Genomic DNA, 112,107 nt, shown 5'->3' on the forward strand with positions numbered 1-112,107 from the left:
CTTGGCCGTGTAGAGACGGCTCGAAGGTTCGATGTCTTTCATGTCTTCGCGGGTCGGAACCTCGATGCCGAGAAAACTTTCGACCAGAAAATCCTCCGCCTTGTCCGGACGCAGCATATCGATCCAGACGATATCGGACGGCAGGGAAGCGGGGGGCTTCACCGCGCTCACCACGACGGCTTCGCCATTGTCACGATAGGCAGTGATCATTCCGCCACCCTTGCATGCGCGCCATTGAGGCTGGCGCGATCGATCGCCGCTCCATTATGCGAACGGGTGGAAATCAGGGCCGGACTGTGGCGAACCGGACAAATCCGGCCGTATGGCATCAAAGCTGCGCGCGGCAGGTCCATATGGAAACTCTCGTCGTTTACGACAAACCCTCAAACGGTCATCACGGTCATGCGGAGCCCGACGGAGGGCAGCGCCGCTGGTACAGCCTTGCGGATGCGGGGAGGCATATGGAACAAGGCACATTCAAAATCAATGGAAAAATGGCAAAGCGCCACAATGTCGCCCAAAGACTTAACGACGCTACCCGATCGAATGTCAATTGTCACCGCGGATGCGACGCATTTCCGAAATGCAATGCGTGCATAGCGAGGTGGCGGTCGAAGGCGACAACCGCCTATTCGAAGACGATGCTGGGCATGGCCCGCGACGTATCGGCCTTCTGCGCCGAGATCTGATCCCAGACTTTTCGAGCGATCTCGCGGTAGACCCGGGCAATCTCGCTGTCCGGCTCGCAGGCAACCACCGGCGTGCCGGCGTCGGAGGTTTCGCGGATGCCTATCGTCAGCGGCACTTCGCCGAGGAACGGCACGCCGATGCGCTCGGCCTCCTTGCGGGCGCCGCCATGTCCGAAGATGTCGTAGCGCTTGCCGGTATCGGGCGCGATGAAATAGCTCATGTTCTCGACGATGCCGAACACCGGCACCTCGACCTTGCGGAACATCGCTAGCCCCTTGCGGGCGTCGACCAGCGCCAGGTCCTGCGGCGTCGAGACGATGACGGCGCCGGCAAGCGGCACCTGCTGGGCCATGGTCAGCTGTGCATCGCCGGTGCCCGGCGGCATATCGACAACGAGCACGTCGAGCTCGCCCCAGGCAACTTCGCGCAGCATTTGCAGCAGCGCCGACTGGATCATCGGCCCGCGCCAGATCATTGCGACCTCCTCGTCGACGAGGAAGCCCATCGACATGACCTTCAGGCCGTAGTTTTCCATCGGCCGGATCATCCGGCCCTCGATCTGCTGCGGACGGCCGGAAATCTTCAGGAGGCGCGGCATCGACGGGCCGTAGATATCGGCATCGAGAATGCCGACGCGCAGTCCGTTGGCTTTCAGCGCCAGAGCCAGGTTGACCGAGGTCGTCGATTTGCCGACGCCGCCTTTGCCGGACGCAACAGCGATGATCGCGCCGACACCGGGGATGCCGGACTTTGCCGGGGCTGCGGGACGTTGGCCGGGAGCGGCGTGCGTAGGTCCCGCATGGGCATGTCCGGAGTGCGACGGTGCTGCGGCGGGCCTCTGTACCGGCGCCGAGGATGACGGGGCCTTCCTGTCGGCCGTCAGCGCCACCATGGCGCCTTTGACGCCGGGGATGTCCTTGACCACACGCTCGGCAGCGGCGCGCAGGGGATCGAGTTCACGCGCGCGCTCAGCCGGTACGGTGATTGAGAAATAGACCTTTGAATCGGAGATGAAGACGTCGGAGACGAGACCCATATCGACGATATTGCCGTCCATATCCGGCCCGAGCACGCCTTTCAGCTTCTCGAGGACCTGTTCCTTGGTGACGTCTGCCATGTCATTCACTCCCGCCGGTCAGCGCGGCTGGTTTGCCTGCTGCGTATTTCAACGCGTGATGCGTGACATTTAGATAGTCGAGCGGGAGTGTTTCGCCAATGCGGTCACAGAGAAAAACAAGCTGCAAAAGCAAAGGCCGCTTCCGGCCGTGCGGTGTCCGTACATCCGGGATCACCTTGGGCTGAAAGCGGCCTTGTTTGTCGCGACCTTCATGGGCGCAGTTTTATTATTGCAGTCCCCTCTGGACATGCTTTCTACCAAGCAGGAACTGTGCCAGTTTGGAGAAACCATTGAATTACAAGGACTCGAGACGAAGGCTGCCGCAGTGCAGCATCAGGGGCGCATAGTTATTGTGCAAATGCGTTGCGCCGGCGCCGGATTGCCGAATTTTAGGACAAGGGCATCTGCGAAGAGATGCCCCTGTCAGAATTCGTCCCAACTGTCATTCGCAGGGGTAAACGCGGTCGCGCCGGCATGGTTGCTGACGCAGTCCAGATATTCGCAGCTTTTGTTCAACCCGCATCTGTCGGCATCCACCGCAAAAGCTCAACTGATAAAGCCCTTCTTCATCGCCTTGACGACGGCCTGGGTACGGTTGACGGCGTCGAGCTTCTTGCTGACATGGTTGAGATAGTGATTAACGGTGTGCTCGGACAATCCGAGGATTCCGGCAATCTCCGAGCTGGTTTTACCTGCTGCCGTCCAATTGAGGCATTGGATCTCGCGCTCCGACAGGGCGACGCTGGGATCCTTCCAGAACGAACCGATCTCCGTCAGACGGTTATAGACATGGATGGCGATCATCTGCAGTTCCATCATCGCAGTCATCGGCAGATCGATGCGTTTTCCCATCCAGATGACAGTGGCGCGGCTGCCGTCGGCGTCGTGAACCGGGAAATAATTGGCCTGGAAGATCCCGTGCTCCCGCAGCATCGCGATATATTCGTTTGTCTGCGCTGGCCTGCCGCATTCCTTCTCCCACTCCTCGACCGTCAACTGGAACGGCGTGGTGGTTTCGCGCAGCCGGCGGATGCCGGTGGAGTGCTTGAGGACGGAGATGCTGTCGTACTTGCTCATCAGGTCTGCCGGCATATTCGACAGGATGGAGGCGCTGGCCAGTTTCTCCGCATCGAAGGAGGGCACCATGCAGATGAGGAACGTCTTGAAGCCGAAAGCCAGCGTCGTTCTCTTCATATAGCGGATGGCGTCGAACTGCGTTTCCAGCGCAGCAATCTCGGAGGCGAAATCGCCGCCGCGCGGCTGCTCTTTTTCCGTCGATTCTGCCATCAGAGTATCGCGCATTCACAGTCTCCGCCGCACCGTCGCGTGCATTGCGTGGCGACCGGTCGTCCGCTTCCCCTGTAATGCACCCCACTCACCATGCCGGTTTTCCTGCTCGTATCCATAAATATCTTCTCAGTTGATCAGTCCGGCGCGTATCGCCTTCGCCACGGTCTGCACACGATTGACGGAATCAAGCTTGCGGGTTGCCCGGCTCAGATAGTGATTGACGGTATATTCGGAGAGATCCAGGATTTTCGCCATTTCGGTGGTGGTCTTGCCTGCTGCAGCCCAGTGCAGGCATTCGATCTCGCGGCGCGACAAGCCTCCGGGTGCCCGGTTGCGGATTTCCCCTATTTCGCTGAGGCGGCTGAACAGATAGGCGGCGACGAAGGTCAGTTCTTTCAGTTCGCCGGCGTTGACCACTTCGCGATCGCCGCCGAAGCCGACGGCACCGCAGGTTCCATGCACATCGTGAACCGGGATATAGACGCCGCGCCGCAGGTGGCCGCGTTCGAACAGGCTTAGCACGGCATTGCCCTTGCCATCCGGGCGCCGGCGTGAATCCAACTCCGTATCATAGGTGAATGGAATGGTGCTGCGGCGCAGCCGCTTGATGACCGGGCTGCCGGCCATCAAGCTGGCAGCATCGTAGCTGACCAGGAAATCCTTCGGCCAATTGGTCATGACCACCGATTCCGACAGGCTGCTGGAACTCCTGGCCGGAACGACCATGACCACAAAACCGTGAAATCCGTAGGCGTCCGTAACCTGCTCCAGCGCCTGACGGATATCCGCTTCCCGCGTCATTGTTCCAGCAATCCGCGGATCGGCGGAGAGCGCGATGGATGACAGATGCCCCCTGAAATCGACCATTTTCACTCTTCCAGACTCGCAGCCAGTGGCTCGACGTTCGCAAGAACCCATTCCGCTGCCGCTGACACCTTTCGTTTACCGGGCGATCCCGGCGAAGCCATTTCGAAGCGGCAAATCGAACGTCAGCAGGCACCGAATCCGATATGTTGAAGCTACAACTCCGCTTTCGCTACGTCCAGCCGATTTACCTAATTTAACCGTATAGACGTCGAAACTAACGCCCCGGTCCCAGCCGAACCTCCACATCCTCACTAATGGCCATCGCCGCCTGGCGGACAGGATGGGCCCAGATCTCAAGTTGTTCCATCGTCACCCGGTAAGCCGGGCCCGTCACGGAAATGCCAGCGACGAGATCGAAACCGGCATCGTGGATAGGAGCGGCAACACAGCGAATTTCCGTTTCGTGTTCTTCGCGATCGAAGGCATAGCCGCGCAGTCGCGCCTCGTCCAGATCACGTTTCAAGGAAGCAACGGAAAGATGTGTATTGGCGGTAAAGCAATGAAATGTCAGCTTATCCAGCGTCTCTGCGAGCCTGTCCACCGGCAGCACGGAAAGCGCCGCCTTGCCAAGCCCGGTGCAGTAAACGGGTGATGCATTGCCGATCTGAGATTCCATCCGGACCGTCTGACGGCTCTCGACCTTGTCGACATAGATGATTTCCGTGCCGCGCAGGACGCCCAAATGAACCGTCTCGCCGGTCTCTTCGTGCAGCTTGCGCAGATGCGGCGCCGCAACCGCCCGGAACTGATTTTTCGACCAGGACCGATAGGCGAATTTAAGGAGCCGCAGGCCCGGCTCATAGCAGAGATCGCGTCCCTGAACGAGAAGCCCCTCCTCGACCAGATGCGAGAGCTGGCGATGCAGGGTCCCGCGCGGCTGGTCCGACAAGGCGAGGATTTCGCTGAACCGAAGCGGCCTGTCCGACGTCACCACGGTTTCAAGCACGGAAAGAGCCTTGCCCAGCGTGCCGGTGCCGCTATTCTCAGTCCTTGGAGGAGAGGAGAGGCCTTCGCGATCCATGATTTCCGTTTCGTTTCACCGGTTCGCCGCTGACGCGATCTTGACAAGCGATCAGCGGCGGCGCGATAATTCCAAATAATAAGAGCTAGTTCCACATAATGGAACTATATGGATGCAATTGCAAGCCGGTTTTCGGGATGCGCGCATCAGGGAGAGCGAAACACGATGGCCTTGCCAGCCGCACAGTTTCACGACCTCAGGGGTCGTGGCGTCCTGATCACCGGCGGCGGCTCGGGCATCGGCGCAGCCCTGGTCGAGGGCTTTGCCCGGCAGGGCGCGCGGGTCGCCTTCATCGACATCGCCGAAGGGGAAAGCCGGGCTCTGGTGGAGCAGCTCGCACCCGATGTCGCGCACGCTCCGGTTTTCATTCGGGCCGATCTTCGAGACGCGCAGGCTCTCGCCTCCGTCGTCGATCAAGCAGTTGAAACGATCGGCTCACTCAGCGTTCTCGTCAACAATGCCGCGCGCGACGACCGGCAGCCGCTGGAGGACGTGACGGAAGCAAGCTGGGATGAAAGCCAGGCCGTCAATCTGCGGCACGTCTTCTTCATCAGCCAGGCCGCGGTGCCGCATATGCGCCGGGTCGGCGGCGGTTCGATCATCAATTTCTCGTCAATCGCCTTCATGCTCAACATGGGCGAGATCCCGGCCTATGCGACGGCCAAGGCCGGCATCGTCGGCCTGACCAAATCGCTTGCCGGCAGGCTCGGGCCGGAGAACATCCGCGTCAATGCGGTGCTGCCGGGCATGGTGGTGACCGAGCGGCAGAAGAAATTCTGGATAGACGACGCCGCAATTGCCGGCATGCTGGAGAAACAGTGCCTCAAGCACATGCTCGTCGCGGAGGATATGGTTGGGCCCTGCCTCTATCTTGCCTCCGACTGTTCGGCGCGGATGACGGCACAGACGATGATCATTGACGGAGGCGTATTTTAATGACGGCAGCATCCTATGCCGCGGTGGACTGGGGGACCTCGAGCTTCCGCCTGTGGATCATCAGCGAGAGCGGCGAAGTGCTTGCCGAACGCCGCAGCGGCGAAGGCATGACGACGGCGGCAAAGGCCGGCTTCTCACCGATCCTCGAAACGCATCTCGCCGCGGTTTCGGCACCGCCGCACCTGCCCGTGGTCATCTGTGGCATGGCCGGCGCGCGTCAGGGCTGGGTCGAAGCGGGTTATCTCGACACCCCTGCGCCCTTGACCGGCATCGTCAAGGCGGCGGTCACGGTGACCGACGCCAATCGCGATATCCGCATTCTCCCCGGCCTTGCCCAGCGCAGCGAGGCAGTGCCCGATGTCATGCGCGGCGAGGAAACGCAACTGCTCGGCGCCCTGTCGCGGCTCGCAAGCGGCAGCCATCTCGTCTGCATGCCCGGCACGCACAGCAAATGGGTGCGCGTCACCGGCGGGATCGTCGATGGGTTCTCGACCTTCATGACCGGCGAACTGTTCGATGTCATTGCCAAGCATTCGATCCTTAGTCACGCAGTTGCTGATGGCGGCTCCTTCGAAGCCGACGACCCCGAGTTTCTGGGCGCAGTCACAAAAGCCGCGAAAAGCCCGGCGCTAGCCACCAATCTGGTGTTTACCGTGCGCAGCGGCCAGTTGCTGCACGGCCTGACCGCTAAGGCCGCCAAGGCGCGGCTGTCTGGCACGTTGATCGGCCTTGAAATTGCCGGCGCACTCTCGACCGCCAAACCCGGCAGCGGCGTCTGTCTTGTCGCTTCAGGCGCGCTCGCGGGCCTTTATCAATCCGCCCTGTCGGCTCTCGACCTCAACCCTGTCATCATCGATGCCGATGAAGCCGTTCGCCATGGCCTTGCCGCCGCGGCCAACGCCATCTGGCCTGCCTGAAGAAAGAAACATCATGCACCGCATCCCCTTCCCGCCGATGAAGTATCCGCTGATCGCCATCCTGCGCGGGCTGAAGCCGGAGGAGACTCAGGGTGTCGTCGGCGCCCTGATCGGCGCCGGTTTCACCGCCATCGAAATTCCTCTCAACTCGCCGGACCCGTTCCGGTCGATCGAGATCGCCGTGAAAATGGCGCCAGCGGGCTGCCTGATCGGCGCGGGCACCGTGCTGACCACCGAACAGGTCGAACGGCTCGATGGCGTCGGCGGCAAGCTGATGGTGAGCCCCAATGTCGAAACGGACGTGATCGCGCTCGCAGCCGCCCGGGGCATGGTCACCATGCCCGGCGTCTTCACCCCGACCGAAGCGCTGGCCGCCGCCCATGCCGGGGCGACCGGGCTCAAGTTTTTCCCCGCCAGCGTGCTTGGGCCCTCGGGCATTTCGGCGATCCGCGCCGTGCTGCCGCCGGAACTTGAAATCGCCGCCGTCGGCGGCGTTTCGGAAGCCAATTTCGCCGACTACGCCAAGATCGGCGTGAAGAGCTTCGGCCTCGGCTCCAGCCTCTACAAGGCCGGCATGGACGCCGCCGAAGTGAGCAAGCGGGCGCAGACGACGATCAAGGCCTATGATGCGGTTTACGGAGCCTGACGATGAGCGAGACCATTGCCTTTTCCGGCAAGATTCTATGCGAGGCCGCACTTGAACTCGGTGAAGGTCCGACCTTCGACCCGGCCACCGGCACGGCCTGGTGGTTCAACATCAAGGGCAAGGAGTTGCATGAACTGCATCTGGAGAGCGGCCGGAAATCGGTTCATCCGTTGCCGTTTCTCGGCAGCGTGCTTGCGGTCATAGATCCGGACCGGCAATTGATCGTATCCGATCAGGGGCTGTTCGTTCGAGAAACGGCGACGGGCAATCTGACGCTGATGACAACCCTTGAACACAATGCAAAGAACCGCTCCAATGACGGGCGTGTTCACCCCTCGGGCAGCCTTTGGGTGAGCACGATGGCACGCGATGAGGCGAAGGATGCCGGAGCCATATACCACGTGGCACGAGGCAAGGTGACTCAGCTTTACGCGAACGTGACGATACCGAACAGCATCTGCTTCTCCCCGGACGGCACCGTCGCCTATTTCACGGACACCGCCATCAACCACCTGATGCGGGTCGACATCGATCCAGAGACAGGGCTGCCCACCGGCGACGCAAAGACGCTGAGTGACGAAACCGGCAGCCCGGGCGGCATTGACGGGTCCGTCTGCGACGCAGATGGGCTGATCTGGAACGCCCGTTACGGCGCCGGCGCCGTTGATGTCTATAAGCCCGATGGCGAAAAGATCGCCCGCTATGCCGTGCCGGCCACTCAGACCACATGCACTGCGTTCATCGGAGCAAAGGCCGATAGGCTTCTGGTGACATCGGCCAAACAGAACCTGTCGGAAGAGGCGCTGAAAGCCGACCCGAACGCCGGCAAAACCTTCGAACTGGGTGTCGCCGTGAAGGGCCGTTTCGAACCCGTCTACCGGCTCTGAAACTGCCGCGCGGAACCGGTTTCAGGCATCGCGGTAAAAAGTAATACAATTGACGCCATGCAAGGATCGCCTGACCCAAGGGAGTGCTCCGATGAGCGACGAGAAGAAAAAAGAACTGAGAAGCCGGCACTGGTACGGCGGCACCGACAAGGACGGGTTCATCCATCGTTCGTGGATGAAGAACCAGGGCTTTCCCGATCACGTCTTCGACGGGCGGCCGATCATCGGCATCTGCAACACCTGGTCGGAACTGACGCCCTGCAACAGCCATCTGCGCATTCTCGCCGAAGGCGTAAAGCGCGGCGTCTGGGAAGCCGGCGGCTTTCCGGTCGAATTCCCGGTTTCCTCGCTCGGCGAAACGCAGATGCGGCCGACGGCGATGCTGTTCCGCAACCTGCTCGCCATGGATGTCGAGGAAGCGATCCGCGCCTACGGTATCGACGGTGTCGTGCTGCTCGGCGGCTGCGACAAGACCACGCCCGGCCAGTTGATGGGCGCTGCCTCCGTCGACCTGCCGACCATCGTCGTTTCCTCCGGCCCGATGCTGAACGGCAAATGGAAGGGCAAGGATATCGGCTCTGGCACCGACGTCTGGAAATTCTCCGAGGACGTGCGCGGCGGCAAGATGAGCGTGCAGGAATTCATGGCGGCCGAAAGCGGCATGTCTCGATCCCCCGGCGTCTGCATGACCATGGGCACCGCGACCACGATGGCGTCTGTCGTCGAGGCGATGGGCCTGTCGCTGCCGACCAACGCGGCGCTTCCCGCGGTCGACGCCCGCCGCATGGCGCTTTCGCACATGACCGGCAAGCGCATCGTGCAGATGGTGCATGAGGACCTGCGCCTGTCGAAGGTGCTGACCAAGAAGAATTTCGAAAACGGCATCATCGCCAATGCCGCCGTCGGCGGTTCGACCAATGCGGTCGTACATCTGCTCGCCATCGCCGGCCGCGCCGGTGTCGATCTGACGCTCGAGGATTTCGACCGCGTCGGCGGCCAGATCCCCTGCATCGTCAACTGTATGCCGTCGGGCAAGTATCTCATCGAGGATCTTGCCTATGCCGGCGGCCTGCCCGCCGTCATGAACCGCATCCAGGACATGATGCATGCCGATGCCCCGACCGTCATGGGCGCGCCGATCTCCGAATACTGGAAGGATGCCGAAGTCTACAACGACGACGTCATTCGTCCGCTCGACAACCCGTTGCGCAAGGCCGCAGGCATCCGCGTGCTCAAGGGCAACCTTGCCCCGAACGGCTCCGTCATCAAGCCGTCGGCCGCCAGCGAGCACCTGCTCACCCATGAAGGGCCGGCCTATGTGTTCGAGACCGTCGAGGACCTGAAGGCGAAGATCGACGATCCGGACCTGCCGGTGACGGAGGACACGATCCTGGTGCTCAAGGGCTGCGGCCCGAAGGGTTATCCGGGCATGGCGGAAGTCGGCAACATGCCGATCCCGCGCCGGCTCGTCGAAAAGGGCGTGCGCGACATGGTCCGCATTTCCGACGCCCGCATGTCCGGCACGGCCTTCGGCACCGTGGTGCTGCATGTCAGCCCCGAGGCCAATGCCGGCGGGCCGCTCGCCATCGTCAAGACCGGCGACCGCATCCACCTTGATGCGACGAAGGGTGAGCTCAATCTCCTGATCAGCGACGAAGAGTTCGCCGCGCGCATGGCCGCCTGGAAGGCGCCCGAACAGAAATGGACGCGCGGCTACTACAAGCTCTACCACGACACCGTGCTGCAGGCCGACAAGGGCGCAGACTTGGACTTCCTGGTCGGGGCGAGCGGCAGCGAAGTCTTCCGCGAAAGCCACTGATCGGATCAGGTGCGTGAACACGAAGAGAGCCGGGGGCATCGCCCGGCGCCTGACTTAAATGTGGAAGCTTTCTGTCGCAAAAGTCGACCGCAAAAGGCCTACTTTCGCGATGGACTTTTGCGACTGAAATTTTCGAGACTTTTCAGAAATGCCGATCTTGTCGTGAATGTCAGGATTTTTGCGACTGAACAGCAGCTTTGCGGGACAAAGCGGACCTTGCTTCTGGGTCAGGTCAGCTCAGCTCTTTCAATCCGGTCGGTGTCTCGATGAGCGCCCGGTAACAGACTTTGGGGGCCTGGACGATCACAGGCGGATGCTCGATGGCGAGTTCGCGATAAAGCGCCTCGATGGCGGTCGAGTCTGGATGTTCAAGGGTGAGCGAACGAAGGCGCGCACCCAGATCAGGAATTGAGGCCATCGAGGTGGGGTCGCCTCGGTGGTCGATGATCGAGGGGGCCACGCCGTCCAGGGGAAGCGAGCCATCCTTGGGGATGGTGAAAGCGAAAGTCGGGTTCACGGTCGGAAGAGGAACCTTGTCGCCGAAGATCGCGCCGTGGGTTGAAAGAACGGAATCAATTGCATCCGTGTTGGCAACCCACCCTCGCAGGCGACGACCTTCATTCCAGTCCGATCTGACTTTTTCCTGATTGTCGAGACCGAACCAACGAGGCCGGCCAGGCTCTATTCCCTCCGGGTCGAGGGCTACGATCTCCAGATAAACAGAGTTTCCAAGCTGAAGCCGGTGATTGTGGGTGCCCATGTAGTCGTGACGAGTCCCGAAAGGCACGTCGAGGTCGAGGCAATTTTGGACGTGCGAAACCCCTTCGATCAGCGTTGGGGCTATCACGGTGAGGTGGTCAAGCTTCAGCAAGTGCGGCGAACTCCAATGCTGTCCAGAGATTCCATACGATCCAACTTACCGCGAAAAGCAAGGGCAGCTATGGGCTCAAAGCTGCTGTCGCAAAAATCCCGATTAAAGCGAGAGTTTTGCGATTGAATTTCGCGACGCCGCAAAATCAAACTTTTGCGACAATCGCGCTGGCAAATTCTCCCATTAAAATATCTTCAGCAAAATAAGCCGCGCGCATCGCCTTGTTATAAAGCGCCTCCAGCGCTCTACCGCAATCCGATTTAAGTTAGGACGCCGGGGGCATCGCTCGGTTTTCTTTTACGCGCAACCAGTCCGAGCCAAAATCTGCGACCGCCAACCTCTCATCGGTTTGCGCCGGCATCGACACGTTCGACAAAGAGCGGCGCAAAAGTTCCATCACGCGTTGCATATTTTTTAAGGAACCACTCAACGCCTTGAACGTTTCCTTGATATCACCGGTGCGGCGGAGACGTTTGAACCCCGCGCCCTGATCGACAAAGAACGAAAAGGTAGGTTTGACATGACCAGGAAACTCGTAGCTTCCGTCGCCGCAGGCGCACTTTTTGCAGGCGTAACCGCTTTTGCGCCACTCGGCTTCGCACAGGACACCACCCAGCCGCAGACCATGGAAACCCAGCCGATGACCAGCGAACAGCCGGCCGACGCGATGAAAAAGCCTATAGATCAGGCAGCGCAGGCACCTGCCTCAGGCTCCGGTTACCTGACCGAGCAGGCTGAGGGCCAGATCGCCGCCAGCACCTATATCGGCCAGCCGGTCTACAACGCTGCCGATGAGAGCGTCGGCGAGATCAACGACGTGATCTTTACCAAGGACGGCTCGGTTGAGGCCGCCGTGATCGGCGTTGGCGGCTTCCTTGGCATCGGCGAAAAGAACGTCGCCGTGCCGCTCGACACCATCACGGTTACCGAGGTTCCGAATTCCGCCGATCTGAAGCTGACCACGCAGGAAACTGCCGACACGCTGCAGGCCGCGCCTGAATTCAAGACCAAGGCGCAGCTGGTAGCGGAGCAGAATGTCAATGCCCCGGTCGATACGACCACCACGTCGTCCACGGCGCCGGCAACGGACTTGCCAGTTGAACAGCCCGCGACCAACAACTAATCGGGCTTACGGTTTGATCACATGAAACGGCGACGCGCGAGTGCCGCCGTTTCAGCATTCAAAACAAGACGCCATAGCGCAGCGCATCATAGATGCCGGCGTGAATGTTGCGGCTGGCCACAGCATCACCGATGCGAAACAGATCGAACGCCCCGTCCGGATTTCGCACCCGGATCGGGTTTTCCTGACGGATCAGCGCCTTGTAATCCACCGCGCCCAGATTGCGCGACAGCGGTTTCAGCTCAAGATAGAGATCGGCCATCGGCAGAGTCCCGTGCTCGACCACGACCTGCGCGACGCGCCGCTCGACCGAGGCAGTTTCCGAAAAATCCGATCCAAGCACGGCCACCAACTGGTTGCCCTCGCGGCGGACCGACTTCAGCCGCGTGTTGATTGTCACCCGGACATTCTTCTCGGCAAAGGCCTTGGCATAGGGCACATGGTTCATGCCGCCGATTTCCGGCGCAAACATGCGTTCGGGCGAGACGATTTCCAATTCGGCTCCGGTTGCCGCGATCATTTCCGCCGCCGTCATCCCGGTGTGCGCTCCATTATCGTCGTAGAGCAGGACCGGCCCCTCGGGCTTGATCGCACCGGCGATGATATCCCAACTCGAGACCACCAACTCATCACCCGCCTCAAGAACCGGATTCTGCGCAATGCCGCCGGTGGCGATCACGACCAGATCGGGCTTGCGTTCGAGGACATCGCTTGCCTCGGCAAAGACATTGTAGCGGACGGGAACGCCGAGCCGTTCGAGTTCGGACAGGCGCCAATCGACGATGCCGATCATTTCCCTGCGGCGTGGATTGCGGGCTGCGAGAAGAATTTGCCCGCCGGCGTCTCCGGTCGCCTCCAGAACTTCGACGGAATGCCCGCGCTCGGCAAGCACCCGCGCCGCTTCCAGTCCGGCCGGTCCCGCGCCGACGACGACGGCTTTGCGAATGGGCCCGGTCGTTTTCGAGATCACATGCGGAATGGTCGCCTCGCGGCCCGTCGCCGCATTGTGAATACAGAGCGCGCCGCCGCCCTCATAGATACGGTCGAGACAGTAGGTCGCGCCGACGCAAGGACGGATCTGGCTTTCGCGGCCCTCGATGATCTTCTTGACGATGTGCGGATCGGCGATATGGGCGCGGGTCATGCCGACCATGTCGAGCTTGCCCTCGGCGATCGCATGGCGGGCGGTGGCAACATCGGCGATGCGGGCTGCGTGGAAGACCGGGAATTTCGTCGCCGCGCGGACCTCGCCTGCGAAGTCCAGATGCGGCGCTGACGCCATGCCCTGGATCGGGATGACATTGGTCAGATGCGCGTCGTGATCGATATGGCCGCGGATGATATTGAGGAAATCGACCCTGCCGGAACCGGCGAGCCGTCTGGCGATCTCGACGCCCTCCTCCTTCGAAAGGCCGATGTCCCATTGCTCGTCGGCCACCATGCGGATGCCGACGATGAAATCCGGACCGACGGCCTTGCGCACGGCGTCCAGCACCATGTTCGAGAAGCGCATGCGGTTTTCAAGCGAGCCGCCATAGTCATCGTCACGGTGATTGGTCGCCGGTGACCAGAAGCCGTCCATCAGGTGGCCATAAGCCTCGATCTCGATGCCATCGAGACCCGCCGCCTGCATGCGTTGCGCAGCACTTGCATAGTCGCCGATGATACGCTCGATATCCCAGTCCTCGATCTCCTTGGGAAAGGTGCGGTGCGCCGCCTCTCGAACCGGCGAGGCACTGAGAACCGGCAGCCAGTCACCCTTGTTCCAGCCGGTGCGGCGGCCGAGATGGGTCAGTTGGATCATCACCGCGGCGCCGTGCTCGTGACAGTCCTCGGTGATCTTCTTCAGCCAGGGCACGATCTCGTCGGAATAGGCATAGAGATTGCCGAAGGCAGGCGGCGAATCCTCCGAGACGATCGCCGAGCCCGCCGTCATCGTCAGCGCAATGCCGCCCTTGGCCTTTTCGACATGGTAAAGCCGGTAGCGGTCCTTCGGCATGCCGTCTTCGGAATAGGCAGGCTCATGCGCGGTCGACATGATCCGGTTTTTCAGCGTCAGGTGCTTCAACTGGTACGGCTGGAGCAGCGGGTCTTTCGTAGGGGTCATTCTGTTTCCCTGGGAGGATTTATGCCAGGCTTAATACCACGCATCGGCCATGCTGTTCTTGCGTCTCGCCATATAATCCGTCAGCGCCTCGTCGATTGCCACGTCCAGAGGCGGCGCTTCGTATTCGGCGAGCGTCTTTTTCCAGCGCCTGTTGGCGCGCGTCGCCATGTCGGTCGAGCCGCCCTCTTCGCTCCACTTCTCGAAGGGCTCGTTGTCCGAGAGCGCCGAATCCCAGAAGGCCGTCTGGTAGTTGCGCATCGTATGATCGCAGCCGAGGAAGTGGCTGCCCGGACCGACTTGCAGGAAGGCATCCATAGCAAGCGAGTTGTCATCGACAACGACGCCCGCGAGATAGGAATGCAGAGCGCCGCAGAAATCCGTGTCCATGACGAATTTCTCGTAGGACATGGCAAGCAAGCCATCGAGGAAGCCGGCCGAATGCAGAATGAAATTGGCGCCGCAATGCACCGCCGACATCATCGACATGACACCTTCCTGCATCGCTTGCGCATCCGGCCGCTTGGAGTTGGAGAAGTTGCCGGCGCAGCGCAGCGGCAGCTTCAGCCGGCGCGCGAGTTGCCCGATCACCATCGAGCCGATGGCGGGTTCCGGGGTACCGAAGGTGGGCGAGCCCGAGCGCAATGACATCGAGGAGAGGAAGTTGCCGAAAATGACCGGCGCGCCCTTCCGTTCGAGCTGCGTCAGCGCACAGCCGGCCAACGTTTCGGCATAGGATTGCGCGATCGCGCCCGCATTGGTGACCGGCCCCATGGCGCCGCCGAGGATGAACGGCACGATGACCGCGGCCTGGTTGGCGCGGGCGTAGGCGCGCAACGACTTCGTCATCGTCCCGTCCCAGACGAGCGGCGAGTTGACGTTGACGTTGCCGAGGATCACGCAGTGACGATCGACGAAATCGCGGCCGAAAACGAGGCGCGCCATGTCGATGGAATCCTCCGCGCGGTCCTCGGCCGTAATCGAGCCCATGAAGGCGCGGTCGGAATATTTGATATGGCTGTAGACCATATCGAGATGGCGCTTGTTGACCGGCACATCGACCGGCTCGCAGATCGTGCCGCCGGAATGGTGCAGCCAGGGGCTCGATTGGGCGAGCTTGATGAAATTGCGAAAATCCTCCAGCGTGCCGTAGCGGCGGCCCTTGTCGAGATCCATCACGAAGGGCGAGCCGTAGGCCGGGGAAAAGACGACGTTGCTGCCGCCGATCTCGACGTTGCGGGTCGGGTTGCGCGCATGCTGGGTGAACTGCGAAGGCGCGGTCGAAACGATCTCGTTCAGCATGCCCGGCTCGAAGCGCACGAGCACGCCTTCGACCTTGGCGCCTGCCCGCTTCCAATGGTCGAGCGATGCCGGATCGTCGCGAAACTCGATACCGACCTCAGACAGGATCCGGTCGGCAACGCGCTCGATCTTGACGAGATTTTCCTCACCCAGGATATCGTAGGTCGGAATGTTGCGGACGATGTAGGGAACGCCCGCAATCTTTGCCGCATTGTCGCGCCGGGCCGGGCGCGCCGGGCGTGTGCGTCTTGCCGGTTCTGCTTCTGCCACGAGCGTTTCCATCCGTTGCCTCCCCCGGCTGCCTTCCATTGTCTCAGTCGAGGCTACTGGTGAAAAAGGCCATTGTAACGCTGGAAAAATTCAACACATGATATAAGCTGAATTTATGGAAACCCTGCGCCGCCTGCTCCCCTCCGCTTCCAGCCTGATCGTCTTCGAGGCGGCCGGCCGCCACCAGAATTTCACCCGCGCCGCCAATGAGTTGGCAATGACGCAGGCCGCCGTCTCCTATGCCATTCGCGGCCTTGAAGACCAGCTTGGCGTGCCGCTGTTTCACCGGGTTCACCGTGCCGTGCAATTGACGGAAGCCGGAGAGAAGTTCCATGCCGACGTATCGCTTGGTCTGTCGCGGATTCAGAAGTCGGCCGAGGATATCCGCGCGAAGCGGCGCGAGAGCAATGTGACGCTTGCCGCCTCGACCGCATTCGCCTCGATGTGGATGCTGCCGCGGCTGACGAAGCTGCGCGAGGACCTGCCCGAAATCGACCTCAGGATCCAGACCAGCGTGCGCGATCTCGATCTGGAGGAAGAGCCGATCCCGCTCGGCGTGCGCGGCGGCGGCGATCCGGCAAACTGGCCGCGCTATCATACGGCCCTGCTTGCGCCGGAGGTGATCAGCGCCGTGGCGTCGCCCGCCTTCGTCGAGGCTCACGGCATGCCGCAGCGTCCCGCCGACCTTTTGAAACACCCGCTGATCCATCTGGAAGAGCCGGTCAGGCGCGCCTATAGCTGGCAGGAGTGGTTTGCCAGCGCCGGGGTATCCTATCCGGCCCAGTCGAGGCGGTTGACGCTCAACGACTATGTGCTCGTCATCCAGGCGGTGCTTGCCGGCGAAGGCATCGCGCTCGGCTGGAACCATCTGATCGAGCGGCAGGTTCGCTCAGGCGCGCTTATCCCGGTCGGCAATCATGTGCTGAAGACGGATCTGGCGTTCTACGTGGTCTGGCCGCGCTCGCGCGAACTCAACCACCAGGCCCGGCGGGTGCGCGACTGGCTCCTTGCGGAAGGGGGCCGGGAAATGCTGGACAGCGAAGGCGGCAGGCCTCAGATGGCGACGGACATCGTCGGCGTGGGTTCCTGATATTTTTCCGCGAGATAGCGGAGAGTCGTCACCGAGTCGGCGGGTTTTCCATAGAAATATCCCTGCCCCATGCCGCAGCCGAGACCCTTCAGCTTCGATGCTTCGGCCAAATCCTCGATGCCCTCGGCAACCACTTCGAGATTGAGACCGTCGCACATGGCGATGATCGCCTTGACGATATGTTCCGACGCGCGGTCGGCGGCGATGCGCGAGACGAAGGCGCGGTCGACCTTGACCTTGTCGAAGGAGAAATCGCGCAGGCGGCCGAGGCTGGATTGCCCGGTGCCGAAATCATCGAGCGAAATGCGCACGCCGGCGGCCCTGAGTTCAGTGACGATCTTCTGAGCCACGTCGGCATCGGTCATCACGGCGGTTTCGGTGATTTCCAGCTCCAGGCGACGAGGGTCGAGGCCGACGCGATTGATGATCGCCAACACGTTGGCACTTGTCGACGGGTCCATCAGTTGCGCCGAAGACAGGTTGAACGACAGGAAGAGTTCCTTCGGCCACTGCAGTGCGGTCTCGGCTGCCTTGCGCAGCAGCGTTTCCGAGAGGGCATCGATGAAGCCGCGCTCTTCGGCGAGCGGCACGAAGACGGCCGGAGAAACGTAGCCGAGATCCGGATCGCACCAGCGCGCCAAAGCCTCGAAACCGACCACCGTGTCCGTCTTCAGATTGACAATCGGCTGGAAATGCACATCGACCTCATCGGCGATGATGGCGTTGCGCAGCGCCTGCTCGAGTTGCGTCGCGCGCTTCATCTCCTGGGCGATTTCCTGGGAATAGACGGTGATCTGTCCGCGGCCGCGGCGCTTCGAGCGATAAAGCGCCGTGTCGGCGCTCTTCAAGAGATCCTCGAATTCCTCGCCGGCGAAGGGATAGACGGCAAAACCGAAGGAGGCAGACAGACGGACGTTGCGCTCGCCGAGATCGAAAGGGGCCGACAGCACCTCCTTCAGCATGTTGCCGACCTTCTCGGCGGCCTTGCGCTCGAACACCAGCGGCAGCACGAAGGCGAACTCGTCGCCACCGGCGCGAATGACGGTCGCACCATCGGGAACGCAGGCGAGCAGCCGGTTGGCGACCTGGCAGAGGATTTCATCGCCGGCATGCGGCCCGAAGAGATCGTTGATCGGCTTGAACCCGTCGAGATTGGCAAGGCCGATGGTAAAGGGCGCGGGGTCGCTGGCGCGGTCGGCGGCGATCTGGCGCACCTTGTCGCGCAGCCTGTATGAATTGCCAAGACCGGTCAGCGGATCGGTGTAGGCCATGGCATGCAGATCATTCTGGTTTATGTGCTGAGACGATGTTTCAGCAGAATTCATATCGCATTCCCGGGATTGGCTCTAAGGCATTGTCAGGAATAGACGATGGACAGCGAGGGTTAAGATTTCGAAAGCATCGACTGACCAGTTTCCACAGTGCCCTCCCCAATTCTTGGGAGTTGACACCGAATATCGGTAAAATCTGTCCTGCGCCCTCCCTTCCCCGGTCATTCATGCCTGCTCGAACCGGGTACGGACTTCAGCCTGCCATACGTTCGGGTCTGGTGACCACGAACTTGCGGTAGACGGCCTCTATCATGTCCGGACTGATCGGCTTGGTGATGTGATCGTCCATGCCCGCCGCTTTGCTCTGTTCGATATCGATATCGAGCGCCTGGGACGTCACGGCGATGATCGGCGTTTGGAAGGCGGCCGATTTTTCAGCCGCGCGGATCGCTCGCGCCGCATCGAAGCCGTTCATGACCGGCATGGAAACATCCATCAGGACGAGATTCGGCCGGTATTGCTGCCAGAGCCGCACAGCCTCCTCGCCATTGGCCGCGATGCGGTAGGATATGCCGAGGCCTTCAAGGATCTGGGCAAAGACGAACTGGTTGATTTCGTTGTCTTCGGCGACCACGACTTCGACTTCCGGCACAAGCCTGGCGGCAAGCCCGATATCCGGCACGATGATGTCCCAATCGGCCGGGGCACCGGCCCCATCCGCAGCACCACCGCCCGATCCTTCGCCGCAAAGCGCAAGGATGCTTGCGCGCAGCTCGGATGCCTTCCAATTCCTTGCCAGCTGCAAGGATGGCGATGCCTTCCAGTTGGCGATGACGTCCTGCGCCCCAGCCATCGCGCCGTCGACGATCAGTGCTGCAATCTCAATACCGCGCGCCGCGCAAACGTCCCTGAACGCTGTGAGTTCCGCTTTGTTTCTGACCGCACATGCATCGAGGCCCCATCGGCGCAATTGCGGGACAAGGTTCTGCTCGAGAGCAGCCGTCGGGGTCATCAGCAGCACCCGGTGCCTGATCGCGGAAATCGGCTCGATGATCGCACCGGCTTCGACGAGGTGCTGCATATCGATCGATCGGAACGGGTCGTAGCAATTCTGGGCCGGGGTAAAGGCGCTGTAATCCCTGACTTCCAGCGGTGACCGACCTGACGCGACGCTGTCAAGGTCGTTGTAACCGACGACGAGATCGGTCACATCGTTCATGCAGGTGACGAGCAGATATTTTCCCGGGCCGCCGACGCGGAACTTGCAGGTGACGACCCAGAGATCCTCTCCGTCGGCCTGGACAATCTGCTCGGGCAAGGAATGGATGTCTCCGCTTTCCAGCGTCGCGCGGTCGGAGCGCTCGAATTTTTCGGCAAGTTCCGGTTCCAGCAGGTCCCAGACGGAGCGCCCGAGGATGGCATCGGCCGTCATGCCGTGGATGGCGCAGAATGCCTTGTTGACGGCCACATAGTTCAAGTTGCGGTCTTTCACGCAGATCGGATTGGGCAGGCAATCGAGGATGCCCTCGGTCAGCTCGACCCGTTCGAGATCGAGCTGCATCTGCTCTTCGCGCTTTTTCTGCTCGGAGACATCGCTGATCCAGACGATGCCGAGGCCGTTGGAGAGTCGCCGCTTACGCAGGCTGATCCAGCGGTGGCGGCCGATGCGCTCCACCGCTTCGAAGCGCTCGCGCCAATGGTGGGAAAGATGCTCCGAAATCCATTCGTCGCGATTGGCATGCCTGCGGCTCGTTTCCGGCGCGGTGCCGTTGCGGACGCCGGAATCGAAGATGGCGCCGAGGAAATCCTTGAGCCGCGTTCCGGTTTCCAGGAACTGCGCCGGGATGGGATAGAACTGAAGGATGGGTCGGCTTGCAAAAATGATCTCGTCGTTCTTGTCGCAGACAAGAATAGCCAGGCCGAGCGCGTCAGACGTCGCTTCGAGCACCGATTTCTGGATGTTCGCGCCGAAAGACGCTACATCAATCATTACATAGCCCTCATATAACCTTGGCGGCTTCTTTTTCCGGACATGCTGACGAACGTGCCTCTTTGTGGGCCGTATTTGGGATGAAAGCCTTGGGCGGCCAGCTGCGCCACAAGAACCAAATGACAAAACCCGTGCTCATTCAGGTTCTTGGCGAAAGTCGCAGCTTTGTATTAAGGCCTGATTAAACCCGCCTGACATTATCGGGCACACCGCCTTGGATTACATCCGGGGATAGAACGCGCGACGTACTTTTCATGCGACGCCGAATCCCGGACAATAGGCGATGGCCATCAAACAACTCTCCGAGACCCTCATCAACCAGATCGCTGCCGGCGAGGTCATCGAACGGCCGGCGAGTGCTGCCAAGGAACTGATCGAGAATGCGCTGGATGCCGGCGCGACGCGCATCGATATTGCCACGGCAGGCGGCGGCAAGACGCTGCTCAGGGTCATCGACAACGGCTGCGGCATCGGGCCGGACGATCTCGAACTGGCGGTGCGCCGCCACTGCACCTCAAAACTCGACGACAATCTTCTCGACATCCGGACGCTCGGTTTTCGCGGCGAGGCCCTGCCCTCGATCGGCTCCGTCGCGCGGCTGACGATCACCAGCCGACCGGCTGGGGCAAGCCATGGCGCCGAGATCGGGGTGATCGGCGGCAAGCTGCAGCCGGTGAAGCCGGCCGCCGTCAACCAGGGCACCGTGGTCGAGGTGCGCGACCTGTTCTTCGCCACGCCGGCACGGCTGAACTTCATGAAGACGGAACGGGCCGAAGCCTCGGCAATCTCCGACGTCGTCAGGCGCATGGCGATCGCCTTTCCGGGCGTTCGCTTCGTGCTGTCCGGCTCGGACCGGACGACGCTCGAATTTCCGTCCACCGGCGACGACCGGCTTGCCCGCATCGCCCAGGTGCTCGGCCGCGAGTTCCGCGACAATGCGATCGAAATCGATGCAGAACGCGAAGGCGCGCGGCTGACAGGCTTTGCCGGCGTGCCGACCTTCAATCGCGGCAACTCGCTGCAGCAGTATGCCTTCGTCAACGGCCGCCCGGTGCAGGACAAGCTGATCTGGTCGGCGCTGCGCGCCGCCTATGCCGAGACCATTCCTCAAGGCCGCTATCCGGTGGCGGTGCTGTCGCTGGCGGTCGATCCGGAGGTGGTTGATGTCAATGTGCATCCGGCAAAATCGGATGTCCGCTTCCGCGACCCGGGGCTCATTCGCGGCCTGATCATCGGCGCGATCCGGCAGGCCCTGGCACAGGATGGCGATCGGGCCTCGACGACCGGCGCCAGCGGCTTGATGCGGGCGTTCCGGCCGGAACCGCAGCGACCGAATGGCGGATGGACGGCTTCCTCGTCTCCCTACCGGCCGATGGGATTCGATGCGCCGCCGCGCGGCTTCAGCGACGCGCCACAGGCCGCCTTTGCCGAAATGGCAACGCCGTCGGCCCGCGCGCCAACGTTTGAGCCCGAAGCGATAGCCGTTTCGCAGCCCGAGAAGTCCCATCCATTGGGCGCAGCGCGGGCGCAACTGCATGAGAACTATATCGTCGCCCAGACCGAGGATGGCCTTGTCATCGTCGATCAGCACGCGGCGCACGAGCGGCTTGTGTTCGAGGAGTTGCGCAAGGGACTGAATTCCAGGCCGATCCCGGCGCAGGCGCTGCTCATTCCGGAAATCGTCGATCTGCCTGAAGACGACTGCGATCGGCTGATCAACCATGCGGCCGAGTTTTCGCGGCTGGGGCTCGGCATCGAGCGCTTCGGCCCCGGCGCCATCGCCATCCGCGAAACACCGTCGATGCTCGGCGAAATGGATGCCGTCGGACTGGTGCGGCAACTGGCCGACGAGCTTGCCGAATGGGATACGGCCAACGGGCTTGCCAGCCGGCTCGACTATCTTGCGGCGACCATGGCCTGCCATGGCTCCGTGCGCTCCGGCAGGCGGCTCAGGCCAGAGGAGATGAATGCGCTGCTCAGGCAGATGGAGGCAACGCCCGGCTCCGGCCAGTGCAATCACGGCCGGCCGACCTATATCGAGTTGAAACTGTCCGATATCGAGCGTCTGTTTGGCCGCAGCTAACGCATGTCGCCCGAAAGGGGCAGCAGTTTGGGACAACGACATGGATAGAAATGACCCTAAGCGCGGCGCACTTAGGACGCCATCTGTCAATTGCGCTGGAAATTTGGCGTTTTGCGCGCTAGAGCATGATTACAACAGGTGATGCTTGGATACGCAGTTGCTCAAGGCCTTAGGCGCATCCAGAAGGATGCCGGCCAGCATGCGCTGCGACAGCGGACGACAAAAATGCGAGGTCGAAGGACAATGAACCGGTTTGAAGGCAACGGTAACAGGGAAGCCAAGATCCGCTATCTCGATGGCGACTTCCAGATCGTGCTGCCCGGATCGTACGTCACCTGCGCGGTGACCGGCGCTGCTATCCCCGTCGACGAACTGCGTTACTGGAGCGTCGCGCGGCAGGAAGCCTATGCCGATGCAGAGGCGTCGTATCAGGCCGACAAACGCGCCGGGATCCTGCCGAACCAGAAATCGTAAGGCGTCCGTCCTTATTTCTTGTCCTTGCGCAGGCTGCGTGCCCGCGCGGCCTTCAGCGCCGCGTCGATGATCTTGCCTGGTGAGGCCGGATCGTCGAAGCGGACTTCGACGTCGATCACCCGGCTCTTTTCCATCAGTTCCCCAGCCCGGCCATGACTTGGCTCCAGCCGCACCATGTCCTTGGCCGTCGTCACGAGCTGGTGGCCCTGCGCAGCAGCGTGGTCGAGCAAATCGGCGATCTCGTCCTCGGAAAAATGGTGGTGATCGGGGAAGCTGCGGCTTTCAGCGAGGACCGCCCCGGTCTCGCGCACCGTGCGGAAGAATTTTTCCGGATCGGCGATGCCCGCCCAGGCGAGAACCGGCACGTCCTTCAGGCTGCCATCATCGAGATGCGTGACATTGGCTTCGTAGATCTGCTTGCCGGCGCGGGCCGCCCGGCGGATCAGCGCGTCGGCGCGGTCGCCGTTGCCGATCTTCAAAAGCGCCGAGGCGTGGCGTATCTGCTGGCGCAGAGGCGCGCGGACCGGGCCGGAGGGGATCAGGAAACCGTTACCGATCCCCCTTCGGCTATCGATCACCAGCAGCGAAAAATCGAAGGTCAGCCGGGCGCTCTGGAAACCATCGTCCATGATGATGAGATCGGCGCCTTCGGCGACCAGCCGGCGGGCGCCTTCGACACGCCTGCGGCAGACCACGGCGAGGCCTTCGCGGGCCAGAAGCAGCGGCTCGTCGCCGACGTCGCGGGCGCGGTGGTGTGTGACGTCAACGACCGTCGTCACGTCGAGCGAGCCGCCGTAACCGCGGCTCAGAAACCCCGGCTTCAGGCCACGCTTGCGGGCGGCCCGGGCAAGCGCGATCGCGGTCGGCGTCTTGCCCGCCCCGCCGACGGTGAAATTGCCGACACAGATGATGGGAACAGACACCGAAGCGCGCCGCGCATGGTCCATGCGCGAACCGGAAATGCGGCCATAGATCCAGGACAATGGCCAGAGGCCGTAGGCGCGCCAATCCGCTTTGGTCCACCAGAACGGCGGTGCTTCAGAAACCATCAGTCCTTCCAGGCCTCCCCACGCCCACCGGTGCTCGCGATTTGCAGCGCGGCTAAATTTTTTCCCGTTGCCGAAACAGATTTCTTCTCCCGGAAAAACGCTTTGGCTGGCGACACAAAACGGCAGATTGCCGGGAATTGCAAGCCATCGGCCTTCGCCGTGCAGACGCTCAACATCGCCAACAACGCGCCGTTGCTGCTGATGCAGTTGTTCCAGTAAGCGAGCAGATCAGCCGAGGGCTAGATGAGAACGGTCTCGAGCTCGGTGATATCGTTGAGGCAATGATCGGATGCCGCCGCGAGCGATTGCGGCGAGCCGGTACCGGTGAGGACGGCGACGGTGAGGCCGACGCCGGCGCTTCGGCCCATGTGCAGATCATGGTTGTTGTCGCCGACGACCGCCACCTGATGCGGCTCGAGCCCGGTTGCGGCGCAGAAGCCGTGGACCATGCCCGGCTGCGGCTTGGTGCCGAAGCCACTGTCATAGCCCGCAACGTAATGCAGATAGCCATCGAAGCCGAAGCGCTTCGCGGTTTCGCGGATCGAGTGCTCGTTGTCGCTGGAGGCGACGCCGAGCCAATAACCCTTGGCGTGCAGGCCGGCAAAAAAGGCGGCGAGATCGGTAACCGGCACCGCATAGGCGGCTGAGTTGGAAAAGAGCCCGTCGAGCTTCGCTGTCAGTTCTTCCACCGTATAGGGCGCTCCGGCGGCGACCATGCCGGCGGCGATTTCGACCGTATTGCCTGCGGCCAGAAGGCTGTCCGGTGTCACATAGCCGGTATCAGGGTCCATGCCGCCCGCCACCAGCAGGCGTCGGGCAAGGTCCTGATCGCCGTCGGCAGCGATGCTGGCGACCTCGTAATTCACCGGAACCCAGCTTTTGACATAGTCGAGCAGCGTCCCGTCCTTGTCGAAGAGGATGCCGGATATCACTTTTTCACTCGTCATCGGGCATCCCGCCGGAAAGAGGTCAGTTCTCGCCACGCGGCTGCAGCCGCGCCTTCACCGTCAGAGGATTGATATAGGGCTCCAGCCCCCTGATCGTCGCCGACAGCGCACCGCGCATTTCATGCACGGTTTCGAGCCCGGCATCGATCATCTTGCGACGCACCTCGTCGTTGACAAGCAGATAGTTGACGCCCTTGGCCAGCATCTCGACATCGCGGATGATCTTGGCGCTGCCGTTCTTGGCCAGCATCTGATAGGTTTCGCGGAAATTCTGGACGTTGCCGCCCGACAGGATCGCGCAGCCGAGCATGGCCGGCTCCAGCGGGTTCTGCCCGCCCTCGGCAAACAGCGAGCGGCCGACGAAGGCGACCTCCGTCAATCGCAGGTAAAGCCCCATTTCGCCGATCGTGTCGCCAAGGAAGATATCCGTTTCCGCAGTGATCGGGTCGTTGCGCGTGCGCCGCGCGACCGTCAGTCCCTTGGAATTCAGCATCGCCTCGATCGCGTCGCAGCGCTCGGGATGGCGCGGCACGATGATCGTCAGCAGCCCCGTGCGTTCCTTCAAGGCGCGATGGACGATGCCGGCGGCATTCTCCTCGCCTTCGAACGTCGAAATCGCAGCCCAGGTCTTGCGATCGCGGATCTGCTGGCGGTAATGCTTCAGGATATGCCCGTCATGCGGCGGCGCATCGGTATCGACCTTCAGATTGCCCGACACCATCACCGGCAGCGCGCCCAGCGTGCGGAACCGGTCGGCATCGAGGTCCGACTGGGCGATGACCAGCGCCAGGTTTTCGAACAAGGCATCGGCAAGCCACGGACGCTTCTTCCAGCGGCCGAAGGTGCGATCCGACAGGCGGCCATTGACCAGCACCTGGGGAATATGGCGCTGACCAAGCTCGACGATGGTCATCGGCCAGATTTCCGATTCCGCGATGATCGCCAGATCCGGCTCCCAATAGTCGAGGAAACGGGCAACGGCCGGCTTGAAATCGAGTGGCACATATTGGTGGATAATGCTGGATCCGAGCCGCTCGGCAGCAACGCGCGCCGACGTCGTCGTTCCCGTCGTCAACACGACAGCGATGCCGCGGCGCGACACTTCCCTGATCAGCGGAATGACGGCGGTGGTCTCGCCGACGCTTGCGGCATGAAACCAGACCAGCGGCCCTTGCGGGCGCGGCGCGCTGGCGTGGCCGTAGCGCTCCTGGCGGCGGGTGGAATCCTCCTTGCCCTTGGCTGCACGGGCGGCAAGATAGGACCAGACGAGCGGATAGATCGCCGTGCCGATCCAGCGGTAGCTGGACAGCGCCACCCTGGCAAGCATGCGGCTCATGAGAAGACGTCTCCGCTTTCGCGTTCAGGCATTGAAACCCCAACGTTTCCAGCGGCAGCCCTTGCGGACGCCATAGCCTGTGCGAACCGGATTGGCATCAAGCCTGTTCCGGATCGAGCAGCCGGTGCATGTGCACGATGAAATAGCGCATATGAGCGTTGTCGACCGTCAGCTGCGCCTTGGATTTCCAGGCGGTGAGCGCTGTGTCGTAGTCGGGGAAGATGCCGACGACGTCGAGCTTCTCCAGATCGCGGAACTGCACGCCGGTCAGCGTCGTGAGTTCCCCGCCGAACACGAGATGGAGGCGCTGTTTCTTTTCCGAATTCTGAGCCATCTGACCTTCCGATTTTCTTGACGTATTTTGCTCGTGGTTTGCGGCATTCAGCCGGAAAGGTCAATGGCTCTCCAGCCCCTGTGACGCGGCAATCAACGCCGGCAAAGCGGGCATTGCCGCGGCGCACAGGACCGTATGGCGAACATTGGGGCGATTGTAGGAAAGTGGCTGCCCGTCGAGGCCGAAAAGCGCGCCACCGGCTCGCTCCAGGATCAGATCGGCGGCGGCAAGATCCCAATCGTGGGAGTTCTTCTTGACGATGGTGCCGTCGATGCGCCCATCGGCGATCATGGCGATCCTATAGGCAAGCGAAGGCACATGGGCAATGCGCGAAACAACCGAGCGGTAGCCATGCTCGAGCAGTCCGACCGTTTCTTCCGCAAGCGCAATCCGCAGGACCGCATCCTTCTGCGTCTTCACGGCAACCGGCATGCCGTTCTTCAAGGCATCGCCCGTCAGCGACGCCTGGAACAGTTCATCAAGCGCCGGCGCAAACAGCACGCCGGCCACCGGGCGGCCAACATGCACGACGGCGACGCTGACGCACCAGACATCCTTGCCGGCGATGAAGGCGCGGGTTCCGTCGATCGGATCGACGACGAAGACGGTATCGCAGCCGAGCCGGGCTTCGTCGTCATCGGTCTCCTCCGACAGCCAGCCGTAATTGGGCCGGGCCGTCAGCAGTTTCTCCTTCAGGATGTCATTGGCGGCATAGTCCGCTTCGCTGACGGGCGAGCGTCCCTCATTCTTCCACTGGACGTCCGGATTCTTGCGGAAATAGGCCAGTGCTTTTTCACCCGCGGCCTTCGCGGCCATCGTGATCAATTCCAGATCGCTGGCCCATTGTTCCGGCGACGGGTGGACGGCGTTCATTCAGTCTTTCCATTTCCCGCGGCCGCCGGCCGCGTTGAAGGTCGATATACGGATGGCGGCTCACTTGCCCGCGAGTGTCATGCCCTCGATGGCAAGCGTCGGTGCGGCGACACCGAACTTGCGATCGATGTCGTCTGCCAGCGTGATGCCGAAGAACATCTGCTTGAGGTTCGAGGCAATGGTGACCTCCGACACGGGGAAGGTCAACTCGCCGTTCTCGATCCAGAAACCCGAGGCGCCGCGGCTATATTCCCCCGTCAGCATGTTGACGCCCTGGCCGATCAGCTCTGTCACGTAAAAACCGGTTCCGACATCGCGGATCAATTCCTCGCGGGAGATAGCTCCGGGCTCCAGCGCGAAGTTGGTCTGCGATGGCGACACCGCGGGGCCGCTGCGCACGCCGCGTCCGTTGGTTTCCAGCCCGAGTTCCCTGCCGGTGGAGGTCGAAAGGAACCAGTGCTTGAGCACCCCATCCTCGATCATCGACAGTTTCTGGCCGGTCACGCCTTCACCGTCGAAGGGACGCGACGAGGAGCCGCGCACCACCAGCGGATCGTCGGTGACATGGATGCCCGCCTTCATGACCGGCTTTCCCATCATGTCGCGCAGGAAGCTCGTCTTGCGGGCAACCGACGCGCCGTTGATCGCGCCGGCGATGTGCCCGGCAAAACCGCGCGCCATGCGTGGATCGAAAACGACGGCGACATTCTTCTGCGTCGGCACCTGGCGCGGACCCATGCGGGCGACCGCCTTCTCACCGGCCGTTCGGCCGATTTCGGCGGCCGATTTCAGGTCGGCGAAAAAGAGGCGGCTGTCGAAATCATAGTCGCGCTCCATCTTCGTGCCGTCGCCGGCAATGGCGCTGACGGAACGGCCGAAGCGGGTGCCCATATAGGCGCCGGAAAAACCGTGCGAGGTGACCAGAACCATCCCGCCCATGCCGGCCGACGCGCCGGCACCGCTGGAATTGGTGACGCCGTTCACGGCAAGGGCTGCCTCTTCCGCTTCGAGTGCTGCCGCCGAGAGCGCATCGGTCGATACCTCCGTCGGATCGAAGAGATCGAGATCAGGATAGGATCTCGCCAGGCGCTCGGCATCGGCGAGGCTTGCGAAGGGATCCTCCGGCGAGGCCTTGGCCATGGCCACCGCTCGTTCGGCCAGGACCTTCAGGTCGAAGCCCGGATTGGCCGAAACGCTGGCGACGCGGCGGCCGACAAACACGCGCAGCGAAAAATCATCGCTTTCCGACGCCTCCGTTCCCTCGACCTTTCCAAGCCGCACCGAGACGGAGCGTGACCGGGAGCGAACCGCCACCGCATCCGCCTGGTCGGCGCCAGCCTTCAGCGCCAGGTCGACAAGCTCGGCCGCCCGTTTCTGGAGAACGCCGGAATCGATAATATCGGACATGATTTAGCCTTTCATTCCTGCCCCATTTATTGTGCACTGGGACGGGCATCAAGGGCATATCCTGATTCTTGGCCGCAGCCCCGACGAAATACCCCGATCCGGGCAATCTCTTGCCCAAAGCGAAGATGCGATAACCCGTGGGCGCCGCCACGGGCAGAAAGAGCAGACATGTCGACGACACCAGCCCTCACCTCACAGGCCCTGTTGCTGCTCGGCGGCGCCGTCGTGGCAGCCCCGATCTTCAAGAAGCTCGGGCTCGGCACGGTTCTCGGCTATCTGGCCGCCGGCGTCATCATCGGCCCGCTGCTGCACCAGATCAGCGACGGCGAGCAGATCCTCGGCTTTGCCGAACTGGGCGTCGTCTTCCTGCTGTTCATCATCGGCCTTGAGCTGAAGCCCTCGCGTCTCTGGCAGATGCGCCGCGACATCTTCGGGCTCGGCACCGCTCAGGTACTTCTCACGGGTGCCGCGGTATCGGCGATCCTCTACGAGGTCGGACTGCTCGACTGGAGCGGCAGCGTCATCACCGGGTTCGGGCTGGCGCTGTCATCGACGGCCTTCGCATTGCAGATCCTTGATGAGAACGGCGACACCAATACGCGCTACGGCCAGCGGGCATTTTCGGTGCTCTTGCTGCAGGACCTGGCGATCGTGCCGCTGCTGGCGCTGATCCCGCTGCTCGCCCTGCAGGCGCCTGAAGATACCAGCCCGCCGCTCCAGGATTTCGGCATCGCGGTCGGCGCGATTCTGATCATGGTGGTTGCCGGCCGCTATCTGCTCAACCCGTTGTTTCAGATCATCGCCCGCACGGGTGCGCGGGAAGTCATGATCGCTGCGGCGCTGCTGATCGTGCTCGGAGCAGCGACGATGATGCAGCTTGCCGGTCTCTCGATGGCGATGGGCGCCTTTCTCGCCGGTGTTCTGCTCGCCGAATCGTCCTACCGGCATGAACTGGAAGCCGATATCGAACCGTTCCGCGGGTTGTTGCTTGCCCTGTTCTTCATGGCCGTCGGACTATCGCTGGAGATCCACGTCATCCTTCAGAACTATCTGCTGATCCTGATCGCGGTGCCGCTGTTGATGCTGGTCAAGGCGGTGATCACCTACACGCTTTGCCGCGTGACGGGCTCGCCGCACAATGATGCCGTGCGCATCGGCCTGCTCTTGCCGCAGGGCGGCGAATTCGGCTTCGTGCTCTTCACCGCCGCTGCCGCCGCCGGCGTGTTTTCCGCCGGCTGGGCGTCGCTGCTGATCGTCGTCGTCACGTTGTCGATGGCGCTGACGCCTGCCGCCGCGGCGCTCGCCGGATTGCTCATGCACGAGCATGAGGAGATGACGGAAGAACTCGAGGAGGACTTCGACGGCGCCGGCGCCGACGTGCTGATGATCGGCTTTTCCCGCTTCGGCCAGATCGCGTCGCAGATCCTGCTCGCCGGTGGCCGCGACGTGACGATCATCGATCATTCCGCTGCCCGCGTTCGCCAGGCGGCGACCTTCGGGTTCCGCATCTATTTCGGCGACGGCACGCGGCTCGACGTGCTGCGCGCGGCCGGCATCGAGCGCGCCAAGATCGTCGCGGTCTGCACCCAGAAGATGGAGATCACCGACCGGATCGTCAACATGGTGCAGGCGGAATATCCGAACGCCCGCATCTATGCCCGCTCCTACGACCGTCTGCACACGCTTTCCCTTCGGGCACGCGACGTCGATTATGAATTGCGCGAAACCTTCGAGTCCGGTCTTTTGTTCGGACGGAAAACGCTGGAGGGGCTTGGCGTCGGCGACAACGAGGCGCAGGAAATCATGGACGACATCCGCCGGCGCGACGAGGCTCGGCTGGCGGTGCAGGAAGCCGAAGGCATCAGCGCCGGGCGCGACATGCTGCACTTCGAACCGGTCAAACCGGAGCCGCTGATAAAGCCAAGACGCGAGGCGGCACCTTCGCTGGAACCGGGCGACGATATCCTTTCGGTCAAGACAAACAGCAAGGCCAAGCCGGAAAACGACGTTCTGGCTGGCGCGGACTGATCCTTCAAGCGCCGATTTTCGCCTTGAAGGCCGCGTCAAGAGCGGCCTTGAGCTGGTCCTTGACCGGCGCCGTCGCGGCCAGCACGTCCTGCGCCTTGAGGAAGTCCATGACCCGGAAGCGGTTAACCTCGGGTCGCACGAGGATGTCCGGAGGATGCGCCTTTATCTTCATGGCGATGATCGACTGCATCATCAGCTGGCTGGCGCCGAACAGGCTGTCGATCCAGCTCGGCATGGTTTCGCCGTCGCCGTCCGGCCCGCCAACGACATCGACGCCGATGACGATATCGGCCAGACCGGTCAGATGATCAAAGGGCACCGGATTATAGAGGCCGCCGTCGATCATCACGCGACCATCAATCCGGACCGGCATGAACACCGCCGGAAGCGCTGCCGAGGCTGCCAGCGCCTGATGCAGGTCGCCGGACTGGCAGACGCGCTCGGCCTGGCCGTAATAATCGGTGGTCATCACCTTCAGCGGCAGTTTGAGGTCGCCGAAATCCTTCGGCACGCTCTCGGGGAGGAAAGCGGGGAGAATGCGCTCGATGTTGAACTGGCCGACGCGAAAGCCCTTTGTTACCTGCGTGAAACTCGATGGACGCAGGCTCCACAGGCGGTTGATGATTTCCTTGCGGCGGCCAACCGTCGCCATCGTATGCTCACGGATTTCGGCGCCGCTGAGACCGGCCGCCATGCCCGCCCCCATGATCGCGCCGATCGAGGAGCCGGCGATCGCGACCGGTCGGATACCGAGCTCGTCCAGCGCCTCAATGACATGGATGTGGGCGAGACCCCGCGCACCGCCGCCGCCGAAGGCTACGGCGACCGTCGGGTCCGCTGATTTTTTCACTGTTTCGAGGCCTTGCGTCATGCTCAGCGTCTTTCCGGTATCACGCGGCGCGGTAACGGTAGAAGTGCATCTTCGTTTCGCCGAACAGGCGGTCGTCGACGAGTTCGAAACCATCCTGCGGCACGGGCTGAACATCGGCCCGCTCTTCGAGAATGACAAGAGCGCCCGGCACCAGCCATCCGCCTTTGGCGGCAGAGGCGAGCGCTTTTTCGCCAAGCCCCTTGCCATAGGGCGGATCGGCAAAGACCAGATGGAACGGCTCGACGGTACCGGCCGGTCCAAGGTCGGTCGCATCGCGCCGGAAGATGCGCGCCCGGCCGGTCAGGCCGAACGCCTCGATATTGGTGCGCAACAGTCCCCTGCCCTCGGCGCTCTGCTCGACGAACAGCGCCTGACGGCAGCCGCGCGACAGGGCTTCGAGGCCAACCGCGCCGGTGCCGGCAAAGAGATCGAGAATGCGGGTGCCATCAAGAGCCTCCGCATAGGCATGGCTCAGGATGTTGAACAGGCTTTCGCGCGTCCGGTCCGTCGTCGGCCGGATGTCATTGGACCTGGGCGTTGCGAGCCCGCGCCCGCGAAACTCACCGCCGACGATCCGCACCTGCGCTTAGTTCCCGCGTCCGCGCGGCTTGCCGCCGCCAGCCGGGCGTCCGCCGGAAGGCTTGCCGCCGCCGGGTTTTCCGCTGCGCGGCCCGCCGCTTTTCGCACCGAAGGACTTGGCGCCGCCCGGCTTGCCGCCGAAGGATTTTCCACGCGGCTTGTCGCCTGCGGGACGATCTCCACGCGGCGGGCGGTCGCCGAAATCCCGCGGCTTGCGATCGCCATCCTCGCGCGAGAAGGATTTTTCGCCGAACGGCTTGCGCGGACGATCTGACTGCGGACGATCACCTTGCGGCCTATCACCCTGGGGCTTGGCGCTTCTTGGTCGATCGGAGAACGAGCGAGCGCCTTCGGCACGGGGCTTGCGATCGCCAAACGGCTTGTCACCATCGCGGCGAGCCGGGCGATCACCGAAGCCGCGTGCATCGTGGTCACCGCCACGCTTGCGGTCACCACCACGGCCCTCGTCCCTGCCTGTGGTTTCGCTTGCACGGATCCAGTCGCCGTCGTCATCGGCACGGTTGACCACAACGCGCGGCCCGCGATCAGGGCGATCGTAAACCGTCGCCTTCTTGCGGTCTGGATCGAATTTCTTGTTGGACTTCATCGCCAGACCATCCTTGGTCCGACCATAGCGCTTGGTTGCAGGTGCGCCCTCCGGGCGCTCACGGCGAACCGGCTGGTCAGCCACATCCGCGGCCTGCGCATCCCTGGGTTTCTTTTCGGCGACCGGACGGGCACCCGGCGCCATCCAGACATTGGCCTTACGGGGACGTTGTGCCGGCTCGCGCTTCGGACGGTCGTCGAATTTCGCCTCCGCGCCACGCTCCTTGCGATCACCACGCCCACCGCCTCTATCGTCGCGCTTGGTGTCGAGACGAGAAAGCGCCCGTTCGCGCTTGTCGCCTGCCTTTTCGCGGAACGCTCCGCGTTCCCTGGCTTCAGGCTTTCCAGCCGACCATTCGTTTTTCTGCGGCTTTTCTTCCTCAGCAGGTGCTGCGTCGAAGATCGGAGCGTCAAAATTCGCCTTCGCGTCTTCGATCAGACGCGGGCCGAGCTGATCGCGTAGCGTGCGGCCGCGAATTTCCTGGGCGTGGCCTTCCGGCAGTTCGCCGAGCTGGAAGGGTCCGTAGGAAATGCGGATCAGCCGGTTCACGTCGAGGCCGAGCGCGCCCATGACGTTCTTGATTTCGCGGTTCTTGCCTTCGCGCAGGCCCATGGTGATCCAGACGTTCGAGCCTTGGACCTTGTCCAGCGTCGCCTCGATCGAGCCATAAAGCACGCCGTCGACGGCAATGCCGTCCTTCAGCTTGTCGAGCGCCGCCTGATCGATCGCGCCGTGGGCGCGCACGCGGTAGCGGCGCAGCCAGCCGGTCGACGGCAGTTCGAGCACGCGGGCCAGACCACCATCATTGGTGAGCAGCAGCAGGCCTTCGGTGTTGATATCGAGACGGCCGATCGAGAGCACGCGCGGCAGATCGTCTGGCAGGTTGTCGAATACGGTCGGACGCCCCTCCGGATCGGAATTGGTGGTCACCAGGCCGGATGGCTTGTGATAGAGCCAGAGCCGGGTGCGCTCGATACCGCGGATCGGCTGGCCATCGACTTCGATCGTGTCGGCCAGCGTCGCGTTGACGACGGGCGTGTCCAGCACCTTGCCGTTGAGGCTGACGCGGCCTTCCATGATCATGCGCTCGATATCGCGCCGCGAGGCGACGCCAGCACGCGCCAGAATCTTGGAAATGCGCTGCGGCACGTCCGCATCGACGGTTTCCACCGCCGCCGCTCTTGGCTTGCGCGGCTTTTCCGCTTCGATCTTTTCAGCGCCCGAATGAGCGGCTGCCGTCTTGCGTGCGCCGGTATAGGGCTTCTTGTCGCGGCCTGCCGGCTTGCCGCCGGGCCGCTGGGGCTTGTCTTTGAATGTCATTTGTGTTGCCTGCCTTTTGAGGCTGTCCTATCAGGTCGCAGCCCAAGGGTTAAGAGAAATTATCGCGGGCTCCAACGATGGCTGAAACGAACCGCTTCATGGATTTGGCCTTGGCCGAGGCCCGGATGGCGGCCGAACGTGGCGAAGTCCCGGTCGGCGCCGTGCTCGTCCTCAATGGCGAAGTCATCGCAAGTGCCGGAAACCGCACCCGGGAACTCAACGACATCACCGCCCATGCCGAGATCGAGGTGATCCGCGAAGGCTGCCGCATTATCGGCGACGAGCGGCTTCCCGGCTCTGACCTCTATGTAACGCTCGAACCCTGCACCATGTGCGCGGCGGCCATTTCGTTTGCCCGGCTGCGGCGGCTCTATTACGGTGCCGAGGATCCGAAAGGCGGCGGCGTCGACAATGGCGTGCGCTTCTTCAGCCAGCCGACCTGCCACCATGCGCCCGACGTCTATTCTGGTTTTTCAGCCCAGGCAGCGGCGGATATCCTCAAGCAGTTTTTTGCAGAGAAGCGTTGAGCAGGCGGACTCAACCGGCGGCAAAGCTTTCGAGCGCTGGGCCGGACAGACGATAGCGCGTCCATTCGGTCAGCGGCTCGGCACCGATCGCCTGATAGGCCTTGATCGCCGGTTCGTTCCAGTCGAGCACGCTCCACTCGAACCGGCCGCATCCCTTTTCCACCGCGATCCGCGCCAGATAGCGCAGCATCAGGCGTCCGGCGCCGGTTCCGCGCTGTTCAGGCGTGACGTAGAGGTCTTCGAGATAAAGGCCGTTGCGGGCCTGCCAGGTCGAATAGCTGAAGAACCAGACGGCAAAACCGACGGGAACTCCGTCGCGCTCGCAGATCGCCGCATGCGAAACGGAATTCGGGCCGAACAGGGATTCGGTGATGGATTCGACCGTCGCCTCGACCTCGTGTCCGGCCTTTTCATAAATTGCCAGTTCGGTGATGAAACGCAGGATGGTTCCCGCGTCGGCTGACGTCGCCTCGCGAATATCAAACATTGGCGATCAGAAGATATCCCACCACTTCTTGCCGCTGCCGGCAATCGCGGCTTCCTTCTTGCGGCGGCGCGCCTTGACCTGCTCCGGCTCGCCGAGATCCGCCACTGCCTCTTCCGGCATCTTGCGGTATTCGAGCGGCGGGTCGCTCAGGAACCGGCGCTTGTCGGCATAGGCACCCATCTGGATCTTGCGGGCTTCGCGATAGGCCTCCTGCTGCTCCTTGGCGGTCAGGCGACGGCTATTGGCGCTTGATTTGGCCAGCGGCGACACGTAGGTCGGGCTGTCGGCATTGGCATCGGCTTCCTCGCGCAGGCGCTGACGCGTTTCTTCCGGTGATTCGAGCCACTGCGGATTGTCCTTGGCAAGGTTCTGCTGTGGCTGCACCAGCGCGGCCGTCTCGCTCGATGGCGGCAGGACGAGGCCAGGGCGGGGCTGATATTTGAGGTTCTTGGGCTTGGTCGCCTCGCCAATACTGACGGCACTGCCGAGGTCGTCCATCAGGTGTTCGCCGGCGGTCTTGTCCGTGCCGTAGGTCGGGCCGCCAATGCAGCCGGTCAGGACGAGGCTGCCAGCCACAACGCCGAAGATACCGGCATACACTCGAAACTCTCGCGTCATTCCCATGAAAACCCTTCCAGCGGCGCCGGCACGATCGATGTCTGAGGCGGCATTGCTGCGCCCTTGACGGATAAATCCGCCGATTTTCAGGCAGGTTCTACCGGATGAGCGGCAAAAGAGCAATTCACCCGGCAGACAATCCCTTAAGCAGCGAAGCCGAGCTCGCGGAGAGCCGCCGCATCGCGGGCGGACACGTCCGGGAAGGCCGGATCGGAGCCGACATCGGCGGTGATTCGCCAGGACCGGGCGCATTTGACGCCTTCCGCCAGTCTGGGCTCGACGCTGACCGTCGACAGGTCGTCCAGGCGGAAGGCGCCTTCCGGCCCCTTGCCATCGACGATGGTGACGCCGGAGGTGATGCAGATTTCCGCAAAATCCTGACCTTCCAGCGCCTGCAGCAGACCCGCATCGGCGATGTAGACGACCGGAGCGGCTTCCAGCGAGGAGCCGATACGCTTGTCGCGACGCTCGACCTCCAGTGCACCGGTAACGGCGCGGCGCACGTCGCGAACCTTCCTCCATTTTTCCGCCAGCGCCTCGTCGCGCCATTCGGCCGGCACGATCGGGAACTGTTCCAGATGGACGGAAACCGCCGACGGATCGCGCGACAGCCAGGCCTCTTCAGCCGTGAAGGGCAGAACCGGCGCAAGCCAGGTCACCAGGCATTCGAACAGCTTGCGGATGACCGCAAGGCTTGCCCGGCGGCGCAGGCTCGACGGGGCGTCGCAATAGAGCGCGTCCTTGCGGATATCGAAATAGAAGGCTGAAAGCTCGACATTCGAGAAATCGATCAGCGCACGGGCGATGCGCTTGAAGTCGAAGGCGTCGTAGCCATCGCGCACGATCTGTTCGAGTTCGGCCAGGCGATGCAGCATCAGCCGCTCGAGTTCGGGCATGTCGTTGAAGGCGATGTCTTCTTGCCTGTCGTGCGCCAGCGTGCCGAGCATCCAGCGGATGGTGTTTCTGAGCTTGCGATAGGCATCGATGTTCGTCTGGATGATCGTCTTGCCGACGCGCAGATCTTCCGCATAGTCCGACGTGGCGACCCAGAGACGCAGGATATCGGCTCCGGCGTCCTTCATGACCTCCTGGGGTGATGTGACATTGCCCTTGGACTTCGACATCTTCTCGCCCTTCTCGTCCATGGTGAAGCCATGGGTGATGACGGCGTTGTAGGGCGCGCGGCCGCGGGTCGCGGCACTTTCGAGCAGCGACGAATGGAACCAGCCGCGATGCTGGTCGGAGCCTTCGAGATAGACGTCCGCCGGCCATTTCAGGTCGGGGCGATCTTCCAAGGTGAAGGTGTGCGTCGAGCCTGAATCGAACCAGACGTCGAGGATGTCCATGACCTGCGTCCAGCGGGCATGATCATGGTCGGGCCCAAGGAAACGCTCCTTGGCGCCTTCGGCGAACCAGGCATCGGCACCTTCCTTTTCGAAGGCTTCGAGAATGCGGGCGTTGACGGCGTCATCGACCAGGATCTCGCCCTTCTCATCGGCGAAGACGGCGATCGGCACGCCCCAGGCGCGCTGACGGGAAAGCACCCAATCCGGACGGTTCTCGATCATGGCGCGCAGGCGGTTCTGGCCGGCGGCGGGCACGAAGCGGGTCTCGTCGATGGCCTTGAGGGCGCGGTTACGCAATGTGTCGGGACGCGCGGAAGACGGCTCCGGATTGATCTCCCCCCTTGAGGGGGAGATGTCGGCCCGGCCGACAGAGGGGGGTACGGCGGACACGGGATTCGCGGAGGCTTTACCCCCCTCTGTCACCTTCGGTGACATCTCCCCCTCAAGGGGGGAGATCGGCCCCGCGCCTAGGTCCTTGTCCATATAGACGAACCATTGCGGCGTGTTGCGGAAGATGACCGGCTTCTTCGAGCGCCACGAGTGCGGATAGGTGTGCTTCAGGCGGCCGCGGGCAAACAGCATGTGGCGGGCGATCAGCGCCTTGATGACGCGGTCGTTGGCATCGCCCTTCTTGCCGGTGTCGTCGATGACGCGAGCGGCCCCGCCTTCTGCATCCGGACCAAAGCCGGGCGCGTCGACGGTGTAGAAACCGGCGTCATCGACCGGGAACGGGATTGTCGAGGAGATGCCGCGCGCTTCGAGCGCCCGGGCATTGTCCATCCAGGCATCGAAGTCCTCGCGGCCGTGGCTGGGAGCGGTATGGACGAAGCCGGTGCCGGCATCGTCGGTGACATGGTCACCGTCAAGCAAGGGCACCTTGAAGTCGTAGCCGCCACCGAGACCGTGCAGCGGATGGGCGCAGGTGATGGCCGCCAGTTCGTCGGCTTCGAGATCGGCAAGGTGGTTGAAGGTAAGCTTCGCTTTAACAGCAGATTCTTCCGCGAGGCGGTTGGCGAAGATCAGCTTCTCGCCTGGCTGTGGACCGAAATCGTTCTCAGCCGTTGCAACTTCGTAGAGACCGTAGGCATAGCGGGACGAAAAGGCGATCGCCCGGTTGCCGGGGATCGTCCAGGGGGTCGTCGTCCAGATGACCACGCATGCGCTCATCAGATCTTTCAAGCGCTGTTCCCAGTTCTGGCCCAGTGCTTTCTTTCTTACCTCGCTGAGCTCAGCCTCCTTAACCGGAAACTTAACCCAGATCATGTCGCTCTCGACATCCTGGTACTCGACCTCGGCTTCCGCCAGCGCCGTGCGCTCGACGACCGACCACATGATCGGCTTCGAGCCACGATAGAGCTGGCCGCTCTTGGCGATCTTCAAGAGTTCGCCGGCGATGCGGGCTTCGGCGTGGAAGGCCATGGTCGTATAGGGATTGTCGAAATCGCCCTCGATGCCGAGGCGCTTGAATTCCTCCGACTGGATCTTGATCCAGTTGGCGGCGAATTCGCGGCATTCCTGGCGGAATTCGTTGACCGGAACCTCGTCCTTGTTCTTGCCCTTGGCGCGATAGGCCTCCTCGATCTTCCATTCGATCGGCAGGCCGTGACAATCCCAGCCCGGAACATAGTTGGAGTCGTAACCGCGCATCTGGAACGAGCGGGTGATGATGTCTTTCAGGATCTTGTTCAGCGCGTGGCCGATATGGATGTTGCCGTTGGCATAGGGCGGGCCGTCATGCAGCACGAATTTTTCGCGGCCGGCGGCGGAGGCGCGCAGCTTCTTATAGAGCTCCATCTTCTGCCAGCGGGCAACCGTCTCCGGCTCCTTCTGCGGCAGCCCGGCACGCATCGGGAATTCGGTTTCGGGCAGATAAAGGGTCTTCGAATAGTCGAGCTTTTCAGCGGTATCGGTCATGGCTTTTGCAATCGTCTCTGGGCGCGTTTCGCCGCGCATGCGAACGGGATATCTTCAAGGGATAGCGGAGGCGTTTGTTTCAAACGCCGAAAACCCGGACCTTCCGGCGGCATTCAAAGCGCGCGGAAGGCCGGGCCAATAATTCGCTGATCTATCATCAATCGACGATATCGGGTCATGGTGGCCGGTTGTTTAAGACGTTTTCGGGCGAAAAGGAAGATGACAAGGGCAAAGTTTCAAAGAACGATCTGCTCCATGGCAATGTAATGCAATTTCTTGCGCATTATATGATACTGGGTAAGGAAGCGAGTTGCCGATGGAACGTTCGATGCGGGAGCAGCATATGGTTAAACGGACATTTTTTGTAAAAGCGGTTTGGGACGCGGAGGCTAAGGTCTTTTACTCGGAAAGCGATATAGAAGGCTTCCACATCGAAGCCGACACAATCGACGAATTCGAAGACGTGATTTTCGATACCGCCATAGACCTGATTGTCGCCAACCACATGAGCTTGCCCGATCTTGCCGACAAGCCGTTGCGCGAGCTCATTCCCGCCATTCTTTGGCAAAGACCAGAGGTTCCGGCGGCGGCATAATGGCGCAAGGCTACTACAAGATCGTCTGCGATATCCTTCTTGCTCTCGGCTATGAATACCTGACAAATGCAAAGGGTTCGCACGAAAAATGGCAATCGCGCGCAACAGGTAAAATGGTGCTCGTTCCGCGAAACCTGAAGAGCCGACATACCGCGAACGCCATCCTCAAGACGGCAGGCTCCGACCGCAAACTTTGATCCGGCTGCCACAGAAGCACACCTTACTGATCGCATCAGGTTGAGCCGCGGTGCGACCTCAGTCCTTGGGGTTTGCCTGCATCACGGCCCGCAGCGCGTCGTTGATGCGATCCTGCCAGCCGGGGCCGTCATCCTGAAAATAGTGCAGGACGGCGCTGTCGATCTTGATCGACACGAGCTCTTTCGTTTCCGGCAGGGCACGCCTTTCGACGGCGGGTGCTGCCGGCTTCTTGACCGGCTTGAACAGGGCTTCTGCGGCATCCATGGCGCTGACGGGCCGGCGCGGCGTAGTGGCCATCGGGATCATCCTTTAAGGGTTTGTATCGGAAGCAAATGCGATTTTGCTGTCGATCATACTGAGCGGCCTGACGCCGGATAGCAAGGCTCGCGCCTCGGCCTCATCCTGCTTCATCTGCACCACCAGCGGATCGAGGCCGTCGAACTTCAACTCATCACGCAGATGGCCGAGGAAGGAAACGGAACAGATTTCGCCGTAGAGATCGCCCGAAAAGTCGAAGACGAAGGTTTCAAGCAGGGCGACACCATCGCTGTCGACCGTCGGGCGCTTGCCGAAACTGGCAACGCCGTCATGGATGCTGCCGTCGGCGCGGCGGAAGCGCACTGCGTAGATGCCGTTGCGCAATTCGACTTCGGGGGGCAATCGCATGTTGGCAGTGGGATAGCCGAGCGTGCGGCCGAGCTTCTTACCGCCGATCACTTCGGATTCCACCGTGTAGCGGTAGCCAAGCATTCCGGCCGCCTGAGCGACGTCACCCTCGCCGAGCAGCCCGCGGATATGGCTGGAAGAGATCACCGAGGCGTTCTCATCGCGAAAGGCATCGACGAGTGTGACGCCAAAACCGTTTTCGCCGCCGGCCGCCATCAGGAAGGCGGGACCACCTTCCCTGCCCTTGCCGAAATGGAAGTCGAAACCGGTCACGACGTGGCCGGCGTGCAGCCAGTCCATCAGCACGGAGCGGATGAAATCGGAGGCGGAAAGCTCTGAAAAGGTGCGGTCGAACGGATATTCGATCACGGCCGAAAAGCCCATGCCTTCGAGGATGCGGGCCTTGAGCGGCGCCGGCGTCAGACGGAAGACCGGATGGTCCGGGCGAAAGACTGTGCGCGGATGCGGCTCGAAGGTCAGCACCAGGGCCGGAACGCCGCGCGCCCGCGCCTCCTCCAGCGCCCGGTTCAACACCGACTGGTGACCACGATGCACGCCGTCGAAATTGCCGATGGCGATGACGCCGCCCCTCAAGGCTTGCGGCAATGGTTCGCGGGTCTCGTTGCGATGGAAAACCGTCATATCCGTAGTCTCTTTCAAGCCAGCCTGGGCATCCACCACTTCGGCGCCGCACCCTCGCTTTTCAGGAATGCCGTGAGTTTCGCCTCATCCGTCTTTTCAGCATTCATATACTCGAGCGCATGGATACCGGCGCTGATATAGAGAATATCGAGGCCGAAATCCTGCGCTCCCTTGACGTCGGTCGGCATGCCGTCGCCGACGGCTACGACCCGCGACAGATCGAGCCCGCCGCGAACGGCCTTCGCTTCCGACAGCGAGGCGCGGTAGATCGGCACGTAGGGCTTTCCGGAAATCCGCGTTTCGCCACCCAGTTCAGCATAGACCTTGGCGATGGCGCCGGCGCAGGGGATCAGCCTGTGGCCGCGCTCGACGACGAGATCCGGGTTGGCGCAGATGAACGGCACCTTGCGCCTGGCCATGCCGGAAAGCGTTGCGCGGTAGTCTTCCGGAGTTTCAGTCTCATCGTCGAAAAAACCGGCGCAGACGATGATCTCGGCATCCTCGGAAGAAACCATTTCGACACCGAGGCCATCAAGCAGCGGCAGGTCACGTTCGGCGCCGATGAAATAGATCTTTTTCGGGCCAGCCGAGATCAATGCGCGGGTGACGTCGCCGGAGGTGACAATGCGGTCATAGGCTGTATCAGGCACGCCGAGGCCGCGGATCTGGACGATGACGCCGGGATGCGGGCGCGGCGAATTGGTGATGAGGACAACGGTCAGCCCCCTGGCTCGGGCTTCTGTCAGCGCCTCGCAGGCTTGCTTGAAGGCCGCGACACCATTGTGCAGCACGCCCCAGACATCGCACAGAACGACATCGTAACGGTTGGCGATGTCGCGAAAACTGTTGATCCGAACGGCCATGCTGGCTTCCCGCAGAAAAAATATTCGGGGTGACATCGCAGGCAGGCGCCGAAAACACAAGACTCCTTGCGGAAATTGGCGGCCGAATCCCAAGGATTCGGCCGGGAAACGCGGATGGACCTTTTAAATGCTGCTGATCAGCCAGCCGGCGCCGGCGCAGACGACAAGCGTGGTCACGATCCCGCGCTTCTGCTTGAAGAGCAGCAGGGCTGCCAGAAGCGTGAGCAGGAATGCTGCCGGCTGAAACGTCTGCCAGGCAGGAAGCGGCATCGACAACGGCCAGACCACATACCGGCTAACCTCTGCGAAAAGAACGTGCAGGCCAAACCAGAGCGCCAGGTTGAGAATGACGCCGGTGACCGCCGCCGAGATCGCCGCCAGCGCACCCGAAAGCGCCCTGTTGTTGCGCAATGTCTCTATATAGGGCGCGCCGAGAAAGATCCACAGAAAGCAGGGAATGAAGGTGACCCAGGTCGCAAGTGTTGCCCCCAAGATGCCGGCCCAGAGCGGGTCGAGACCGAGCGGTGCGCGAAAAGCGGCCATGAACCCGACGAAGGAGAGCACCAGCACGAGGGGGCCTGGCGTCGTTTCGGCCAGCGCCAGACCGTCCAGCATCTCGCCGGGCCTCAGCCAGTGATAGGTCTCGACCGCCTGCTGGGCGACATAGGCAAGCACGGCATAGGCACCGCCGAAGGTCACCACCGCCATCTTGGAGAAGAACAGGCCGATCGCGGTATAGACGTTGTCAAAGCCGAGTATTGTGCCGATGACGACGAACGGCGCGATCCAGAGCGCCGCCCAGACGCCGAAGACCCGGACCGCCCGGCCCCAGGATGAGACGACATCCGGGAAATCGCTGTCGATGACCGAGGGCTGGTCGGCCTGCTTCGCCGCCGCCATGGTTCTCCCTTCCGCCGATTGCGCGCGGGTGGCGACGTAGCCGGCGACGCCCGCCGCCAGAACGACCAGCGGAAATGGCAGATCGAAGAAGAAAAGCGCCGCGAAGGCGAAAGCGGCGACGATCACGGCAAAACGGGTTTTCACTGCCCGGCGGCCGACGCGGATGACCGCCTCGATGACGATCGCCAGCACCGCCGCCTTCAAGCCGAAAAACAGCGCGGCGAGCCAATCCGTCTCCTGGAACAGCGCGTAGGCCGACGACAGGCCAAGGATGACGAAAAACCCCGGCAACACGAACAATGTGCCGGCGACGATGCCGCCGCGCGTGCCGTGCAACAGCCAGCCGACATAGGTGGCAAGCTGCTGCGCTTCGGGACCCGGCAAAAGCATGCAGAAATTCAAGGCATGCAGAAACCGGCTCTCGGAAATCCAGCGTCGCTCCTCCACCAGTTCCCTGTGCATAAGCGCGATCTGGCCCGCCGGGCCGCCGAAACTCAAGAGCCCGATCTTCGCCCAGACCCTGGTGGCCTCGGCGAATGTCGGATGCAGCGGCGGCGACTGTATCTGCACCGCCTCATTCATTGTCTTTGCTCTTCTTCGCGACGTGCTGCACCCATTCGTGTTTTTCCTGCGTGGCGTCGCGCGCCCAGCGATAGAAGGCGTCGTAAAACGTCATGCCCGCCTCCAGTTGCTCCAGATCGTCGGCAAACATCCGCGAGAGGCCGAGCGACGCCGCGAGCAGACCGGCGGCTTCGGGAACCAGATCGAGCCGGTCGGTATCGGCCGCGCGGACAATCAGGGTGAGATGCTCAAGTGCCGGAAATGAGAGACCAAATTCCTTGACCATCGTGTCGAAGGTGCAGTCGTCGCCCCTGTGGCTCCAGAAGACATTTTCCACATCGAACGGCGTCGCGCCGAAACGATCTGCGACGGCTTCGACTTCCGGGGCCGAAACGAAGAGAAACGTCGCGGCTGGATCGACGAAGCGGCGGATCAGCCAGGGGCAGGCAATGCGATCGATCTTCGGGCGCGAGCGCGTGACCCAGACCGTTCCGCCATTCGCGTTTTCACCCGGCAGGGCAGCGACTGGAACGAGTGGCAGGTCTGCTGCCTGCCAGGCTTCAAACCCGCCTTCGAGCGTCTCTGCCTCGGCGCCGGCATTTCGCAGCCAGGCGGCGACGCCTTCGCTGAGCTTCTTGCCCTTCTGGCAGACCACAACGACCCAGCGGCCGCGATAATCCGCCCCCCATTGCCGCACATCGGCGTAAGGGCGCCGGAAAGACGCGGGAAGAAGAAGCGGCTGGGCGGCGAAATCCTCATCGTCGCGCACATCGATAACGACCGGGCCCTTGGGGGTGCCGATCAGGCGGACAAGTTTTTCGGTGGAAATAGCGTTATACGAGGCCATGGTTTACGTCCTTTTCGAGGGATTGGACGCGAAGTGATGGCATGACGCCTCGTGGGGCATTCGCAGACCCCATGCGCAAATTAGACAAAAAAGCCGGAACCAAGTCAATCATTTTCGCCGCAAAAGAATCTGCCGGCCCATTCTTGACTCAATCGGCAGCCATCCTTATCTCCGGATCGCTAGCACTCACGCAATAGGAGTGCTAACATCCATCCATCGGGTCGGTTCACGATCCGTGAAGTCATTTGATCGAGGGATTAGACAATGACAAGCACCAATTTCCGTCCTCTGCATGACCGCGTCGTCGTACGCCGCGTCGAGTCTGAAGCCAAGACCAAGGGCGGCATCATCATTCCGGACACCGCCAAGGAAAAGCCGCAGGAAGGCGAAATCGTCGCCGTCGGCACCGGCACCCGTGACGACAAGGGCGCTCTCATCGCTCTCGACGTCAAGGCTGGCGACCGCGTTCTGTTCGGCAAGTGGTCGGGCACCGAAGTCAAGCTCAACGGCGAAGACCTTCTGATCATGAAGGAAGCCGACATCATGGGCGTCATCGGCTGATCCTGGCCGGTTCCCTTCTCCACAATTCCATAAAACCAATTGGGCACCAGCCCGGGAGTTTTTAAAATGGCAGCCAAAGAAATCAAGTTCGGCCGCACCGCGCGCGAAAAGATGCTGCGCGGCGTCGACATCCTCGCTGACGCAGTCAAGGTAACGCTCGGCCCGAAGGGTCGTAACGTCATCATCGACAAGTCGTTCGGCGCACCGCGCATCACCAAGGACGGCGTTTCCGTCGCCAAGGAAATCGAACTCGAAGACAAGTTCGAAAACATGGGCGCCCAGATGGTCCGCGAAGTTGCTTCGAAGACCAACGACATCGCCGGTGACGGCACGACGACTGCAACGGTTCTTGCCCAGGCCATCGTTCGCGAAGGCGCCAAGAGCGTTGCCGCCGGCATGAACCCGATGGACCTGAAGCGCGGTATCGACCTCGCTGTTACCGCCATCGTCAAGGACATCGTTGCCAAGTCCAAGAAGATCAACACTTCGGAAGAAGTTGCCCAGGTAGGCACGATCTCGGCAAACGGCGAGACGGAAATCGGCCAGTACATCGCTGACGCGATGCAGAAGGTCGGCAATGAAGGCGTCATCACGGTTGAAGAAGCCAAGACCGCCGAGACCGAGCTCGAAGTCGTCGAAGGCATGCAGTTCGACCGTGGCTACCTCTCGCCCTACTTCGTAACCAACCCGGAAAAGATGGTTGCCGAACTGGACGACGCTTACATCCTTCTCCATGAGAAGAAGCTCTCCAACCTGCAGGCAATGCTTCCGGTTCTCGAAGCCGTCGTTCAGACCGGCAAGCCGCTCCTCATCATCTCGGAAGACGTCGAAGGCGAAGCCCTTGCGACCCTCGTCGTCAACAAGCTGCGTGGCGGCCTGAAGATTGCTGCCGTCAAGGCTCCGGGCTTCGGCGATCGCCGCAAGGCCATGCTGGAAGACATCGCCATCCTGACCGGTGGCCAGGTCATCTCCGAAGACATCGGCATCAAGCTCGAAAACGTCACGCTCGAAATGCTCGGCCGTGCGAAGAAGATCTCGATCTCCAAGGAAAACACCACCATCGTTGATGGTCATGGCAAGAAGGCTGAGATCGAAGGCCGCGTTGCCCAGATCAAGGGTCAGATCGAAGAGACCACCTCCGACTACGACCGCGAGAAGCTGCAGGAACGTCTTGCCAAGCTCGCTGGCGGCGTTGCAGTCATCCGCGTCGGCGGTGCGACTGAAATCGAAGTCAAGGAAAAGAAGGACCGTATCGACGACGCCCTCAACGCAACGCGCGCTGCCGTTCAGGAAGGTATCGTTCCTGGCGGTGGTACGGCTCTGCTGCGTGCCTCGATCGTTCTCAACATCAAGGGCGCCAACGACGACCAGACGGCCGGTATCAACATCGTCCGCAAGGCGCTGCAGTCGCTGGTTCGCCAGATCGCTGAAAACGCAGGTGACGAAGGTTCGATCGTGGTCGGCAAGATCCTCGAAAGCGGCACCGACAACTACGGCTACAATGCCCAGACCGGCGAATATGGCGACATGATCGCCATGGGTATCGTCGATCCTGTCAAGGTTGTTCGCACGGCCCTGCAGAACGCAGCTTCGGTTGCCGGCCTGCTCGTGACCACCGAAGCCATGATTGCAGAACTTCCGAAGAAGGAATCTGCTGGCGGCGGCATGCCTGACATGGGCGGCATGGGCGGCATGGGCGGCATGATGTGATAAGGCGTCTGCCTTATCACGAATGACGACCATACGGCTTCGCCCATGATCCAAAGTGCTTCAGCGCGCCAAGCGCGCTGAAGTGGCGGCATGGGCGGCATGATGTGATAAGGCGTCTGCCTTATCACGAATGACGACCATAAGGCTTCGCCCATGTCCAAAAGTGCTTCAGCGCGTCAAGCGCGCTGAAGTGGCGGCATGGGCGGCATGATGTGATAAGGCGTCAGCCTTATCACGAGTGACGACCATACGGCTTCGCCCATGATCCAAAGTGCTTCAGCGCGCCAAGCGCGCTGAAGCGGCGGCATGATGTGATAAGGCGCCTGCCTTATCACGAATGACGACCATAAGGCTTTCCGGGTTTCCGGATTGAGAGGGGGCGGGCCGCGAGGTCCGCCTTTTTTCGATCGCGATACAAAAGTTGATTAATGCCCCCAAGAAAAGTCCGCACCTACGGCATTTAGCCCATTGCCTAAAGGTGTGCGAATCATGTTCTGATTGCATTCATGGAAACGTCTTACAATCGGGAATATCTACTCCAGACCGCAAAATATTTGTCAGAAGACCATTGAAGCGGGAGTAAAAGCAATTATAACTCCGCTCCAAGTGAACCTAGATTGACGTGGATGTAATATCCAGAAAGATCGACAACAGGATTGTGCAATTTTTCAGCACCAACTGTGCTCCTAACATCGTTTTATCTTCAATTATAATACTGATAGATTTTCCTCGCGTACAATTTATTTTTTTCCTAGCCGAAGACCGGTCAGGACTTGAAAGTTTAGATTTGCATCAGTTATAGATTACAGGATCGGTAAACGTATTTACCGCATCCCTGATACTTGCTTGCAAAATAGAAATTGTTTCTTTCGAACCCTTGATGGGAATAGGCGAATGAATTTCAGACTTTGCGCATATTTCGGGGCCGGCCATGTTTAGGATTGCAAGAGCGGGTCTTTCCCAGTTTTCCGACGCAGATTCCTTGGCGCTTGGCGAAAGTGGGCAGAAATTGCTGAACCAGTTCTGCTTTTCAGAAGGATGGGCCGGCAATCTCTCGAACGGCTTGTTTCGGCTTGGTGAAACCGCTGCAGCAATGCATGGCTTGCACCAGCCCGAATGCGGCCTGCTCAATCTCGTGCGCTGCTATGACAGTGCCGACCGCAATCATGTTCTGCAGCTTTTCGAGCAGGCGGCAACGAGGTCCTCGTCCTTCTGCTTCTCGACCACCATCATCCTGGCGTCCGGCCAGAAGCAGCCGGTCTTCTGTGTCGGTGAATCGAGCGGACTGGAACAGCGCTATTGCGGGTCGATGCTCGGCGTCTTCTTCTTTCCCCGTTTCCAACTGGAAACACAGGGACGGATTTTCAGCCACCATCAGTAGGGTGGTGACCGGTCAAGGCAGCAGCGTCTTCAAGTCCGCTTCAGGATTTTCGAGGATGACGCGGTCCGGCGTCAGCCCGAGATCGAGCAGTTTCTTGCCGGTCACATAGGCCTTCGCATCGTTGAGCGCATCGACGGCAATCAGCTTGCCCTGCATGAAGTACCAGACGGAGACGCTACCTTCGCGCTGGCCCTTGCGTACGATCGTCTCGTCGTGACCGAGGCCGAAACCGGCGATCTGCAGCTTGACATCGTATTGATCGGACCAGAACCAGGGTTTCGGATCATAGGGCGCCTCGCCGCCGGCAAGCAGGGCAGCCACCGCCTCCGCCTGATCGACGGCGTTCTGGACCGATTCAAGCCGTATGCGCATACCCTTCCACGGCAGCACGGCACAATCGCCCATGGCGCGGATGGCGGGATCTAGGGTGCAACCGAATTGATCGACGACGATGCCATTGGCGACCTCGAGGCCGGCGTCGTGGGCCAGCGCGTCATTGGCCGTCACGCCGATACCGACGATCACCAGATCGACCGGGATGGTCGAGCCATCGGTCAATTCGGCGGCGGTCACATGTCCATCCGTGCCGGTCAGCCGGACAAGTCCGGTGCCTTCGCGGATGTCGACGCCGCGTATCTTGTGGATATCACGCACCAGATGAGAGGTCGCAGCCGAGGCGACGCGTTGCAGGATGCGATCAGCCATCTCGATGACCGTGACATCGAGCCCGCTCGAGCGCGCGATGGCAGCGGCTTCCAGGCCTATATAACCGCCGCCGATGATCAAGGCATGCCTGCCGGGCTTCAACTCATCCGCAAGGCGATCGGCATCGGTGAAATCGCGCACGACGAAGACACCGTCGAGATCGCCACCGAGGCTGGCGGGCAGTTTGCGCGGGGTCGAGCCGGTGGCAAGCGCCAGCACATCATAGTCGAGCTTCGAGCCGTCGCTCAGCGTCACAGTCTTGGCGGCGCGGTCGATGGCGGTAACGGTTGTCGAAAGCCGCACATCGACATTGTGCTCGGGGTACCAGCTCTCCGGCCGGTAAAGCAGCCGGTCGAGGTCCATTTCGCGCAGCAGATATTTTTTCGACAGCGGCGGACGCTGGTAGGGAAGACTGGCTTCCGCGGCGACGATCGTCGCCGGACGTTCGTCCTTCAAGGCCCGAAGCTTGGCTACCAGGGCAAAGGCCGCCTGACCGCCGCCTGCAACAACAAGTCTACCTGCCACGTTTGTTCCACCCGTCGAGAAAGCTTCTTTCCCGAGAGGTAGCCTGTCCGCCCAAGCGACGTCAACATAAGCCTCGTCAACATGGGCGGACAGCATGGAATGACCCGATCAATCGCGCCTGGGGATTTCCATGCCCTGCTGCGTGGCCGGGCGGACGAGGCCGCGATCGACCCAGGCCATGACATTCGGGAAGCTCGAATATTCCAGCACATCGGCGCCGCCATAGAATTTGCGGGCGCCCTCGATCCAAGGAAAGGTGGCAATGTCGGCGATCGTATATTCGTCGCCCATCAGCCACTGGCGGCCCTCCAGTCGGCCTTCCAGAACGCTGAGAAGCCGCTTGGACTCGTCGCGATAGCGCTCCATCGGATAGGAATTGTTGGCGACCTTGTCGGCGGCGAATTTGAAGAAATGACCGAACTGGCCGAGCATCGGCCCGACGCCTCCCATCTGGAACATCACCCAGCAGAGTGTCTCGTAACGACCGGCAGCATCGGCCGGGATCAGCTTGCCGGTCTTTTCCGCAAGATAAACGAGGATGGCGCCGGACTCGAACAGGCCGATCGGCTCTCCATCCGGACCGTTGGGATCGATGATCGCCGGGATGCGGCCGTTCGGATTGAGGGAAACGAATTCCGGCGACTTCTGATCGTTGTTGCCGAAATCGATCCGGTGCGGCTCATAGGCCAGACCAAGCTCTTCCAAGGCGATGGAGACCTTCACGCCATTCGGCGTCGGCAGGGAATAAAGCTGAATGATATCGGGATTTTTGGCGGGCCAGCGGGCGGTGATCGGAAAAGCAGCGAGATCGACCATGGAGAACTCCTTGAGATGGGAGTCGGAATATAGGACAGTCGTGTCCAGAATGTTAGACTAGAGAGTGCATGCGCCGCGCTTTTTTCGATGTTGTTCGCAGATGTGCTCCCTCATCTTCGCATTCAACAGCGATCATTGCGGCCAGTAGCATTTTATCCTACTCTATTCACAAATGACTTCCGGAGCCATGTCATGGTTGAAAAGCTGAGCATCACGCTTCCCACCGAAATGGTAAATGCCATAAAGAGCCGCGTCGAATCCGGCTCCTACGCTTCGACAAGCGAAGTCCTGCGCGAAGCGATGAGAACCTGGCTGCGCCTGGAAGAGGAACACGAAGAGCGTCTCGCAAGCCTTCGCGCGCAGGTGCAGCACTCGCTGAACGATCCCCGGCCGAACTTGTCCGGGAAGCAGGTGCGGGAACGGCTTGACGCGCTCTCCGTGAAACACGGCAGTTGATCGAGAATGAAGCGTTTGCCGGTTGAATACCGTCCGCAAGCAGTGGACGATATAGAGCAGATATTCAGATATGTTCTCGAAACAAGCTTTGACGTCGTAACCGCCGTTCGGTTCACAGACCGCCTTTTTGGACGGTGCGAAAAAATCGGCGACGCACCCTTTGGCGGCGTTTCGAGAGAGGATCTTGGTCCTGGTATCCGGATCGTGCCGTTCGAAAGAAAAGCTGTCATCCTCTACGCCGTTCGCGATCAGGCCGTCTGGATCACCAATATTTTTTCAGGCAGGCGTGACTATGAGGCGCTGCTGCGGCAAACGCCCACGGATGAATGAATACCATCGACGGGAGACTATCCGAGAGCCCCGCGCACAGCCTCGACTATCTTCGCCACCAGCGGATCTCCCTCATGCTCGGCCTTGCGCGCCCGCACCAGGCAGGCCTCGGACTTGAGCATGATGCCGTCCGACAGGATCTTCAGGTGATTGGCCTTGAGCGTCGATCCGGTCGAGGTGATGTCGACGATGATATCGGCGGAGCCGGAGGCCGGCGCGCCTTCGGTGGCCCCTAAGCTTTCGACGATGCGGTAGAGCTGGATGCCGTGCTTCGCGGAGAAGAACTGCTGGGTCAGGCGCCAGTATTTCGTGGCGATCGCCAGCCGCCGCCCGTGACGCGCTCGGAAATCGGCGGCGACGTCGCCGAGATCGGCCATCGTGTCGACATCGAGCCAGATTTCCGGAACGGCAACAACGACATCGGCATGGCCGAAACCGAGCCGGGCGCAGAATTCGACGCGGGAATCCACCTCGGATAATCCTTCGCGGATCAGGTCTTCGCCGGTGACGCCGAAATCGATCGAGCCGTTGCCGATCTCGCGGGAGATTTCGGAGGCCGAGAGGAAGGCGATCTCGACGTCATCCAGACCTTCGATGCGGCCGCGATAGGACCGCTCATTGCCAACGGCGACGATCTTCATGCCGGCTTTCTCGAAGATGGCGGAGGCGTCGTCCTTCATCCGGCCCTTGGAGGGCAGAGCGATGGTAATGGTCATCGGGCGGCCTCCCCTTTTGGCTTGGCCAGCGCCTGTTCGATCCGGTCGAGCCAGAGCGAGAAACCGACCGCCGGAATGCGCTCCTTGGCGCCGAGCAGCGTCATCAGTCGGTCAAAGCGGCCGCCACCGGCCAGCACCGCCGAGGAGCCGTCGATGACGATCTCGAAGACGAGGCCGGTATAATAATCGAGCGGGCGTCCGAAGGCGGCGCGGTAGGTGAGAAGCGCCGGATCGACGCCGGCATTGCCGAGGGCGGCGACCCGCGCATCGAAGCGCGACAGGGCGCCGTCCAGTTTCAGCCCGGATTTTGCCGCAAAAGCAAACAGTGCCGCCGGCGCCTCGGCAAGCGGTATGCTGAGCGACAGGAACTCGCGCAAGAGGCCGAGCGTGCGGCCATCGAGCGCGGTCTTTTCCAGCGCCCGCTTCTCCTTCAGCCTTGCAGCGATTTCCTTCGGACTGCGGCTGGCATTGGTGGAATAGCCGGTTGCTTCCATGGTCTCGTCGAGATGGGCGATCAGCGTCGCGTCGTCGCCCGAGGCCAGAAGCGCCTCGATCTCGGCGCTGAGGCCCGTCACCGGCTGCGGGCTCGAAAGCCGCGTCAGCAGGGCGTCGATCTGCGCCGAATTGCCGAAGGCGTGGATCAGGCGCTTCTGCCAGCCGGCGGGCAGCCCGCAGGCAGCGACCACGGCTTCAAAGACCGACTGGTCGCCGAGCGTGACCTTCAGGGTCTGCCCCGGCAGGCGGGCGCTCAGGATTTTGATCGCATCACTGATGGCACGGGCGTCGGCGCCGGCCACATCCGTTTCGCCCAGGTCCTCGATGCCGGCCTGGTAGAATTCGTTGGCACCTTCCCGGCGCTGACGAAAGATTTCGCCGAGATAGGAATAACGCTGTGGCGTACCCGTCGCAGTCTCGATATGGCGCAGGCAGACGGGAATGGTGAATTCCGGGCGCAGGCACAGGCTTTTTCCCGTCTCGCTCTCGGTCATGAAGATGCGGCGGCGCAAATCCTCGCCCGCCATGTCGAGAAACGGCTCGGCCGGCTGGATCACCGGCGTATCGACGCGCAGCGTCCCCAGCCGCTCGAAATCAGCGAGCAGATCGGCGGCAAAGGCTGGGAGGTTGATCAGGGGCATGAACCGGCAATTTTCCTTCAGGACGCCAAGGGTTGAATCAGTTCGATGCGGTTGCCGAACGGATCATAGACATAGACCCGCTCATAGTCCTCCAGCGGCTCATCTTCAACAACCCGGCAGCCCGCTGCCTTCAGCTTTTTCGCCAAGGACGCGACATCGTCAACCAGGAAAGCCGGGCGAGCCTTGAGCGCAGGTCGAAAATCCTGCTCGACGCCGAGATGAACCTTCAACGCGCCCGCTTCAAACCAGCAGCCACCGCGTCCCGCCAAATTGACGGGTTTGACCCGCTCGGGAATTCCGAGCAGTCCCGTGTAAAATGCGCGCGCTGCCACCTCGCCGCCGGCCGGCATGGCAAGCTGGACATGATCAATGGAAAGGAGCGCTACCACGGGCGTTCTGTTTGTGAGGAGGCTCCGCGACACCCCCCTCTGTCGGCGACGCCGACATCTCCCCCACAAGGGGGGAGATCGACCGCAACTATCGTGCCTCCCTTACAGAGAAGCCGACGAGGGAAAAGAATAATCTCCCCCCTTGTGGGGGAGATGTCACGCAGTGACAGAGGGGGGTAAACTCTCCTCAACCTCAAGCGTCCTTGCCGTTCCGCGCCCGATCCTCAGCCTGCGCCGCCAGTATCTCGCGGACCTTGGCGACGAGATCGCCTTCCGGCACGGAGACCTGCGCCACGCGGGCTTCGCGCCAGGCCACATTGTCCTCGATCTCGCCGGACAGGCGCTTGCCCTCGATCAGGTCCTTGATCTGCACGACACCCTGCGAGCGCTCGTCGCCGCCCTGGATAATGGCAAGCGGCGAGCCGCGGCGGTCGGCATATTTCAGTTGGTCGCCGAAATTCTTCTTGTTGCCCTGGTACATTTCGGCGCGGATGCCGGCAGGCTTTCCGTTTTCGTCCTTCGCATTTCGCAACATCTGCGTGAATTGCTGGTACTTGCCGAGGCTTTCCGTGTCGCGGTCCATGACGCAGACGACGACCGGCGCGATCACCTCTTCCATGCCGAGCTTGCCGAGGTTCTTCAGCGCCGTCATCAGGCGCGAGACGCCAATAGAGAAGCCTGTGGCGGGCACCGGCTGGCCCATGAAGCGCGAGACGAGGCCATCATACCGCCCGCCGCCACCGACCGAGCCGAAGACGACCTTTTCACCTTTTTCGTTGGTGACAGGGAAGGTTAGCTCGGCTTCGAAGACGGGGCCGGTGTAGTATTCGAGGCCGCGGACGACCGAGGGGTCGATACGGATGCGGTCAGGCTCATAGCCTGCTGCACGGACGAGTTTTCGGATAACCTCAAGCTCATCCAATCCGTCCTCAATGCCAACAGGCAGCGTTTCGAAATTGACCCAATTGCGCAGGTATTTTTTGTAAGCATCAATTGAGAACGGCTTTTTCCAAGGATAGCTAAGTATGCGGTGATATCCGGCCAGAATTCGTAGTTGCTCGGCATTCAGTCCAGCACCCTTGGTGAAATCGCCACTCTCGTCCTTGCGACCGGCACCCAGCAATAACGCCACACCCTCAATGCCAAACTTATCCAGTTTATCGATGGCCCGCAGCACGTTCAGACGCGCATTGGCATTCTCATCGCCACCAAGCCCGATCGCCTCGAGCACGCCATCCAAAACCTTGCGGTTGTTCACCCGGATCACATAATCCCCGCGCGCAATGCCGAGCGCCTCCATCGTGTCGGCCATCATCATGCACATTTCGGCATCGGCCTGGACGCCGGCGGCGCCGACGGTGTCAGCGTCGAACTGCATGAACTGGCGGAAGCGGCCCGGGCCCGGCTTCTCGTTGCGGAAGACGTAGCCGGCGCGGTAGGTGCGGTAGGGCAGCTGGATGTCGTTGAAATTTTCGGCGACATGGCGGGCGAGCGGCGCGGTCAGGTCGTAGCGCAGGCTCATCCACTGCTCGTCGTCATCCTGCAGCGAGAAGACGCCTTCGTTCGGGCGGTCGGCGTCGGGCAGGAATTTTCCCAGCGCATCGGTATATTCGAACAGCGGCGTCTCGACCGGGTCGAAGCCATAGCGTTCATAGACTTCGCGGATCTTGCCGGTCATCTCATCGACGGCGCGGATATCGGCGGCGGAGCGATCGACGAAACCGCGCGGCAGGCGCGCCTTCAGCTTCTGGGGCTTCTTCTTTTTATCGTTCATGGGAGGTCCGCACTTTCAGCGTCGATCGGTCATTTTGATCGGTCATGGGAATTGGCGCTTTCCCTATCCGATCAAGGCCAAGGCGGCAAGTCTCTGCGCGGTTTCGAACGGCTCCAAGAGCATCGTCCGGCGCGCTTTGGCTGGGGCGACATGCATTAAAGCGGCCGCGACAGCGTATCCCAGTTATGGACCACCGCGCCCTCGGCCATCGGCGCCTCGGTCTGCGGGATGAGGATCGAATGGGTATCGCCACGGATGACGCCCTTCAATTCGGACTGGAAGCTCATCCGCTTGAACTGCACGAAGCCGTCCGGAATGGTCGTCACCGACATCGAGGCCCCGCCGTAGAAATCGATACTGGCAAGCTCGCCCGCCTTGAGGCTCGCGACGATGGCGCGATCTTCGATGAAATCGTGGTAGAGCCCGGTCATGTAGCGGCGGATGCTCTTGCCGACCATCGCCCGCATCAGCGGCGTTTCGGCAAATTCCTGCCGCGAACCGGCGAGGTAGCGGATATCCTCGCCTTCCCAGAGGTTGCGGCTATCACGCGCATTGACGATCGACCGCAAAAGCACGTTTCCGGCATAGACGTCGGCCCTGCGCAGGAAATCGACGATCGCGCCGGTGGCGCGCAGATCGGGCGTTGAAATGCCGCGCTCCCAGCGCGAAACCGTCGGCAGGGAAAAGCCGAGCTTCCAGGCGATATCGCCCTGGCTGAGGCCCGCCTTCAGCCGGTAGTCCCGAAGCTGCGTAACCAGTTCACCCTGCACCAAAATCATCGACATGCCGTGTTTTCCAAAATCCAGGATTGAGTAACTTACAGAATCAAAACCAAAAGGTCAGCAAATGATCAATCCACGGCATTTAAGTTGCGGTTTTTGTGCACTATTTTCAATTCCATAGGGAGCGTTTCCCGCAGTGTGAAGCGGAACGATGAAACACAAGAACAATTCTTTTTTCCCGGCGGGTAAAGCCCTATTTCGTAGGCGCAACCGCCTTGATGGCAAAAACCGTCTCGTTTTTGCAAAAGCCGCCCGTGCGGCGGGAGAGCAAGGAGCGGAAGACGACATGCTGCAGTTGATGAAACCGGGATTCGGCACGATCCTGCCTGAAGACAGCCGCGCTCATGAAGGATGGGTCGAGGCGCTGGCGGGGCAGGACTACCTTATCGAAAGGTGGCATTGCGACCTTTCGACCGGCATCTTCACTGTCGGGGAGACAGCCCAAACACGGCACGGCCTTGGCGACAGGCTCTGCGGGTTGCTGGATATCATCCGCAACTATCACCCGGATCATCACAAGACGGTGCTCAACATCCTCGAAGAGGCCACCGCCGTGGCGTCCTCCTTCTATTTCTGCACGACGCTGCAGGAAGAGGATGGTGGCGCCGAGCCGGTTTTCTGCATCGGGACCTCGACCATGATGGGCGTTTCACCGGCCGGCGGGCGCATGCAGGGTATCTTCGCCTTCTCACCGGCGGAGGGCTAAGCCGCCTCGTCAAGAAAGCGCGCCGCCGGTCTTTTCTTTGATAGGCCGCACTCCTATCTTCACGGCCATGCGCGCTGTCATCCTCATCACTGCCCTCTTCTGCGCCCTGATCAGCGGCTGGACGGCATCGCTTGCCCGGGTGCAGGATCTGGGCGGTATAATGACACTGCATCACGGAGGCGCAGCCGTGGGCCATGGCGCATCCTCGGCCCTTGGCCAGGATCGCTGCGCGCCGGAGGCAAAGAGCTGCGATCATCATCCGCAGACGGTGCATCCGCTGCTCTGTGCGGCCTGTTTCGCGGTCGTCCTCGACACACCCGACCATGGCCGCGACGAACTTGCCAGCGCGACAATCCGGCCGCGGCCGCAGAAGCGGCTGCAGGCGACGGCCCTCGAGCCGCAGTTCCCGCCTCCCAAGGCATTTCTCTCGGTTTCCTGAACGCGGAGACAACTTCGCATTTTACGATTTTCAGAAACGAAAGAGAGCACAGGATGTCTCTGAGACCAATCATGGCCGCCGCGATGCTGGCCCTAACCTTCACCACCCCAGCCGCCGCGCAGGAGATGATGGATCACGGATCCATGCAAGGCATGACGGAGCCCAAGGGCGACAAGGGGCCCTCCAGCAAGGCCTTCGCCGAAGCCAATGCGAAGATGCATGAAGGGATGGATATCACCTTCAGCGGCAATACGGATGTCGACTTCGTGCGCGGCATGATCGCCCATCACCAGGGGGCGATCGACATGGCGAAGATCGAGCTTGAATACGGCAAGGATGCCCAGTTGCGCAAACTCGCCGAAGACATCATTTCCGCCCAGGAAGCGGAGATCAAGATGATGAAGGAATGGCTCGCCAGAAACGGCGGTTGATCCTCCATTCATGAAGCGCGACGCCGGAGCTTGTCTCCGGCGTCTGCGCGACACCTCTTTTCGCCCCACGTTGACCGAAGACCATGACAGGCACATAATTCTGTCAGGGTGTGGGAGGACATCATGAAAATCTTCAAGAATATTGCCGGCATCTTCGTCATATTGCTCGGCGGTCTCTGGATGCTACAAGGTTCCAATATCATTACTGGCAGCCCCATGTCGGACAACAAGGAATGGCTGGTGATCGGCGTCATGATGGTGATCTTCGGCGCGGTTCTTCTTTACATGAACAACAGACCGACGGCCCGCTTGCACTGAGCATCCGGCCGAGAGCGGTTTACGGGCGGACGAAAGACACCCGCATCTGCTCGACCTTTACCCGGCAATAGCACCCCTCGACGTGGTCGTTGACCAGACCCATTGCCTGCATGAAGGCATAGACCGTGGTCGGGCCGACGAAGGTCCATCCGCGCTTTTTCAGATCCTTGGATATCATGACCGAGGTTGGCGTCGTCGGATTGGCGATGATCGCTTCGTAGGTGACGACCTTCGGGCGCTCATTCGCGCCCGGCTCTTGGCTCCAGAAATAACGGGCGAGCGTGCCGAACTCGTATCTCAGTTCCTGCGCCCGCTTGGCATTGTTGATCGTCGAAACGATCTTGCCGCGGTGGCGGACGATGCCGGCGTCGGCAAGGCAGCGTTCGATATCGGCATCGCCGAAGCTGGCAACCACATCGAGATCGAAGCCAGCGAAGGCGGCGCGGAAGGCTTCACGCTTTCTGAGAATCGTCAACCAGGACAGACCGGATTGGAACCCTTCGAGGCAGATCTTCTCGAACAGCCGGATATCGTCGGCCATCGGCCTGCCCCATTCCTCGTCATGGTAGCGCTGGTAGTCCTCCAGATTGGCATGCCAGGCGCAGCGCTCGAGGCCGTCCGCGCCGGTGATGATTCCGTTTGCCGTCACGCAATTCTCCCTGTTTTTCCGTGCTTTACCATTTGCCAACCATAGTCCTAAAGCGGGCAATAACCCTACCCAAAGCTTTACCCCGCCGAATGCCTTTTAATGAACCGGCATTTACCATTCGGTTGTCCCCCGGTGCCACCATCCCCCCATTCCGCCAAGCCTCTTGGCGTTCATATCCCGCCCGCCATCCGCCCACCCTGCGGACGGCGGAGCTATGAGACAGTCCCGGCGAAAGGTAGCGAGACCGCCCGATGATGAAGAAAACCCTTATCCTTGCCACGTCCCTTTTCGTGGCGTTTTCCACCCTTGCGGAAGCGCAGGACCGCTATCAGAACCGCCCGCCGGTCGTCATCAGCCCGGACCTCACCGCGCCTTGGGTGACCCAGCTTAGCGGCAGCGTCCAGCCGGTCGTCTACCGTCAGCAGCGCCCTATAGGAGTTCAGGGCGAGCGCGCCACCCGAAAACAGTATCTGTTCCAGCGCCGTGTCAAGCGCTCCGGCGCCGCCGTTGCGCAGCCGGTGGCAATGACGCGGGCACAGAAGCCGGCGCAGCGCCAGTTCGATCCGCAATTCCTGCCGCAGACCGTCACGTACGAAACGATGGAAAGACCGGGCACGATCGTCATCGATACCAACAGCCGTTTCCTCTATCTCGTCACCGGCAATGGTGAAGCGCGGCGTTACGGCGTCGGCGTCGGCAAGCCGGGCTTCGAATGGGCCGGCGTCCACAAGGTGACCCGCAAGTCCGAATGGCCGGTCTGGACGCCGCCGTCCGAAATGATCGGGCGCGAAGCGGCAAAGGGGCATTATCTGCCCGCCAGCATGGAGGGCGGCCCGGCCAACCCGCTCGGCGCGCGCGCCATGTATCTCGGCTCGACGCTCTACCGCATCCACGGCACCAACGCCCCCTGGACGATCGGCTTTGCCGTCTCGTCGGGCTGCATCCGCATGCGCAACGAGGATGTCGTCGATCTCTACGAACGCGTGAAAATCGGCACCAAGGTCATCGTGATCTAGCCCCGAACGGCCTGAACGTGGCCTTTCGGCAACAGGGGTTACCGGGGTTACACTTGTGTCGATCACATTTCCTCTATCCAAGACCCGTTAGACTTGCGTAAAACGCGATATTGAATAGCGTTTCGCAGCTTAGGGCTGGAGAGGGAATCTTGTCGATGAAATATGCCTTGCAGACATTGGCCGCAATCGGTTTTGCGGCCGCTGTTACATTTGGCGCGTCGAGCGCGTCGGCTTTCATGCCGGGTCAGCCGGCAGGCGCGAAGTCCGGGTCGGACATCACGCTGGTGGCGATGGAGAAGAAACCGGCAAAGCAATTCTGGCGCACCAAGGTGCGGCTGAGTACCGACGAGGCGCCGGGCACCATCATCGTCGATACCAACAACAAGTACCTCTATTACATCGAGGGTCCGAACAGGGCGACCCGCTACGGCATCGGCGTCGGTCGCGATGGCTTCGGCTGGTCGGGCGTCGTCAAGGTGCAGCGCAAGGCGGAATGGCCGGGATGGACGCCGCCGCCGGAAATGATCGCGCGCGAACGCAAGAAGGGCCGCATCCTTCCGGCCTATCAGGAAGGCGGCATCGACAATCCGCTCGGCGCCCGGGCGCTCTATCTCTACAAAGGCAGGAGCGATTCCGGGTTCCGCATTCACGGCACCAATCAGCCCTGGACGATCGGCCAGAACATGTCGTCCGGCTGCATCCGCATGATGAACAAGGATGTAGAGCATCTCTACAAACGTGCCGGCATCGGCACCAAGGTCATCGTCATCGGGCCTGGCAACAAGCAGGGTGATGTTTCCTATGACGATCGCGGCGTGGATATTCTGCGCACCATCTTTGGCGGCTGATGACACCCACCTCCCCCTTGAGGGTGGAGGTCGCGACGAAGTCGCGGGTGGGGGTGATCCCTTTCTTGTCGCGAAAGTCACCCCACCCCGTCGCTGCGCGCCGACCCTCCCCCTCAGGGGGAGGGTGAAATCGCAGCCGGCCGCTCACCGCCGTAAGCCCAATCGAGCAGTTCCACCGTGTGCAGGATCGGCATCTTTGTGCCGGTGGCGATCTGGGTGATGCAGCCGATATTGCCGGTGGCGATGATATCGGCCTTGGTCGCCTCGATGTTCTTGACCTTGCGCGCCTTCAGCGTCGAGGAAATCTCCGGTTGCAGGATGTTGTAGGTTCCGGCCGAGCCGCAACAGAGATGCCCTTCAGCAGGGTCGCGGACGGTAAAGCCGGCATTCTTCAACAGCATCTTCGGCGCCACGGTGATCTTCTGGCCGTGCTGCATCGAGCAGGCCGAGTGGTAGGCGACCGTCATGGTTTTCTCTTCCTGCCGCGGCAGATCGAGGCTTGCCAGATATTCGGTGATGTCCTTTGCCAGCGCCGACACACGCGTCGCCTTTTCCGCATAAGCCGGATCGAGGCGCAGCATGTGGCCGTAGTCCTTGATGGTCGTGCCGCAGCCGGAAGCGGTGATGATGATCGCGTCCAGCCCGCCTTCATCAGCCGCCTTGATCCAGGCATCGACGTTGCGGCGGGCGGAGGCAAGCGCCTGTTCCTCGCGGCCCATGTGATGCACCAGCGCTCCGCAACAGCCCTCGCCTTCCGGCACCACGACCTCGACACCGAGCCGCGTCAGAAGCCTGATCGCCGCCTCGTTGATCTCCGGTTTCAACACGGGCTGGGCGCAGCCGGTGAGAATGGCGACGCGGCCGCGTTTTTCGGCGTTTGCGGGCCATGTTCCCGGTTGGGCTGCATTGGACGGTGGCGCAATGAGACGCGGCGCCAGATCGAGCATGACGCCGAAGGTCTTCAGGAACGGCACCCGTTTCATCAGTCCCGCAAACGGCCGGCCGAGCCTGGCAGCCCTGAGCGCCAGCCGGAAGCGTTGGGGATAAGGAAGCACCGCCGCCAGCGTGGCCCGCACCAGCCGGTCGGTGAGCGGCCTTTTGTAGGTGTTTTCGATGTGGATACGGGCGTGATCGACCAGGTGCATATAATTCACGCCGGAGGGGCAGGTGGTCATGCAGGCAAGGCAGGAGAGGCAGCGGTCGATATGGGTGACCACTTCCTCATCCGCCGGCCGGCCGTTTTCCAGCATGTCCTTGATCAGGTAGATGCGCCCGCGCGGGCTGTCGAGCTCGTTGCCGAGCGTCACATAGGTCGGACAGGTGGCGGTGCAGAAGCCGCAATGCACGCATTTGCGCAGGATCGATTCGGATTCTGCGACATGCGGATCAGAGAGCTGGGCCGGGGTGAAGTTGGTTTGCATCAGGCGCAGGGCTCCGAGTTGGCGGAGGCATACCCCCCTCTGTCCCTCCGGGACATCTCCCCCTCAAGGGGGGAGATTGGCCGCATGCTTTGGCCCTCCCTTGCAAACGCCGCATGGGAAAAGAACGATCTCCCCCCTTGAGGGGGAGATGTCACGCAGTGGCAGAGGGGGGTAACGCGCGTCATACTCACAACCTTCCTCACCCCATCTTCCCCGGGTTGAAAATCCCTTTCGGATCGAACTTTTCCCTTAACCGTGCCGACAATGCGGCGACGGCGGGAGGTTCCGGTTCAAACGCCGGCGTCACGGCGCGGATGATATCCGAAGCCCGGACCAGCGTCGCATGACCGCCGCCGAGACCCCTCAAGTAACGGCGCAGCAGATCGGCTTCAGCATCGGCCTCCATGCGCAGCCAGACGAGACCGCCTTGCCAGTCGTAGAAGGCATCGACGCCCGCTTCCAGCCGGAGTGCCGCGACCAGTCGCTGGCCAGCGGAGGGAGCAAGGGAGACGCGCCAAAGTGGCTTCTGCGTTCCATCGGCATAGGGTTTGACATCGCGGACTTCCCGCCAGAGCGATGTTGTCACGTCATGATCGAGAACGACAACCGGCGCGATCGATGCGAAGGCGGCAACGAGCTTTTCGCGGCGGACGGTGACAGATGCCTCCAGGCCTTCAATTCGCAACGCCGTTGCCGGGCCATCCGGAAGAGCCCCGCCAAGGAAGCGCGATCGCACGCTTTCCGGCAGATGCGCAGCACCTGAAACCTCGACCGGCAGAGCCATTGCCCGTGCCATGGCCGTTGCCGCTTCGGCATCATCGAGCCCGGACAGGACGATCGTTGCCGAGGCTGGCGGCAGCGGCAGAACCTTGAAGGTGACCTCGGTCAGAAGCCCCAAAGTGCCGTGCGAACCACAAAGCAGCTTGACAAGATCGAGACCTGTGACGTTCTTCATCACCCGACCGCCGGACTTGATGACCTCCCCTGCCCCATTGGCGAACCGGATGCCGAGCAGGTGGTCACGTGCCGCACCCGCCACGAGACGGCGGGGGCCGGAGGCGTTGGTGGCGAAGACGCCGCCAATCGTCGGCTCGCCAGCCGTCGCCATGACGCCGCGACAGTCGATCGGCTCGAAGGCGAGCATCTGGCGGTTTTCAAGAAGCGCCGTCTCGATTTCGGCGACGGGCGTTCCGGCCCTTGCCGTCATGGTCATCTCGGCCGGATTATAGGAAACGACCCCCGACAGTTTTCGCGTCGAGAGGATCCGGTCAGTAGCTACCGGATTGCCCAGGCAAGAGCGCGTTCCGCCGCCCTCTATCTTCAGCGTCAGGCCGTTGCGGGCAATGGTGGCGACGATAGCGGCCGCTTCTATTTCGGTTTCAGGCTCGAATATCGGGATCATGCGGCAGGACGCCCTTCGAGCGGAAAGACCTTGGACGGGTTCATGATCCATTGCGGGTCGAAGGCGGCGCGGGCGGCCATCTGCTGGTCGAGGTCGGCTTGGCTGAACTGATGCAGCATCAGGTCGCGTTTTTCGATACCGACGCCATGTTCGCCGGTGAGGCAGCCGCCGGCATCGACGCAGAGCTTGAGGATATCGTTGCCGGCCGCTTCCGCGCGCGCGGCATCTTCCGGATCGTTGATGTTGTAAAGAATGAGCGGATGCATGTTGCCGTCACCGGCGTGGAAGACGTTGGCAACGCGCAGGCCATATCCGTCGATGATCTCGCTGGTTTTCTTCAGCACATAGGAGAGCTGACCGAGCGGCACCGTGCCGTCCATGCAGATATAGTCGGCGATGCGGCCGGTGGCGCCGAAAGCTGACTTGCGGCCCTTCCAGATCAGCGCCGCCTCGGTCGCCGACTGGCTCTCCTTGATCGTCGAGACGCCATGGCGGCGGGCGATTTCGATGATGTTCGAAAGCATTGCCTCCATCTCGGCTTCCGAGCCCTCGACCTCGACGATCAGCAGCGCTTCGACGTCCATCGGATAGCCTGCGTGCGCGAAGGCCTCGCAGATGCTGATCGCCGGCTTGTCCATGAATTCGATGGCGACCGGGATGATACCGGAGCCGATGACTTCGGCGACGCAGGACCCGGCTTCCTCCGAGGAGGGGAAGCCGAAGAGAACCGGTCGCGCGCCTTCCGGCTTGGCGATCAGCCGCACCGTCGCCTCGGTCACGATACCGAGTTGGCCTTCGGAGCCACAGACGAGGCCGAGCAGGTCATAGCCCGGCGCATCCAGCGCCTTGCCGCCGAGTTCGATCACCGTGCCGTCGAACAGCACCATTTTCACGCCGAGCAGATTGTTGGTCGTCACGCCGTATTTCAAGCAATGGGCGCCGCCGGAATTCATGCCGATATTGCCGCCGATGGTGCAGGCAAGCTGCGAGCTGGGGTCCGGGGCATAGAAAAAGCCGTCAGCCGAGACCGCTTCGGAAATGTTGAGATTGGTAACGCCGGCCTGCACCGTGGCCGTGCGATTGGCGAAATCGATATCGAGGATGCGCGACATCTTCGACAGGCCGATCACCACCGCATCCGCCTGCGGGATCGCACCGCCGGACAGCGATGTGCCTGCCCCGCGCGGCACGACGGGAATGCCGTAGCGGCTGCAATATTTCAGGACGGCCGCCACCTGCGCCGTCGTTTCCGGCAAGGCGACAGCCAGCGGCACCTGGCGATAGGCAATGAAGGCATCCGTTTCGAACGGCACCAAGCCGCGTGTCTCACTGATCAGACAGCCAGGCGGCAAGAGGTCCGCGAGGTCTTCGATGATGGCCGCGCGGCGGGAAAGGACGCTTTGTTTCGGCTCCAGAAAGGCGATTGTCTCCGGCATTTCGTCCTCCCCGGCCCGCACATAACGCGAAATTGGTATTTTTTCTTTACCACTATCGCCGCGACGCAGCAAATGTTAATCAGTTTTTCCGTTTTCGAAACAATGGTCAAGATTGATGACAAATCTGGGCGATCTCGAGGTCTTCACCCGCGTCGTTTCGACGGGCAGCATGTCGGCCGCAGGCCGAGCGCTCGGATTTTCACCCGCTGTCATCTCCAAGCGGATCAAGCGGCTGGAAGACCGGCTTGGCACGCGGCTCCTCCAGCGGACGACCCGGCAGATTTCGCTGACCGAAGCAGGACAAGGTTTTTACGACCGTGTGCTCGGCGTTCTCGCCGGTGTCGAGGACGCCGAAGCCTTTGCCTCCGGCCGCTCGGGCCAGCCGCAGGGTACGTTGCGTGTCACCGCGCCGACCTCTTTCGGCCGCATGCATGTCGCGCCGCATTTGGCCCGCTTCATCGAGATGCATGCCGAGCTTGTCGTCAACATCGTCCTATCCGACGAATTCACCGACATCGTCGCGGAAGGCTTCGATCTGGCGATCCGCATCGGCGAACTCGACGATTCCAGCCTTGTGGCACGAAAACTGGTGCCGGTGCGGCGCATCCTCTGTGCCTCGCCCGCCTATATCGAGCGCCACGGCATACCGGAAACCGTCGATGACCTCAGCCGGCATGTCTGCCTGCGCCAGCACAACCACGACACCTGGAAGCTGGAAAGCCGGCAGGGTTCGCTGAGCTACAAGCCGCAGGGCCGGCTGATCACCAATTCGTCGGAAGTCGTGCGCGAAGCCGTGCTCTCCGGCGCCGGCATCGCGTTGCGCTCGACCTGGGATATCGGCGGTGACCTGAAGTCAGGGAGACTGCTGCAGGTCCTGCCTGCCTGGGAAGGCTCCAGCAACCTCTTCGTCTCCGCCCTCTACCCCAGTCGCCAATTCCTGCCGGCCAAGGTCCGCCTGTTCATCGACTATCTGGCCGGGCTCTACGGGCCGCAGCCCTATTGGGAGCGGTAAACTTCCGGCGGGACGAACTCCCAGAAGCCGTATTTGCGGCCGTGCTCCTTCCGCAAGCCGGCAACAAAGGCATCATGTGATATCAATCCGTCATTGCCACCGGGGCGCGCGGCGAGCGCCGAGAGCGTTGCAAGATAGTCAGCGCCGTACCCATAGGCCTGGGACAGGCCTCGGCCGATGATGCGGTCGAGCAGAGCCCTGTAGAGAACGGTTGCCGCAGCCGGATGATCCTCTTCGAAAGCCTTGGCGGCGGGCAGAAGAAATTCATAGAATTCCCCCTCCCAGGTGTCGGCTCTTGCGACGACATAGCGCGCAGCAAGATCGAGCCTTGGCCATGCCAGATAGAACCGCAGCGCTGCATGGGGATTCGGGTGCGCTTCCACGAAAGCGAAGGCCTTGTCGAGAGCCTCGAACTCCTCGAAATCACCGGCCTTGGCGATGTATTCGCGCAGCATCTCGACATCGAGCCGCTGTTCGAAGGCGTGCCAGCGCAGTGCCTGCGAGGCGGGACGATCCTTCAGACCATCGAGAATGGCGGCCTCAAGCCGTTCCTTATCCGGGAGCGGCTTCAGATCACCGCTGAGGATATCGGCGCGGCGGGCAAAGCCGATCCGGGATTTGCGGTGCTTGCGAACCCAGATCAAAGCTTCCGCATGGCGGCCACCGGCAAAGAGCCGTTCGGCAACGACAGTCGGTTCGCGCAGCGGCTCCGGCAGGGCTTCCTCAATCGCCACATAGGTATCGAGATCACCGCGCGCATCGGCAATCGCACGGCGCACGTAGACAAAAGCGGGAAGAAAGGCCGTTCCGTCCGGTGTCTTCATGGTCGCGGCAAGCGTTTCGTCCCATGATTTCAGCACGTCCGGCAACAGCACGGCGGCAATCCGCACCGCGAGCAGCGTCTTGAACCCGTGATAGTCCATCCCATCGAGGGCCGGCGTAATCAGCATAGGGATCTGTACCTGCTGCTCGGCGGACATCGCCTGCGTCAATCGCCCGGCAGCTTCGCAGGCCTGACCGTAAATTCCGGCGATGCGACCGCTGGAATCGTTGACCCGCTCGGCGATACCCTCATAGCCGAGCACGAACCGGATCAACCGCTCCAGCGCCATGCCGGGGTCAACTGCGCCGAACTCCTTGACGATACTTGCCGAGATACTTTCGAGATCGTTGCCGAAGGCGCGTTCCTTTTGCCAGCGGATGCGCGAGCGGGCTTTTTCCAGCATGGCCAAACGGCTGTCGATCAATTTCGCGACGCCCGCGGCGCCGCCTATGCCGGCGAGCGCCGCATTCAACCGCTTCTTGAAGGACGGATTGAGCGCCGCTTCATCCAGCGCGATCTGCACAAGCCTTTCAAGGCCGAGCACGGTCAGCCCATCCTTGTCCAGCTTCGCCTTTTTTACCGCTTTTGCCGCTTTCGCCATGGTTTCGCACAGACCGAATCTCTAAATATCGCGCAAGGCTAAAGGCTTTCACGGTCCTCGTCTGCATGATGTTTGCGAATCGAGCGGACGATGAGCCACATGGAGATCACGGCGACGGGTACGAAGAAGCCGGTGAGCACGCTGGATTTCACCGGCAGGCCCTCGCTTTCCAGGGCCTTGGCGAGATAGCCGAACAGGCCGACGACATAGTAGGAAATCGCGGCAACCGACAGGCCTTCGACGGTCTGCTGCAGGCGCAGTTGCAGCTTGGCGCGCCGGTCCATGGAGTTGAGCAGAACGCTGTTTTGCCGCTCGAGCTCGACATCGACCCAGCTTCTGAGCAGAGCGGTGGCGCGCGTCAGCTTGCGCGACAGATTGGCCTGGCGTTCCTCGACCGACTGACAGGTGCGCATTGCCGGCGCCAGTCGCCTTTCGAGGAAGGTGCCGAGCGTTTCGTAGCCCGGCACACCGGTTTCCGTCAGCGAGCGGATACGCTCCTGGACGATGCCGTAATAGGCACGGCTGGCGCCGAACCGGTAGAGACTGAGTGCTGCGCCCGCCTCCAGTTCTGCCGCGAGCAGCGTGATCTCGGCGAGCATCTCGTCGGCCTTTTCCCGGACGCTGCCGCGCATCTTCTGGGTGACGCCGGTCAGACCGTCCTCGATGCGGCGGATATCCGGCGATAGCGATTGCGCCAAAGGCAGGCCGAGCATGGCGAGCGTCCGGTAGGTCTCGATGTCGAGCAGCCGCTGCACCAGCGCGCCCGTTCCCGCCTCCGTCATGCCGCAGTCGATGACGAGGATCTGCGTCAGGCCATCGCCGTTCTGGCGGAAATCGGTCAGCACCACGGCCTGGCCGTTCTTGACGTCGCTGTAACAGAGGCTGGTCGGATCAAACGCGCTCATCGCCGCGCGGGTCTCCTCGGTATCCGGCCGGATTTCTAGGCGGATCCCGGAAATCAGGCTTCCCGGTGGGGAAAAACCATCGCCGAAGGGATGGGTGGTGACCTCGCTGCCGAAACGGTCAGGAATGACGCCGTCCCAGAAATAGGTCGAGAATTCGGTATGCCGCTCCCAGCGCAACGTGCCCTGCCCCCAGGACACGGCATGATGGTTGGCTTCGCGGCTCGGCGGCGAAACGCCGCGGGCGCGTGACAGTTCCGAGAGGACGGCATGATCGACGGCAGAGCCGCCATCCGTCATGAAGGCAAGCTGAAAGATGACGCGCGGCGATGTCACCAGTGCGTATGGTCGTGAATGAATCTCGCCCAACGCCTGCGCGCGGGCCGGCGCCGACGGAAATGCGAAAGTGCCCTTGCCCATGAAGCGTTTTCCCCTCTCACGCGTCAATCAGAACCCTCTTATCAACAGGCAGAGCAAAAGGGAAAGGACGCTTTGACGCAGTTGCAACTTTGTTTCCGGACGGCGTTTCACAAAGTGGCTAAAGAAATTGACCACTTTGGCACATGTGACTAGATTGGCGCCAAGGAGAGCCGCCGTGATTGACGACACCATTGATGCCTATGCCCGCATCCCTCACAGCCGGACATCCGCCGAAATCATCCAGCAGATCGAACTCCTGATTCTCGAAGGCGTGTTGCGCGACAACGAGCGGCTGCCGAGCGAAAGGGAGCTGTCGCGCCGCTTCGACGTTTCCCGGCCCATTCTGCGGGAGGCGCTGAAGGAACTGGAAGCACGCGGCCTGCTCGTCAGCCATCACGGCGGCGGCACCTTCGTCGCCGATGTCATCGGCCAGATCTTTTCCAAGCCGGTGATCGAGCTCATCGCGCGGCACCAGAAGGCGACGCAGGACTATCTCGAATATCGCCGCGAACTGGAGGGCATGACGGCGGAGTTTGCCGCACGGCGCGCCACCCGCTTCGACAAGGAAATGCTGACGCGCATCATGGAGGAGATGCGCGCCGCGCATCTCGCGGGCTCCGCAGAAGGCGGACTGAAGACCGATGTCGAGCTTCACAGCGCCATCGGCGAATGTGCACACAATATCATCCTGCTGCATACGCTGAGGGCCTGCTACCGGCTGCTGAGCGGCGGCATCTTCTTCAGCCGAGAGATGTTGTTTGCCGCGCCCGGCGCGGGTGACAAGCTGCTCGCCCAGCACGAAGCCATCTACGGGGCCATCATGGCCGGCAATGCGCAGGCAGCCAGGGAGGCGGCGCAGGCCCATATCGATTTCATCATCACCGCGACCCGCGAGGCGGAACGGACGGGGGAATGGGCCCGCATTTCGCAACTGAGGCTGCAGCAGCGGGGCCGCCAAACAAGCGTCTCACCGGCCGGAGACCTTACCAGCCGCGACACCGATTCCGCCGGCGGCTAAACAAATTCCTGTGCGCATCTCGCCAATGCCGCAAACATACTCTAAAAGGGCGCGAACGGCACATTTTGATAGTGCAATCTTACTAAATTGCCCGTCTTCCGCGCCTTCGTCCCTTCATCAGGGGCGCCGCGAATACTATATGTGTTTGATAAAATCTGTGCGTTTACAGGCCGCGTAATGCGAGCATAATCAAACGATATTGCAGATAGATTGATTCTCTTTTTTGAAAGGATGCCCCGACGTTGAACATTCTGAATCGCATAGCCGCAGACGTACGCCTGATGTTCCGCCGTCCGGTGAGAATGCAATGCGCCGCACTATGCTATCGATTCAAGAAGAAGAGCGCGGCGCCCGAAATGCTGCTCATCACCAGCCGCGACACCGGCCGCTGGGTCATTCCCAAAGGATGGCCGATGGAAGGCAAGCTGTGTCATGAAGCCGCCGCACGCGAAGCTTATGAAGAAGCTGGCGTCAAGGGCGAGGCCGGTGCGGAACGGATCGGCTTCTACATGTATGACAAGGCCATGGATCACGGCCTGAAGGTCGAATGCATGGTCCAGGTTTATCCGCTGGTTGCCCTGGACATGCTGAAGAACTTCCCTGAAAAGGGCACGCGGAAGATGGAATGGGTAAGCTTCGCAGAAGGCGCCAATCGCGTCGTCGAGCCGATGCTCAAGGATATCATTCTGAGCTTTGAACAGCGTCTGCTTGCCACTATGAACCCGGCCCCGCAGGCCGTGGCACGATAAGCTCCCGACATCACATGGATAGTCTGACGCGAGCTACGTCTGATCCCGCTGCGCCTTTTAGCGCCTCGGCGGCATGAACTGGAGAACAGACGGTGGCAAAGCCGCGCCCGCGCCTCGAAAAACCGACGCTCGACGAGTATCTGGACAAGGTAACCCTCGCTGAACAGGTCACGCAGCATGTCCTGAAGCCTTGGGCGGGCGTTGGCCTTGGCATTCTCTTCCTTATCGTCAGCATGATTTTTGCCGCCGCCTATGTTTCCGAGCAGCCGGGTTACCTGATCATCGTTGCCGCCGCGGCGGTCGCTGGTTACATGGCGATGAACATCGGTGCCAACGACGTCACCAACAACGTCGGCGCGGCGGTCGGTTCCAAAGCGATCACCATGACGACGGCGCTTATCATCGCCGCCATCTTCGAGATCGCAGGCGCAGTGTTTGCCGGCGGACGCGTCGTCTCCACCATCGAGGCTGGAATTGTCGATGCGGCACAGATGCCGGCGGGCCTTTCCTTCGTCTGGGTGATGATGGCTTCATTGATCTCGGCAGCCGTGTGGATCAACATCGCGACCTGGTCGGGCGCACCGATTTCGACCACCCACTCGATCGTGGGCAGCATACTCGGCTCCGGCATCGCCGCGGCGGGCTTTTCCGCCGTGCATTGGGTATCGCTTGCAGGGATAACGGCAAGCTGGATGGTCTCCCCCCTCCTCGGCGGCGGCATGGCAGCGCTGCTTCTCGCCTTCATCAAGACCGTCATCATCTACCGTGAAGACAAGGTCGATGCTGCTATCTTCTGGACCCCCATTCTGATCGCCGTGATGACCGGGGCCTTTGCCGCCTATTTTGCGTTGATCGGGTTGGAAAACGTTGTCAATATCTCGCTGGCCAACGGCTGCCTCATCGGCCTGGCCATGGCCGCCGCCACCGTTCTTGCCTGCAGGCCATGGATCGTCCGTCAGGCGCAAGGGCTCGACAATCGCAACCAATCGCTACGCAAGTTGTTCCAGATGCCGTTGATCCTGTCGGCAGCCCTGTTGTCCTTCGCCCATGGCGCGAACGACGTCTCCAATGCCATCGGACCACTTTCGGGGATCGTCGCAAACGTCAACGGGCTGGCTGTCCTTGAAACAGCCTACGTTCCGCTTTGGGTCATGCTTATCGGGGCTTTCGGCATCTCCTGCGGACTGCTTCTCTTCGGGCCGAAGCTGATCCATGTGGTCGGCGAAGAGATCACCAAGCTCAACCCGATGCGCGCCTTCTGCGTTGCCTTGGCAACGGCGATCACCGTCATACTGGCGACGACGCTCGGATTGCCGGTCTCCACCACCCATACCGCCGTGGGCGCGGTCTTCGGCATCGGCTTCTTCCGCGAATGGTACACCCGCAATTCGAGGCGGCGCCTTGACTATGTTCGCCGCAAGACCGGACACGCGGACTTCGAGCGGTACATAGAACACAGTCCTGAAGAATTGCACCGGCGGCGTCTGGTGCGGCGATCGCATTTCATGACGATCGTCGGCGCCTGGATCATCACCGTCCCCGTTTCGGCGCTGCTTTCGGCGGCCGTCTACCGCGTCCTCGCGGCGCTTTTCATCTAGGGATCTTTCGATGCGCGCCAATTTCCGCATGCAGCGGCTGTTCATCGACACGCCACTCTCCACCGGCACCGTTTATGAAGCCGGCAAGGAACAGTTCAACTACCTCGTCAACGTCCTGCGTTTCGAAGAAGGCGATGCCGTTCTGGCATTCAACGGACGGGATGGCGAATGGCGAGCGGAGCTTTCCTTTCCAAGCAAGAAGCGTCTCGTCTTGACCGCGACCGAGCAGACGCGGCCGCAGCCGGCTCCCTGTGATCTTCACTACCTGTTCGCGCCGCTCAAGGTCGGCAGGCTCGACTATCTCGTGCAAAAGGCAGTGGAAATGGGCGCCGGCCTGCTACAGCCGGTGATGACGCAGCATGTGCAGGGCAAGATCACCAGCATGGATCGGGTCCGGGCCAACGTCATCGAGGCCGCAGAGCAATGCGGCGTTCTCGGCATTCCGCAGGTGGCGGAGCCGCGCAAGCTGGAAGACGTTCTGGCGACCTGGCCGGAAGACCGGCGCATCATTTTCTGCGACGAGGGAGATGCGGGACAAAATCCGTTACCGGTTCTGGCCGGCGTGAAAGAGCGCAAACTCGCGCTGGTGATCGGCCCCGAAGGCGGCTTCTCCGATGCGGAGCGCACCTTGCTGCGGAGCCTCGATTTCGTTACCGCCATCCCGCTCGGACCGCGCATCCTGCGGGCCGATACGGCCGCCGTCGCAGCCATGGCGGTGATCCAGGCGACGATCGGCGACTGGCAGTAGCGGCTGTGTCATTTCAGTGCTGATAAGGTGTTGAAAATTTGAACCGGCCTTGAAACAATTTCACTTGCACGCCACCTCAATCCGGTTCAATCACCCTCCTGACATCTGCCGCCCGGCAGGTTCCGCCTGTTCAAAAGAAGACGCCCATGGCCAGAGACACCACCGACCAGACGCCGGTTAGCTCCGTCGCAGACCTGACTGAATACCTGGCTCAGGGCAACAAGCCGAAGGAACGGTTCCGCATCGGGACGGAGCATGAGAAGTTCGCCTTCTTCAAGGCTGACAACAGCCCAGTGCCCTATTTCGGCGAGGCCAGCATCTCGGCGCTTCTGAACGGAATGGCGGAAAAAAGCGGCTGGGAGCCGATCATCGACGCCGGCAACATCATCGGGCTTGCCGAGCAGTCCGGCCAGGGCGCGATCTCGCTGGAGCCCGGCGGTCAGTTCGAGCTCTCGGGCGCACCGCTCGAAAACCTGCACCAGACCTGCAAGGAATCCAACCAGCACCTCGCCGTGTTGCGCGAAATTGCAGAGCCGCTCGGCATCCGTTTCCTCGGCATCGGCGGTTCGCCGAAATGGACCTTTGACGAAACACCGCGCATGCCGAAGTCCCGCTACGACATCATGAGCCGCTACATGCCGAAGGTCGGCAGCCAGGGCCTCGACATGATGTACCGCACCTGCACGATCCAGGTGAACCTCGACTTCTCGTCCGAAGAGGACATGCGCCGCAAGATGCAGGTGTCGCTGAAGCTGCAGCCGCTGGCGACGGCCCTGTTTGCAAGCTCGCCCTTCACGGACGGCAAGCCGAACGGGCTGCTCTCCTGGCGCGGCAGTATCTGGCGCGACACGGACAACCAGCGCGCCGGCGTACTACCGGTCGCCTTCAACGCGGATTTCGGCTTCGAAGACTACGTCAAATGGGCGCTCGACGTGCCGATGTACTTCGTTGTCCGCGACGGCCATTATCACGACTGCACCCACGTCACCTTCCGCCAGTTCATGAACGGCGCTCTGAAGAGCGAACTGACCGACTGGGAGCCCAATATGGGCGACTGGACCAACCATCTTTCGACGCTGTTCCCCGACGTGCGGCTGAAGCGCTTCCTCGAAATGCGCGGCGCCGACGGCGGTCCATGGCGCCGGATCTGTGCGCTGCCGGCCTTCTGGGTCGGCCTGCTCTACGACGACGCAGCGCTTGACGCCGCCGAGGATCTGACCCGCTCCTGGACCTACGAGGACACGATCGCCATGCGCGACGCCGTGCCGGCGCAGGCGCTTGCCGCGAAGCACAAGGGCACGCCGCTGTTCGACATTGCCCGTGAAGTCCTCTCGATTTCCCGCCTCGGCCTGAAGAACCGCAACCGGCTGAACGGCGACGAGGTCGACGAAAGCATCTTCCTTGCGCCGCTGGACGAGGTGCTTGCAAAGAAGGCAACGCTCGCCGAAGACCTGCTGTCGCTTTACAACGGCCGCTGGAACGGCTCGGTCGAACCGGTGTTCACGGACTACCAGTATTAATCGTTTTCCCCGGCTAATAAAAAGCGGTTCCCACCCGGCTTTTTCCCGTTATAGTGCAACGACATGCGCCGTTTCGCCCGCAGGAGGGGACTGGAGATGATTCCGCTTTTTGACATGATGATGCAGGCGCAGAACGGCAATGCCATGGACGTGATGGCCAAGCAATTCGGCCTTGCCCAGGAACAGATGGCCAAGGCGACCGCCGCGCTGATGCCGGCGTTCTCGACCGCGCTCAAACGCAACACCGCCAGCCCCTATGATTTCGGCGCCTTCCTGACCGCCATGTCGAGCGGCAACTACGCGCAGTATTTCGAGGACATGAGCAAGGCCTTTACACCGCAGGGCATGGCCGACGGCAACGGCATCCTCGACCAGCTTTTCGGCTCCAAGGACATGTCGCGGGCGATCGCCGCGCAGGCGGCCCAGATGACCGGCGTCGGCCAGGAAATCTACAAGCAGATGCTGCCGGTGATGGCGAGCGCGATCATGGGCGGGCTGTTCAAGCAGGCATCCGGGCAGATGAGCGGCATGCAAAACCCCTTTGCCAACACGCCGATGGAAGCCATGATGAAGCCCTGGCTGGAAGCCTCCGGATTTATCAAGAAACCGCAACCGGCGCCCAATCCGTTCGACAATCCTTTCACGCAGGCCATGCAAAATTTCTTCGGCATAGCAAAGCCTGAGGAAAAGTCGCAAGCCGCACCTGACATGTTCGCAGTGAACCCTTTCATCAAGGCCTTCCAGGACATGATGAGCGGAGCGGCGCCGAAAGAGCCCGAGAAGAAACCCGCCGACAAGGATCCGGTGGCGCCCTTTACCGATATGTTCAACACGATGTTCGACAGCGGGCTCGAGGCACAGAAGGAGTATCAGAAGAGCATCGACAGTCTGTTCGAGACCTATCGGAAGAACACCACCGCCTGACGGGACAACGCCATCCCGGTCCGCTACCCGTGACACTTTAATCCCAGAAACGAAAAAGCCCGGTGCCGGTCCTCAAGACCGCACACCGGGCAAGCAGCAGGGCATATTGGCTCTAACCCTGCGGGGAACGGTAACGCGCAGAGGCGGCTGCGCGTCCCTGTTGCGCGGAACGTCTTTCAACGTCTGAGGCACGCAACAAAACTCTGAACTGCTGCGGAATCCTGGACCTGTTACTCAAGAACTTAGCGCAGCAAATGCGTACGTCAATCGAAGCGCGCATTCCTGTAGAACGTGTTCGTCCGGTTGCGCGACGCCTGCGTCAGGTGACGGCCGGGATCGTCAAAAAACGACGAGGTCAGCGCGTCGCGCACTTCTTCGCGGCAAAGCCCGATGTCGAGCAACTGATGATCATCGAGGTCGTGCAGGCTGCCGATCGCTTTTCGGTTTCGCAGACGACGCCAAACCGATTTCAGCACGCCCGTCAGCCCCGTCTGGCGGGACGTCGCGGACAGCTTCCCGGTAAGGGTGAGATCGAGGGTGTGATCGGTCGTGCGCATGATACTGCTCCTTTTTTGCAGGCACGACAGCGCCGCACGTCTTTCAGACGTGCAAAGGTCGCTGTGACTAAAAATTTTGCATAATTTTTCCTTAAATCGGTTCCCGATTTAAGGAATTATGCAAGGGCGACCCGTCCCGCCGCAGGGAGGTCGGCGCGGGGGAGGGTCGAAACTTGATGACGTTCCGGCTTCGCCAATGCGGGGCTGGAGCGGTGTTTGATGTGATTTGCAGCCCCAAATTCGCAAATCCTTATTGATCAGTCCAACGAATGTTTCTAATGATATTCATCAAACAATTTTATGAGTAACCTTTTTGGGGACTTGGACCATGTCCGCACCGCTCGATATCGACCAACTGCAAACCTTCGTTGCCATCGCCGATACCGGCAGCTTCACCAAGGCGGCCGATCGTGTCTTCAAGACCCAGTCGGCCGTCTCGATGCAGATGCGCCGGCTGGAGGAACGGATTGGTAAGCAGCTCTTTGCCAAGGACGGCCGCGGCAACCGGCTGACGACGGAGGGCGACCGCCTCTTGAACTTCGCGCGGCGGATGATCCGTCTCAACAACGAGGCGATCGCCTCCTTCGACGACAACCGGCTGGAAGGCACGCTGCGGATCGGCACGCCCGACGACTACGCCGACCGCTACATGCCAGAGATCATCGTCCGCTTCGCCAAGACCCATCCGAACGTCGAGCTCTTTATCGTCTGCGAGCCCTCGGTGGACCTCGCGGAGAAGATGGCCAAGGGGGATCTCGACATTGCCCTCGTCACGCACAATCCGCGTGCCCGCGCCTCGGATGTGGTCCGGACCGAACCGCTCTGCTGGGTGAGTTCGATCAACCACCCGCTGCCGGAGAACGCGCCTGTGCCGCTCGCCGTCGGCAAGCGCGACTGCCTGTGGCGGCAGGCGGCCTGCTCGGCGCTGGACGCGACCGGCAAGGAATACCAGATCCTGTTCACCAGCTGGTCGTCGACCGTCGTCGCGGCGGCAGTGCTCGCCGGCATGGCCGTTTCAGTGTTGCCGGAATCGGCGCTGCGCACCGGCATGAAGGTGCTGACCCAAGCCGACGGCTTCCCCGCGCTGGCGCCGGTGCAGATCGGCATCATGAAGCGGCCCGGCCTGTCGCCGTCGCTGTCGAATGCCATCACCAATCACATCACCGCCTGTCTCGACAACATCACGCCGACGTCAGCGACCGACGACCTCGACGGCGATATGAAGAACTTCCCGCGCTACCCGCGGCTGCGCCAGAGCCATATGCTGCCGGGTTGGTGAGCCACTCAACTGGCAAGCCACACGAGGCGCTAAAACAAAAAGGCCGTACTCCCTTGGAAGCGCGGCCTTTTTGTATTCCCCAATATTGATACCCGGCCCAAAAAGGCAGCCGTAAAAGTCTGATGCAATATGCCTTGGTCATTTAGCCGCCCCAACGGGCCGACTTGGATTCTATACTCCAATCCGAAGGACCGCCAAAGATGGCGAAGCTGACCATTTTTGGGGAGATCATCGCGTCCCGACAGTAACCTTAATTGCCTTGCCTGGGCTTACCAACGGCGCAGGCACGAGAAGGCCGTGCTCTTTTTGGAACCCCAACCGCAGCCGTCACGCCAGATAGGCCTGATCTGGCGCAACAGAAGCGGACGCGGCAGCGACCAGCAGGCCTTGGCGAAGGGTCGTCTCCGAGGCCGCGGCGCCATTGCTGGCCAATTCTTAAGCCAGCTTCGCCTTCAAAAAATCCACCGTCCGGCCCCAGGCGAGATCGGCCGCCTTCTTGTCATAGCGGGCAGCGGAGGTGTCGTTGTTGAAGGCATGGTTGACGCCATCATAGACATGGATGGTGAAATCCTTACCGTTGTCGGTCAGGGCCTTCTTGTAGGCGTCGATGCCAGCATTGATGCGATCGTCGAGGCCAGCATAGTGCAGGAGCAGCGCGGCCTTGATCTTCGGCACATCCTTGGCCGGCGGCTGGGCGCCGTAATAGGCGACGCCGGCTTTCAGGTCCGGCGATGCGACGGCCAGCTGGTTGACCAAACCGCCGCCCCAGCAAAAGCCGATCGCGCCTGCCTTGCCGGTCGTGGCGTCGTTGCTTCGGAGGAAGGTCACGGTCGCCACGGCATTGTCGACCGTTTGCCTGCCATCCAACGCGCTGATCATTTCGCGGGCCCTGTCCTCGTCGGCAGGCGTACCGCCCGCAGGCGAGAGGAAATCGGGCGCCAGCGCCACGAAGCCCTCCAGCGCCATGCGGCGGGCGACATCGCGGATATGCGGATTGAGGCCGCGGTTTTCGTGAATGACGATGACCGCGGGCAGTTTGCCTGATGCATCGGCCGGGCGCACGAGATAGCCCTTCATGTCGCCGCGGGTGCCGCGATAGGTGATATCCTCCGCATTCACGCGCGGGTCCGCTTCCGGGATCATTTCGGCCTGAGCGCTATTGGCAGCCAGCAGCGGAGCGATCGCCGCCGCACTCGCTGCCGAGCCAGTCAGCGCCGTCAGCTTCTGCATGAAGGACCGGCGATCAAGCGTCAGATGCGTGTATTCGTCATAGGCGTTGATCATCGCCTGGGTGATGACGGGTGTTTCCATGATTGTTCCTCCAGATGACAGCCGCCGATCAGGTTTGGGGCAGGCGTTTCATCGAAATCTCTTGCGAAGGTTGTGTCCTGAAATGACCAGAACCCGAACAAGAAAATGCCGCACCGGCCGACAGAGGCAACGGTTTACCCGTTAACTTGACGCAAACGTGATCCGGCCGTGATTGCTTACGGCCGGATCGAGAGAAGAATTTATTGCATATACCAGCCGTGGCTGACGACGAGCGACTGGCCGGTGAGCGCATTCGTCTCGAAGCCGGCGAACAGCAGTGCCACTTCCGCGACATCCTCGACGGTGGTGAATTGCGTATCGACCGTGCCGCCGAGCATCATCTTCTTGACGACCTCTTCCTCGGAGATGCCGAGCGCCTTGGACTGTTCAGGGATCTGCTTCTCGACGAGCGGCGTCTTGACGAAGCCGGGGCAGATGACGTTGGCGCGCACCCCGTCCGGCCCGCCCTCCTTGGCGACGACGCGGGCGAGGCCGAGCAGGCCGTGCTTGGCGGTGACATAGGCCGATTTCAGCGGCGAGGCCTCGTGCGAATGGACCGAACCCATATAGATGATCGCACCGCCCTTTTGCGCCTTCATGTGCGGGATGCAGGCCTTGGTGGTCAGGAACGCGCCGTCGAGATGGATAGCCAGCATCTTCTTCCAGTCCGAAAACGCGTAGTCCTCGATCCTGTTGACGATCTGGATGCCGGCATTGGAGACGAGGACATCCACCCCGCCCCATTTTTCGATGACGGCGGCGACGCCTGAATTGACAGCCTCCTCGCTGGTGACGTCCATCGCAAGGCCGATCGCTTCGCCGGGGCCGGCAGCCGTCAGGTCCTTGGCGGTCGCTTCCGCCGCCTCGAGCTTCAGGTCGGCGATGACCACCTTGGCGCCTTCCGAGACGTACTTTTTGGCGATCGCCAGGCCGATGCCGCTGGCAGAGCCGGTGACGATGCAGACCTTGTCCTTGAGTTTCATGGATTTAACTCCCTATTTTGCAAGATAATCATGGACCACTTCGCCGAGGCCCAGCGTCAGGTCGGAGAGGATATGGACGGCGGATTTGACTTCGAGCACCGGCAGATCGGCGACCGGCGCCAGCGCATGCGGAAACAGCGCCAGCGCACCCGGCCCTTCCCAGGCGCCCTTCACGGTCAGATCCTCGAGGTAGTAACGAACAAGCTCGCAGATGCGCGGCGTGCAATCGACATGTGGCATGATCTTCAGCATGAAATTCGGCTGCTTGAGCGTCTCAAGAACTTTCGCCTTGTCGAGCGTGCGGTGCTTGAAGCCCATCGTCGCCGTCGCGACCCGCTGGCCGCCATAATCGAGCGTGCCGACCAGTGCATCCTTCACCGATGCCAGCGAGGGTTCCGCGAGCTTCTTCGGAAAACCCCAGATCTCGCGGCCGCCGGCGATCGGCGCGTCGTCGTTGAGGTACATGGAGTGGACATAACCGCCATGCACGCCATTGAAACTCACCGGGATGACCTGGCCGGATTCGGTGTAGTCGCCGAAGCCCGTCGAATCCGGCATGCGGATGAACTCGTATTTCACCAGCGGTTCATCGAACTGCAGCGGCTCCGGCACGACGCGCCGCAAAGCCTCCGGATCGGTGCGGTAGGTAATGATCATGTATTCGCGATTGACGAAGCGGTAGGGACCCGGCGGATAGGACGGGCTGGTCAGCGGCATGGCAAAGGCATTGCGGACCACATCTTCGATCTTCATGGTTTGCTCCTGTGCGACCGCTGTTCGGCGAGGTCAAAGACACGGATTCCGTTGGTAGGGCGGGTCCGGTTCTGCCAATCCGGGTGGTTCAGCGTCTCCACCACATCGTCATGGCCGGCCTTCCAGTGCTCTTCCACGGAGAGGCGGGAAAATTCGTAGTCCTTGGATTGGGTTTCATAGGGCGCATGGCGATAGATCAGGTGCACCATGGTGACGGCGCAATCATTGCCGATCTTTTCCAGAAGCCGCGCGTCGGGATCGTCCTTCAACTCCTCCGGTAGTTTTGCCATCAGCCGGCTGGCGGCCATGCGGATGCTCTGCAGCTTGCGGAACTGGTCCGTATTGAGGCGCGTGCGGCTCGAAAAACGGATTTCCTTCTCGCGCGCCTGCACGTCGAAAAGATCCTTCGGCATCTGGCCTCTTGCGCTGAACAAATCGACCTGGAAGATGCAAAGGTCGCTTTCCAATTCGGGGCCCCCGAGGATGCGCTGAAGCGGCGTGTTGGAAACGATGCCGCCATCCCAGTAGTAGCGGCCGTCGATCTCGACCGGAGCGAAGCCCGGCGGCAGTGCGCCTGACGCAGCCACATGCTTGGCCGAAAAGGCGCAGTGGTTGTTGTCGAAATAGTTGAAGTTGCCGCTCACCACATCGACGGCACCGAGGCTGAGGCGAATGGCGCCGGAATTGATCAGGTCGAAATCGACGAGATCGGCAAGCGTCTCCTGGAGCGGCGCAGTGTCGTAGAGGCTGATGGCCGCCATCGGATCGCCCGGAATGTTCCAGGGTCTGAAAACCCGCGGCTTGAAGAAGCCGGGCACGCCGGTCAGCGAGCCGAGAAAGGCGGCGGATTCGTTGAACCACTTCCGCATCACATCGCCATTTCCAAGAAAATGGCCGGGAAGACCGGAGGAAACGCGGTGCCAGAAGGTGCGCAGATTTTCGATGCGGCGGTTTACCGGGCTTCCGGCGATGATCGCCGAATTGATTGAGCCGATGGAGATGCCGGCAAGCCAATCGGGTCGGATCCCCGCCTCGTGCAGTGCCTCATAGGCCCCGGCCTGATAGGCGCCGAGAGCACCGCCGCCCTGAAATACCAGCACGGTCTTCTCTGTCGGTATGCTGCTCACCGGATGCTTCCCTTCAAATGCTGCGAGTGCGAAGCGACAACGGCCAGATGGCTATAAGGTTCCACGCAAGAAGATTACGTTTTGGTAAGGCGGAAAAGCGTTGAGAAGGACGATGTTCGATTCAATTCAAGGACTTGGGGTATGGACGGCGTGCTATTCCTGCAGCCGGAGCGGGATGATAGTTCAGCTTCCGGCAGCACGCAATGCAACAGAATATGACAGGGCAAGCGCTTCAAACGCGGGCGATATGAACGGCAAAGAGCAACCATAGCACGAAATTGAAGACGAAACCCGCACCGAAGAGGCGCTGGCGCAGCTTGAGCCGGTTCGAGGTCACGTGCACATAGGCATGCGCGAAGCGGCTGAGGACAAAGAGCCAGGCGGCGGCGAGCACCACATGGTTCACGCCGGCGGCCACATAGAGCAGGATGCAGACGAGGAAGAAAAGGACCGGCAGTTCGAACTGGTTGATCAGGCTTCGCGCGGCCGTCGCGCTTGGCGCCGGCTCGATCGCCGGCACCCAGTAGTCTTGCGCCTTGGCGAGACCGGCGCGGACGGCACGGTAACGACGCTTCAGCATGAGAAAATAGACGGCGTGGATAAGTGCGACCTGCGCGATGACCGGCCAGAAGATTGCAGTCGATGTGGGCATGGGCACTCCGTCGAATCGAACCATCGATGATGTATAGCGAGCGGGACGAAAATCCAGAACAAGACCGATCGCCTCGTCTCAAGCGCCTTGCTTGACACCTCTTTTGCGAATGACGAAGTCGCCCCTATGGTTACGGTCGCTGGAAGCCCAGCCATGAAAGAAAAAGCGGCGAAGACATCTCCGCCGCTTTTTCAATTTGAACCATCACGCGCTATCCTCAAGCGCCGCCGGGATAGTTCGGGCTTTCGCGGGTGATCGTCACGTCATGGGCATGGCTTTCGCGCAGGCCGGCGCCGGAGATGCGCACGAAGGTAGCGCGCTCCTGGAAGTCCTTGATCGTCTTGCCGCCGACGTAACCCATCGAAGCCTTGAGACCACCGGCCAACTGGTGCAGCACGCCGGAAACCGGGCCCTTGTACGGCACTTGGCCTTCGATGCCTTCCGGCACCAGCTTCAGCGTGTCGCGCACTTCCGCCTGGAAATAGCGGTCAGCCGAGCCCCGCGCCATGGCACCGACGGAGCCCATGCCGCGATAGGCCTTGAAGGAACGGCCCTGATAGAGGAATACCTCGCCCGGGCTTTCGTCCGTACCGGCAAGCAGCGAGCCGATCATGCAGGCGGAGGCGCCAGCGGCTATGGCCTTCGCCAGATCGCCGGAGAACTTGATGCCGCCATCGGCAATGACCGGAATATCGGACGCCTGGGCCGCTTCGACCGCTGCCATGATGGCCGCGAGTTGCGGCACGCCGACACCGGCGACGATACGGGTGGTGCAGATCGAGCCCGGGCCGATACCGACCTTGACCGCATCCGCACCGGCATCGATGAGCGCCTTTGTGCCATCGGCGGTGGCGACGTTTCCGGCCATGATGCGCACCGAATTCGACATCGTCTTGACCTTGGTCACCGCGTCAAGAACGCGCTGCGAATGGCCATGCGCGGTATCGACGACGATCAGGTCGACACCGGCTTCGATCAGCCGCTCGGCCCGTTCGACGCCATCGTCACCGACGCTGATGGCGGCTGCGGCGCGCAGGCGGCCCTGCGCATCCTTGGAAGCATTCGGATTGAGCTGCGACTTCTCGATGTCCTTGACCGTGATCAGGCCGACGCAACGCCCGCCGCTGTCCACGACCAGCAGCTTTTCGATGCGATGCGCATGCAGAAGGCGCTTGGCTTCCTGCTGGTCGACGTTCTCCTTGACCGTGATCAGGTTTTCCCGGGTCATCAGTTCGTAGATCTTCTGCGTCGGGTCCGACGCGAAGCGGACGTCGCGATTGGTCAAAATGCCAACGAGACGGCCGGGCTTGCCGCCGCTTGCGTTTTCAACGACCGGGATGCCAGAGATGCTGTACATCTTCATCAGCGAGAGCGCATCGGCAAGCGTGGCGTCGGGGCCGATCGTCACCGGATTGACGACCATGCCGCTTTCGAACTTCTTGACCTGGCGAACCTGCTCGGCCTGCTCGACCGGCGTCAGATTGCGGTGAATGACGCCGATGCCGCCAGCCTGTGCCATGGCGATCGCCAGGCGGCCTTCGGTGACGGTATCCATGGCGGAGGACAGGATCGGAAGGTTGAGATCGATGTCCTGGGCGATGCGGGTGGCGATGTTCGTTTGCCCCGGCATGACCTCGGAATGTCCCGGTTGAAGGAGCACGTCGTCGAAGGTCAGTGCCTCCAGACCGGTTGCCGTTTCAATGATGCGAGCCATGGCCAATCCCTTCAATAGATGAAACGCTCCGCGGACGGTCTTGGGAAACGGTCCGGAAAGACTTGCAAGAGTTTCTTGGAAGTTGGCGAGGGCTCGTAACACGGATATGACGGGATGGAAAGTGCAAAGGCCCGGCGAAAACGCCGGGCCTGCCAAGATTCCTGTGTAATGCGGGGTCGGCGGCGGCTCATATCTCGAACTGATAGGTCTCCGGCACGAAGCGATAACCCTGGTCGATCTTTTCGATGAAACCGACCGAGGGGAACGGCATGTGGTAACCGACGAAGGGCAGCCGGTCGGTGGCCAGCGCAGTTGCATCCCTCCGGCAAGGCAACATCTAGCGTCTTGACATCAAATGGCGGCAGGACACACACGGATGTGATCGCAAGTTGAGCGCGGCAACACGACTTTTGCCTGAAAAGTCCTATGTTGCCTTCGCTACGCCATACCGCGCAAGGGCATCCCGCATGAATCGCATTGTCCCGATGATCCTCGCCGTCGCTCTGTTCATGGAGCAGATGGACTCCACCGTGATTGCGACCTCGCTGCCCGCGATCGCCCATGACCTCGGCGTCGGGCCGATCACGCTGAAGCTGGCGCTGACATCCTACCTGGTGTCGCTGGCGATCTTCATTCCCTTGAGCGGCTGGATGGCCGACCGGTTCGGCGCCAAGCGGGTGTTTCGCGCCGCCATCCTCGTCTTCATCCTCGGTTCGATCTTCTGCGCCTTTGCCAATAGCCTGCTCACCTTCGTGCTTGCCCGTTTCCTGCAGGGCATGGGCGGCGCGATGATGACGCCGGTGGCGCGCCTCGTGCTGGTGCGCTCGACGCAGCGCAGCGAATTGGTCGGCGCCATGGCGCTGCTCACGATCCCCGCGCTCGTCGGGCCCCTGGCCGGACCGCCGCTCGGCGGTTTCATCACCACCTATTTTTCCTGGCACTGGATCTTTCTCATCAACGTGCCCGTCGGCATCGTCGGCCACATCCTGTCCGGCATCTACTTGCCGGAAATCAAAAGTGCCGCGCCGCCGCAGATCGACATCAAGGGCTTTTTCCTCAGCGCCATTGCCGCTTCGGGCACAATGTTCGGCCTGTCGGTGATGAGCCTGCCGGCGCTGCCGCCGCAGATCGGCGCTGCCGCCGTCGTGATCGGCCTTACCTGCGGCTCCCTCTATGTCCGCCATGCACGGCAGCATCCGGCGCCGCTGCTCGATCTCAACCTGTTCAAGGACAGTGCCTTCCGCACGGCCGCCATCAGCGGCACGCTGTTTCGCATCTCGGTCGGCGCCGTTCCCTTCCTGATGCCGCTGATGCTGCAGGTCGGCTTCGGGCTGACGCCGTTCCAATCGGGCATGATCACGTTCGTCGGCGCAGTGGGCGCGCTGACGACCAAATTCTTCGCCAGGCGCGTGCTGATCTTCGCAGGCTTCCGGACGATACTGATCTTTGCCTGTGCCACCGGCGCGGCGCTGACCTTCGTCAACGGCTTTTTCACGCCGGCAACACCCTATCCGGTGATGGCGTTCATCCTGCTGCTTGCCGGATTTGCCCGCTCGTTCTTCTTCACCAGCGTCAACGCGCTTGCCTTTGCCGACATCGCGGATTCCGACGCCAGCAAAGCGACCGCGATGAGCGCGGTATTGCAGCAGATGAGCCTTGCCTTCGGCGTTGCCGTCGCGGGCGCCATTCTCGAAATCGAGACCACGCTGACGGGATCGACGCTGGAACTTGGCGATTTCCAGACCGCCTTCATGCTGATCTCGGCGATCACGCTGTCGGCGGTCGTTCCGCTGATCGGCATGTCGAAGACGGCGGGGGCCTCGGTCTCCGGTCACCGGATGCGGCAGGAGCCGCAGGCGGAGACGATTGCCGTCAAATAGTTATGGAAGGCCTATTCCGGCCGTTCGCAGACGGCGACGATCTTGTTGCCGTCGAGGTCACGGGCGAAGGCCGCGTAGAAATTGGCGTGGAAAGACCGCAAGCCCGGGGCGCCCTCATCCGTGCCGCCGGCGGCGAGGGCCGCGGCATGGAAGGCATCGACAGCCGCTCGCGTCGGCGCCTCGAAGGCGATGGTAACGCCGTTGCCATAGGTCGCGGGCCGCCCGTCGAAGGGGTTCACCACCCAGAAGCGGCAGCGCACGTCCCCATCGGCGCCGTAACCGATCTCGTTTTCCGCCTCGCGCTGGCGGCGATAACGGAGAAGCGGCAACACCGCATCGTAGAAACGCCCGGCGGCGGCGAGATCATTGGTGCCGATGGTCACGTAGAGCAGCATGCAATCACTCCGCCGGTGCGTCGTCGAGATCGCTGACTTCCGACATGTCCTCCTCCGGCGAGCCGGCCTCCGCCTGGCGTCCCTTGAAGCCCTTGGCGAGCAGGAACATTTCGACCGATTCGGCCCGCGACGATGCAGGCTTCACATGGATCACCTGCTTGAAATTCTGCTTCAAGAGGTTGAGAAGCTCGCGCTCGGTTCCGCCCTGGAAGGTCTTCGCGAGAAAATGGCCGCCGGGCGCCAGTACATCAATGGCGAAATGGGCAGCGACCTCACAGAGGTGCATCGTGCGGATATGGTCGGTCTGGCGGTGGCCCGTCGTTGGTGCGGCCATGTCGGAGAGCACCAGATCCGGCGTGCCGCCGAGCGCGTCCATGATCTGGTCCGGCGCCGTCGGATCGAGAAAATCGAGCTGGAAAATATGGACGCCCGGCAGCGGATCCATCGCCAGAAAGTCGATGGCGACCACCCTCGGCTCGACATCCGTCGAGCGCGTGACGTTGGCGGCGATCTGCGACCAGCTTCCGGGCGCAGCTCCGAGATCTATGATCCGCCGCGCACCGGACAAAATCTTGTGCTTCTCGTCGATCTCCAGGAGCTTGAAGGCCGCGCGGGCGCGATAGCCTTCGAGCTGCGCCCGCTGCACATAGGGATCGTTGATGTGCCGCTCGATCCAGCGCCGCGAGGACGCCTTCAACTTACCCTTCTTGACCTTCTGGCCAAGCTTGCGCCCGGTGCGGTTTCCGCCGATCGGGGGTTTGGTCATTGCGTATTTCCTTCGTGGGAACCGTGCGGGCCGCGTGCGGACCTGCGGGCGCGGCCGCGCCGCCAGACGCCGTCATCGGCCATCATGTCGGTGAGCAGGCCTTCGCGCAGGCCGCGATCGGCAACGCGCATGCGCTCCGACGGCCAGCGGCGGCGAATGGCTTCGAGAATGGCACAGCCGGCGAGCACCAGATCGGCGCGATCCGGCCCGATGCAGGGATTGGCGGCGCGCGCCGTGAAATCCCATGAGAGCAGGCGTGCCTGCATCGCCGAGACCTCATCGTCCGACAGCCACAACCCATCCACCTTGCGGCGGTCGTAACGCGGCAATTCGAGATGGACGCCGGCAAGCGTCGTCACCGTTCCCGAGGTGCCGATCAGGTGGAAGCCGTTTTCGTCACCGGGATTGTCGAGCGTGTGGATTTCCGGGCAGTCGAACTTGGCGAGCATGCCCTGAACTTCGACGACCATCGTCTCGAAACTTTCCGGCGTGACATGCTGGCCGCCATGACGCTCCGAGAGCGTCACGACGCCGACCGGCAGCGATGTCCAATGGGTGATGTGATTTGCAAGCCGGCTGGAGCGGTTCTCGCCGATCCTGATGACGGCGATTTCCGACGAGCCGCCGCCGATATCGAACAGCACCACCGATTTCGTCTCGCGCCCGACCAGCGACGAGCAGCCGGACACGGCAAGCCGCGCCTCGGTCTCGCGCGTGATGATCTCGAGTTCCAATCCGGTTTCTGCAAACACCCGTTCGAGAAAAGCCTCGCCGTTTTCGGCAGCGCGGGTCGCCTCGGTGGCGATGAGCCGGGTCTTGCGGATCTCGCGGGACTTCAACTTGCCGGCGCAGACCTTCAGCGCCTCGATCGAGCGATCCATGGCGTCCTCCGACAGGCGGCCCGACGCGCCGAGCCCCTCGCCGAGCCGCACGATGCGTGAGAAGGCATCGACGACGCGGAACTGGCCGGGACGCGTCGGCTGCGCGATCAACAGGCGGCAATTGTTGGTGCCGAGATCGAGCGCTGCATAGAGCGGCGAGGCCGAATCAAAGCCGTGGGAAGAGGCCAGGCCGTTGCCAAGGCGATCCTCCGGCCCTTTCTGGGAAAATACCGGCCGCTCGTCCACCCGCGCGACGGACGCCGGGTTATGCGGCTGCGGCCTGGCTGCGGCGTCGGCAACCGGCCGCGCCTTCTCGCCGGTCGCAAGGGGACGCCCCTGCAGGCTGCGACGCTGCCGGTGTTTCTTACTGCGCTTTCGGCCGGAATGATCGGGGCCAGGGACCGCCGCGTGCTTCACGGAGGAGGCATCACGCGCCACACCAACGGCAGTCGCCTGCTCAATCTGCCCGGATTTGGAACGGCGCCTGCGTTTGCGTTTGCGCACCGGCTCCCCGGTCGCATCTTTCACTTCGGGACGCCCTGTTTCTCCGGAATGGCCGGAAGAACTGGCATTCGCAGAGGCCATGCGCGACGGTTTTCCCCGTCTGCGCTTGCCTTTGCCGGAACGGGACGGTGTCTGCCCCTCGTTGCGGCCTGCTGCCGACGCCCCGGAAACGGACGGCTGTTCGCCGCTGTCGGGGTCTCTCACGTGTCTGTCCATTGCGCCGCGCGGAACGATAGCCGCTCAAGACGCTCTCTTGATTTTCGTTGGGCGGACTCTACCAGTGCCGCCCGCTTTCGCCAAATTCTTTTTATGCCACGCCCGAATGCCTAAATTCCGGCGTCATCCCATGGATCGCCCTCCTGCGGATTTTGCGCGGGCAAACGACATTTTTTCCCAAAATCTATTTGCATCCGCCGATCTTTTGTTTATAAGCCCGCCTCACCGGCTGGGCGGCACGATCGCTCACGCAGCGTTGGGGAATAGGTTAACGGTAGACCCACGGACTCTGACTCCGTTAGTCCTGGTTCGAATCCAGGTTCCCCAGCCAAGCTTTTCGCAAAGAAAAACAATACGTTACGGGCGCCACACTTTCCTGCAATAGCGGGATTTGGTATTGCACAACCTGCCACGAATTTCCCAATAATTACAACGGCTCCTACATGGTGACGGCAACTCCGTGGCACATGAATGGCACATAGAGCCCGCCGTAAAGACATGAAAATGCACCAGAAAAAGGCCATGGTGACGTTCCCCCTCCGATCTGGCATCCTTCGCGCCATGCCCGCGCCCTCGAAACGAAAGCCCACCGCCGATCCGCGCCTCGCCCTGCGCGCCGTCACCGTGGACAACCCGTTCTACAGCCGGGCCCATGCTGGCGACCCCACCAATCCCAAGCGCATCAACGCGGTCGTGAATATCCGCGAAAGCGCGATCACGATGCTCGCCTCCCGAAACAAGATCGATGCTGCACAGGTTGCCGCCGCAACCAAGTTCCGCGCGCTATTCGCGTGGGCGGGCATAAGGCGATGACCACCGATGACCACCGGGGCGGATCGACTGTTTGGGAAAAGAGTGATAATTTTTTGGGCAGCTTCGGCAGCGCTGACTTTGTCGGCGGGAGGGATACTATGAAGCTCGTGATGGGGCTACTGATGGGGCTCTTCTCGACGGGGGCGATTGCCGCCGAAGTGGGGCGAACTGAGATAGAGGGACGTACGGTAATTCTCGACAGCGACGGCACATGGTCTTTCCTCAAGGAGGCCGGCGCAAGCTCGCCCTCGGTCGATCGCGCGGACAGGTCCAAGGAACCCGCTGTGGATTGCTCCCCTGTGTCCTCCAACGTTCTTCCTGTTGTCGTATGTCTACGTGAAAGTGATTGGAGCCGCGCGAAGCTAGGTGGAAGTTTCGAGATTGGATTCCAAGCGAAGAAAGTCGCTCTGTATGGAGGCTTTGTCACAGAGAGGATAGCCATGTCCGCAGACACCACGCGTAAGGCGGTTGTTCAACAAATACAGGAGGCTGCCGGGCTTAAACCAATCAAGGTATTGGTCAATGATACGAAAACCATCAACGATCACGATTGGGTGCACATTGTTGCGGAGGCAATCGTATATGATATTCCCTTCACATATGAGTTCTATGTCACCTCGATTAAGGATAAAGGCACCGTACAATTCATTCTCTATGCCCCTAACGAGCAATTTGCTGAGACGAAAGATCTGAGGGAGAAAGCTGCATCTGGCCTTACTATCAGATACTGAACTTTCCGAAGACGTTAGCGTCGCGAAGACAGAAGTCCATCGTCGTCGCGGATGCCACCACATTCTCGCTATGTGCCTTTATTGGGTGCGCTTGCATTGACGTGGCGCAAAGACGGATTTCACAAGCGCGTTTCTCGGCGTCGATAGCTTCCTGATAGGCGATGTCGGCGGAAGGTCCCCACAAATGGGGAACAAACGATTCCAAACCAACGCGTTTCCGACGCCCGCGCGATCACCAAATAACGACGAGATGGAAAAACTGACCGATGCAGCAAATCGTGCAGGCAAGGCGACCCTGAGCGATTGGGTGCGCGATTTGTTGTTGGACGCGGCGAGACTTGTGAGCAAGAGCGCATAGCGATAGCTTTGGCTCTTCTCTCGAAGCAGAAGTGTCAACCATGACAGTCAACCCACGCAAGTTTATCGACGATATTGGAGCAGGCGGCGAAGAAGCCAAGACACTATTCATGGAATACGCCGAGGAAATGCCAGGAACACGTTCCTGCGTCATTTCCCGCCACTTGCCGCGAAGCTGTGTATCGTTGCCGATTCCGATGAAGATCAGGAATCCTCCGACCAGCAGTTCGAAGAAGGCGACGATATTGTGGGAAAGGTTGTTGCGGGGACGTGGGCAAATTCTTAATCGAGGGGTCGCATGGCGGGTTCTAAACGCCGTTGAACGTGAATGGAAATGGCCGGAGATTGAGAATTTGATTGGGGCGCTAACGCAGCCTGAAAAGGAGCGTTACACGCAAGACGCAAGAGAGATAGCTGCAGGCGGCCGCCTTTCATTTTAACGGCCGTATTGATCGCGCGATCTCTCAAGTGCTTGATGACCAAGAGCGATGCGCTGTTGCAAAAGGGCTCGATTTCAAGCCTCCATCACTCCGGCGAGTGAGGGAACTGACAGCGGCATAGGTGCCGCAAGGGGTCGCCTTCCCGGCAAGGAAGGGGCCGGCTGAAGGCGCCCCCATGGAATGCCCCCCTGAAGGGGCCGACACTAACGAAGTTAGTGGTAGTCTGTCACTACATATTTGATTCCGTTACCAAAATTCGCTTTCCGCCCACGGTTTTTGCTCTGACACTCGAAGGACAATATTCCTAATCTAGAAGCGGGACGATGCAAGATACGAACGCCTGGCCATCGATGTCTCCCTCAAGTCACCACGCGCCTTCGTTTTTTACATAGACTTGCACGCTCAAGTTCGGATTAGCATCCAAGGCGGGCAAAGCCTATATTGGCTCGTGCCCCGGCAACGGTATTTCATGGAGACGTTGATGAGCCGCGACCCTTACTACATTTTGGGCGTGAAGCGGGACGCCACACAAAAGGATATCCAAAGCGCCTTCCGCAAGCTCGCGAAGAAACACCACCCCGACCTCAATCCCGGCGACAGCCCGGCGGAGGAGCGCTTCAAGGAAATCTCCATCGCCTATGAGCTTCTGAGCGACGAGCAGAAACGTGCTCGATTTGACCGCGGCGAGATCGATATGTCGGGTGCAGAGCAGGCACCGCGCAATTATTACCGTGACTATGCGTCGGCGAGCGGCCCTGGCGGTCCTTATCATAACAGCGCCGGCTTTGCCGATTTTGGCGAGACGGAAGATCCTTTTTCCGCTTTCTTTTCCCGCCGCACGCGCGATGGTCAGTTCCATTCGAGGGGGCAAGATCGTTATTTCTCGATGGCGGCCGATTTTCTCGATGCCGTAAACGGCGCCAAAACCCAGGTGAGACTGCCTGATGGCGCCGCCCTTGACGTCCAAATCCCTGCGGGTACACGCGATGGACAGACGTTGCGTCTCAGCGGCAAGGGAGAGCCGGGAATTGGCGGCGGGCCTGCGGGCGATGCTTTCATCGAGGTTCACGTGCGACCGCATCGTTTCTTCCAGCGCGACGGCGACGACATTCGCCTGGATCTGCCACTTTCGCTGAGCGAAGCGGTGCTCGGCGCTAAAATCCGTGCTCCGACCCCCACCGGTCCAGTGACGCTGACGGTGCCCCCGCATTCCAACAGCGGCAAGATCCTGCGTCTGAAGGGTAAAGGCGTGCCGAAGCGGGGCGACGGCCGGGGCGATCTCTTTGTCACCCTGAAGATCGTTTTGCCCGACAATCCCGATCCGCGTCTCACCGCCTTCATGAAGGAGTGGTCCGAGGCAAGCAGACAGAATCCGAGAAAGAGCATGGGGGTGGCACCATGAACGAGCTTGAATTTTGCCTGAAGCTGAAGATTGACGTGCAAGTGCTTTCTGTGTGGATTGAACAGGGCTGGCTTGTTCCCGATAAGACGGGCCCCGAACCGCAATTTCGCGATGCGGATTTCGCACGCGGCCGGCTGATCATCGAGATGACCCGCGACATGGGCGTCAACGAGGCGGGTGTGGACCTTGTCATGGAACTTGTCGATCAGCTTCACAGCCTGCGACGCACGATGCGAGACCTGATGGCTGCACTCGGCCAGCAGGACGAAGAAACGCAATTCAAGATACTCCGCTCTGTTGGTCGCAACGAATGACCAGGATGAGGCCATGACAGAGGATGAGCGCGTTGCCATTTAAGAACGACGTGCGCATTTTTTGATCCACGTCAATGAGCAACTCCCGTCGGTACATATGCTAGAATGGTGATTGGGCGGTCGCAGCCATCGCATGCAGAAGGTGTTGCAGGCCTCAAGTCGACCGAAATTGAGTGAGAACAAAAATGAATATTGCAGAGATCAAAAGAGGTCTCGAAGATCGCCGTCGCGGCATTGAGCGGCGGCTGGCAGCGATTGAAAGCGACCTGGGCAAGAAACTGGATGCCGACAGTGCCGACCGGGCGATCGAAACCGAGAACGACGAAGTTCTCATGAGTATGAAACGGAGCGGCCGCGAAGAATTGAAGGCGATTTTATCTGCGCTTGGTCGTATAGAAAGTGGCGCCTATGGCCGATGCGTCCTTTGCGGGGCGGAAATTGGCGAACAGCGGCTCGAAGCCCTGCCTTTTACGCCTTATTGCGTCGAATGCTCGCGTGGCGCCGCTTAGTCGAAATCAAGACTGCCGGATCGCATCCAGAAATCTCGCTTGGAGCGAAAGAACGGCGTACAAGGAAGTCAATATCGGGTGGAAGACCATCGCTCCTTCCGGGCAGGCTCCACCGATATCAACGAAAGGCCCATGCCAATGCGAGCGATGGTCCTTGAAGCACTTGGCGGGCCGCTGTTAGCGGTCGAGCGGCCGCTTCCGCTGCCGCGTGCCGGTGAGATCCGAATGAGGATCGAAGCCTGCGCCGTTTGTCGCACGGACCTTCACGTGATTGATGGCGATCTGCCTCGACCGAAGCTGCCGCTCATTCCGGGTCATGAGATCGTCGGTATCGTCGAGGCGGTGGGCGAGGATGTTGACACAGTAAAAATCGGCCGCCGCGTTGGCGTCCCCTGGCTCGGCCATACATGCGGGACATGTTCCTATTGCCGATCGAGCGCGGAAAATCTCTGTGATGACCCTTTGTTCACCGGCTACACCCGCGATGGCGGCTTCGCCACGCATGCCGTTGCGGACGCAGACTATGCTTTCGATCTCGACCCTGAAGCCGATCCCGTATCCCTGGCGCCATTGCTCTGCGCGGGTCTTATAGGCTGGCGCTCACTGAAGCGGGCCGGTGACGGTCGAAAGATCGGCATCTACGGTTTCGGCGCGGCGGCACACATCATCGCCCAGGTCTGCATCTGGCAGGAGAGGAAGGTCTATGCATTTACCCGTCCCGATGATGCGACGGCCAGGCGCTTCGCCCTCGACCTTGGCGTCGCCTGGGCCGGCGGTTCGGATGAGCCGGCGCCGGAACCCCTGGACGCCGCGATCATCTTCGCGCCGGTCGGCAGCCTCGTGCCGTTGGCGCTCAAGGCGGTGCGCAAAGGCGGGCGCGTGGTCTGCGGAGGCATCCACATGAGCGACATCCCGGCCATGCCTTACGCCGCGCTTTGGGGCGAGCGGGAACTCGTTTCCGTGGCGAACCTGACGCGTCAGGATGCACGGGAATTTTTCGCGGTCGCCAAGCAAGCCGGAGTACGCACGCACACAACCGTCTATCCACTCGAAAATGCCAACTCCGCTCTTGCCGACCTTCGGGCCGGCAGGGTCAGCGGCGCGGCCGTTCTCGTCCCCTGACGAGGAACCGCCTGCCGATGGCAGTTTCGACTTCCGAACAGCCGCTTGCGCGCGTGGTGGTGAACTTGTGGCCTGCGCTTACGAATTTCCTCGACAAAGCGAAAATTCCATTCACGGCACCGCCGGCGAAGGCTATAGCCGTTTGTCACGAACAAGAAAAATGGACCTGAGCCCATGACGGACACCGTTGTCGATCGCTTCCTTCGCTATGTCGTGATCGATACCCAATCCGATCCCAAGTCGTCGACGCAGCCCTCGACCGAGAAGCAGAAGAATCTCGGCCGCATGCTGGTCCAAGAATTGCTGGCGATCGGCTTGTCCGATGCGCATATCGACGAGCATGGCTACGTCTATGCGACCATTCCGTCCAATGTCGACAAGCCTGTACCGGTGATCTGCTTTTGCTCGCACATGGACACGGCCCCCGACTTCACGGGAACAAACGTCAAGCCGCAAATTGTCCGGAACTACACCGGTGGCGACATCCAGCTTTCAGGCGATCCGCAGCAGATCATTCGCGTCAGCGATAATCCGGCGCTGCGCGACCAGATCGGCAACGATATCATCACGACGGATGGCACGACCCTGCTCGGCGCCGACGACAAGGCCGGCCTGGCCGAGATCATGACAGCAGCGCAATTCCTGGTCGACAATCCGGACATCCGGCGTGGCACAATCAAAATCCTCTTCACACCGGATGAGGAAATAGGCCGCGGCGTCGACAAGGCCGATCTCGAAAAGCTCGGTGCTCAGTTCGCCTATACGGTCGACGGCGAAACAGCCGGGCATATTGAGGATGAGACCTTCTCGGCCGATGGCGTCGAGATCACGATTCAGGGCGTCGCCATCCATCCCGGCTTCGCTCAAGGAAAGATGGAGAATGCCGCCAAGATCGCCGGCGCAATTCTCAGCCGGCTGCCGAAGGACGCAGCACCTGAGACGACCGCAGGCCGCGACGGCTTCGTTCACCCGACGGGCGTCACCGGCTCAATGGAAAAGGCGGTCCTGAGTTTCATTGTCAGAGACTTCAACGATGATGGCCTCGCGGTGAAGGAAGCCATGCTTGAGACGCTCGTCAAGGGCGTGATGGCGGACTATCCCGGTTCGTCCTACACCTTTGAGGTCAAGCAGCAATACCGTAACATGAAGGCCATACTCGACCGTCATCCGCAGCTGGTCGAAAACGCCATCGAGGCAATCCGCCGCGCCGGCATGGAGCCTTTGCGCGGCAGTATCCGCGGCGGTACCGATGGTTCTCGGCTATCGTTCATGGGCCTGCCCTGCCCCAACATCTTCGCCGGCGGTCATGCCTTTCATTCCCCGCTCGAATGGGTCAGCCGGCAGGACATGGAGAAAGCCGTAAAGACGCTCGTCGAACTGGCCAAGATCTGGGAGGAGCGTGCTTAGAGCGGTTCATGGTTGAATTGGATCATGCTGGCGCGCTCAGCCAAACAGTGACCGTTCGTTGATCAGAACAAGGTGTAAAGTCGAGGCGGCATTCTTTCATCTATCGCGGGCGAGGTGCCGCACGAGACCGCGCCGGCCGCGCTCCATGACGACGTTATGGTTCCAGCGGAAGATCGGCTTCAGGATGAATGAGAATCTGACCATCCAAGGCTTCGTGACCTTGACGATCCAATCGTAGCGCAGATGGCATTTGGAGCCTTCGGGTTGCAACGCCCACCGGCCGATGCCCTCAAGCTCGCCGGAAGCCCGGCCCTCGATGAGCTTCAGCGGTTCGACCCTGACAGTTTGCATCTCAAAGACCAAATCGTAAGGCAGCGCGGTGGACCATCTCATCCTGCGGACGGAACCGATGCCCGCCTCGTCGCCGTCGCGCAAGAGATCGACCTGTTTCACCGACGGCCACCAGTCGGGCCAGGTCTCAGGCGTATTGAGCACCCGCCAGACATCTTCAACCGATGAATCGACGATCCATTCCGTAACAAGATGAAACTCGGTCGATGACATCGCAAATCCGGCTTCAAGCATTTTTAATCGCGGCAAGCGCCAGTGGAGAGGCGCTTACAATAGGATGCTCAATGTATAGGACATACGAGCGGTGCTAGAAATAGGACAGCTTACCCGAACTTGGAGCGGCTGGGGGCCAGCCGCTCAACTGCGCAGGCCGGGCGCCTCTTGGCCGGTGCGGGCCACATATTCGGTGTAGCCGCCGCCATATTGCTGGATGCCCTCGGGCGTCAGTTCCAGCACCCGATTGGAGAGTGCTGCGAGGAAATGCCGGTCGTGCGAAACGAACAGCATGGTGCCCTCGTACTCCGACAGGGCCTTGATCAGCATTTCCTTGGTGTCGAGGTCGAGATGGTTGGTGGGCTCGTCCAGTACCAAGAGGTTCGGCGGGTCGAACAGCATGATCGCCATGACCAGCCGCGCCTTCTCGCCGCCCGACAGCACCCGGCACCTCTTCTCCACATCATCGCCGGAAAAGCCGAAACAGCCCGCCAGCGCCCGCAACGGACCCTGCCCCGCCTTCGGGAACGCGTCTTCCAGGGACTGGAACACAGTGCGCTCGCCGTCCAGAATATCCATCGCGTGCTGCGCGAAGTACCCCATCTTGACGCTGGCACCCAAGGCGACGCTGCCATGATCCGGCTCGGCCGAGCCTGCCACGAGCTTCAGCAAAGTCGACTTGCCGGCGCCGTTGATGCCCATGATGCACCAGCGCTCGCGGCGGCGCACCATGAAGTCCAGCCCTTCATAGATGCTGCGGCTGCCATAGCTCTTGTGCACGTTCTTCAGGTTGATCACGTCCTCGCCCGAGCGCGGCGCCGGCTGGAACTCGAACGCCACCGCCTGGCGGCGCTTGGGCGGCTCCACCCGGTCGATCTTGTCCAGCTTCTTCACGCGGCTCTGCACCTGGGCTGCGTGCGAGGCACGCGCCTTGAAGCGCTCGATGAACTTGATTTCCTTGGCAAGCATCGCCTGCTGGCGCTCGAACTGGGCCTGCTGGTGCTTCTCGTTCTGCGCCCGCTGCTGTTCGTAGAAGGCGTAGTCGCCCGAATAGGTCGTCAGCGATCCGCCGTCGATCTCGATGATCTTGGTGACGATGCGGTTCATGAACTCGCGGTCATGCGAGGTCATCAGCAGCGCGCCCTCATAACCTCTCAGGAACTCCTCCAGCCAGATGAGGCTTTCGAGATCCAGATGGTTGCTCGGCTCGTCGAGAAGCATGGCATCCGGCCGCATGAGGAGAATGCGGGCCAGCGCCACGCGCATCTTCCAGCCGCCCGACAGCTTGCCGACGTCGCCGTCCATCATCTCCTGGCTGAAGCTCAGACCGGCCAGAACTTCGCGCGCGCGGCCTTCCAGCGCATAGCCGTCCAGTTCCTCGTAGCGCGCCTGCACCTCGCCGTAGCGCTCGATGATCGCGTCCATCTCGCCGGCCCGGTCCGGGTCCGACATGGCAGCCTCGAGTTCGCGCAATTCAGCGGCAACGTCGCTCACTGGGCCGGCGCCGTTCATCACCTCGGAGACGGCGCTGTGACCCGCCATCTCGCCCACGTCCTGATTGAAGTAGCCGATGGTCATGCCCTTATCGACGGAGACCTGCCCCTCGTCGGGCTGCTCATCCCCCGTGATCATCCGGAAGAGCGTCGTCTTGCCGGCCCCGTTCGGACCAACGAGGCCGATCTTCTCGCCCTTGTTGAGCGCCGCGGAGGCTTCGATGAAGAGCAGACGGTGGCTGTTCTGCTTGCTGATATTGTCAATACGAATCATGTGTGCGCGAGGTCCAAAACGTTGCGGCGGCAAAGGGCATGTGCCGCGGGGCGTATCGCAAATTTTCAGCAGGGTAAATGGGCGGTGTCGCCGCCGACTGGCATCTGGCAGCCTTCGCCCTGGCTGTATTCAGAAAAGCAGTGCATTCCTCGCGCCCGCCCAGGATGATGGTGACCGGGCGCCATCAACACGAGCGCTCACTTAGCGGAAACGGGCGGTCGTTATCAAAATCGAGCCCTTTACCTCGCCTCCTTTTCGTAGAGGTAGGCATGGATCGAGGCGAAGATCATGAGAACAATGAGCGCCACCAAGCCGACGATCTGAGCGATAGCCTTTCCGAGCGGCATCAGGGCAGGTCTCCGGCCAGAGCCTCCGGACTGTCGCGCCGGTTTCACCACATCCGCATCTGCCGTGATCTTGATTGCATTCGCTCTCAAATGCTCGGTCAGTTTCCGGTTTATCTCTGCATCGGTTGCGTCGCCATCGGTGTTCAGACGTAGCCCGTGTTTTCGCGCCGATGTCTCAGTCATGCGAAGCCCTCTCCTTCGATCTGCCGATAGTCTCCGGGTTCACGGTCAAAGCAGGATCGGCCAATCGGGCCTCATCACTGGGTAACAGCCATGGGCTCGACCTTGACGACGTCGCCCGGCAGGACGAGGGTACCTTCATCCGCCGGTATCTTGGTTGACTTTCCATCCTTCTGCCGGACGATGGAGTAGGTGACGCTGGCAACCGCCCCGGCTTGCGGCGTCTGAGCCGCATCGGCCGATTGCAGGAGAGCTTCGGTCATGAGGTCGCGGCTGGTGACGAGTTTCAGGGCCAGCGTATCCAATTCCGCTTCGGTGTTCTGCAGTTCCTGGGCGAGTTGGGCATCCCAATCGTTTCGAAGATTGGTCTCGTCCTGATTTGCCTTGCTGACGTCCTGCTTGGCTTTCAAAGACGCCGTGTCGATATCAAGCAGGGCCGCCTGCAGGTCCGCCGCCCTTTGTTCGACGGTGAGCTTGCGCGCGCTGAGCGCGAGCCCCTTTTCCGCCAGTGTATCGACGCGGCCCTTGTCTTCCATGACCAGCGCCAGCTGTCGGGTCTGGGTGACGGACTTCTTGCCGAGTGCCTCGATTTCGTTCTGCAGCAGGGACTTCAACTCCGCAAGCTGCGTCAGTTGCAGCTTCAGGCGTTTGTCGCGCGAGACCATCAGGGCCTTTTCGCTCTCGACGAGACTTGTGGCATCGGCGGCATTTTTCAGTTCCAGGGGAACGGCGATGTCGCTCTTTTCGGCGATTTCTGCCTGCAGCCGCGCGCGCCGGACGAGAAGCCTGTTTCTCTCGGCTATCCGCACGGAGGATTCGCCCTGGGCCGTGATGAAATCGCGCGCAAAACGCTGGCCGCTTTCGGCCCGGCGCAGTCCGCCGCCAAGGCTGACCGCCTTCAGGACCGTCATCTCCGGCGCGAACGGATATTCTCCAGGCGTCTGGACGTCGCCGGCCAGATAGATCGGCCGGTACTGGGCAAGTTCGACCGAGGCAGACGGACGGTCCGGCAGGCCGAACAGTTTTTGAAGCTGCAGCCCGACTTCATCGGCGATCTCGGACGTCGTTTTTCCCGAGGCAGGCAGAGTACCGAGAAACGGCAGGGAAATGCCGCCCGACGCGCCGACGGTGTAGTCGCCGCTGATGGCAGACCAATCCCTGACGGTTCCTTCGGCGGTCTGCCATTCCGCAACGCGGATTCTCAACTTGTCCATGGCGCCGAGCGTATAATCGTCGGCAAAGGCGGCGTGGATACCCGAAACGCTGATTGCGAGCGCGAGTACGGAAAGGCGCGCCGCACCTGCGGCTCGCTTGCCAAGGGCAGGAAGTCCTAGACAAAGACTTCTTTTCATAAAAATCCCTCACTTAATACCAAAGCCGATCCCGGCGTGACGACGGAAGCGGCGTATTCACAAGGCTGAAGACTGAGATCAGTAGCTGCCTCGGGACAGGCAGACGGCAGGAATTGTCTTTGCAACGATGACGACATCGCTGATCAGCGACCAGTTGGTGACGTAGTGGGTGTCGAAGGCGATCCGTGCAGCATAGGAAACATCGTTGCGTCCGCTGACCTGCCACAGTCCGGTCAGGCCGGGGCGTGACTTCAGATAGTAGACCGCCGATGTTTCATAAAGCTCGAGCTCGTCTTCCACGACGGGACGTGGGCCGACGACGCTCATGTCACCGCGGATGATGTTGAGGAGTTGCGGAAGCTCATCAAGGCTCAATTTGCGCAGGACGCTGCCGACTACCGTAACGCGCGGATCGTCCTGCAGTTTGCGGGTCGCCTGCCATTCCTCATAGGCCTTGGGATTCTTGCGCAGATGGTCCTGCAGAATCTTGTCTGCGTCCGGCGCCATGGTCCGGAACTTGAGGCACTTGAAGAAGCGACCATTGTGACCCACGCGGCGATGTCCATAAAAGACACTACCGCCATCCGAAAACTTCACCAGGGCCATGAGAAGCAGAAAAATCGGACTAAAGACGATGAGCGCCAGAGACGCTGCAACGATGTCGAACCCCCTCTTTGATATTCCCCCTATCGGCCGGCGTGCCCCGGCTTCGATGGTCGTAAAATACGGCGAACTTGCCGATCGAGTCGCAGACTTCATGGGAGATAACTCCATTTGCGTTGGCGATTGGTCGGGTCCCCTTGGGGCGCATGGCATCAATTACACGGAAGAGTGTAGAGGCAGATTTTGTTTTTTAAAGGCAGATTTCATGCCGCATTTCGCGCCCATGCTGGTTCGCTCTCAAGTTAAAAATGAAAAAAGTGATTATTATTTTGATAAAATGCCATCAATTAATTGATACGTCAAGCACGCTATTGACTAGTTCTGAATCTAGACTGAAATCGTCTTGAGTAAAACACGCGATTTATTCTTATTTAAAGCGATTTAGGTTCTTATTTTATATTTTAATACTCTTAACAGTTGAATATTACACTCAATTTATTCATGTCTTTACGCATAATTTTTGCAACGCAACATTATTTTGCACTGCACATGGATTTATTAAAAAAAGCTAATTTTGTAACAAAAGTTGACCAATAACGCCGTTTTTCCGCAACCTCTGGATATTTAAAATATAAACATTAACTTTCGATTGTGCTACCGGAAGGGAGTCCGGCGGAAATGTGGCAAAATCCTGTTCCGTGCACTGATTTGCAGCCCGTCGTATCGAGCCGTCAATGTCAGGTGGTCGACGGGCGTATCTTCGTGTCTGACGACACCAAAAATGTTTTCAGTTATCGCGCAATCTACAGATGAATTTAAATGCGGGCTAAGATTTGATGCGGTAAATGGTCCTGACCAAGATGAAACATAGTGTCCAGGCGGCGGTTGAATCTGCGGCCCACGTTCGATATGTTAATAATCGCCTAAGAGGAGAAGGTGCTTTTTCCATGATGCGCGCAGATCAAGACGTAGCCTTGAGGGTGTCCTGATGTTTGCACCACGTGTTTTTGCCAGCATGTTGGGGTGCTTGGCCGTTTTTGCCATAGCGACCTACTTTCTGACTGGCTCGGCCTGGACGACTGCCTGGCAGACACTGGTCTGCGCCGTTCTGTTGCAGACCGGATACTTCATCGCCGTCCTGGCGCTGGTGACAAAAGAAGCCAGGGACCGCCGGAAAATGACACGGGGCCAGTCTGTTGCTTCGGCATCGACCGGTGAGGACAAAGAGCCGAAAACGCTTCGCGTTCCAAACAATCCGCGCCACTTCAACTCCTGAACGCACCGATAGACTGCCCCTGATTTCCCATTTCCTGTATCCTTCCGCAGCGCGCCGAAGACGATCAACTCTTCGCAAGTGCAACATCGTGCCTTGTCGCCTGTTCAAAGCCGGCCTAGTTTCGGCGTGACAGCGATAGAGGAACATGATCATGAAACCGAATGCCGATGTCTGCGTCATCATCGCCGCTAAGAATGCGGCCGAGACGATCGGGCGTGCTATCAAGTCAGCGCTGGCGGAACCTGAAACCGCAGAGGTGATCGTCATTGACGACGGCTCGAGCGACGGCACCGCGGATGTTTCCCGGCAAGTGGACGACGGTACCGGCAGGCTGACCGTCGCAAGCTTCGACATCAACAGGGGACCGGCTGCGGCCCGCAATCACGCCATCTCGCTATCGAAGGCACCGGTGCTTGCGATCCTCGATGCCGATGATTTTTTCTTTGCCGGCCGGCTGAAAAACCTTCTGTCCCAGACGGATTGGGATTTCATCGCCGACAACATAGCCTTTGTCGACGAGGAAAAGGCGTCGAGCGCGCATCTTGCGCTTGAAACCTTCCCGGCTGCGCCGCGCATCCTTGATCTCAGCGAATTCATCGAGGGCAATATCTCCAAGCGTGGCGTCCGGCGTGGAGAGATCGGATTTCTTAAACCGCTGATGCGGCGTAATTTTCTGGATGCGCACAAGCTTCGCTATCAGGAAAGCCTGCGGCTGGGCGAGGACTACGACCTCTACGCCCGCGCGCTGACGAAGGGTGCGCGCTACAAGATCATTCACAGTTGCGGCTATGGCGCGGTCGTGCGCGGCAATTCACTGAGCGGCAGCCACCGCACGATCGATTTGAAGCGGCTCTACGAGGCCGACAGGGCAATCCTGTCTCAGACCGACCTTTCCGACCAGGCCAGGGCGCTGATCGGCCAGCACGAGCGCCATATTCGCGGACGATACGAGCTTAGGGAATTCCTCGATATCAAGCGGCAATCCGGCCCGAAGGCCGCCCTGCTCTACGCGCTCGGCAAGCCATCCGCGATCCTGGCGATCGCCGGTGGAATCTTTGCCGACAAGACCGAGCGCTTTCGCCGGCAGCCCGACGCGGCGCCGGTGGCGCTCGGCGGATCGGGCGCGCTGCGCTATCTCCTGCAGCCGCCATCAACTGCCGCCTGAGGCTGGTGTTGATGGCGGCTGGAGCGTGCGGCCGCGACTACTGCATAATTCCTTAAATCGGAATCGATTTAAGGATAAAATTATGCAGCAGTTTCAAAGTGCTACAGCGTCCTTTGCGCGTCATGTTTGACGCGCGGCGCTGTAAAGCGCATCGCGTCAAAACGGATTCATGCGATGCGCTTTAGGTCTTTGTGCTTATGCATGTCGTTGTCCCAAAACCGCTGCACACTTTTGGGCGACATGCATTAGAAATAGGCGCGGCGCACGCTTTCAATGACGCCCAGAAAGCGCTCCTTGCGCTCCGCCAGAACAGGATCGGCGCTCAGTTGCTGCGTGGCGCGTGCCGCCTGCCACAGCGACAGGGCCGATGGCGCGGCGAGCAGCTGCTTTGCGGCAACACGCAGGGAGGTCTGCGTGGGGTCGCGCACGGCAACCATCGCGCTGTCATCGATCTGCCGCTTGTTCGGATCCTCCAGAGCCGGTTGCCTCGTGTCGAAGCCAATACCCCAGAAGCGCGCGCCCTTGGTGATCGCTTCGGCCCGAGTTGATACGGGAACGTGACGCGGACGGTAGGTAACGCCGACGGTCTGGGCCCAGTCGTTCCATTTGAAGCTGTTGATGCTGTTCGAGGTCGTTACCGCCACCCACGGCACGCGGAACGCGTCGGCGAGAATGGCGCCGTGCATCGATTCCGCGACGATCAATTCCGACTGGGCAATCTCGCGAATGACCTCCTTGGCGTCACCGCGCGGATCGATGTAATGCAGACCGACGGTTCCGCAAATGACGGGCCATATGCCGGCAGCGGCCGATTCCCAATGGGGAACGAAGCTCTTCTTGTGCTTTTTCGGCAGGTTTTTGAATTCGGGCATTTCGGCGACCATGACGGCCGGGTCGATGATGCCGAGTTTTGGATCAATGCCCACCTTCTGCGCCGTCAGAGGGCCGCGCACGCAGCGGATGTCCCATTCGCGCTTATCACTCATGTCCGGCAAGGTGCCGTAGCCGAAGCCACTTCCCAGCACCAGCTTATGCCGGCCCTCCGGCAGAAGCGCACGGTTGAGAACCGTACCGACGCCGACGAGAAGGGTTTCCGCGTGAACGTCGCGAAAACCCGGGATCAAAAAATCCCAGAGCCACAGATTGAGATCGTCGCCGAAGTTTCCGTGCTGCGATTCCCAGTAATAGGGGTCCATGACCAACTCCTGTCTGCATTGCCAAGGGACTTGAAAGGGCGCGACATGCCGGAGCAGTCACGGATGTCAGTGTGCACAGCAAAAAAATGCCGCACCTGCGAAGGGCTAACGTGATAATTTGCCGACGGCAAGCTGAAGCGCACTTTGCAACAGTCTGGGATCGCGCCAGGCCCAGCGTGCGAGGAGATTGAACTGCGGCATTTTCCGCCGCTTGACCAAACGCGCCTGGCTCCAGAGAGCCTGTTTCCTTGCGGTATGCTTGTAGGAGCGGATGGAAGCGGCTTCCGCTGTTTTGCGTGGAAACCGCTCCTCCAATGTATCGAGTGCAACCCAGGTGTTGAATTGCTGCGAGAGAAACTGCGGAGAATCATTATCGATACTATGGAAGATATTGATGCCCTCTCCCCGCACAGCGCCCGGGTCGTTGCAGAGGACGACCCGTTCGGCCGCAATCGCGCAATCGCAAAAAAACAGCACGTCTTCCGCCGCCAGACGAAACTCCGCTTCAAAGCGGCGAGCCTCGAACAGTTTTCGCCCGATAACCATGCAGGACAGGTGCAAGAAGCTCCAATCCCGGAGCAGGACCTTGGGGAATTCGGGAACTTCAAGAACCAGCGGGCTCTCTGAAAGCCGGATTACAGTCTCGGTTTTCTGCAGTTCGGACACCGTGAAATGGTAATAAAAGGCGTCGCCGCCGGTGATCGAGGCCCAGTAGCAATCCGATCCGAAACGGGTCATCGCATCGTGGGCGTTCTTGAGATGATCCCTGATCCAAAAGTCGTCGGAATCGAGAAAGGCGACAAAATCCGTTTGCGCCGTAACGTTGTTAAGGCCCGTATTGCGCGCTCCGCCCGGTCCGGCGTTCAGCTGTTTGATCACTTTGATGCGCGCACGCTGCTCCTTCGGCAGGCTGTCGAGGTCGATTTCCACCGGGAAGGGAGACTGATCATCGACGATGATGATATCGAAATTCTGGTAACTCTGCGCGAAAACGGACTCCAGCGCCCGTTGCAGAATTCCAGCCTGTTTCTGGTAGTAAGGAATGATAACCGTAAATTTCGCCATCTTTTCGTCCTTGCGGTTTGTCTAGAAGATGTTGCTGGTTTCCTCCCTCAGCCCGCGCCCCACCTCGGCGCTTCTCCTCGGCCTTGATCCTCCCAATCGACACACAGGATTTAACATGCCCCCTACAGTCAACGTCAAATCCGTCACGAGCAATGTCGGTTGGAGCATTTTATCCAAGACATGCACATTCGGGCTTAAGTTTGTCACCGTGCCGATTCTTGCCCGCATCCTCACGCCGCAGGAGTTCGGCGCAGTCGCCGTGGCACTCACCGTTGTTCAGTTTCTGGCCATGATCGGTGGCGCGGGACTGACCTCGGCCTTGGTCATTCAGCGTGAAGAGGAGATGGAAACGGTCCATTCCGTCTTCTGGGCAAACCTGGCGATTTCCTGCCTTATGGCGCTTGGGCTCTATGTCTACGCGGATTTCTTTGCTGCCCTTCTTGGCGCTCCCGAAGCCGCTTACCTCTTGAGATTCATGAGTTTTCTCATCCCTCTTCAACTCGGCGGCGATGTTGCCTACGCGCTGCTCGCCCGGCGCATGAACTTCAGCAAGGACGCCGTCTGGAGCATGGTCTCCGAATCACTCGGCGCCGTCGTCGCCGTTGTGATGGCGCTTCTCGGCTGGGGCGTCTGGGCGTTGATCGCGCAGCTTTTCGTGTCCGCACTCGTGCGCCTTTGCGGCCTGTACACCGTCTCGCACTATATGCCGCGCCTCGTCTTCCACCCCCGCCGGGTCATCGGATTGAGCCGTTTCAGCCTTGGCATGATGGGCTCTGAAATCGCCAACTTCATCACATTCCAGTCGCCGATGGTGATCATTTCGCGCTATCTGGGCCTTGCCGATGCCGGTGCCTATTCGGCCGCCAACCGGTTTGCCAGCATTCCGAACCAAGTCGTGCTTTCGGCCGTCATGGGTGTTCTTTTCCCGGCCTTCAGCGGCATGATGGATGACAAGCAGCGCCGGTCGCAGGCGCTGATGTTCAGTACACAGGTGACGACCGTTTTGCTCGCTCCGATGATGTTCGGTCTCTGGGCGCTCGCGGAACCGTCCATGCGCGTTCTCTTCGGCCAGCAGTGGGCTTATGCTTGGCCGGTGTTGGGGCTGCTTGCGCTTTCCAAAGGCATTCTGACGCCCTGCAGCACCTTCATTCCCTACTTGAAAGGCGTTGGGCACGGCCGCGCTCTGTTCTGGTCTGCCGTCATTCGCGCGGTCGTTACCTGCGCGGCGGTCGCCTATGGCGCAAGCACGGGTACACTGATCGACGCGATGATCTGGCTTTGCATCGTCAATGCCGTGACGCTGGTGGCCTATTCCTGGGCGGTCTTTCGCGCGGACGGGACGCCATTCGTCAAAGGGCTCTATGTCAGCAGCCGTCCTATGCTGATGGCGTTGGCGATGGCACTCCTCGTTCGTTACCTGCTCCAGACTTTCGGTTCTCTCTTGCCAAATCCGGTGCTGCAGATCGTTGTTGGCGCGATGATCGGGGGTCTTATCTACACCGTGTTCGTGGTTCTTTCGGAGCGCCCGCTGCTCGCAAAAATCTACGAGCTCGTCAAGAACAGGCGTCACGGAACCGAAGGGGGAAACACCGGAGCGTGAACTCTGCGAATACGCCGCCGCGCGGTTGTGAGAACGCCTTATTTCGGGACACATCCGGACCGAGCAGAGCGATCTCATAAACCTTGACGTGCAAAATCGTGTATTTTTGAATAAAATTTTTCCGACAAAAATATCCGCTGAGCGGCTTTTATCGGAATATTCGCACATTCTTCAAAGTGCTGTGACTAGGCCATTTTTTAGAAACACTGGGGCCAGGATAGCTCGCCAGGCGGGTATTTTTTCCTCCTCCAAACCGCGTGCATTGCAGCATGGCAGGCAATTTTTTTGCTGCGGCGCCATATTATTTGACACGCACTGCCCTATCTTCGACGACGCAGGTTCGAGCCTGCTCTGGTTGAAACGGCCGCTTTGGGGGGAGTGGCCCAAACAGGGGATGTCGTCTTGGTTATCGACGCGAACATATCATCGCGGATCAATCTGATGCGCATCTTGCTCATCTCGGGGATCGTCTTTGTCCACGTTCCGTTTGATCCGCAGACCAGCCCATTTCTCGGTGCCAATGGCTTCATCGATTGGATCCGTGTTTTCCTGGGGGATAGCATTTTCCGCGTCGGCGTACCGTGCCTGAGCGCGATTTCCGGTTATCTCCTGTTCCGCCGCGGGCTCGATAGTTTCGACTATGGCAAGACAATCCGCTCCAAGGCGCGGACGGTTCTGTTGCCGTTCCTCATCTGGAATCTCGCTTTCCTGATGTTCGTCTACATCGCACAGGGACAAGGCATCGGCGTCGGCTATCTTCCAGACACGATCGCGGCAACGCCGCGTGAGCTGGCGACCCTCGCCTTTGCGATCGAAGCGCAGCCGATCAACATTCCGCTCTATTTCCTGCGCGATCTGCTTCTCTGCATCCTGCTTGCGCCGATTCTCGGATTGCTGATCAAGCGATATCCGCTGGCGACGCTGACGGTTTTCTTCATCTATGCCATCTTCCCGATCCCCAATGGCATTTTCCTGAAAAAATCGATCCTGTTCGGCTTCAGCTGCGGCATCTATGCGAGCCTCCACAAGATCGATATCCGGATGCTCGATCCGCATGCGGAGAAAATTTCTGTGCTGTTTCTGACGGCCGCCGCACTGCTGGCGACCGCACTCTATTGGACCGGCCCTGATTTCCCCGCCTGGCTCGACATACTGCTTAATCTGACGGCGATCTGCGGCATTGTCGGCTCCTGGGCAATTTCGGCGATCCTGGTGCGTTCACGCCTTGGAATGCGGCTTTCCCAAACGGAAGGTCTCAGTTTCTGGATCTTCTGCGCCCATTACCCGCTGCTGATCGCCTTCTGGATGTTCTGGAACAAGGCGGCCCAGCCGGAGCTCTATCCGCTCTTCTATTTTTCAACGCCGCTTCTTGCCCTTCTCATTCTCGTCACCTCGCACAATGCGGCCAAGCGCCTGACGCCAGGGCTGCACGCTGTCCTGACTGGCAGCCGTGCGGGCCGGCCCGGTTCCGCGCCGAAGCCCGCAATACAAAGCGGAGCAAACCAGAGGGGTTGGTCCGAACACTATTCCGCAGAGGAAAAAGCGACACGATGACAAAACCGATCTCGAAAACGCTCACCATCCTTGCCGTTCTTTCCGCCAGCCTTCCTGTGGCCGCCCTTGCGCAAGGGGCGAACGCAGGAACATCCTTTGTCGAGAATTTCGACAGGATCGATCGAAGTGTCTGGTACGTTTCGGACGGTTGGGACAATGGCGCCCACCAGAACTGCACCTGGTCGAAGAAACAGGTCACGGTTCAAAACGGCATGCTCGAACTGACCTTCGAACAGCGCAAGGCCGGCAAGCGGGACTACTCCTGTGGCGAGATCCAGACCCGCAAGCGCTTCGGCTACGGCACCTATGAGGCGCGCATCAAGACCGCTGAAGGCTCCGGTCTGAACTCCGCCTTCTTCACCTATATCGGGCCGACCGACAAGAAGCCGCATGACGAGATCGACTTCGAGGTCCTCGGCAAGGATCCCGGCAAGGTTCAGGTCAACCAGTATGTTTCGGCCAAGGGCGGCAATGAGAAACTGGTCGATGTCGAGGGCGGCGCGAATGCGGCGTTCAACGATTACGCCTTTGTCTGGGAAAAGGACCGCCTGCGGTATTATGTCAACGGGACCCTGGTGCAGGATATCAACGACCCTGCGAAAATCCCCGTCAACGACCAGAAAATCTTCTTCAGTCTCTGGGGTACCGACACCTTGAGCGACTGGATGGGCAAGTTCGACTACCAGGGACCGGCGAAGATGCAGATCGACCGCGTCGCCTTCACCGCCCCTGGTGACAAGTGCCAGTTTCCGGAATCCATCACCTGCAAGCTTGATTAAGACTTGTTAGCACTCGCAACATGAATGTTGCGGTGCACAAAAAACTGAACTAGGCTCCGCGTAGGCTGAGCGGAAAACAGGAAGTTTTCATGCTGGACGTATTGTACCTGGCACATGATGTGGCGGACCCGGCGATCAGGCGCAGGACCCTGACGCTTGAAGCAGGTGGCGCCAAGGTGACAGTGGCGGGTTTCCGGCGTGGCGCAGACACACCTTCCGCAAACGGTGTCATTGAGCTTGGCATCACCAGGGACGGAAAGTTTGCCCAGCGGATCGCCGCGGTGGGCAAGGCTGCGATGGTCCTTGGCGGCAAGCTTCGTGGGGTCGGCAGGCCCGGTATCATCATTGCCCGCAATCTCGAAATGCTTGCGCTTGCAAACAGGGCGAATGCGATTTTCGGCGGAGACATCCCGATTGTCTACGAATGCCTGGACATTCACCGCCTTCTGCTGCGCAAGGACTTTGCGGGCCGGGCGCTGCGTGCTGCCGAGCAATATCTCGGGCGCAATGTCAGCCTGCTGGTCACCAGCTCGCCGGCCTTCATCGAGAATTATTTCCGGCCGATCTCGCAACTGAAAGCCCCGACGCTGCTTCTGGAAAACATGGTCATCGACCTTGGCGATGGCACGGCGATAAAGCCGGTTTTGCCCCGGCCGCCCGAGCCCGGCGCACCCTGGAAGATCGGCTGGTTCGGTGCCCTGCGCTGCCAGAAATCCCTGAAACTTCTCGCGGAATTCTCGCGCGCCATGGACGGAAAGTTCGAAATCGTGTTGCGCGGCCGGCCGGCCTATTCCGAATTCGATGATTTCGATGGCTTCGTAAAAAACGAACCCTTCATGACGTTTCACGGCCCGTACAAAAACCCCGAGGACCTCGCTGCCATCTACCATGAGGTCCATTTCTCCTGGGGCATCGACTTCTTCGAGGAAGGCCTGAATTCCAGCTGGCTGTTGCCGAACCGGCTCTATGAGGGATGCCGGTATGGGGCGGTTCCGATTGCCATGAGAGGCACGGAGACGGCCCGCTTCCTCTCGGCAAAACACATCGGCCTGTTTCTGGATCGCGCCGAAAGCGCCGTGCTTGCCCGCCTCCTGGCCGACATGACGCCCGCGCGGTACCTGGCAGAATTCGACCGCGTTGCCGGCACCGGGTCAGAGAGCTGGGTCTTCGACAAGACCGACTGCCAGCGGCTCGTCAACCGGCTTACGGCCCTGCGCGCGAACGACGCACATTCCGCAATGCTGCAAGAGCCTTCGCAAACACAAAGCAATAAGGGTGGACTGCTATGAAAGCTGATGATCTGAAGCGTGGCCGTAGCCTTATCGTTATTCCCTGCCTCAACGAGGCCAAGTATATCGAGTCCCTGATCGCCAAGCTTGGAGGCGCGCTGCAGGACCTCGACGCCGATCTCGTCGTGGTCGATGGCGGAAGCAGCGACGGCACGCGCGACATCGTCCAGCGGATCGCCAGCGTCAATCCGAAGGTCAAGCTGCTCGACAACCCGAAGAAAATCCAAAGCGCAGCCATCAATCTCGCGGTCGCAACCCTCGGTGCGAACTACGACTACATGATCCGTATCGACGCCCACGGCGAGTATCCGGCGGATTATTGCCAGCGCCTGATGGAAGACGCCATCGCGACCGGCGCCGATTCCGTGGTGGTGGCCATGAAGACCGTGGGTGTCGGCACGTTCCAGAAAGCCACGGCCTTCGCGCAGAACTCCAAGCTCGGCAATGGTGGTTCGAAGCACCGCACAGGCGCGGTCGGCCATTGGGCGGATCACGGGCACCATGCACTGATGCGAATTTCCGCCTTTCAGGCGGTCGGCGGCTATGACGAGATGTTCAGCCATAATGAGGACGCCGAATTCGACTACCGCCTCCACAAAACGGGCTACAGGATTTGGATGACCGACAAGACGAGCATGATCTACTATCCGCGCAGCACCGCCGGAACGCTGTTCCGCCAGTATTTCGGCTATGGCCGCGGCCGCGCAAAGAACTTTCTGAAGCATCGCGCCATGCCGAGCATTCGTCAGATGTTGCCGCTTGCTGTCGCGCCAGTAGCAATCGGCGCCTTGCTTGCCGTCATCAATTGGGCCGCCGCCATTCCGGTCGTCCTTTGGGCCATCGCGTGCCTTGGCTACGGCGCCTGGATGGCGCTGGGGCAGAGAAATCCCTATGGGCCGCTCGCTGCCGTTTCCGCCATGGTTATGCATTTCGCCTGGTCGGCCGGTTTCTGGCGCGAGCTTCTCGACTTCCGCAATCGACGGGTCGCTTCATGAGAACACAGATTGACCGGAACGAGCATAACATCCGCATCGATATCGGTGTGTGCACCTATCGGCGGACGGAGCTTGAACAGACCCTGCGCTCGCTGGGCGCGATTGCTGTTCCCGAGGGAGCGACGATCCGTATCATCGTGGCGGATAATGACGAGGTACCGAGCGCCGAAGGCCGCGTGAACGCCTTGCGCGCCTCCGTGCCGCACGAGATCGTCTATGTGCATTGTCCATCCTCGAATATCTCGATTGCCCGCAACGCCTGCCTCGATAATGCGACGGGCGATTTCCTTGCCTTCATCGATGACGACGAGACGGCCGGCGAAAACTGGATCGTCAGGCTGATTGAAACGGCGGAGGCGACCGAGGCCGATGTGGTGCTCGGCCCGGTCAAGGCCGTCTACGACAAGGACGCGCCAGGCTGGATGCGGCGCGGCGACTTTCATTCGACGTTTCCGGTCTGGGTCGGCGACCGGATCGTCACCGGCTACACCTGCAATGCCCTTCTGCGTCTCGCCGCCCCATCGCTCGCCGGACGGCGCTTCAACCTCGCGCTCGGTCGCAGTGGTGGAGAGGATACGGAGTACTTTACCCACATGCACCGAATGGGCGGCAAGATCGGCTATGCGCCGGGGGCCTGGGTTGAGGAGCCGGTGCCGGCCAAGCGCGCGGCCTTTTCGTGGCTCGCCAAGCGGAAATTCCGCTTCGGCCAGACCCACGGGCGTCTGATCGAAGCGGGATCGGGCCTGGCAGGCAAGATCCGCCAGCTGGCCCTTGCCTCTGCCAAGGGCGGCTACTGCGCGATTGCCGCGACAGCGTTCCTCTTCTCTCCCGTTCGCCGAAACCAGTATATCCTGCGCGCCTCGCTGCATGCCGGCGTCGTCATCGGGCTTCTGGGTGTGCGGGAAATCGAGCAGTACGGCGCGGCGGAGGCTCGGTCATCCTGATGCAGCATCCGCAAGCGACATTCATCCTGGCCGCGTTCAAAGCGCGCGACACGATCGAGCGCGCGATCGACAGCGCGCTGGCGCAGACCGGCGTCAGCGTCGAGGTCATCGTCATCGATGATTGTTCGCCGGACGACACGGCCGATATCGTCAACGCCTACACCGATCCGCGCGTCCGCCTGATCCGGCTCGAGAAGAATCGCGGGCCCGGCGGAGCCCGCAATGCGGGCCTTGCGGCCGCGCGCGGAGACTGGATCGTCATCCTCGATTCCGACGACGCGATTTCCCCCGGCCGCACGGCGCGGATGATTGCGCGGGCGAAGCGTGCGGACGCGCAGATCGTCGTCGACAATATCGATGTCATTTCGCTGGATGGCGGAACGAAGAGGATGTTTGAGGAAGCGCAGCTTTCCGCGCTGGAGACGCTGACGCTTCCGGCCTTCATCGGCTCGAACGTGCTGTTTCAGTCCGAGCACAATTACGGCTACATGAAGCCGATCTTCGAGCGCCGTTTCCTGGAGGAGCACGCCTTGCGCTTCGATGAAACCTTGCCGATTGGCGAGGACTATCTGCTTCTGGCGTCAGCCCTTGCAAAGGGCGGCCGTTGCGCCGTCGAGCCGAGCGCCGGCTACACCTATTACATCAGAACCGGGTCCATCTCCCGCGTGCTGAAGCTGCATCAGGTGGACGCGATGCTGGCCGCCGATGCCGAGTTTCTCAAAAACCACCGGCTGGACGAGGCATCGATGGCGGCCCAGAACCGCCGCCACCGC

Annotated in this window: 108 protein-coding genes, 1 tRNA gene and 1 pseudogene (2 of these 110 only partly in view); 52 read left to right on the plus strand and 58 right to left on the minus strand. The window is 61.0% G+C overall.

All coding sequences use genetic code 11. From position 1 onward, the window contains the following. The 5 genes from ACSQ3F_RS01765 to ACSQ3F_RS01785 form a co-directional block, all read right to left on the minus strand. Positions 1–210, minus strand: partial view of a magnesium transporter CorA family protein gene (locus ACSQ3F_RS01765; RefSeq protein ID WP_436098635.1) — the start only. It extends 768 nt beyond the left edge of the window; the window shows 210 of its 978 coding nt (coding positions 1–210); its start codon is at positions 208–210; its stop codon lies off the left edge, out of view. A 418-nt stretch (positions 211–628) separates the two neighbouring features. Then, the gene (gene apbC, locus ACSQ3F_RS01770) at positions 629–1,807 is read right to left on the minus strand and encodes an iron-sulfur cluster carrier protein ApbC (RefSeq protein ID WP_436098636.1); all 1,179 of its coding nucleotides are present in this window, start codon (positions 1,805–1,807) and stop codon (positions 629–631) included. A 546-nt stretch (positions 1,808–2,353) separates the two neighbouring features. Beyond that, positions 2,354–3,109, minus strand: coding sequence for a helix-turn-helix transcriptional regulator (locus ACSQ3F_RS01775; RefSeq protein WP_436098637.1), 756 nt, complete (start codon positions 3,107–3,109; stop codon positions 2,354–2,356). 114 nt (positions 3,110–3,223) lie between these two features. After that, positions 3,224–3,964 (minus strand): helix-turn-helix transcriptional regulator, encoded by a 741-nt coding sequence (locus ACSQ3F_RS01780; protein ID WP_436098638.1) that lies wholly within the window; start codon positions 3,962–3,964, stop codon positions 3,224–3,226. Positions 3,965–4,178: 214 nt separating this feature from the next. Next, on the minus strand, positions 4,179–4,985 hold the full coding sequence (locus ACSQ3F_RS01785; protein WP_436098639.1) for an IclR family transcriptional regulator: 807 nt from the start codon (positions 4,983–4,985) through the stop codon (positions 4,179–4,181). Between the two features lie 165 nt (positions 4,986–5,150). On the opposite strand from ACSQ3F_RS01785, the gene ACSQ3F_RS01790 reads away from it, so the two are divergent. The 5 genes from ACSQ3F_RS01790 to ACSQ3F_RS01810 all read left to right on the plus strand — a co-directional run bounded on the left by ACSQ3F_RS01790 (position 5,151) and on the right by ACSQ3F_RS01810 (position 10,190). Next, entirely contained in the window at positions 5,151–5,921 is a 771-nt protein-coding gene (locus ACSQ3F_RS01790; protein WP_436098640.1) for an SDR family NAD(P)-dependent oxidoreductase, read from the plus strand. Next, on the plus strand, positions 5,921–6,838 hold the full coding sequence (locus tag ACSQ3F_RS01795; protein WP_436098641.1) for a 2-dehydro-3-deoxygalactonokinase: 918 nt from the start codon (positions 5,921–5,923) through the stop codon (positions 6,836–6,838). The genes ACSQ3F_RS01790 and ACSQ3F_RS01795 overlap by 1 nt, the downstream gene beginning before the upstream one ends. Before the next feature lie 13 nt (positions 6,839–6,851). Next, complete coding sequence (locus tag ACSQ3F_RS01800; protein WP_436098642.1) at positions 6,852–7,484, plus strand: 2-dehydro-3-deoxy-6-phosphogalactonate aldolase; 633 nt, start codon at positions 6,852–6,854, stop codon at positions 7,482–7,484. Between the two features lie 2 nt (positions 7,485–7,486). Further along, complete coding sequence (locus tag ACSQ3F_RS01805) at positions 7,487–8,371, plus strand: SMP-30/gluconolactonase/LRE family protein (protein WP_436098643.1); 885 nt, start codon at positions 7,487–7,489, stop codon at positions 8,369–8,371. Between the two features lie 91 nt (positions 8,372–8,462). Continuing rightward, positions 8,463–10,190: an IlvD/Edd family dehydratase gene (locus ACSQ3F_RS01810; protein WP_436098644.1), complete on the plus strand. Its 1,728-nt coding sequence runs from the start codon at positions 8,463–8,465 to the stop codon at positions 10,188–10,190. Between the two features lie 232 nt (positions 10,191–10,422). On the opposite strand, the gene ACSQ3F_RS01815 is transcribed toward ACSQ3F_RS01810, so the two are convergent. Continuing rightward, on the minus strand, positions 10,423–11,061 hold the full coding sequence (locus ACSQ3F_RS01815) for a VOC family protein (protein ID WP_436098645.1): 639 nt from the start codon (positions 11,059–11,061) through the stop codon (positions 10,423–10,425). Positions 11,062–11,581: 520 nt separating this feature from the next. Here ACSQ3F_RS01815 and ACSQ3F_RS01820 point away from each other — a divergent pair. Then, positions 11,582–12,184, plus strand: a complete 603-nt coding sequence (locus tag ACSQ3F_RS01820; RefSeq protein ID WP_436098646.1) for a PRC-barrel domain-containing protein — start codon at positions 11,582–11,584, stop codon at positions 12,182–12,184. A gap of 58 nt (positions 12,185–12,242) precedes the next feature. Here the strand turns inward: ACSQ3F_RS01820 and ACSQ3F_RS01825 are convergent, their stop codons facing one another. Next, positions 12,243–14,291: an FAD-dependent oxidoreductase gene (locus ACSQ3F_RS01825; RefSeq protein WP_436098647.1), complete on the minus strand. Its 2,049-nt coding sequence runs from the start codon at positions 14,289–14,291 to the stop codon at positions 12,243–12,245. 30 nt (positions 14,292–14,321) lie between these two features. After that, a complete protein-coding gene (locus ACSQ3F_RS01830) occupies positions 14,322–15,872 on the minus strand; it encodes a trimethylamine methyltransferase family protein (RefSeq protein ID WP_436098648.1) in 1,551 nt (516 codons plus the stop codon). A 103-nt stretch (positions 15,873–15,975) separates the two neighbouring features. Between ACSQ3F_RS01830 and ACSQ3F_RS01835 the strand changes: the two genes are divergently transcribed. Further along, on the plus strand, positions 15,976–16,950 hold the full coding sequence (locus ACSQ3F_RS01835) for a LysR substrate-binding domain-containing protein (RefSeq protein ID WP_436098649.1): 975 nt from the start codon (positions 15,976–15,978) through the stop codon (positions 16,948–16,950). Here the strand turns inward: ACSQ3F_RS01835 and ACSQ3F_RS01840 are convergent. After that, a complete protein-coding gene (locus tag ACSQ3F_RS01840) occupies positions 16,914–18,275 on the minus strand; it encodes a putative bifunctional diguanylate cyclase/phosphodiesterase (protein WP_436098650.1) in 1,362 nt (453 codons plus the stop codon). The two genes, ACSQ3F_RS01835 and ACSQ3F_RS01840, sit on opposite strands and share 37 nt — an antisense overlap. A gap of 199 nt (positions 18,276–18,474) precedes the next feature. Beyond that, positions 18,475–20,211 (minus strand): response regulator, encoded by a 1,737-nt coding sequence (locus ACSQ3F_RS01845; RefSeq protein ID WP_436098651.1) that lies wholly within the window; start codon positions 20,209–20,211, stop codon positions 18,475–18,477. A 283-nt stretch (positions 20,212–20,494) separates the two neighbouring features. Here ACSQ3F_RS01845 and mutL point away from each other — a divergent pair, with 283 nt between their 5' ends. After that, positions 20,495–22,294: a DNA mismatch repair endonuclease MutL gene (gene mutL, locus ACSQ3F_RS01850; RefSeq protein ID WP_436098652.1), complete on the plus strand. Its 1,800-nt coding sequence runs from the start codon at positions 20,495–20,497 to the stop codon at positions 22,292–22,294. A 243-nt stretch (positions 22,295–22,537) separates the two neighbouring features. Further along, a complete protein-coding gene (locus ACSQ3F_RS01855; RefSeq protein WP_436098653.1) occupies positions 22,538–22,768 on the plus strand; it encodes a DUF2093 domain-containing protein in 231 nt (76 codons plus the stop codon). Positions 22,769–22,779: 11 nt separating this feature from the next. Here the strand turns inward: ACSQ3F_RS01855 and lpxK are convergent, their stop codons facing one another. The 6 genes from lpxK to ACSQ3F_RS01885 all read right to left on the minus strand — a co-directional run bounded on the left by lpxK (position 22,780) and on the right by ACSQ3F_RS01885 (position 28,714). After that, on the minus strand, positions 22,780–23,817 hold the full coding sequence (lpxK, locus tag ACSQ3F_RS01860; RefSeq protein ID WP_436098654.1) for a tetraacyldisaccharide 4'-kinase: 1,038 nt from the start codon (positions 23,815–23,817) through the stop codon (positions 22,780–22,782). A 239-nt stretch (positions 23,818–24,056) separates the two neighbouring features. Then, complete coding sequence (locus tag ACSQ3F_RS01865) at positions 24,057–24,764, minus strand: HAD family hydrolase (protein WP_436098655.1); 708 nt, start codon at positions 24,762–24,764, stop codon at positions 24,057–24,059. A gap of 22 nt (positions 24,765–24,786) precedes the next feature. Beyond that, positions 24,787–26,100 (minus strand): lipid IV(A) 3-deoxy-D-manno-octulosonic acid transferase, encoded by a 1,314-nt coding sequence (waaA, locus tag ACSQ3F_RS01870; protein ID WP_436098656.1) that lies wholly within the window; start codon positions 26,098–26,100, stop codon positions 24,787–24,789. Between the two features lie 97 nt (positions 26,101–26,197). Beyond that, on the minus strand, positions 26,198–26,434 hold the full coding sequence (locus ACSQ3F_RS01875; RefSeq protein ID WP_436098657.1) for a DUF4170 domain-containing protein: 237 nt from the start codon (positions 26,432–26,434) through the stop codon (positions 26,198–26,200). A 60-nt stretch (positions 26,435–26,494) separates the two neighbouring features. Continuing rightward, positions 26,495–27,307 carry a 3'(2'),5'-bisphosphate nucleotidase CysQ gene (locus ACSQ3F_RS01880; RefSeq protein ID WP_436098658.1) on the minus strand — a complete coding sequence of 271 codons (813 nt, stop codon included), beginning with the start codon at positions 27,305–27,307 and terminating at the stop codon, positions 26,495–26,497. A gap of 60 nt (positions 27,308–27,367) precedes the next feature. Continuing rightward, positions 27,368–28,714 carry a TldD/PmbA family protein gene (locus ACSQ3F_RS01885; RefSeq protein WP_436098659.1) on the minus strand — a complete coding sequence of 449 codons (1,347 nt, stop codon included), beginning with the start codon at positions 28,712–28,714 and terminating at the stop codon, positions 27,368–27,370. A 168-nt stretch (positions 28,715–28,882) separates the two neighbouring features. On the opposite strand from ACSQ3F_RS01885, the gene ACSQ3F_RS01890 reads away from it, so the two are divergent. Further along, positions 28,883–30,742: a monovalent cation:proton antiporter-2 (CPA2) family protein gene (locus ACSQ3F_RS01890; RefSeq protein WP_436098660.1), complete on the plus strand. Its 1,860-nt coding sequence runs from the start codon at positions 28,883–28,885 to the stop codon at positions 30,740–30,742. A gap of 4 nt (positions 30,743–30,746) precedes the next feature. On the opposite strand, the gene ACSQ3F_RS01895 is transcribed toward ACSQ3F_RS01890, so the two are convergent. The 3 genes from ACSQ3F_RS01895 to ACSQ3F_RS01905 are packed head-to-tail and all read right to left on the minus strand — an operon-like array spanning position 30,747 to position 34,119. Beyond that, positions 30,747–31,613: a patatin-like phospholipase family protein gene (locus ACSQ3F_RS01895; protein ID WP_436098661.1), complete on the minus strand. Its 867-nt coding sequence runs from the start codon at positions 31,611–31,613 to the stop codon at positions 30,747–30,749. Positions 31,614–31,632: 19 nt separating this feature from the next. Beyond that, on the minus strand, positions 31,633–32,193 hold the full coding sequence (gene rsmD, locus ACSQ3F_RS01900; protein ID WP_436098662.1) for a 16S rRNA (guanine(966)-N(2))-methyltransferase RsmD: 561 nt from the start codon (positions 32,191–32,193) through the stop codon (positions 31,633–31,635). Between the two features lie 6 nt (positions 32,194–32,199). Further along, positions 32,200–34,119 (minus strand): pseudouridine synthase, encoded by a 1,920-nt coding sequence (locus tag ACSQ3F_RS01905; RefSeq protein WP_436098663.1) that lies wholly within the window; start codon positions 34,117–34,119, stop codon positions 32,200–32,202. Between the two features lie 77 nt (positions 34,120–34,196). Here ACSQ3F_RS01905 and ACSQ3F_RS01910 point away from each other — a divergent pair, with 77 nt between their 5' ends. Beyond that, positions 34,197–34,646: a nucleoside deaminase gene (locus ACSQ3F_RS01910; RefSeq protein WP_436098664.1), complete on the plus strand. Its 450-nt coding sequence runs from the start codon at positions 34,197–34,199 to the stop codon at positions 34,644–34,646. A gap of 10 nt (positions 34,647–34,656) precedes the next feature. Here ACSQ3F_RS01910 and ACSQ3F_RS01915 read toward each other — a convergent pair whose 3' ends face one another. The 3 genes from ACSQ3F_RS01915 to ileS all read right to left on the minus strand — a co-directional run bounded on the left by ACSQ3F_RS01915 (position 34,657) and on the right by ileS (position 39,011). Then, the gene (locus ACSQ3F_RS01915) at positions 34,657–35,133 is read right to left on the minus strand and encodes an N-acetyltransferase family protein (RefSeq protein ID WP_436098665.1); all 477 of its coding nucleotides are present in this window, start codon (positions 35,131–35,133) and stop codon (positions 34,657–34,659) included. Between the two features lie 6 nt (positions 35,134–35,139). Then, positions 35,140–35,757: a hypothetical protein gene (locus ACSQ3F_RS01920; RefSeq protein ID WP_436098666.1), complete on the minus strand. Its 618-nt coding sequence runs from the start codon at positions 35,755–35,757 to the stop codon at positions 35,140–35,142. Between the two features lie 137 nt (positions 35,758–35,894). After that, positions 35,895–39,011 (minus strand): isoleucine--tRNA ligase, encoded by a 3,117-nt coding sequence (gene ileS, locus ACSQ3F_RS01925; RefSeq protein ID WP_436098667.1) that lies wholly within the window; start codon positions 39,009–39,011, stop codon positions 35,895–35,897. A 316-nt stretch (positions 39,012–39,327) separates the two neighbouring features. Between ileS and ACSQ3F_RS01930 the strand changes: the two genes are divergently transcribed. Both ACSQ3F_RS01930 and ACSQ3F_RS01935 read left to right on the plus strand, forming a co-directional pair. Next, on the plus strand, positions 39,328–39,606 hold the full coding sequence (locus tag ACSQ3F_RS01930; protein WP_436098668.1) for a DUF1902 domain-containing protein: 279 nt from the start codon (positions 39,328–39,330) through the stop codon (positions 39,604–39,606). Continuing rightward, positions 39,606–39,803, plus strand: a complete 198-nt coding sequence (locus ACSQ3F_RS01935; RefSeq protein ID WP_436098669.1) for a type II toxin-antitoxin system HicA family toxin — start codon at positions 39,606–39,608, stop codon at positions 39,801–39,803. The genes ACSQ3F_RS01930 and ACSQ3F_RS01935 overlap by 1 nt, the downstream gene beginning before the upstream one ends. A gap of 58 nt (positions 39,804–39,861) precedes the next feature. On the opposite strand, the gene ACSQ3F_RS01940 is transcribed toward ACSQ3F_RS01935, so the two are convergent. The 5 genes from ACSQ3F_RS01940 to ACSQ3F_RS01960 all read right to left on the minus strand — a co-directional run bounded on the left by ACSQ3F_RS01940 (position 39,862) and on the right by ACSQ3F_RS01960 (position 44,283). After that, the gene (locus tag ACSQ3F_RS01940) at positions 39,862–40,101 is read right to left on the minus strand and encodes a BrnA antitoxin family protein (protein ID WP_436098670.1); all 240 of its coding nucleotides are present in this window, start codon (positions 40,099–40,101) and stop codon (positions 39,862–39,864) included. Positions 40,102–40,113: 12 nt separating this feature from the next. Next, positions 40,114–41,112: a bifunctional riboflavin kinase/FAD synthetase gene (locus tag ACSQ3F_RS01945; protein WP_436098671.1), complete on the minus strand. Its 999-nt coding sequence runs from the start codon at positions 41,110–41,112 to the stop codon at positions 40,114–40,116. Positions 41,113–41,126: 14 nt separating this feature from the next. Beyond that, positions 41,127–41,975, minus strand: a complete 849-nt coding sequence (locus tag ACSQ3F_RS01950) for a TIGR01459 family HAD-type hydrolase (RefSeq protein ID WP_436098672.1) — start codon at positions 41,973–41,975, stop codon at positions 41,127–41,129. A 123-nt stretch (positions 41,976–42,098) separates the two neighbouring features. Beyond that, positions 42,099–43,457, minus strand: coding sequence for a chromate efflux transporter (chrA, locus tag ACSQ3F_RS01955; protein WP_436098673.1), 1,359 nt, complete (start codon positions 43,455–43,457; stop codon positions 42,099–42,101). Further along, on the minus strand, positions 43,450–44,283 hold the full coding sequence (locus ACSQ3F_RS01960; RefSeq protein WP_436098674.1) for a chromate resistance protein ChrB domain-containing protein: 834 nt from the start codon (positions 44,281–44,283) through the stop codon (positions 43,450–43,452). The genes chrA and ACSQ3F_RS01960 overlap by 8 nt, the downstream gene beginning before the upstream one ends. Before the next feature lie 264 nt (positions 44,284–44,547). Between ACSQ3F_RS01960 and groES the strand changes: the two genes are divergently transcribed. The 3 genes from groES (at position 44,548) to ACSQ3F_RS01975 (ending at position 47,935) form a co-directional block, all read left to right on the plus strand. Next, positions 44,548–44,844 carry a co-chaperone GroES gene (gene groES / locus ACSQ3F_RS01965; protein WP_037124760.1) on the plus strand — a complete coding sequence of 99 codons (297 nt, stop codon included), beginning with the start codon at positions 44,548–44,550 and terminating at the stop codon, positions 44,842–44,844. A 66-nt stretch (positions 44,845–44,910) separates the two neighbouring features. Next, the gene (groL, locus tag ACSQ3F_RS01970; protein ID WP_436098675.1) at positions 44,911–46,554 is read left to right on the plus strand and encodes a chaperonin GroEL; all 1,644 of its coding nucleotides are present in this window, start codon (positions 44,911–44,913) and stop codon (positions 46,552–46,554) included. 931 nt (positions 46,555–47,485) lie between these two features. After that, positions 47,486–47,935, plus strand: a complete 450-nt coding sequence (locus ACSQ3F_RS01975; protein WP_436098676.1) for a hypothetical protein — start codon at positions 47,486–47,488, stop codon at positions 47,933–47,935. Between the two features lie 12 nt (positions 47,936–47,947). On the opposite strand, the gene ACSQ3F_RS01980 is transcribed toward ACSQ3F_RS01975, so the two are convergent. Both ACSQ3F_RS01980 and ACSQ3F_RS01985 read right to left on the minus strand, forming a co-directional pair. Then, complete coding sequence (locus ACSQ3F_RS01980) at positions 47,948–49,165, minus strand: NAD(P)/FAD-dependent oxidoreductase (protein ID WP_436098677.1); 1,218 nt, start codon at positions 49,163–49,165, stop codon at positions 47,948–47,950. A gap of 108 nt (positions 49,166–49,273) precedes the next feature. Next, positions 49,274–49,981 carry a glutathione binding-like protein gene (locus ACSQ3F_RS01985; protein ID WP_436098678.1) on the minus strand — a complete coding sequence of 236 codons (708 nt, stop codon included), beginning with the start codon at positions 49,979–49,981 and terminating at the stop codon, positions 49,274–49,276. Between the two features lie 192 nt (positions 49,982–50,173). On the opposite strand from ACSQ3F_RS01985, the gene ACSQ3F_RS01990 reads away from it, so the two are divergent. Both ACSQ3F_RS01990 and ACSQ3F_RS01995 read left to right on the plus strand, forming a co-directional pair. Beyond that, a complete protein-coding gene (locus ACSQ3F_RS01990; RefSeq protein WP_436098679.1) occupies positions 50,174–50,437 on the plus strand; it encodes a type II toxin-antitoxin system ParD family antitoxin in 264 nt (87 codons plus the stop codon). 6 nt (positions 50,438–50,443) lie between these two features. Further along, positions 50,444–50,767, plus strand: a complete 324-nt coding sequence (locus ACSQ3F_RS01995; RefSeq protein WP_436098680.1) for a type II toxin-antitoxin system RelE/ParE family toxin — start codon at positions 50,444–50,446, stop codon at positions 50,765–50,767. A gap of 17 nt (positions 50,768–50,784) precedes the next feature. Here the strand turns inward: ACSQ3F_RS01995 and hisG are convergent, their stop codons facing one another. From hisG to ACSQ3F_RS02020, 5 genes are all read right to left on the minus strand, one after another. Continuing rightward, entirely contained in the window at positions 50,785–51,483 is a 699-nt protein-coding gene (gene hisG, locus ACSQ3F_RS02000) for an ATP phosphoribosyltransferase (RefSeq protein WP_436098681.1), read from the minus strand. Further along, positions 51,480–52,619, minus strand: a complete 1,140-nt coding sequence (locus ACSQ3F_RS02005) for an ATP phosphoribosyltransferase regulatory subunit (RefSeq protein WP_436098682.1) — start codon at positions 52,617–52,619, stop codon at positions 51,480–51,482. The genes hisG and ACSQ3F_RS02005 overlap by 4 nt, the downstream gene beginning before the upstream one ends. 17 nt (positions 52,620–52,636) lie before the next feature. Continuing rightward, entirely contained in the window at positions 52,637–52,969 is a 333-nt protein-coding gene (locus ACSQ3F_RS02010) for a VOC family protein (RefSeq protein WP_436098683.1), read from the minus strand. 232 nt (positions 52,970–53,201) lie between these two features. Beyond that, the gene (gene hisS, locus ACSQ3F_RS02015; protein ID WP_436098684.1) at positions 53,202–54,782 is read right to left on the minus strand and encodes a histidine--tRNA ligase; all 1,581 of its coding nucleotides are present in this window, start codon (positions 54,780–54,782) and stop codon (positions 53,202–53,204) included. Positions 54,783–54,937: 155 nt separating this feature from the next. Then, positions 54,938–55,567 (minus strand): helix-turn-helix domain-containing protein, encoded by a 630-nt coding sequence (locus ACSQ3F_RS02020; RefSeq protein WP_436098685.1) that lies wholly within the window; start codon positions 55,565–55,567, stop codon positions 54,938–54,940. Positions 55,568–55,850: 283 nt separating this feature from the next. Between ACSQ3F_RS02020 and ACSQ3F_RS02025 the strand changes: the two genes are divergently transcribed. The 4 genes from ACSQ3F_RS02025 to ACSQ3F_RS02040 all read left to right on the plus strand — a co-directional run bounded on the left by ACSQ3F_RS02025 (position 55,851) and on the right by ACSQ3F_RS02040 (position 57,458). Then, positions 55,851–56,270 carry a hypothetical protein gene (locus ACSQ3F_RS02025; RefSeq protein ID WP_436098686.1) on the plus strand — a complete coding sequence of 140 codons (420 nt, stop codon included), beginning with the start codon at positions 55,851–55,853 and terminating at the stop codon, positions 56,268–56,270. A 67-nt stretch (positions 56,271–56,337) separates the two neighbouring features. After that, positions 56,338–56,709 (plus strand): hypothetical protein, encoded by a 372-nt coding sequence (locus tag ACSQ3F_RS02030; protein WP_436098687.1) that lies wholly within the window; start codon positions 56,338–56,340, stop codon positions 56,707–56,709. Between the two features lie 53 nt (positions 56,710–56,762). Further along, a complete protein-coding gene (copM, locus tag ACSQ3F_RS02035) occupies positions 56,763–57,140 on the plus strand; it encodes a CopM family metallochaperone (RefSeq protein ID WP_436098688.1) in 378 nt (125 codons plus the stop codon). Between the two features lie 123 nt (positions 57,141–57,263). Then, positions 57,264–57,458, plus strand: coding sequence for a hypothetical protein (locus tag ACSQ3F_RS02040; RefSeq protein WP_436098689.1), 195 nt, complete (start codon positions 57,264–57,266; stop codon positions 57,456–57,458). Between the two features lie 19 nt (positions 57,459–57,477). Here ACSQ3F_RS02040 and ACSQ3F_RS02045 read toward each other — a convergent pair whose 3' ends face one another. Next, the gene (locus tag ACSQ3F_RS02045; RefSeq protein WP_436098690.1) at positions 57,478–58,107 is read right to left on the minus strand and encodes a DNA-3-methyladenine glycosylase I; all 630 of its coding nucleotides are present in this window, start codon (positions 58,105–58,107) and stop codon (positions 57,478–57,480) included. A 251-nt stretch (positions 58,108–58,358) separates the two neighbouring features. On the opposite strand from ACSQ3F_RS02045, the gene ACSQ3F_RS02050 reads away from it, so the two are divergent. Then, a complete protein-coding gene (locus ACSQ3F_RS02050) occupies positions 58,359–59,123 on the plus strand; it encodes a L,D-transpeptidase (protein WP_436098691.1) in 765 nt (254 codons plus the stop codon). A gap of 155 nt (positions 59,124–59,278) precedes the next feature. Next, positions 59,279–59,971 carry a L,D-transpeptidase gene (locus ACSQ3F_RS02055; RefSeq protein WP_436102012.1) on the plus strand — a complete coding sequence of 231 codons (693 nt, stop codon included), beginning with the start codon at positions 59,279–59,281 and terminating at the stop codon, positions 59,969–59,971. 113 nt (positions 59,972–60,084) lie between these two features. Here ACSQ3F_RS02055 and glcF read toward each other — a convergent pair whose 3' ends face one another. The 3 genes from glcF to ACSQ3F_RS02070 all read right to left on the minus strand — a co-directional run bounded on the left by glcF (position 60,085) and on the right by ACSQ3F_RS02070 (position 64,230). Continuing rightward, positions 60,085–61,392, minus strand: a complete 1,308-nt coding sequence (gene glcF / locus ACSQ3F_RS02060; protein WP_436098692.1) for a glycolate oxidase subunit GlcF — start codon at positions 61,390–61,392, stop codon at positions 60,085–60,087. 199 nt (positions 61,393–61,591) lie between these two features. Then, on the minus strand, positions 61,592–62,794 hold the full coding sequence (glcE, locus tag ACSQ3F_RS02065; RefSeq protein WP_436098693.1) for a glycolate oxidase subunit GlcE: 1,203 nt from the start codon (positions 62,792–62,794) through the stop codon (positions 61,592–61,594). After that, positions 62,791–64,230, minus strand: coding sequence for an FAD-linked oxidase C-terminal domain-containing protein (locus ACSQ3F_RS02070; protein WP_436098694.1), 1,440 nt, complete (start codon positions 64,228–64,230; stop codon positions 62,791–62,793). The genes glcE and ACSQ3F_RS02070 overlap by 4 nt, the downstream gene beginning before the upstream one ends. A 115-nt stretch (positions 64,231–64,345) precedes the next feature. Here ACSQ3F_RS02070 and ACSQ3F_RS02075 point away from each other — a divergent pair, with 115 nt between their 5' ends. Next, complete coding sequence (locus ACSQ3F_RS02075; RefSeq protein ID WP_436098695.1) at positions 64,346–65,242, plus strand: LysR family transcriptional regulator; 897 nt, start codon at positions 64,346–64,348, stop codon at positions 65,240–65,242. Here ACSQ3F_RS02075 and ACSQ3F_RS02080 read toward each other — a convergent pair. Together ACSQ3F_RS02080 and ACSQ3F_RS02085 are read right to left on the minus strand one after the other, a co-directional pair. Next, complete coding sequence (locus tag ACSQ3F_RS02080; RefSeq protein ID WP_436098696.1) at positions 65,227–66,666, minus strand: DUF6880 family protein; 1,440 nt, start codon at positions 66,664–66,666, stop codon at positions 65,227–65,229. The genes ACSQ3F_RS02075 and ACSQ3F_RS02080 overlap by 16 nt on opposite strands. Before the next feature lie 38 nt (positions 66,667–66,704). Next, positions 66,705–67,988 (minus strand): DUF3422 family protein, encoded by a 1,284-nt coding sequence (locus ACSQ3F_RS02085; protein ID WP_436098697.1) that lies wholly within the window; start codon positions 67,986–67,988, stop codon positions 66,705–66,707. Between the two features lie 175 nt (positions 67,989–68,163). Here ACSQ3F_RS02085 and ACSQ3F_RS02090 point away from each other — a divergent pair, with 175 nt between their 5' ends. The 6 genes from ACSQ3F_RS02090 (at position 68,164) to ACSQ3F_RS02115 (ending at position 74,545) form a co-directional block, all read left to right on the plus strand. Next, entirely contained in the window at positions 68,164–69,006 is an 843-nt protein-coding gene (locus ACSQ3F_RS02090; RefSeq protein WP_436098698.1) for a FadR/GntR family transcriptional regulator, read from the plus strand. Positions 69,007–69,248: 242 nt separating this feature from the next. After that, positions 69,249–69,755, plus strand: coding sequence for an NUDIX hydrolase (locus ACSQ3F_RS02095; protein ID WP_436098699.1), 507 nt, complete (start codon positions 69,249–69,251; stop codon positions 69,753–69,755). Positions 69,756–69,847: 92 nt separating this feature from the next. Next, positions 69,848–71,353: an inorganic phosphate transporter gene (locus ACSQ3F_RS02100; RefSeq protein ID WP_436098700.1), complete on the plus strand. Its 1,506-nt coding sequence runs from the start codon at positions 69,848–69,850 to the stop codon at positions 71,351–71,353. Between the two features lie 10 nt (positions 71,354–71,363). Then, on the plus strand, positions 71,364–72,101 hold the full coding sequence (locus tag ACSQ3F_RS02105; protein WP_436098701.1) for a 16S rRNA (uracil(1498)-N(3))-methyltransferase: 738 nt from the start codon (positions 71,364–71,366) through the stop codon (positions 72,099–72,101). 146 nt (positions 72,102–72,247) lie between these two features. Beyond that, the gene (locus ACSQ3F_RS02110; protein ID WP_436098702.1) at positions 72,248–73,621 is read left to right on the plus strand and encodes a glutamate--cysteine ligase; all 1,374 of its coding nucleotides are present in this window, start codon (positions 72,248–72,250) and stop codon (positions 73,619–73,621) included. 96 nt (positions 73,622–73,717) lie between these two features. After that, on the plus strand, positions 73,718–74,545 hold the full coding sequence (locus ACSQ3F_RS02115; RefSeq protein WP_436098703.1) for a DUF937 domain-containing protein: 828 nt from the start codon (positions 73,718–73,720) through the stop codon (positions 74,543–74,545). Between the two features lie 263 nt (positions 74,546–74,808). Here ACSQ3F_RS02115 and ACSQ3F_RS02120 read toward each other — a convergent pair whose 3' ends face one another. Then, entirely contained in the window at positions 74,809–75,102 is a 294-nt protein-coding gene (locus ACSQ3F_RS02120; RefSeq protein WP_436098704.1) for a DUF1127 domain-containing protein, read from the minus strand. Between the two features lie 328 nt (positions 75,103–75,430). On the opposite strand from ACSQ3F_RS02120, the gene ACSQ3F_RS02125 reads away from it, so the two are divergent. Next, on the plus strand, positions 75,431–76,381 hold the full coding sequence (locus ACSQ3F_RS02125; protein ID WP_436098705.1) for a LysR substrate-binding domain-containing protein: 951 nt from the start codon (positions 75,431–75,433) through the stop codon (positions 76,379–76,381). A gap of 435 nt (positions 76,382–76,816) precedes the next feature. On the opposite strand, the gene ACSQ3F_RS02130 is transcribed toward ACSQ3F_RS02125, so the two are convergent. The 7 genes and pseudogenes from ACSQ3F_RS02130 to ACSQ3F_RS02160 form a co-directional block, all read right to left on the minus strand. Continuing rightward, positions 76,817–77,692, minus strand: coding sequence for a dienelactone hydrolase family protein (locus tag ACSQ3F_RS02130; protein WP_436098706.1), 876 nt, complete (start codon positions 77,690–77,692; stop codon positions 76,817–76,819). 200 nt (positions 77,693–77,892) lie between these two features. Next, positions 77,893–78,675, minus strand: a complete 783-nt coding sequence (locus ACSQ3F_RS02135; RefSeq protein WP_436098707.1) for a 3-hydroxybutyrate dehydrogenase — start codon at positions 78,673–78,675, stop codon at positions 77,893–77,895. A 12-nt stretch (positions 78,676–78,687) separates the two neighbouring features. Continuing rightward, positions 78,688–79,428: an acetoacetate decarboxylase gene (locus tag ACSQ3F_RS02140; RefSeq protein WP_436098708.1), complete on the minus strand. Its 741-nt coding sequence runs from the start codon at positions 79,426–79,428 to the stop codon at positions 78,688–78,690. Beyond that, positions 79,425–80,555, minus strand: a complete 1,131-nt coding sequence (locus tag ACSQ3F_RS02145; protein ID WP_436098709.1) for a DUF3734 domain-containing protein — start codon at positions 80,553–80,555, stop codon at positions 79,425–79,427. The genes ACSQ3F_RS02140 and ACSQ3F_RS02145 overlap by 4 nt, the downstream gene beginning before the upstream one ends. 232 nt (positions 80,556–80,787) lie before the next feature. After that, complete coding sequence (locus ACSQ3F_RS02150) at positions 80,788–81,207, minus strand: MAPEG family protein (RefSeq protein ID WP_436098710.1); 420 nt, start codon at positions 81,205–81,207, stop codon at positions 80,788–80,790. A gap of 217 nt (positions 81,208–81,424) precedes the next feature. Further along, positions 81,425–82,921 carry an IMP dehydrogenase gene (gene guaB / locus ACSQ3F_RS02155; RefSeq protein WP_436098711.1) on the minus strand — a complete coding sequence of 499 codons (1,497 nt, stop codon included), beginning with the start codon at positions 82,919–82,921 and terminating at the stop codon, positions 81,425–81,427. Between the two features lie 187 nt (positions 82,922–83,108). After that, positions 83,109–83,228, minus strand: a pseudogene (locus tag ACSQ3F_RS02160) (MBL fold metallo-hydrolase); the annotation flags it as partial. A 160-nt stretch (positions 83,229–83,388) separates the two neighbouring features. On the opposite strand from ACSQ3F_RS02160, the gene ACSQ3F_RS02165 reads away from it, so the two are divergent. Beyond that, on the plus strand, positions 83,389–84,801 hold the full coding sequence (locus ACSQ3F_RS02165; protein WP_436098712.1) for a DHA2 family efflux MFS transporter permease subunit: 1,413 nt from the start codon (positions 83,389–83,391) through the stop codon (positions 84,799–84,801). 11 nt (positions 84,802–84,812) lie between these two features. On the opposite strand, the gene ACSQ3F_RS02170 is transcribed toward ACSQ3F_RS02165, so the two are convergent. The 3 genes from ACSQ3F_RS02170 to ACSQ3F_RS02180 are packed head-to-tail and all read right to left on the minus strand — an operon-like array spanning position 84,813 to position 87,551. Continuing rightward, positions 84,813–85,196 (minus strand): VOC family protein, encoded by a 384-nt coding sequence (locus ACSQ3F_RS02170; protein WP_436098713.1) that lies wholly within the window; start codon positions 85,194–85,196, stop codon positions 84,813–84,815. A gap of 4 nt (positions 85,197–85,200) precedes the next feature. Continuing rightward, entirely contained in the window at positions 85,201–85,962 is a 762-nt protein-coding gene (locus ACSQ3F_RS02175) for an RlmE family RNA methyltransferase (protein ID WP_436098714.1), read from the minus strand. Continuing rightward, on the minus strand, positions 85,959–87,551 hold the full coding sequence (locus ACSQ3F_RS02180; protein ID WP_436098715.1) for a Ppx/GppA phosphatase family protein: 1,593 nt from the start codon (positions 87,549–87,551) through the stop codon (positions 85,959–85,961). The genes ACSQ3F_RS02175 and ACSQ3F_RS02180 overlap by 4 nt, the downstream gene beginning before the upstream one ends. 269 nt (positions 87,552–87,820) lie before the next feature. Between ACSQ3F_RS02180 and ACSQ3F_RS02185 the strand changes: the two genes are divergently transcribed. The 9 genes from ACSQ3F_RS02185 to pepT all read left to right on the plus strand — a co-directional run bounded on the left by ACSQ3F_RS02185 (position 87,821) and on the right by pepT (position 94,658). After that, positions 87,821–87,894 (plus strand) — tRNA-Gln (locus tag ACSQ3F_RS02185). A gap of 173 nt (positions 87,895–88,067) precedes the next feature. Further along, positions 88,068–88,376, plus strand: coding sequence for a hypothetical protein (locus ACSQ3F_RS02190; protein WP_436098716.1), 309 nt, complete (start codon positions 88,068–88,070; stop codon positions 88,374–88,376). After that, positions 88,373–89,107, plus strand: a complete 735-nt coding sequence (locus ACSQ3F_RS02195) for a hypothetical protein (RefSeq protein ID WP_436098717.1) — start codon at positions 88,373–88,375, stop codon at positions 89,105–89,107. Before ACSQ3F_RS02190 ends, ACSQ3F_RS02195 begins: the two co-directional genes overlap by 4 nt. A gap of 398 nt (positions 89,108–89,505) precedes the next feature. Then, a complete protein-coding gene (locus ACSQ3F_RS02200; protein WP_436098718.1) occupies positions 89,506–89,904 on the plus strand; it encodes a hypothetical protein in 399 nt (132 codons plus the stop codon). Between the two features lie 481 nt (positions 89,905–90,385). Further along, a complete protein-coding gene (locus ACSQ3F_RS02205; RefSeq protein WP_436098719.1) occupies positions 90,386–91,306 on the plus strand; it encodes a DnaJ C-terminal domain-containing protein in 921 nt (306 codons plus the stop codon). After that, positions 91,303–91,620 (plus strand): chaperone modulator CbpM, encoded by a 318-nt coding sequence (locus ACSQ3F_RS02210; RefSeq protein WP_436098720.1) that lies wholly within the window; start codon positions 91,303–91,305, stop codon positions 91,618–91,620. The genes ACSQ3F_RS02205 and ACSQ3F_RS02210 overlap by 4 nt, the downstream gene beginning before the upstream one ends. Before the next feature lie 185 nt (positions 91,621–91,805). Next, positions 91,806–92,129, plus strand: a complete 324-nt coding sequence (locus tag ACSQ3F_RS02215; protein WP_436098721.1) for a TraR/DksA family transcriptional regulator — start codon at positions 91,806–91,808, stop codon at positions 92,127–92,129. Between the two features lie 138 nt (positions 92,130–92,267). Beyond that, complete coding sequence (locus ACSQ3F_RS02220) at positions 92,268–93,251, plus strand: zinc-dependent alcohol dehydrogenase family protein (protein ID WP_436102013.1); 984 nt, start codon at positions 92,268–92,270, stop codon at positions 93,249–93,251. Between the two features lie 174 nt (positions 93,252–93,425). Further along, a complete protein-coding gene (gene pepT, locus ACSQ3F_RS02225; protein ID WP_436098722.1) occupies positions 93,426–94,658 on the plus strand; it encodes a peptidase T in 1,233 nt (410 codons plus the stop codon). A 96-nt stretch (positions 94,659–94,754) separates the two neighbouring features. On the opposite strand, the gene ACSQ3F_RS02230 is transcribed toward pepT, so the two are convergent. The 5 genes from ACSQ3F_RS02230 to ACSQ3F_RS02250 form a co-directional block, all read right to left on the minus strand. Then, complete coding sequence (locus ACSQ3F_RS02230) at positions 94,755–95,222, minus strand: SRPBCC family protein (protein ID WP_436098723.1); 468 nt, start codon at positions 95,220–95,222, stop codon at positions 94,755–94,757. 144 nt (positions 95,223–95,366) lie between these two features. Then, on the minus strand, positions 95,367–96,989 hold the full coding sequence (locus ACSQ3F_RS02235; protein WP_436098724.1) for an ABC-F family ATP-binding cassette domain-containing protein: 1,623 nt from the start codon (positions 96,987–96,989) through the stop codon (positions 95,367–95,369). Positions 96,990–97,228: 239 nt separating this feature from the next. Continuing rightward, the gene (locus ACSQ3F_RS02240; RefSeq protein WP_436098725.1) at positions 97,229–97,519 is read right to left on the minus strand and encodes a hypothetical protein; all 291 of its coding nucleotides are present in this window, start codon (positions 97,517–97,519) and stop codon (positions 97,229–97,231) included. Between the two features lie 74 nt (positions 97,520–97,593). Beyond that, the gene (locus tag ACSQ3F_RS02245; RefSeq protein WP_436098726.1) at positions 97,594–98,868 is read right to left on the minus strand and encodes a polysaccharide biosynthesis/export family protein; all 1,275 of its coding nucleotides are present in this window, start codon (positions 98,866–98,868) and stop codon (positions 97,594–97,596) included. 78 nt (positions 98,869–98,946) lie between these two features. Next, positions 98,947–99,582, minus strand: a complete 636-nt coding sequence (locus ACSQ3F_RS02250; RefSeq protein ID WP_436102014.1) for a sugar transferase — start codon at positions 99,580–99,582, stop codon at positions 98,947–98,949. Between ACSQ3F_RS02250 and ACSQ3F_RS02255 the strand changes: the two genes are divergently transcribed. The 3 genes from ACSQ3F_RS02255 to ACSQ3F_RS02265 all read left to right on the plus strand — a co-directional run bounded on the left by ACSQ3F_RS02255 (position 99,503) and on the right by ACSQ3F_RS02265 (position 101,912). Further along, complete coding sequence (locus tag ACSQ3F_RS02255; RefSeq protein WP_436102212.1) at positions 99,503–99,826, plus strand: hypothetical protein; 324 nt, start codon at positions 99,503–99,505, stop codon at positions 99,824–99,826. The genes ACSQ3F_RS02250 and ACSQ3F_RS02255 overlap by 80 nt on opposite strands. 633 nt (positions 99,827–100,459) lie before the next feature. After that, positions 100,460–100,747, plus strand: coding sequence for an exopolysaccharide production repressor protein (locus tag ACSQ3F_RS02260; RefSeq protein WP_436098727.1), 288 nt, complete (start codon positions 100,460–100,462; stop codon positions 100,745–100,747). Between the two features lie 145 nt (positions 100,748–100,892). Further along, the gene (locus ACSQ3F_RS02265; RefSeq protein ID WP_436098728.1) at positions 100,893–101,912 is read left to right on the plus strand and encodes a glycosyltransferase family 2 protein; all 1,020 of its coding nucleotides are present in this window, start codon (positions 100,893–100,895) and stop codon (positions 101,910–101,912) included. 245 nt (positions 101,913–102,157) lie between these two features. Here the strand turns inward: ACSQ3F_RS02265 and ACSQ3F_RS02270 are convergent, their stop codons facing one another. Together ACSQ3F_RS02270 and ACSQ3F_RS02275 are read right to left on the minus strand one after the other, a co-directional pair. Continuing rightward, positions 102,158–103,108: a polysaccharide pyruvyl transferase family protein gene (locus ACSQ3F_RS02270; protein WP_436098729.1), complete on the minus strand. Its 951-nt coding sequence runs from the start codon at positions 103,106–103,108 to the stop codon at positions 102,158–102,160. A 105-nt stretch (positions 103,109–103,213) separates the two neighbouring features. After that, entirely contained in the window at positions 103,214–104,173 is a 960-nt protein-coding gene (locus ACSQ3F_RS02275) for a glycosyltransferase family 2 protein (RefSeq protein ID WP_436098730.1), read from the minus strand. Positions 104,174–104,288: 115 nt separating this feature from the next. On the opposite strand from ACSQ3F_RS02275, the gene ACSQ3F_RS02280 reads away from it, so the two are divergent. From ACSQ3F_RS02280 to ACSQ3F_RS02310, 7 genes are all read left to right on the plus strand, one after another. After that, positions 104,289–105,773, plus strand: coding sequence for a lipopolysaccharide biosynthesis protein (locus ACSQ3F_RS02280; protein WP_436098731.1), 1,485 nt, complete (start codon positions 104,289–104,291; stop codon positions 105,771–105,773). A 441-nt stretch (positions 105,774–106,214) separates the two neighbouring features. Beyond that, positions 106,215–107,327: an acyltransferase family protein gene (locus ACSQ3F_RS02285; RefSeq protein ID WP_436098732.1), complete on the plus strand. Its 1,113-nt coding sequence runs from the start codon at positions 106,215–106,217 to the stop codon at positions 107,325–107,327. After that, entirely contained in the window at positions 107,324–108,106 is a 783-nt protein-coding gene (locus ACSQ3F_RS02290; RefSeq protein WP_436098733.1) for a glycoside hydrolase family 16 protein, read from the plus strand. Before ACSQ3F_RS02285 ends, ACSQ3F_RS02290 begins: the two co-directional genes overlap by 4 nt. Before the next feature lie 89 nt (positions 108,107–108,195). Next, positions 108,196–109,395: a glycosyl transferase family 1 gene (locus tag ACSQ3F_RS02295; RefSeq protein WP_436098734.1), complete on the plus strand. Its 1,200-nt coding sequence runs from the start codon at positions 108,196–108,198 to the stop codon at positions 109,393–109,395. Continuing rightward, on the plus strand, positions 109,392–110,390 hold the full coding sequence (locus ACSQ3F_RS02300; RefSeq protein ID WP_436098735.1) for a glycosyltransferase family 2 protein: 999 nt from the start codon (positions 109,392–109,394) through the stop codon (positions 110,388–110,390). Before ACSQ3F_RS02295 ends, ACSQ3F_RS02300 begins: the two co-directional genes overlap by 4 nt. Further along, complete coding sequence (locus tag ACSQ3F_RS02305) at positions 110,387–111,334, plus strand: glycosyltransferase (RefSeq protein ID WP_436098736.1); 948 nt, start codon at positions 110,387–110,389, stop codon at positions 111,332–111,334. Before ACSQ3F_RS02300 ends, ACSQ3F_RS02305 begins: the two co-directional genes overlap by 4 nt. Beyond that, positions 111,334–112,107, plus strand: partial view of a glycosyltransferase family 2 protein gene (locus ACSQ3F_RS02310; RefSeq protein WP_436098737.1) — the 5' portion only. The gene runs 240 nt beyond the window's last position; only the first 774 of its 1,014 coding nucleotides appear in the window; it begins with the start codon at positions 111,334–111,336; the stop codon falls past the right edge of the window. Before ACSQ3F_RS02305 ends, ACSQ3F_RS02310 begins: the two co-directional genes overlap by 1 nt.

The sequence above is a fragment of the Pararhizobium sp. LjRoot238 genome (assembly GCF_964252955.1).
Classification (GTDB): Bacteria; Pseudomonadota; Alphaproteobacteria; order Rhizobiales; family Rhizobiaceae; genus Pararhizobium.

Bases quoted from the DNA above. Each gene is read 5' to 3' on its own strand.
- ACSQ3F_RS01890 (WP_436098660.1), top strand. From the start codon at position 28,883: ATGTCGACGACACCAGCCCTCACCTCACAGGCCCTGTTGCTGCTCGGC.
- ACSQ3F_RS02215 (WP_436098721.1), top strand. From the start codon at position 91,806: ATGAATATTGCAGAGATCAAAAGAGGTCTCGAAGATCGCCGTCGCGGC.
- ACSQ3F_RS01830 (WP_436098648.1), bottom strand. From the start codon at position 15,872: ATGGAAACGCTCGTGGCAGAAGCAGAACCGGCAAGACGCACACGCCCG.
- ACSQ3F_RS01825 (WP_436098647.1), bottom strand. From the start codon at position 14,291: ATGACCCCTACGAAAGACCCGCTGCTCCAGCCGTACCAGTTGAAGCAC.
- ACSQ3F_RS02025 (WP_436098686.1), top strand. From the start codon at position 55,851: ATGCTGCAGTTGATGAAACCGGGATTCGGCACGATCCTGCCTGAAGAC.
- groES (WP_037124760.1), top strand. From the start codon at position 44,548: ATGACAAGCACCAATTTCCGTCCTCTGCATGACCGCGTCGTCGTACGC.
- ACSQ3F_RS02190 (WP_436098716.1), top strand. From the start codon at position 88,068: ATGCACCAGAAAAAGGCCATGGTGACGTTCCCCCTCCGATCTGGCATC.
- ACSQ3F_RS01800 (WP_436098642.1), top strand. From the start codon at position 6,852: ATGCACCGCATCCCCTTCCCGCCGATGAAGTATCCGCTGATCGCCATC.
- ACSQ3F_RS02105 (WP_436098701.1), top strand. From the start codon at position 71,364: ATGCGCGCCAATTTCCGCATGCAGCGGCTGTTCATCGACACGCCACTC.
- ACSQ3F_RS01835 (WP_436098649.1), top strand. From the start codon at position 15,976: ATGGAAACCCTGCGCCGCCTGCTCCCCTCCGCTTCCAGCCTGATCGTC.
- ACSQ3F_RS02010 (WP_436098683.1), bottom strand. From the start codon at position 52,969: ATGCCGGCCGGCGGCGAGGTGGCAGCGCGCGCATTTTACACGGGACTG.
- ACSQ3F_RS02055 (WP_436102012.1), top strand. From the start codon at position 59,279: ATGAAATATGCCTTGCAGACATTGGCCGCAATCGGTTTTGCGGCCGCT.
- ACSQ3F_RS02140 (WP_436098708.1), bottom strand. From the start codon at position 79,428: ATGAAGATCGAAGATGTGGTCCGCAATGCCTTTGCCATGCCGCTGACC.
- hisS (WP_436098684.1), bottom strand. From the start codon at position 54,782: ATGAACGATAAAAAGAAGAAGCCCCAGAAGCTGAAGGCGCGCCTGCCG.
- ACSQ3F_RS01985 (WP_436098678.1), bottom strand. From the start codon at position 49,981: ATGGTCGATCTCGCTGCTTTTCCGATCACCGCCCGCTGGCCCGCCAAA.
- ACSQ3F_RS02175 (WP_436098714.1), bottom strand. From the start codon at position 85,962: ATGACCAAACCCCCGATCGGCGGAAACCGCACCGGGCGCAAGCTTGGC.
- ACSQ3F_RS02120 (WP_436098704.1), bottom strand. From the start codon at position 75,102: ATGCGCACGACCGATCACACCCTCGATCTCACCCTTACCGGGAAGCTG.
- ACSQ3F_RS01810 (WP_436098644.1), top strand. From the start codon at position 8,463: ATGAGCGACGAGAAGAAAAAAGAACTGAGAAGCCGGCACTGGTACGGC.
- ACSQ3F_RS02300 (WP_436098735.1), top strand. From the start codon at position 109,392: ATGAAAGCTGATGATCTGAAGCGTGGCCGTAGCCTTATCGTTATTCCC.
- ACSQ3F_RS02275 (WP_436098730.1), bottom strand. From the start codon at position 104,173: ATGGCGAAATTTACGGTTATCATTCCTTACTACCAGAAACAGGCTGGA.
- ACSQ3F_RS01950 (WP_436098672.1), bottom strand. From the start codon at position 41,975: ATGGCCGTTCGGATCAACAGTTTTCGCGACATCGCCAACCGTTACGAT.
- hisG (WP_436098681.1), bottom strand. From the start codon at position 51,483: ATGACCATTACCATCGCTCTGCCCTCCAAGGGCCGGATGAAGGACGAC.
- ACSQ3F_RS02265 (WP_436098728.1), top strand. From the start codon at position 100,893: ATGATCATGAAACCGAATGCCGATGTCTGCGTCATCATCGCCGCTAAG.
- ACSQ3F_RS01880 (WP_436098658.1), bottom strand. From the start codon at position 27,307: ATGAACGCCGTCCACCCGTCGCCGGAACAATGGGCCAGCGATCTGGAA.
- glcE (WP_436098693.1), bottom strand. From the start codon at position 62,794: ATGATCCCGATATTCGAGCCTGAAACCGAAATAGAAGCGGCCGCTATC.
- ACSQ3F_RS02295 (WP_436098734.1), top strand. From the start codon at position 108,196: ATGCTGGACGTATTGTACCTGGCACATGATGTGGCGGACCCGGCGATC.
- ACSQ3F_RS01905 (WP_436098663.1), bottom strand. From the start codon at position 34,119: ATGACATTCAAAGACAAGCCCCAGCGGCCCGGCGGCAAGCCGGCAGGC.
- ACSQ3F_RS01885 (WP_436098659.1), bottom strand. From the start codon at position 28,714: ATGTCCGATATTATCGATTCCGGCGTTCTCCAGAAACGGGCGGCCGAG.
- ACSQ3F_RS02135 (WP_436098707.1), bottom strand. From the start codon at position 78,675: ATGAAACTCAAGGACAAGGTCTGCATCGTCACCGGCTCTGCCAGCGGC.
- ACSQ3F_RS02205 (WP_436098719.1), top strand. From the start codon at position 90,386: ATGAGCCGCGACCCTTACTACATTTTGGGCGTGAAGCGGGACGCCACA.
- ACSQ3F_RS02220 (WP_436102013.1), top strand. From the start codon at position 92,268: ATGCGAGCGATGGTCCTTGAAGCACTTGGCGGGCCGCTGTTAGCGGTC.
- ACSQ3F_RS01820 (WP_436098646.1), top strand. From the start codon at position 11,582: ATGACCAGGAAACTCGTAGCTTCCGTCGCCGCAGGCGCACTTTTTGCA.
- ACSQ3F_RS02125 (WP_436098705.1), top strand. From the start codon at position 75,431: ATGTCCGCACCGCTCGATATCGACCAACTGCAAACCTTCGTTGCCATC.
- glcF (WP_436098692.1), bottom strand. From the start codon at position 61,392: ATGCAAACCAACTTCACCCCGGCCCAGCTCTCTGATCCGCATGTCGCA.
- ACSQ3F_RS01910 (WP_436098664.1), top strand. From the start codon at position 34,197: ATGGCTGAAACGAACCGCTTCATGGATTTGGCCTTGGCCGAGGCCCGG.
- ACSQ3F_RS01990 (WP_436098679.1), top strand. From the start codon at position 50,174: ATGGTTGAAAAGCTGAGCATCACGCTTCCCACCGAAATGGTAAATGCC.
- ACSQ3F_RS01875 (WP_436098657.1), bottom strand. From the start codon at position 26,434: ATGGCTCAGAATTCGGAAAAGAAACAGCGCCTCCATCTCGTGTTCGGC.
- copM (WP_436098688.1), top strand. From the start codon at position 56,763: ATGTCTCTGAGACCAATCATGGCCGCCGCGATGCTGGCCCTAACCTTC.
- ACSQ3F_RS01915 (WP_436098665.1), bottom strand. From the start codon at position 35,133: ATGTTTGATATTCGCGAGGCGACGTCAGCCGACGCGGGAACCATCCTG.
- ACSQ3F_RS01935 (WP_436098669.1), top strand. From the start codon at position 39,606: ATGGCGCAAGGCTACTACAAGATCGTCTGCGATATCCTTCTTGCTCTC.
- ACSQ3F_RS02240 (WP_436098725.1), bottom strand. From the start codon at position 97,519: ATGACTGAGACATCGGCGCGAAAACACGGGCTACGTCTGAACACCGAT.
- ACSQ3F_RS02255 (WP_436102212.1), top strand. From the start codon at position 99,503: ATGAGCGCCAGAGACGCTGCAACGATGTCGAACCCCCTCTTTGATATT.
- ACSQ3F_RS02050 (WP_436098691.1), top strand. From the start codon at position 58,359: ATGATGAAGAAAACCCTTATCCTTGCCACGTCCCTTTTCGTGGCGTTT.
- pepT (WP_436098722.1), top strand. From the start codon at position 93,426: ATGACGGACACCGTTGTCGATCGCTTCCTTCGCTATGTCGTGATCGAT.
- ACSQ3F_RS02235 (WP_436098724.1), bottom strand. From the start codon at position 96,989: ATGATTCGTATTGACAATATCAGCAAGCAGAACAGCCACCGTCTGCTC.
- ACSQ3F_RS02260 (WP_436098727.1), top strand. From the start codon at position 100,460: ATGTTTGCACCACGTGTTTTTGCCAGCATGTTGGGGTGCTTGGCCGTT.
- ACSQ3F_RS02075 (WP_436098695.1), top strand. From the start codon at position 64,346: ATGACAAATCTGGGCGATCTCGAGGTCTTCACCCGCGTCGTTTCGACG.
- ACSQ3F_RS01785 (WP_436098639.1), bottom strand. From the start codon at position 4,985: ATGGATCGCGAAGGCCTCTCCTCTCCTCCAAGGACTGAGAATAGCGGC.
- ACSQ3F_RS02290 (WP_436098733.1), top strand. From the start codon at position 107,324: ATGACAAAACCGATCTCGAAAACGCTCACCATCCTTGCCGTTCTTTCC.
- ACSQ3F_RS02005 (WP_436098682.1), bottom strand. From the start codon at position 52,619: ATGCCCCTGATCAACCTCCCAGCCTTTGCCGCCGATCTGCTCGCTGAT.
- ACSQ3F_RS01845 (WP_436098651.1), bottom strand. From the start codon at position 20,211: ATGATTGATGTAGCGTCTTTCGGCGCGAACATCCAGAAATCGGTGCTC.
- chrA (WP_436098673.1), bottom strand. From the start codon at position 43,457: ATGAATGAGGCGGTGCAGATACAGTCGCCGCCGCTGCATCCGACATTC.
- waaA (WP_436098656.1), bottom strand. From the start codon at position 26,100: ATGAGCCGCATGCTTGCCAGGGTGGCGCTGTCCAGCTACCGCTGGATC.
- apbC (WP_436098636.1), bottom strand. From the start codon at position 1,807: ATGGCAGACGTCACCAAGGAACAGGTCCTCGAGAAGCTGAAAGGCGTG.
- ACSQ3F_RS01940 (WP_436098670.1), bottom strand. From the start codon at position 40,101: ATGGCCACTACGCCGCGCCGGCCCGTCAGCGCCATGGATGCCGCAGAA.
- ACSQ3F_RS01865 (WP_436098655.1), bottom strand. From the start codon at position 24,764: ATGACGAGTGAAAAAGTGATATCCGGCATCCTCTTCGACAAGGACGGG.
- ACSQ3F_RS02200 (WP_436098718.1), top strand. From the start codon at position 89,506: ATGACAGTCAACCCACGCAAGTTTATCGACGATATTGGAGCAGGCGGC.
- ACSQ3F_RS01995 (WP_436098680.1), top strand. From the start codon at position 50,444: ATGAAGCGTTTGCCGGTTGAATACCGTCCGCAAGCAGTGGACGATATA.
- ACSQ3F_RS01945 (WP_436098671.1), bottom strand. From the start codon at position 41,112: ATGACGGTTTTCCATCGCAACGAGACCCGCGAACCATTGCCGCAAGCC.
- ACSQ3F_RS02285 (WP_436098732.1), top strand. From the start codon at position 106,215: ATGCGCATCTTGCTCATCTCGGGGATCGTCTTTGTCCACGTTCCGTTT.
- ACSQ3F_RS02115 (WP_436098703.1), top strand. From the start codon at position 73,718: ATGATTCCGCTTTTTGACATGATGATGCAGGCGCAGAACGGCAATGCC.
- ACSQ3F_RS02020 (WP_436098685.1), bottom strand. From the start codon at position 55,567: ATGTCGATGATTTTGGTGCAGGGTGAACTGGTTACGCAGCTTCGGGAC.
- mutL (WP_436098652.1), top strand. From the start codon at position 20,495: ATGGCCATCAAACAACTCTCCGAGACCCTCATCAACCAGATCGCTGCC.
- ACSQ3F_RS01975 (WP_436098676.1), top strand. From the start codon at position 47,486: ATGTTTAGGATTGCAAGAGCGGGTCTTTCCCAGTTTTCCGACGCAGAT.
- ileS (WP_436098667.1), bottom strand. From the start codon at position 39,011: ATGACCGATACCGCTGAAAAGCTCGACTATTCGAAGACCCTTTATCTG.
- ACSQ3F_RS01840 (WP_436098650.1), bottom strand. From the start codon at position 18,275: ATGAATTCTGCTGAAACATCGTCTCAGCACATAAACCAGAATGATCTG.
- ACSQ3F_RS02165 (WP_436098712.1), top strand. From the start codon at position 83,389: ATGAATCGCATTGTCCCGATGATCCTCGCCGTCGCTCTGTTCATGGAG.
- ACSQ3F_RS02305 (WP_436098736.1), top strand. From the start codon at position 110,387: ATGAGAACACAGATTGACCGGAACGAGCATAACATCCGCATCGATATC.
- ACSQ3F_RS01775 (WP_436098637.1), bottom strand. From the start codon at position 3,109: ATGCGCGATACTCTGATGGCAGAATCGACGGAAAAAGAGCAGCCGCGC.
- ACSQ3F_RS01930 (WP_436098668.1), top strand. From the start codon at position 39,328: ATGGAACGTTCGATGCGGGAGCAGCATATGGTTAAACGGACATTTTTT.
- ACSQ3F_RS02230 (WP_436098723.1), bottom strand. From the start codon at position 95,222: ATGTCATCGACCGAGTTTCATCTTGTTACGGAATGGATCGTCGATTCA.
- ACSQ3F_RS01795 (WP_436098641.1), top strand. From the start codon at position 5,921: ATGACGGCAGCATCCTATGCCGCGGTGGACTGGGGGACCTCGAGCTTC.
- ACSQ3F_RS01805 (WP_436098643.1), top strand. From the start codon at position 7,487: ATGAGCGAGACCATTGCCTTTTCCGGCAAGATTCTATGCGAGGCCGCA.
- ACSQ3F_RS02170 (WP_436098713.1), bottom strand. From the start codon at position 85,196: ATGCTGCTCTACGTGACCATCGGCACCAATGATCTCGCCGCCGCCGGG.
- ACSQ3F_RS01790 (WP_436098640.1), top strand. From the start codon at position 5,151: ATGGCCTTGCCAGCCGCACAGTTTCACGACCTCAGGGGTCGTGGCGTC.
- ACSQ3F_RS02130 (WP_436098706.1), bottom strand. From the start codon at position 77,692: ATGGAAACACCCGTCATCACCCAGGCGATGATCAACGCCTATGACGAA.
- lpxK (WP_436098654.1), bottom strand. From the start codon at position 23,817: ATGGTTTCTGAAGCACCGCCGTTCTGGTGGACCAAAGCGGATTGGCGC.
- ACSQ3F_RS01780 (WP_436098638.1), bottom strand. From the start codon at position 3,964: ATGGTCGATTTCAGGGGGCATCTGTCATCCATCGCGCTCTCCGCCGAT.
- ACSQ3F_RS02070 (WP_436098694.1), bottom strand. From the start codon at position 64,230: ATGCCGGAGACAATCGCCTTTCTGGAGCCGAAACAAAGCGTCCTTTCC.
- ACSQ3F_RS02080 (WP_436098696.1), bottom strand. From the start codon at position 66,666: ATGGCGAAAGCGGCAAAAGCGGTAAAAAAGGCGAAGCTGGACAAGGAT.
- ACSQ3F_RS02085 (WP_436098697.1), bottom strand. From the start codon at position 67,988: ATGGGCAAGGGCACTTTCGCATTTCCGTCGGCGCCGGCCCGCGCGCAG.
- ACSQ3F_RS02195 (WP_436098717.1), top strand. From the start codon at position 88,373: ATGACCACCGATGACCACCGGGGCGGATCGACTGTTTGGGAAAAGAGT.
- ACSQ3F_RS02030 (WP_436098687.1), top strand. From the start codon at position 56,338: ATGCGCGCTGTCATCCTCATCACTGCCCTCTTCTGCGCCCTGATCAGC.
- ACSQ3F_RS01960 (WP_436098674.1), bottom strand. From the start codon at position 44,283: ATGGCCTCGTATAACGCTATTTCCACCGAAAAACTTGTCCGCCTGATC.
- ACSQ3F_RS02210 (WP_436098720.1), top strand. From the start codon at position 91,303: ATGAACGAGCTTGAATTTTGCCTGAAGCTGAAGATTGACGTGCAAGTG.
- ACSQ3F_RS01855 (WP_436098653.1), top strand. From the start codon at position 22,538: ATGAACCGGTTTGAAGGCAACGGTAACAGGGAAGCCAAGATCCGCTAT.
- guaB (WP_436098711.1), bottom strand. From the start codon at position 82,921: ATGGCTCGCATCATTGAAACGGCAACCGGTCTGGAGGCACTGACCTTC.
- ACSQ3F_RS02245 (WP_436098726.1), bottom strand. From the start codon at position 98,868: ATGAAAAGAAGTCTTTGTCTAGGACTTCCTGCCCTTGGCAAGCGAGCC.
- groL (WP_436098675.1), top strand. From the start codon at position 44,911: ATGGCAGCCAAAGAAATCAAGTTCGGCCGCACCGCGCGCGAAAAGATG.
- ACSQ3F_RS02110 (WP_436098702.1), top strand. From the start codon at position 72,248: ATGGCCAGAGACACCACCGACCAGACGCCGGTTAGCTCCGTCGCAGAC.
- ACSQ3F_RS01920 (WP_436098666.1), bottom strand. From the start codon at position 35,757: ATGGGAATGACGCGAGAGTTTCGAGTGTATGCCGGTATCTTCGGCGTT.
- ACSQ3F_RS01895 (WP_436098661.1), bottom strand. From the start codon at position 31,613: ATGACGCAAGGCCTCGAAACAGTGAAAAAATCAGCGGACCCGACGGTC.
- ACSQ3F_RS02040 (WP_436098689.1), top strand. From the start codon at position 57,264: ATGAAAATCTTCAAGAATATTGCCGGCATCTTCGTCATATTGCTCGGC.
- ACSQ3F_RS02270 (WP_436098729.1), bottom strand. From the start codon at position 103,108: ATGGACCCCTATTACTGGGAATCGCAGCACGGAAACTTCGGCGACGAT.
- ACSQ3F_RS02150 (WP_436098710.1), bottom strand. From the start codon at position 81,207: ATGCCCACATCGACTGCAATCTTCTGGCCGGTCATCGCGCAGGTCGCA.
- ACSQ3F_RS02280 (WP_436098731.1), top strand. From the start codon at position 104,289: ATGCCCCCTACAGTCAACGTCAAATCCGTCACGAGCAATGTCGGTTGG.